Origin of the sequence: Carboxylicivirga fragile, assembly GCF_050589805.1 — a bacterium.
Classification (GTDB): Bacteria; Bacteroidota; Bacteroidia; order Bacteroidales; family Marinilabiliaceae; genus Carboxylicivirga; species Carboxylicivirga fragile.
This window is the reverse complement of the sequence record NZ_JBNGOY010000013.1, coordinates 1-115,343: the sequence shown is the minus strand read 5'-3', so window position 1 is coordinate 115,343 and position 115,343 is coordinate 1. Positions and strand designations below refer to the sequence as shown.

Genomic DNA, 115,343 nt, shown 5'->3' with positions numbered 1-115,343 from the left:
ATGAAATATACCTACGAATACCCTCGACCAGCTCTTACTACCGATGTGATTTTAATATGTAAAGGTGAAGAAACAAAGGTTTTGTTGATAAAGCGGGCCAATGAGCCTTATAAGCATTGTTGGGCTTTCCCTGGAGGTTTTGTGGATATGCATGAAGATTTATCTACGGGAGCCTTGCGTGAATTAAAGGAAGAAACTGGTATTGAGGGAATCACTATTCATCAGTTTCGCACCTTTGGCGCTGTAGATCGCGATCCACGTCACCGAACAGTATCCGTGGTTTATTATGCATTTGTTGATAGCGAGCTAAGTGCCATAGCTATGGATGATGCAGCTGATGTTGCGTGGTTTAATGTAGATGAATTACCAAAGTTGGCTTTTGACCATGATGAGATACTGAAGGCTTTTCTAAAGAATTGATAAAAGTAAAATAAACGCAGAGTCGCAGAAACGCGGAGTTGTAATGTGTAATTGCTGTTTACTTAGTTCATATTTAACCACTTCGCGGTAGTGTGTATATAAATCCTGAAAGGATTAAACGTGAATAGCTCCGTATGGAATGCGGAGTTTAGAAATAAATAGTTTGCAGAACCCCAAAGCGGGTTCAACTATTACATACTTGCATCCTACCCACTGGTATTCATATAGCTCCTAAAAAAAGATTTCTGCGCCTTAGCGCCTCTGTGTTAAAATATATTCTCATGTAATTCTTGTCATTTTAAGCATGTTTCTTTTTTTTGTATATATGTTTTGATAAATATAAATTCTTATTATTTTTGGTTAGCGATAACAGAAATACTTGAATTGAGAAATATATGCCATAAGGTATATAAAGTGTGTTGTTTAATTTAATAGTCAATAGTTGGGCTAATTATGAGGCTTTTACGAATAATAATGAAGTGCTTTTTTAGGGTGGTATCATGTGCATGTTTAGCGTTTATTTTTTCACAATGTTCTTTCGAAGTAAATAGTGATTACTTGCCTTACTACACTGTGTTAGACCCCTTGTATCAAAACTATATTTAAAATAATAAATGTTGATAAATAGAGTTAATGTATTAATTATTGGATTGATATTCTCCACCTTTGTTCTAAGTGCTCAAAAGAGAGGAGTGATTATTGATGAGTTAACACAAATGCCAATTCCTTATGTGAATATTCAAGTGTTAGGTACAAAAGATGGATTTAATTCAGATGAGAAAGGCATATTTAAAGTTGTTGCAAAAGAAAATAGTGTAATGGTGTTTTCTGCCGTGGGGTTTGAAGGAAAGGAATTGTTATTTGATGCGATTAAAGATACTATAAAGCTTAAACCAATCATTTATGAATTAGATGAGGTAAACATTGTTTCGAAAGATGATATTGAATTAAGTATCGGTAAATTAAAACGACATATTTCAGGTTATTATATTGGCAGTTTCGCCCCTTCGCTAACTATGATAGCCTATTATTATCCTTACGATAGTAAATATAATAAAACACCATATTTAAAACTCATTAAGTTTATAACTTTTTCGCGGGTTAAGAATGCAACGTTTATGATACGATTATTCGAAAAGGGAAAGGATGGAGCACCAGGTCAAATATTAAATAGAAAGCCAATCGTTGGTGTTGCACGTAAGGGAGTGCATAAAACAGAAATTGATATAGATGACTTGAACATACCATTCCCGAAGAAAGGGCTTTTTATTGCTGTGCAATGGCTCCATATTGAGGAGAATATGTATATAAAAAGCAATGATAATGGTATTTCAAGTTATTCGATTGAACCTTCCTTTGCTGCTTATAAAAGAGACTATCCAATAGAGCAGTGGACTTACTATGGTACTTGGTCAAAGTGTAGGCACCATAATAATATTCAAATTAAAATTATTCTAAATAATTAGAAGTTTTATACCTAACTACCACACTTAAGCATAATATTTATGAACATTGTTTTAACTATTTTATTTGCCCTTGTATTAACAGTTGCGAATGCGCAATCACATGAATTTTAATATGCTCAGGTGCAGAAGCAGGCCAAAGAAGAAAATTGTGATTCTGTTGTTTTAGCTTTTAATCGGTGGATTGAGAAGGAACAAAGTTTGGATTCCTTGCAACGTGTTTTTATTGATAAAGATTTGGCCCATATTAGAGAAAAGGAGTGTTGGAGTACTATTGAAGATAGTTTGAAATATATCTTTTTTAGGAAAAATAAGCATGTTGAGTTTAAAGAGCTTGGTTATGAGCTTTGGCTTATGGGAGCTGAAGATCAAAAGTTTCGAACATTAAGCAAATATGTTTATTTCCCTAAACTTGATGACCCCGAACATAGTATGTTTATAGAAAAGCAATTGGAGCAGACAAAAGAAGCAACTCAAAAGGTTTATGCTTTAATAAAAAAATATGGTTGGTTAAATAATGAGTTAGTTGGAAAGGAGGCTGCAAGAGCATGTTTTTATGTAATTCAATATGATGCACCCGATATTCAAGAAGAGTGTCTGCCATATTTAAAAACGGCTGTTGAAAAAGGGAAGGCGAATCCTTATCATTATGCAATGATGTATGATAAAATGCTTTTTGTGAGAAAGGGTAAGCAGTTGTACGGCACTCAAATACGTAGAGAGTTAGGTGCTAAAAAGTACAATGTCATCCCAATTAAAAATGAGAAAAATGTAAACAAGAGACGAGCTGATTTAGGCTTGAGACCTATTGAAGAGGATTTGTATAATAAATGGGGGATTGTTTATAAGCCATCATCCAAATAAGGGTTTTGCTTAGGTGATTTTTCGCATAAAGTATGATAACAAGTTAATCAATCTTATGAAATTGTAGTACTTGACGTTGAAAACATATGATTTATAAAAACTCTAGAAGTCCTATCTTTTATGCTGTTGTGTTATTCATGAATCTAATTATTCATGATTCACAAGCACAGATTAAACTTGAACAGCATATTAATTTGCTGACTTCCCCCGAGTTTAAAGGTCGTTGTCATTTATATGGCGGAGCTGATAGTACTGCAAATTACCTAAGTAATATCTACCAAATAATTGGTTTATCGGCTTTAGAACCTGATTTTCGGCAAAGCTTTTCAATTACGGCTTTTGGCAGAATCAGCAATAAGTCATCCATAACAATGGATGATAAACGGTATGTTATTTGGGATGACTTTGCTGTTAATCCTTATCTAATAAATTGGAATCAAGGCCAATTTCTTGGAGAATATCAACTTTATCCTTTTTATAAAAATGATTCGGTGTTTTTATATAGAAATTCAGATAGTAAAGATTGTTTGGTACGAACACGTTTAACAAAAGAGTTGCAGGAGTTTAAAATACTGGTTGAAGGTGATACATTGGCCGATAGATTTTTTGGTCGGAAACATATAACAGCCTGCTTAAGTAATTACATGTATAAGCCTGATATTATATTGAATCCGTCGCCATCCATGAGCAGGAAGCTAAAACGAATGGCAAAAAATAATGCCAAAGCCACCATTAAAGAAACTGTTACTATTAACATACTAAGAGATGCCTCAAATTATGTGTGTCATAACATTGTTGGGCAACTCGCTACTAAAGCGAATTTAGATTCTACCATTATAATTACGGCACATTACGATCATTTGGGACAAGGGCTTACAACTTATTACCCGGGAGCTAATGATAATGCATCGGGTGTATCTGTAATGCTTGAGGTGGCCAGTAGATTGTCTAAAGCAGTCAGCCAAGGGTGGGATCCTGGCTACAATATTGTTTTTGTTGCCTTTGGAGCAGAAGAATATGGTTTATTAGGTTCGGAATATTTCGTTGAAAGTGGCTTGGTTGATACATCAATGATTAAGTGTGTGCTTAACCTCGATATGGTTGGTGGACTTGGAACTGATTTAAAAGATCGTGCCAAAGCCTTGTATTTATTACAAAGCGATAATGTATCCCAACATTGTTTACAAGCTTTATTAAAAGCTGATGAAAAGAACACAGGTGTTGATTTTGTTTTAGATGGCAATCCTAAATATTTGAAATACTCGGATCAGTCCAGTTTTATAAGGCGTCAGATTCCTTCTCTATTTCTTTTCTCAGGTGAAGATGGAGTGATACATACTGTAAACGATACCAGTGATCTTTTGGATTTTGAAAAAATGGAGAGCTTGGTTGAGGTGTTGACAGATTGGATAAGGTCTTATTAAAAGAGCTTTATTGAACAAGTTGATAGTCTCCTATTAAAATGCTTGCAGATAGATTAAGCTTTATGGCTAGTTTTCGAATCATATCAACAGTCAGTCTGCGCTTTCTATTTAATATTTCTGATACTCGACTTTTCCCGCCAATTTCAGGAATTAGATCCACCTGCTTAAGATGCATTTCTTCCATTCTTATTTTAATAGCATCTATTGGATCCGGTGCTTCTATTGGATAGTGTTTGTTTTCATAATCATCAATCAATAATCCAAGAATTTCTAATTCATCGCTTTCTTGCGTTCCCAATTTAGCATCAAATACTTCTTCCAACCTGATTAGCGCTGCTTTATAATCGCTTTCTGTTTTAATTGGTTTTATGTTCATGATTAATTGGTTTTAAATGTTATTTGCATCAATTTTATCATATTCGCTATGTGTCCCTATAAATCGAATAAGTGCTAATTCATGCTCAAAATTAAATTTTACAATCAGGCGATAAGAATTTCCCTTGATGTTAAAAACAATTCGACTGTCTTTCAGTATGCTTGCATTTACATAACTTTTCTTTACATCATTGGGTGTTTTCCAACTCGAATTCATAGCAGTATCATACCAAGTCTTTAGATACTGTTCTGAATCAGGATATTTTGACCAAAACTCTCTTAAGGTACTTTTTGCTAATATACGCCTCATAGTTCTCTTTATGGGAACAAAAATAAGGTATAATTCTCAAATTGGGAACTTATAGTGTAATTTTCTTGTATGTATTGATTAAAAATGCAGGAGTTATTTTGTTGTGCGTTAATTATTAATACGATTCTCGGTTGATTAAGACAGATGCCAGCACATCATCTTAAAAACTTACGTTTTAATCTACTATTGATTCGGCAAGCACAATACCCGATTCCGGCCCTTTGTTAAAGAGCAAATCAATAATACTAAGGTTGGGTTCAAAGGCATGTTTTTCGGCGAAAACCTGTCGATAGCTTATGTTTTTGTAATTAGGATCTTTTGAAAGATCATTACGTGGATGGATGATTGTTCGGAGGTCTTCAAATTGATTTTCAAAGTCGGTAAATTCGCTGCTTAACTTGTATGTAACATCAAGCTCAAGTAGTTCTATAATTACCTTAAAAAGTTCATGATTGAAATCAACTAAAGATTCAAAGCGCTTCTGATAGAATAATTCGAAATCATCGGCATAATACTCAAAGTAGGGCGAACTATTATAGGCCGATACGATGGATCGCCAATGCTGTTTTTGCCAGTTTGTATCGTAGGCTATTAAAGTATCTTTTGTAAGAATCTTTTGATTCTTCTTATTTACTACCGGTATAGACAATGATAAAGGTCCGTTGGCGTCCAGTATGTTGCATCTGCTTCGATAGGTTTTACGCTGATAGTTGCAATGTTGCTCAATCACAATTTCGTCACCATCTTTTAGATGTGCAAATAGTTGAATTGGGCCAAGGTAGCTTAGCGGAAGTAGTTTAGTTCTCTGGTTCATTCTCGGTAATGGTTTCCGCCTCTTGCGGTTTTGTTATTCGTTTCTTCTCCTGTCTTTTTTTGAAAAAGAAATAAGACGCTCCTGTAATGGCTCCAAAAATAAAGACCGTTATAAGTAATACAGCCAGCGATATTTGTACTTCTTTAAAAAAGAGATTGACTGGTACTTCAGATGCATTTTGCACTGAGAAAATCACAAGTATAACGGCAAATACTGTTGATATCCAAAATGATTTTTTCATAGTATTAAAGTTAGTATCAAGACAAAAGGTATCAAGACGAAAGACTAATTTTATTATAACAATATAGGAAAATAGTTTAATTTTTATTTATAGAGGTAACTTGTTAATGATTCCAATGATGTGGTTTTCGGGAACAAAACCCCAATAGCGGCTATCAAATGAATGTGGTCTGTTGTCTCCGGCCATCCAATAGTAATTTAATTTAAAGGTATAAGTGCTTGCAATTTTACCGTTGATAAAAATGTCTTCACCTTTTACGTCTAGTTTGTTTTCTTCGTAGGTTTCAATAATGCGTTTGTATAAGGGAAGGTTGGCACTGTTTATTTTAATGCGCATGCCTTTGAAAGGAATAACAGCCGGTCCCCAATAAGAGGCATTCCATAGGTAGGAATTAGAAAACGGGAATATATAGGGATTGGGCATATTCAATAACTCTTCTTTTTGTACGAGGTAGTCGTGCCAATCATTTTCCTGAATGAGCGTTTCACTAATTTCTATTATTTGCTGTTTCTCTTCCTGGTAGTTGTTAGTCGAAGCTTTTAATATTTTATCAACTATGCGTCGCGACACACCTTTGTTCAAGGCATATTTATTAATGAAGCGATTATTCTGCGAGCTTGCATTGGCGTTGATGTAATATTTACCTTCCGTTATCTGCAAAGTATCGCCCGGTAACCCAATAATACGCTTAATGAATCGTGGACGTTTATGAACAGCTTTGTATTTGATTTTATTTTGTAACAAGGGATTGTAATTACCTGTTACCTTATACTGTCGTTTTAAGTAATGGTAGTTCTGACTAACGCTTTCCTGAAATACGGTGTCTGCTTCCGGGAAATGGAAAGCAATGACATCGCCTCTTTTAATGGAACTAAAACCTTTTAAGCGACGATAATCCTTTACCTTATCAATGTTCTTTCCAGGACCAATTTTCACCTTATTCATAATGAATACATCGCCCGATGAATAAGTTGGCTCCATCGAGGAAGAGCGAAGTGAATAAAGGCTAAATAAATACTGATTAACAAATGAAAGCAGCAATAATGCGATACATGTAGCAATAATCCAGCCCAGCCACTTGTCGTATTTGACGGGTATATGCTTGACATAGTCTTTGCATGCCTTCCTGATTTTCTCGTGCCATATAAGCACACAAGTGCCAAAAAGAATAATAACCAAAGACCAGCTTTGACTCCAAATGGTTAGGATCAAGACGGCTAAAATGCAAATGAAACCGCTGATTGCTTTTTTATTCATAATTTAAAGAGGAGGACGTCCAGAAACTAAGCTCGCTCATCGAGCGTAGTCGAGATGAAATTTGACTTATGCTGATTATCAACTAATAATCACTTCGACTACGCTCAGTGAACGGATGCTATCAGAGTTTTTGGTCACCTTGTATTTGATTAGTTCTTATGTACTATTTTAAAGAATCGATCCCAACGAATGCTAGAAAAGAAGCTTTTATCTTTATCTAAGGATAGCCATACCAGAATTGGTTTACCTACGATATGATCCTCAGGCACAAACCCCCAGTAACGTGAATCGGCACTTTTATGTCGGTTGTCGCCTAGCATAAAGTAATAGTCCATCTTAAAGGTATAACTCGTAGCTAGTTCATCGTTAATGTAAATTTGGTCGCCTTTAACACTTAGCTTGTTTCTTTCGTAAGCAGTGATAATACGTTCGTAGATGACTAAATTTTTGATGTTCAAATCAATTGTCTCACCAGCTTTAGGCATTGTTAATGGACCAAAGTTATCGCGACTCCAATTGTAATCGCTACTGTGCGGGAATACCTGGAAACCGCTGTTGTTAGGGATTTCTTCCTCAATAATAATGGATTTTATAAAAGACATGTCTTTTATCTTATCAGCGTTTTCCTTGGTAAGAGGTAGGTAATAGTTAGGTGCCATTCCACTCTGATCGGCCCTTGAAATGCCCATGCGTTCATAAAAACGATCATTCAAGGATGTACCATCTGTTGTAATCTTGTAGTTGTGCTGAATGTCCTTTGGATTCTCTTCTTTTACACCATTAATGTAGATCTGATTACTTCTAATCTCGAAAACATCGCCTGGTATAGCAACACATCTTTTCACATAGTTATCACGTCGATCAACTGGTCGAGCTAATACCTCACCAAACATCTGAGGGTTATCATAAATGCGTTTACGACCAAGATCTTTAAAGTAATTATTGCGCTCCCAATCAGATGCAAAAGGTACGCTTGGGCGAAGTTTTTCATTTTGAGATGCCTCACTCAGTCCCAGGTTTAATGCTTGATTGTAAAAATCGGGATTGTTTGATTTGAATGGTACTGTATCTCCGGCAGGGAAGTTAAATACCACAATGTCGTTACGTTTAATCGGGCTTATGCCTTTCAAACGCTTGTAATCCCAATGAGGCCAATCGGTATACGATTTGGTATTAATGATTGGAAAAGTGTTTTGAACCAAAGGAAATGAGATTGGCGTATTTGGCATGCGTGGTCCATAACTAGCCTTACTCACAAAAAGATGATCGCCAACGAGCAATGATTTTTCCAATGAGCTGGTTGGTATCTTGTAATTCTGAAATAAGAAGATATTGATAATATACACCGCTACCAGTGCAAAAATTAAAGCATCAGCCCATTCTACAACCGCACTTGGTTTCTTACCATCCTTGGTTTTCTTCCAAAATCCCCAAGGAATTTTTTTAGTGATGTAATTATCAAAGACAATAGGGTAGGCTAATAAGAACCAATAATTATCGAGCCAAATTACCCATAGTATAAAAACAATGCTCGCTATGGCACATTTAATCCATTTATAAAGTGATGTGTTTTGCATGTTATTAATGTTATTATAAGTTAAGTAGGTCGTTCATGCTAAGTAGTCCGTTTCTTCCCTTTGTGAATTCAGCTGCAAGTACTGCACCCAATGCAAATCCTTTACGCGATTTGGCGCTGTGGTGAATGTGAATTTCATCAACAGGTGAATCGTATTTGATGGTATGTATGCCTGGAACTTGTCCTTCGCGAATGGCTTTTATGTGTATTTCGTTGTCTTTAGAATCAGAGTCCAGTGTCCAGGTTTCTTTGCGCTCAAGGTTGTTTGAAATACCCTCGGCTAAAGTGATGGCTGTACCACTAGGCTCATCCAACTTTTGTGTATGGTGCACTTCTTCCATCGATACATCATATTCTTTTACCTTGTTCATGATGCGAGCCAATTGCTTGTTGAGCTCAAAGAATATATTCACACCCAAGCTGAAATTAGAGGCATAAAAGAAAGTTTGTCCATTCTCTTTGCATTCTTTTTCTATCTCAGGCATTCTATCCAACCAGCCGGTAGTTCCTGATACAACTGGAATATTTCGTTCAAAGCAGTTAAGATAATTGTTGTAAGCAGCTTCAGGGCGAGTAAATTCGATGGCTACTTCGGCCGATTTGAAAGCTGTGTCGTCAAAAGAATCGTTGGTGCTAATATCGATGCGGCTCACAACCTCGTGTCCGCGCTCAAGGGCAATGGCTTCAATTTCCTTGCCCATTTTTCCGTATCCTATTAATGCTATCTTCATTTTTGTTTTTCTAATGCTATAGCAACAAAGATATAAAAAGACCTTAAGTAATTGAATTTACTCAGGTTTATAATGTTGATGCAATAGCAATTTTGTGTAGGAAATGGGACTTACTTTTTTTAGAACGTAAGGGTGAGGTAATAAAGTATGTAGTTTTGAATTTTTTACATAAAAAAAGGAGGTCGTTGGACCTCCTTTTAAAATATTTTGACAAAGCTCTTAAGCAGCTGCCATTGCTTTTTTAACAATCGCTTTAAAAGCTTCTGGATGATTCATTGCTAAATCGGCTAGAACCTTACGGTTAATTTCGATGTTTTGCTTGTGCAACATTCCCATTAACTTGCTATAAGATACACCTTCCAAACGAGCTGCAGCATTGATACGCTGAATCCATAATGCTCTGAATGAACTTTTCTTCTTCTTTCTGTCGCGGTATGCGTAAGATAAACCTTTTTCATAGGCATTTTTAGCTACCGTCCATACATTTTTTCTACGACCAAAGTAACCTCTGGTTTTCTTTAATAACTTTCTACGTCTCTCTCTAGACGCTACGTGATTGACTGATCTTGGCATTTTAAAATCATTTTTGAATGGTTAGCGTTCCGTTTCGTTCGGAATCTTTCGGCTAATTCACTCAGTTAAAAAATCGTTTTCGTACTTAAATTTGAAACTGTGCTTACTTCATGTTCAATAAAAGCTTGATGTTTGATTCATCAGCTTTGTGAACAGCGCCAGCATAGGTCAAATTTCTCTTCTGCTTCTTAGTCTTCTTTGTTAAGATGTGACTTTTGAAAGCATGCTTCCTCTTGATTTTTCCACTTCCAGTGATTGTGAATCTTTTCTTCGCACTGGAATTCGTCTTCATTTTTGGCATTATTCCTATATATTAAAATTATAAAAATCCGCTATTTCTTTTTAGCTGGAGCCTTAGGAGAAATAAACATGGTCATACGTTTACCTTCTAATTTTGGTAGCTGTTCAACCTTTCCAATTTCTTCCAGATCTTGAGCGAAACGTAACAATAAGATTTCACCTTTATCTTTAAAAAGGATCGAACGTCCTTTAAAGAATACAAAGGCTTTCACTTTTGCTCCTTCGCCAAGAAATTTTTCGGCATGCTTTAATTTAAACTGATAATCGTGATCGTCGGTATTTGGTCCAAAACGAATCTCCTTCACCACAACCTTAACAGTTTTAGCTTTAAGCTCTTTTTGCTTGCGCTTTTGCTGGTAAAGAAATTTTTGATAATCCGTAATTTTACACACCGGCGGATCAGCGTTTGGCGAAATTTCAACCAAATCTAAATCCAAATCATCAGCTATTTTAAGAGCCTCTACCGTTGGAAAAACACCTGGAGTTTCGATATTATCTCCAACTAGTCTAACCTGCGGAACCCGAATAAGTCTATTTATTCTATGTGCTGGCTCTTCTTTTACAGGTCTTACCTGTCTTCTATGTGGTCTAGCTATTGTTAAACCCTCCCTAATTTAGTTAATATTATTGTTCTATATCAGCAAGTATTTGCTCTACTTCCTGATTGATAAAATTGGCAAATTCGTCAACACTCATTGTTCCTTTATCACCATCTCCTTGCTTGCGAACGGCAACTTTTTGTTCTTCTGCCTCTTTTTCGCCTACAATTAGCATGTAAGGTATTCGCTTTAACTCGTTGTCTCTTATTTTCTTACCGATTTTCTCATTACGGTCATCTAGAACGGCACGAATATCGGAATTATTTAGCGATTTCAAAACTTTTTCTGCGTATTCATTATGTTTTTCACTAATAGGCAAAATTACTACCTGTTCAGGGGTTAGCCATAATGGAAATTTACCCGCAGTATGTTCGATTAAAACAGCAACAAAACGCTCCATGCTTCCGAATGGTGCACGGTGAATCATTACTGGGCGGTGTTTCTGGTTATCGCTGCCAATATATTCCAACTCAAAACGCTCCGGTAAATTGTAATCAACCTGAATGGTTCCAAGTTGCCATTTACGACCAAGTGCATCTTTTACCATGAAATCCAATTTAGGACCATAGAATGCAGCCTCATCATATTCAATTACTGTATTCATGCCTCTTTCTTCACAAGCTTCGATGATGGCTTGTTCGGCTTTGTTCCAGTTATCTTCGCTACCTATGTATTTCGAATGGTCCTCTTGGTGGCGAAGTGAAATTTGTGTGACATAATCCTTAAAGTCTAACGCTTTAAAGATGTATAATATAATGTCGATTACTTTTTTAAACTCGTCTTTAATTTGATCAGGACGGCAGAATAAATGCGCATCATCCTGAGTAAAACCACGCACCCTTGTCAATCCGTGTAGTTCTCCACTTTGCTCGTAACGGTAAACGGTACCAAATTCTGCAAAACGAATAGGGAGATCTTTATATGAGCGTGGTTTGAATTTATATATTTCGCAATGGTGAGGACAATTCATAGGTTTTAACAAGAATTCTTCTCCCTCTGCTGGTGTATTTATTGGTTGAAACGAATCTTTACCATACTTAGCGTAATGGCCAGACGTTACATACAGCTCTTTGTTTCCGATGTGAGGTGTAATTACTGGTTCGTATCCATGTTTTACTTGTAGCTTCTTTAGGAAATTCTCAAGGCGCTCGCGCAAACGGGCTCCGTTTGGCAACCAAAGCGGCAGACCTTGGCCAACTTTACTTGAGAAAGTGAATAATTCAAGTTCTTTACCTAGCTTACGGTGATCTCTCTTTTGAGCCTCCTCCAATAGATGTAAATGCTCTTCAAGCATTTTTGCCTTAGGGAAGGAGATACCGTATATGCGTGTTAACTGCTTGCGTTTCTCATCGCCTCGCCAATAAGCACCTGCTATGCTTAATAGCTTAATGGCCTTAATTGGAGCTGTTGAAGGTAAATGGGGGCCGCGGCAAAGGTCAGTAAAGTTGCCTTGCTTATAAAATGAGATGGTGCCGTCTTCTAACTCATTAATTAGTTCCAGCTTATACTCATCATCTTTCTCTGTGAAATAATCTAAAGCTTCTTTTTTAGAAACTTCACTTCGCGTATATTCTAGTTTTTGACTCGCTAAATCTTTGAATTTCTTCTCAATCTTAGCTAAGTCCGAATCTTTAATAACAACATTGTCGGCAGGCTGAACGTCATAGTAAAAGCCGTTCTCAATAGTAGGGCCAATGCCAAATTTTGTACCTGGAAATAATGATTCAATAGCTTCGGCCATTAAGTGAGCTGATGAATGCCAAAAGGCGTGCTTACCTTCTTCGTCTTCCCATTTGTGAAGTTTGATGCTAGCATCGGTGGTGATAGGGCGCGTTAAATCAGTCACTGTATCGTTTACTGTGATAGATAAAACTTCTTTAGCCAAGCGTGGACTAATACTCTTGGCAATTTCAAAGCCTGTTACACCTGCTTCAAACTCTCTGACACTCTGGTCTGGAAAGGTAATTTTAATCATTATTAATTCAATTTTGATGAAAAATCATGCAAAGATATGTAAAAGCGTTGAAATGCGCGTTATTAATGTTCAATTGTTTGCCTAGTTCTATGGACTTAAATTGCAAATTAAGTTGTGCAGCTATTGATAAGGCTTAATAATTACTAGTTGCCTGTTAGTTTTACCGATGATATATTTTCCGACGAACAGCAATTTGCATTCTTTTTATTGAAGCGCTTACCTCGATTGAATGTGAGTAAGGATTCAAGCTCTTGTTTTTTGTCATCAGGTGCTAGAATGTAGGTTTTACAATCTTCGCTGCAGCATGCCTCGTTTGCTTGCCTGCAATTATCACACTGAATAAACAGCAGATTGCAACGCACATTGGCACAATTTACATGTGTGTCGCATACGCTTCCGCATTGGTGGCAGTGGCTGATAACATCATCACTGATGCGTTCACCTAATCTATCGTCGAATACAAAGTTTTTACCGATAAATTTGTTTTCAATGTTGGTGTTTTTTATCTGACGCGAATAATCGATTATGCCACCCAACAGTTGGTTTACATCGTTAAAGCCATGATGCTTTAAATAGGCACTCGTTTTTTCGCAGCGAACTCCACCAGTACAATACAATAGAACTTTCTCGTTTTCTTTACCTTTTAGTTGCTCCAGAACTTCGGGCAGTTCTTCCTTAAAAGTATCTGCATCGGGTAAAATTGCCCCTTTAAAGTGTCCGATTTCACTTTCGTAGTGGTTACGCATGTCAACAATAGTAGCGCCGCTGTCCATGGCTTGGTTCCATTCTTGTGCATTCAAATGCTTGCCAACATTGCTTACATCATATTCGTTTTTTGGTAAGCCGTCGGCTACTATTTGTTTACGTATCTTAATTTGCAGTTTAAGAAACGACTTGCCATCATCCTCAACGGCAATTTTGAATGGGACGTCTTCAAATTCCTTATATGAACGAATTAGTTTTTCAAATTCATCCCAATTGTGATTAGGAACGCTCATTTGTGCATTAATGCCTTCGTTGGCAATGTAGATTCGTCCGTAACAGCCAAGCTTATCCCAGTCGGCAAATAGTTTATTGCGCATTTCTGAGGGGTCAGGAATATTAATGTATTTGTAAAACGAAACCGTTGTTCGGTTAAAAGTTTCTTGTTCCAGGCGCTCTTTCAATTGCTCGGGGCTGAGCTTATTAAATAAGCCTTTGTTGGGGCTATTCGGATCCATGATTTATTTTTTGATGCAAAAATATATAAAGTTGAAATATAAAAGCAAAAAGGATATGAAAATCTTAATATATTTCATTTTATTTGTTGGTATCAAATTGAAAGGAAATTGGTGATTCTGTCTGTTTTATAAAAGTGTATAGGTTGGATAAGGAATTGGATGAAAGGATTGTAAGATTTGAAAAGTTGTTTGTGAATTGCTGTGAAATTGAAAGTAGGTAAAACATTGGGCTCTAAAATTTGTTAGATATTGGTGGTTTAATCGATAAAAAAAGTCCTTGTGTTTGTAAATACCTACAGTTTAAAAGTAGTGTGAGTTTAAGGATGTGAAATAAGTAATGGATTAGAAGTTAAAATTAATGCATTGTATTGGTTTCAAAGTTATGATGATTAGGTGTGTTGTGTTGATGAACCAATAGAGGATGGATTTTTTTGAGTGTAATCATTAAAAAAATATAAAGTAATAATGATGTCTAAACAAGTGAATAGTGCTGATGATCTTATTCATTTTATCAGAAATGGAATGACCATTATGGCTGGTGGATTTGGCTTATGTGGAATTCCGGAAAACATGATTAATGCAGTAGCTGCATCTAATGTTATTGATTTGACTGTCATTTCAAATAATATCGGTATCGATAATTTCGGCCTTGGTAAGTGGTTGTCGAAAAGACAAATTAAGAAAATATTGGCCTCGTATGTAGGAGAGAATAAGGAGTTTGAGAATATGTTGCTGAAAGGTGAAGTGGAAATGGAATTTGTTCCGCAAGGTACACTTGCTGAAAGGATTCGCGCTGGCGGTGCTGGTATTCCGGCCTTTTATGTTGCTACAGGTGTAGGAACTGAGGTGGCCGAAGGGAAGGAAGAGCGTGTATTTGATGGGCAAAGGTATATTCTTGAAAAGGCCTTGCGAGCTGATGTTGCTTTGGTAAAAGCTTGGAAAGGGGATGAGGCTGGAAATTTAGTTTTTAAGGATACTGCCCAAAATTTTAATGCTGCGATGGCGATGGCTGGAAAATTAACCATTGCCGAGGTGGAAGAGATGGTACCCATTGGCAGCTTAGATCCAAATCATATTCATGTGCCAGGGATTTTTGTGCAGTATATTTTTGAAGGATCAAATTACGAGAAACGAATTGAACGCTTAACCTTAGCTAACCAAGTTTAATATGGCTTTAACGAAAGAACAAATAGCTCAACGCATTGCGCTTGAAATAAAAGATGGCTACTACATTAATCTGGGTATTGGTATTCCTACGCTTGTGGCTAATTATGTTCCTGATAACATACATGTTACCTTGCATTCTGAAAATGGTTTATTAGGAATGGGGCCTTTCCCTACGGCTGAAAATGTTGATGCCGATCTGATAAATGCGGGCAAACAAACGGTCACAATTTTACCAGATGGTGCTTTTTTTGATTCTGCGATGAGTTTTGCAATGATTCGAGGTGGTCATATCGATTTAACTGTACTGGGTGCATTCGAAGTGTCGGAGAGCGGTGATATAGCAAGTTGGAAGATTCCGGGAAAAATGATTAAAGGCATGGGTGGTGCTATGGATCTGGTAGCTGCTGCTGATAATATAATTGTGGCCATGCAACATACCAATAGGGCTGGAGAATCTAAACTTCTAAAGAAATGTACGCTTCCATTGACGGGCGCTAATTGCATTAAAAAAATAGTTACTGACTTGGCGCTTCTTGAAGTCGGTGAAAAGGGTTTTATTCTTAAAGAACGAGCTCCTGGAGTTAGTGTTGAAGAAATTCAGAATGCAACAGAAGGAACCTTGATTGTACAAGGTGAAATACCGGAAATGAAATTGTAAATCTATAATACTAAATCAATGCCCCATTATTTTAAACTCGGACAAGTGCCACCCAAAAGGCATACTGTTTTTCGTAAACCCAATGGCGATTTATATGCTGAACAATTGATATCTACTGAAGGGTTTTCTGATGTTTCAACATTGGCATATCATTGTTATCCGCCAACCATGGTTAAGCATATTGAAGAGCCTTATTCGGTGGCGCCAATAGTTGCCAACGATAAAAATATGCAACACCGAAGTTTTAAAGGGTTTAATGTACAAGCCGAGGATGATTACCTCGACAGTAGAGTGCCAGTGCTTGTTAATAACGATGTGTATTTGTCTTTGGCAGCGCCTCGAAAAAGTATGACGGATTATTTCTTTAAAAATTCACAAGCCGATGAAGTCATCTTTATACACAAAGGAAGTGGTGTTGTGAAAACGATTTATGGTCAACTTCCTTTTAAGTATGGTGATCACGTGGTTATCCCGCGTGGTACAATTTATCAAGTGGAATTAGATCAGGAAGATAATCGTTTTTTTATTATCGAATCATTTTCACCTATTCGCTATCCTAAACGATATGTAAATGACATGGGGCAGTTATTGGAGCACTCGCCGTATTGTGAACGCGACATAGTTCCTCCTTCAAATTTAGAAACGTTTGATGAAAAGGGTGATTTTAAAGTATTGATAAAGCGGGATGATATGGTTTATCCTTATCATATGGCCACGCATCCATTCGATTTAGTTGGCTGGGATGGCTATCATTACCCTTTCATTTTCTCCATTCATAATTTTGAACCTATCACTGGTAGAGTGCATCAGCCACCTCCGGTACATCAAAGTTTTGAGGCTCATAATTTTGTAATATGCGCTTTTGTACCGCGACTGTATGACTATCATCCGGAGTCTATTCCTGCTCCGTACAACCACAGTAATGTTGATTCGGACGAAGTGCTTTATTATGTAGATGGTGATTTTATGAGTCGTAAATCGGTTGAGAAAGGTCAGATTACTTTGCATCCAACCGGTATACCTCATGGGCCTCATCCGGGTACGGTCGAAAAAAGTATTGGAGCCAAAGAAACGCAGGAGTTAGCAGTTATGGTCGATACTTTTAAACCTTTGAAGATAACTGAACAAGCTCTGAAATTGGAAGACAGAGACTATTACAAATCATGGCTAAAATAAATCTATAATATGACTAATCAATCAACTGATTTCCTCCCAATTGATGGAACTGATTTTGTGGAGTTTTATGTGGGGAATGCGAAGCAAGCTGCCCATTATTATCAAACAGCATTTGGGTTTCAACCATTGGCTTACCGAGGTTTAGAAACTGGCGATAAGGAAAAAACATCTTATGTACTACGTCAGGGAAAAATTACTTTAGTATTAACTACTCCCTTGCAACCCGATTCAGAAATTGCCGAGCATATCAAACAACGTGGTGATGGAGTTAAGTTTGTGGCACTTTGGGTGCCTGATGCGGTTAAATCGTATGAAGAAACAACTAAGCGAGGCGCTAAATCGTGGAGCGCACCGGAAGTTTATTCCGATGATAATGGAGAGGTTTGTATTTCAGGCATCTATACCTATGGCGAAACAGTGCATCTTTTTGTAGATAGAAGCAAGTATAATGGTGTTTTTCTGCCAGGTTTTGTAGAATGGAACCCGCAATATCAACCTGGCACAACAGGACTTAAATATGTTGATCATATGGTTGGAAATGTGGGATGGAATGAAATGAATGTATGGGCCAAATTCTATTCGGAAGTGATGGGTTTTAAACAAATCATGTCATTCGATGATAAGGATATTTCAACCGAATATTCGGCCTTAATGAGTAAGGTAATGTCAAACGGCAATGGACGCATCAAGTTTCCGATTAATGAACCGGCGGAAGGGAAACGAAAGTCTCAAGTAGAAGAATACCTTGATTTTTATGGATGTGCTGGCGTGCAACATGTGGCTATGGCAACCGATGATATTGTTAAAACGGTTAGAGAGTTGCGAAGTAGAGGTGTTGAGTTCTTAACTATTCCTGATGTTTACTATGAAAATTTACTTAAACGAGTTGGTACTATTGACGAAGAGCTTAAGACCTTAATGGACTTACATATTTTGGTTGATCGTGATGACGAAGGCTATTTGTTGCAGATTTTCACCAAGCCGGTTGAAGATCGTCCAACGGTTTTTTACGAGATTATTCAGCGAAAGGGAGCAACATCTTTTGGGAAGGGTAATTTCAAAGCATTATTTGAATCAATTGAGTTGGAGCAGGAAAGAAGGGGAACATTGTAGGGCCTTGGGATGTTTGGAAGTTAGATGTTAGGATGTTTTGATGTTCGATGTAATGATGTCTCAAGCTTTCCAAATGTGATTTTTTGCTTAATATGTTTTAAAGAAATAATTATAATAAAAGATGAATATAAATCAGAAGTCGTGGCTTAAGGTTGAGGTTAATAGTGATTTTCCGATACAGAATTTACCCTATGGAATAATAAAGTTGGCATCGGGTAAAATAGTGGCTGCAACGCGAATTGGTGATGTAGTCATTGATTTAGCAGCTTTGTATGAGCTGGGCTATTTTAACGGCGTAAAGGAACTAAAGAATAATGTGTTTGAATCAGATACATTAAATGCCTTTATGGCTTTGGGTAAGAGAGCGTGGGCCAATGTTCGCGCCGTTTTGACTGATCTTTTTGATGAGGTAAATGATCTTTTGCGCGAGAATGATGCGCATAAAAAGCAGGTATTATTTGATCAGAATGAAGTAGTTAATTTATTACCTATGGCAGTGGGTGATTATACCGATTTTTATTCAAGTATAGAACATGCCACCAATGTGGGTATCATGTTCAGAGGTAAGGACAATGCCTTGATGCCAAATTGGAAACATTTACCTGTGGGTTATCACGGTCGAAGTTCATCCATAGTAGTTAGTGGAACGAATATTCATCGACCAAAGGGCCAAATGAAACCAGCTGATCAGGACTTGCCGAGTTTTGGAGCTTCTAAATTGATGGATTTTGAACTGGAAATGGCATTTGTCACAGGTGGGCAAACGCAACTGGGCGATTCGATCTCGGTGGATGAAGCCGAAGATTATATTTTTGGAATGATCATTTTCAATGATTTATCAGCACGCGATATTCAAGCCTGGGAGTATGTGCCACTTGGGCCTTTTTTAGGAAAGAGTTTTGGGTCGATCACATCGCCATGGATTGTTACTTTGGATGCACTTGATTATTTTAGAACGCAGTCGCCTAAGCAGGAACCTGAGGTTTTGCCCTATTTAAAGTCGACTGGTAAAAGAAGTTTTGATATTAATCTGGAGGTATTTCTACAGCCAAAGGGGGGAGAGGAGAACCTGATTTGCGAATCGAATCATAAGTACTTGTACTGGAATATTAGCCAGCAATTAGCTCATCAATCAGTGAATGGCTGTAATATTAATGTTGGTGATGTGTATGCTTCGGGCACCATTAGTGGTCCGACGGATAAATCTTTTGGGTCGATGCTCGAATTAACCTGGAGAGGCTCAAAGCCTATTACCCTATCCGACGGAAGTGAGCGAAAGTTTATTAATGACAATGACACAATTGTGATGCGAGCACATTGTCAAAAAGATGGTTTGCGAATTGGCTTTGGAGAATCCCTTTGTCAGATTTTACCTGCAAAAGAATAAATATATGTTAGAATTAATTCCTTCCGAGCTTCCTGTTGCAAAGCTGTTTTCATATTTGACATCTTGCGTGGCGCCGCGACCAATTGCCTTTGCAAGTACAGTAGATAAAGATGGGCAACCTAATTTATCTCCATTTAGTTTTTTCAATGTGTTTGGTGCAAATCCGCCGATAGTTGTGTTTTCGCCATCTCGTAAGGGACGTGATAATACTACCAAGCATACTTTTGATAATGTAAAAGAAGTGCCAGAAGTGGTGATAAATATGGTTAACTATTCAATGGTTAATCAGGTTAGTCTCGCAAGCAATGAATTTGCCAAAGGCGTAAATGAATTTGAGAAGGCAGGATTTACATCTGTTGGAAGTGATTTGGTAAAACCATTGAGGGTGAAGGAGTCGCCAGCACAGTTTGAATGTAAGGTTTTAAATGTGATTGAAACGGGGAGTGAAGGAGGGGCTGGTAATCTTGTGGTTTGCGAGGTGCTTAAAATTCATATTGATGAATCAATATTAGATAGTGATGGAAATGTCGATCCTCAAAAAGCCGATTGGGTGGCTCGAATGGGAAAAGATTTTTATTGTCGCGCTTCTGGAGACGCCGTTTTTGAAGTTGAGAAGCCAGGAGCTATTGTGGCCATGGGATGGGATAAATTGCCTGATTATTTTAGAACGAGTGAGGTGTTAACAGGTAATGACCTAGGTTTATTGGCCAACCTGCCGGGAATGCCAAATTTAGATGAGATAATAAAATATAGAGAAGAAATAGATTATGAGGGTTTAAAATCGACGATGTCCAAAGTCGAGTTAAGAAAAAGCATTCACCAGCTAGCCAAAGAGCTAATTGCTAAGGGTGAATTTAAAAAGGCCTTAGGAATATGTGTTGAATTATAGGTAATTATTATTCTCCCACGAATAATCACAAATAAAATACACTATTTGTTTTTTTAGGATTTGTGTTAATTGGCGTGAATTCTTGGATGGTATAATTGCATGAATTGGTTACAGAGATAAGTATAAGCCTGTTTTCCTGTAAACAGCTCACTTATACATCAAGAATGGCATTGTAATTTTTGCCCACGAATTAGCACAAATAAACTCGAATTTTATTCGTGCACATTAGTGTTAATTAGTGGGGAGAAATGAGAATCATGCAATTCACTAACAGCTTTTATTTCAGGGATTTTTTGTTTCGCCCACGAATGGACACGAATTATCACAAATGAAATAAAGCTCACGCTTCATATTTTGATTATGGTTGAGCGATAATAATAAGAAAGAGCTTTGTGAGAAGCTATTCGTGAATATTGGTGTGAATTGGTGTGAAGGAATTAGTTGATGATGTAAAATATTAAACAATTACCCTTCTGTATCCAAGTGAATCACTTCCGAAGTTTATAAGTAATCCAAGTTTTGACTTGGTGATGTTTAAATAACTTATAGTATGGGAATAGTGTGTGTTATATAATTCTCTAAGGGTATAATTTAAAGAATAATTTATTTCGCCCACGAATGGACACGAATTATCACAAATGAAATAAAGCTCACGCTTCATTTTTTGATTATGGTTGAGCAATAATAATAAGTAAGAAAGAGCTTTGTGAGAAGCTATTCGTGAATATTGGTGTTAATTGGTGTGAAGGAATTAGTTGATGATGTAAAATATTAAACAATTACCCTTCTGTATTCCAAAGTGTCACTTCCGAAATTGATAAGTAAGCCGAGTTTTGAGTTTGTTATATTTAAATAATTTAGGATTTGTGAGAAATGAGAATCATCCAATTCACTAACAGCTTTTATTTCAAGGATTATTTTGTTGTAACAAATAAAATCAGCAAAGTACTTCTTCATCAACTCTTGGTTTTTGTAATGACAGGTTAACGGAGCTTCCTTCTTAAATGGAATATTTCGTAATGAAAGTTCAACTGCTAAAGCTTCTTGATAGATGGCTTCAAGCAATCCAAATCCAAGTTCATTGTGTACTTCCATACAACAGCCAATAATTTTATAGCATTCAGCTTTGTAGATCATGTGGCCTAAATTAATAAGGGAAGATCATATGAGACCTTCCCTTGTTCATAATGAGTCTTACAAGCCACTAAAATCAATGTCGTTAAATAACATTGTTGGGCTTAGTATGCTAGAATACAGATAAGGATCATTTCCTAATTCGGCTAGTTTTTGCCAGAATTGATTAGCGTTTCCTGAAATATTCATTTCATTAACAGGTTTAACCAATATGCCATTTTCAACTAAAAAGCCTGAGACTCCAAATGAGAAATCACCTGTGGTTGAATTGGAGTTGCCACCATTAAATGAAGTTACCAATATACCTTTTTTGATGTCTTTAACAATGGCATCGTAGCCACGTTGGCCAAGGTCAAAACGAATATTGGATGTTCTGCCACCGTTAGGTTCCCACCCTAACTTTTTGCCATAGTAATTATCAATGTAGTACTGTTTCAGTACTCCTTTTTCTATCATGGTGCGCTCTCTTGAAGCAATCCCTTCACCATCATACAAGCGTGAAGCAAATCCGCCTTGAATAAATGGATCGTCAATAATGGTTAATGCACTTGATGCAATTTGTTTGCCTTGCATGCCTTCGAGGTAAGAGCTTTTTTGTTGTAATGCCCGAGCTGACATTGGCCCGATGAACATATACAATAGACGCCCAACAGTTCTGTTTTCGATGAGCATATCGTATTTGCCCGAAGCTATCTTGGTTTGCCCCATTTTACGAATTGCATGGTGAGCTGCTTGTTTTCCCAGTTCTTCGGTTGTTGGCATTTGTTTGAAGAAGCGACTGCCGCCCCAATGATAACCTTCAGGACGAGCATCGCCATCTTTGACGGTTACTTCGCCGCCTGCCCAAAATGAGGTCGATATGCGTTCGCCAACAAAACCATTACTGTGCACTCTGATGCTTTCGGAAAAATCATCGCTATAGCCTCCAGTAGCCGAAATAATATTGTCCGCCTGCGCTCGTGCTACATTTTCAATGTCCTTTGCAATTTGAACTTTCTTCTCAGGATTCACAGCCACATAACTCTTATCCTCTATCTTCAAATCCTTTTCCAGATTTTCGGGATAAAGAGACGGATCAGGTAAGCTACGATATTCATCGGCTGATAAATATTTGGTTGCTTCAACTGCTTCAGAAATGAATTTCTCCAATGCTTTTTTGCTCAGGTTATTGGTTGAATGACCTGAGTATTTATGATCGCGATAGATGTTTAATGATAATCCATTGGTTGTTGATTCTTTTATCTTTTCGATCTTCTGCTCGCGAACTTCTATTTCAACCGATCGTGAATTATTGATGGATGCAGCTACTTCAGATGCACCTTTCTTTTTGGCATATTCAACGGCCCATACGGCCAAATCTTTACGTTCTTTAGTAGTCATTTTTGTTTGTTTTTGGGTTAGACAGGTTTAAGCATTTACACCACCTACGGTGATTTTAGAAACTTTAACAGTTGGTAGTCCTTGCGAAACAGGAACACCTTGACCATTTTTACCACATGTCCAACCTCCTTCTGCCATTTTAAGATCGTCGGCCACCATCTCAATATCGGCAAGCACCTTAGGTCCATTACCTATGATATTAACATCTTTAATAGGTTGAGTCAATTTTCCATCTTCAATTAAGTAGCCCGATTTTACATAGAAAGTAAAGTCGCCGGCACCAATCATAACCTGACCATTTGAGAACGATTCGGCATATACGCCATATTTAACCGTTTCAATAATTTCATCTTTTTTATGCGGACCATTTTCCATATACGTGTTACGCATACGTGGCATTGGCATATGACGGAATGATTCGCGACGACCACTACCAGTCGGTTTCACACCATAGTGCTTGGCACTGATTCTATCGTGTAGGTACGAGTTCATGGTGCCATTGGCAACCAGATATGTTTTTTCTGATTCGTTACCTTCATCATCCACATTGATTGAACCCCTGATGTTTTGGTTGGTTCCATCATCCACAATGGTCACAAAATCTTTAGCTACTTTCTTACCCATTTTGTCACTGAATATGGATACTTCTTTGCGGTTGAAGTCAGCTTCCATGCCGTGACCAATGGCTTCGTGTAATAGTATGCCGGAACTACCAGCAGCTAATACAACAGGTAATTCACCTGCCTTAGGTTTAACAGCCTCAAATAGTGATACGGTACGTTTAACAGCTTCGCTAGCTAGCGTGTTGATGGTTTCGGGTGTGAAGAACTCAATTCCCCTTCGTCCTGAAAAATCAAAATAGTTTTGTTCTTTTTTACCATTCTGTTCCGCTGTACAACTCACCGAAATCTGACCCATTGGTTGATAGTCGAAGGTGATTCTTCCTTCGGAGTTAGCAAATAGCACGTAGGACGTTTCGTCGGTAAACCAAACATTTGATTTTATAATACGATTATCTAAGGCAAATACTTTCTCATTAATTTGCTGTAGATACGGTATTTTTTCATTGATTGAAATTTCTTCCCAAGGAGTTTTTATCGCATAATAACTTGGCAGTTTTGGCGATTCAAAGGCGATAGGCTCAACTGTAGCCGGACTGTTTGCAATGTTAGCTGCTGTACGTGCTGCAGATTTCATTGCATCCATACTTATTTCTTCACTAAAAGAGTAGCCTGTTTGATCGCCTTTTAGTACGCGAATACCAACACCGAAACTAACGTCGGAATAGGCTCTGTTAACAGATTTATCTTCAAGGCCTATGTAGTTCCCAATCATGTGCTGGAAAAAGACGTCGCAATAATCGCCACCTTTTGAAAGGCCTTCGCTTATGATTTGTTTGATTATTTGTTCGGTTACCCCGAAGTGTTCAAGATAGTTGTGTAATGTCATGTTTCCTCCTGTTGCTGCCGGGCCGCTTGTACAGCTCGACAAAAAATGGGGCAGGAGTGCTGTGCCAACCGCGGTTACAGCACCTGCTTTTAAAAAATCTCTTCGATTAATTGTAGCTTTCATTAGTAAGAGTTTAGATGTTCAACATTAGACAGAGAAGGGTGAAAGACCACCTTTTGTGTCGTTTTTAATGTTCCGGGAATGCAAATAGCTACTTTAAAGATATTCTTTGTAAATTATTAAAACAAATGTAGATGCAGAATAAATGTTTATGGATAGCATCTTTGTAATGAGAATTATTTAAGAAGCGAATGGTAGCATCGAGTTTTTCTAAAGCATTCTGGATTCTAAATATTACTAAATGATAAATAAAAAAAGGCGATTACCTCTGTGATAATCGCCTCTATTCTTTCATGCCGAATACTACCAAAGTTTCTCTGGATAAATATCGTTCTGAATTAAATGATCGATTTTATCCTGAACTAATGGTTTGTCTTCTTTGTATGTTACGCCAAACCATTTTGAATCGGTTCTGATAACCTTTGTCGATACTTCTCCTTTTTTAATGAGTTGATCAACAACCGCATTAAAATAGAATTCCGATTTCATTTCCTGTCCTTTTTCCTCAAGGAATAGCTTAAAGGCGTCTTCAAGTCTTTCGAAGTAATTGGCTTTAAATGCCCAAAAATTCATCGAAACAGCTTCTTTCCCTGTTAGTTCAGTTTTGCTGTCTTCTTCGTAGAAAAAGATCTTCTCTTCTTCGTAGCCTATTTTTGTGCGCTCCACAATATTCACCAACTGATCGTTCGCATTTGTTTCGCAAACACCTCGTGATACTGTACCATGTTCAGATAAAGTATTGTTTAATGAATAGCCTACCATTGCATATTCGTTGTCATCAGTGCTTTCTGCAACGAAATCAAAAACTTGTTTGTAAGCCTCACGACCATAGAAGTCATCGGCATTTATAATGGCGAATGGTTCGTTAATTACCTTTTTTGCCATTAGTATGGCATGCCCTGTTCCCCAAGGTTTTTCACGTCCTTCGGGTACACTAAATCCGACTGGTAGATCATCCAATTCTTGATAAACGTACTCTGTTTTTATTTTGCCAGCAAAGCGAGGTTCAAAGCGCTCTTTGAATAAGTCTGCAAACGATTCACGAATAACGAATACGACTTTGTCGAATCCTGATTGAATGGCATCGTATACAGAATAGTCGATAATGGTTTCGCCATGCGGACCTAGTTCGTCCATTTGTTTGAGGCCTCCATAACGGCTTCCCATTCCTGCTGCTAGTATTAAGAGTGTTGGTTTCATACTTATGTATTGTTTTATGTGCTAAGTTACTTATTAAATTTGTTAAAGTCTTTTTTCAAACCATCGTATAGCCAATTAGCCAAAGCCTGACGATTGTCTGCTTTTATAAAGCGTTGTTGATCGCGATAGTTTTGAATATTACCCAATTCAGCAAAGGCTGATACAGGTGTTGTATTGCGAAGTATGTATAGGTTTCGCGAACTCACTGTTCCCTCAAATCCACGCGATGGTTGATGTTTATTGTATTTTTCATCGAAAGTATCGCGTAGCGTATTGGCTAATATTTTTCCATTTTTACTTTTTCTGTAATGGTAGAAAAAAACATCTATCTGTTTACGTTTACTTCTACTGTCTAAATGTAATACTAAACAACGCCTATAGGGTTCTGTATCTTTTTTGTAAAATTCGTTTACCTTATTGGTTCGTTGTTTTAGTCGTTTAAGTTGATCGAGCGGAATGCTTGCGCCGTCGCACGTTTCGTGATTATCGTATTTCAAATAATGTCCATCGCGGATGCCATCATCTTTATCTTTAATGATGAGGTGTACTTTGGCACCATTTTCCATGAGTTTCTTAGCCAGGCGCAAGGTAATGTCATAGGCATACTCATCTTCGTGCAATTCATGATTGCCGTAAACGCCAATTGCTCCGGGATCCGGTCCTCCATGTCCACACACCAGGTAAAAGGCCGATCCTTTTAATTCTTTCGATTCCAAAGGGAATTTCTCACGTTCTTTACCAAAAAGAGGTTCGTAAAGTTCAATTGTTTTCGACGGAATATTATAGCTGTGATGTGCAAGCAGACTATTGTTTTTACCAAACTTTCCTTTGTTGGCATCAATAAATACTTGTAAATCTTCCTTGGGTGATAATTTATGGCGTATCATAAAGGCATGTAATCCTTCACCACTCTTGGGTTTAGCTTTTTCTACTTTGTCTTCTGAAGCCTGGCTTTTTAGAATGCCAGGAAAAAGCAATATGCTAGTAAATATATATATGAGAATAATCTTCAACTTCATGGTTGACAAAAATAGAGTTTTTAATAAATTCACTCTAATATTGTAAAGGGTGATTGTTAAATAATTTCTCAATTGCCGAATTAATCGTGTGAAAAGCCTTATTTTTTAGGTAAACAAAAATGACGAGATGCAAAAGGAAAGCGATGTTAGTATAAAGAAAGAAGTGGCGCAGTGGATGCGACGATTGTATAAAAAGGGTTTAACCACTTCTTTGGGAGGTAATATAAGTAAGCGTATTGATAAAAACAGAATTGCCATAACTGCATCGGAAACGGATAAGGGCAAGATAAAAGCAGCACAGATTGCAATAGTTAATATGGATGGCACTTGTGTGGATGAAGGTGTGAAAATAAGCATGGAAACGGATATGCATTTGAGTATTTATAAAAGTAGGCCAGATGTGAATGCTATAGTACACGCGCATCCCGTAATGAGTAGTGCCTTTGCTGTTATGAACCGTGAGGTAAATGCTAAGCTATTGGCCGAAGCCTACACTATTATTGGTGAACCCATAAAAGCAGCATATGAACTTCCTGGTTCACCTGAATTGGCAAATTCAGTTTCTACAGCGGCGTTAAAGGGCGATGTAATACTAATGGCAAATCATGGTGTATTGGCTATTGGTGAAAGTTTATTAAAAGCTTTTGATCGGGTAGAGGTACTGGAAAATGCAGCTAAAATGACATGGATGACAAATTTGCTTAATGATGCCAACGAATTAAGTCAGCAACAATTGCAACTATTGCATCTTAACTTTAAGTAGTTTTTTATTGAGTTAAAGCTTCTCAAAGCTGGCTTGTATAGAGCGCTTAGTGAAATGCAAACTAGTAATTTAGTTTGCTAACTAAAAAATTAGTTTAAAAACGAAAAATTTAGTTGATAAAACGAAATGAATAGTTATATTTGTTTCGTCAACAGAATTCATGGTACGATAAATTATAGCAAGATGGCAGCAATACGATTAACTAAACGAGAGGAAGATGTAATGAAAATTCTTTGGGAAGCCGAAAAGGGTTTTGTGAAAGATCTTTTGGTGAAGCATCCCGATCCCAAGCCGCATTATAATACATTTAGTACTATAATAAGAGGGTTGGAAGAAAAAGGATTTGTTGCGCATAATTCTTACGGTAATTCACACGAATATTACCCTGCTATATGCAAGGAAGAATATCGTAAGCTTTCTATTAAGAATGTAGTTTCTGATTATTTCGGTTCTTCTTATAAAAATGTGGTTTCTTTTTTCGTAAAGGAAGAGAAGCTTAATGTGGAAGATTTAAAAGAAATGATTGAATTAATAGAACAAGAAAATAAGAAGTGATGACTTATTTTATCGAATGGCAAATTAAGACTGGAATAATAATTGGACTAATGGTTTTGGTCTATGTTATTTTCCTATCACGCGATAGTTTATTTAAACGCAATAGAATATGGTTGTTAAGTGCATTGCTTGTACCATGGATAATGCCCTTATTTGCTATGCCTGTTTGGTTGAAGAATCTGTTGCATCCACCTAAAGAGGCTGTAGAAATTACGGCTGTGATTCTGGAGGGTGTTGAACAAACAACTGCCGTTGTGCCAGTCTCTGAACCTATTGATTGGGCTATGTTAGCATTGGGTTTCTATCTTTTGTTGACTTTGTTTTTTCTGGTACGTATGTTATGGGGCTATTCGATAATTTATAGTTTAAGACGTAAATCATCACAAACATCTTATGAAGGATTAAAAGTAAACTGGTTATGGGATAAAGACATTAACCCATTCTCTTTTTATCGATCAATTTTTGTGCCTAAGGCTTTGGAAAATAAGCCTGAATGTAATCACATTCTTGAACATGAAAAAGCCCACTGCAAACAGTGGCATTCTGTTGACATTTCGCTGGCAGAAATAGTATTGATATTACAATGGTGGAATCCATTTGCATGGTGGTTGAGGCAATTGATTGCTCAAAACCATGAATTCTGTGTTGACAAAGCGGTCATGCAAGTAACTTCCGAACCAAAGCATTATCAATATTCATTAATGAACTTTTTGCCCGGCAGCAAAGGATTAAAGTTGGTCAACAACTTTAGCCAAAGTCTAATCAAAAAACGAATAATCATGATGAATAATTCAAAAAATAATAGTTTTCTTATTCACCTAAAAAGCGTTGGTATAGCTGCTGTTATGCTAGTAGCTTTATTAGCCTTTACTAATCCAGAAAAGACTGAAGCAATAAAGCTTGTGAAGGAAGATGTTAAGGAAATTAAAACGACCGAAGATCTGCGAAAGTTTTTTGCCCGTAATATTAAGTACCCTATCGAAGCTCGTCAGAATAGCGTTGAAGGAAATGTAGTTGCTAATGTTGCAGTAAATAAAAAGGGTAAGGTTGGTCAGCCACAAATTGGAGCTGCCAAAGAAGGCGATGTTGTTAGAATTGATGAGGTATTAGTGGTGGCTTATGAGTCATCGGGAGGAAGCTCGGAGCTTTCAATGGAATCGAATCAACTCCTAGATGCTGAAGTAGAGAAAGTATTAGCCAAGTTACCTAAGGTTACCAATGTTGATTTACTTGGTAAAACGCTGGAATTTAATGTGAAGTTTGAGTTGCAAAAAAAGAAAACTCCTTCTATGGTTGGTCGTGATGTAACTGTAACCAATTCCAATGGTCAGGAATTTACTTTATTACTTACAGAATCAGGTTTTACATTAGATGGCGCCGATAGAGATAGACCAGCGTTTACACTTAATAATAAGGAAGTGTCCTGGAGTGTAATAGAGAAACTTAGTGCTGATGAAGTAAAAGCTATTGGTTTTGGACCAATTGGTAATGATTTAAAAGGTCGAATAGCAGATTCAAGTAATGGGAGCTTTAGTGTAATAACTAACGAGTTTTATGAAACAGTTATTAAGAACTCTAGTGCTAAATTTACGGGAAAACCTCTATATGTTGTAAACGAAAAAATATATGATGGGGTAATGGATGACCTGAAGCCGGATAATATACATAGTATGAATGTAATTAAAGGGCAATCTGCTATTGATAAGTATGGTGAAGCGGCCAAAGATGGTGCTATTGAGATTATTACCAAAGAATATGCTATAGAAAAAGGATTAACTGATGTAATGCCCCTTAAGGGTGATGTGCTGAAAACAAGAAGCGTTTCGGTGGAAGGAGTTGGGTCAGGAACCGTAGTTATTAATAATGTAGATGGGGAAAAAGAACCTTTATTTTTTGTTGATGGCAAACTTCAGAAAGAGGTTGATATAAATCCTGATGATATTGAATCGGTAAATGTAGTTAAGGGGCAAGAAGCCATTGATAAGTATGGTGAGGATGCTGAAAATGGTGTGGTTGAGATATCTACTAAAGAAAATATTGGTAATCAAAAATCACCATCAACAAATCAGGTTGAAATTAATTCACTAACTATATCTACTGATAATGAAAGAGATCCATTGTATATTGTTGATGGTACAAAGCATAGTGGTTCTCAATTAAATGCCGAGGATATTGAATCGGTTAATGTTATCAAAGGTAGTGAAGCGATTGATAAATATGGTGATGATGCCAAAAATGGTGTGGTTGAGATTACAACGAAGGCGAATGCTGAAGAAGCATCATCCTTCGATGACTTTACGATTCGTGCCACTGAGAACTTTCAAATGAATTCATTAAAATTCACAGCCGATGATGAAAGTGCTCCTGTATTTATAGTTGATGGGGAGCTTAAGGAAGGTAATGAAGTTGAAGCAGAGGATATTGAATCGATCCATGTTGTTAAGGGGCAAGCAGCCCTTGATAAATATGGTGTTGATAATGAAAATGGGGTGATTGAGATTAATACTAAAGAAGGTTCAGTTACAAATGAAGATATGAAACTTTCAGGAGAATCTGTGACGTTACATTCCCCTGCTGTAGGTGTTCGTATCAAAGGCAATACAAATGGTAAACAGCCGCTTTATATTATAGATGGAGAAGAGATTGATGGAGAAAGGTTTAAGGATATAGATAGCGATGATATCAAATCGCTTACAGTGCTTAAGGATAAAACGGCTACCGATTTGTATGGTGAAAAAGCCAAGGATGGTGTGATTATAATTGAAATGAAAAAATAGTCTAATTAATATTTAGGAGGAAAGCCTCAGGTCTGAATTGATCTGAGGCTTTTTTTGTTTGAGGTCAACTTAGTTGCCTTCTGTTTGTTGAATATTCAAGTTGATACAAATCCGTAGTTTTATGATTACAAAAATTAGATATTCCACAAAAGATATGGTACGCTGGACAAGACGGGAAACTGCCTTGTTTCTATTGTATGCCTTAATTATTACTTTTTTATACGATATTCTGGGGTTTGTCTTTCTGGATGTGCCATGGACACCAATTGCACTTATTGGTACAGCGGTTGCCTTTATTATTGGTTTTCAGAATAGTGCTGCCTATGGTCGGATATGGGAAGCACGAAAGATATGGGGAGGAATGGTTAATACATCGCGAAGTTGGGGAATGATGGTGACGGCGACAATAAGTAATGAATACACGAATGATCCAATGAGTGAGGAGGAAATGAGTGCTCATATTAAAAGGATTATTTATCGGCACATCGCTTGGTTAACAGCATTGCGTCATGCTATGCGTCAGCGAAAAACTGGGAGGTTTTTGAGAAGCACAGAACTAACCGCGAATGGTCAAAATTAGCGCATATTCCTGAACGAGTAACCTCTTTGGAGGATGACTTGTTATTATACTTAGATGAAAATGAAAGAGAATATGTACTGAGTAAGGATAATAAGGCTGTGGCTTTATTAAATATGCAATCCAAGCATTTGAAAGAATTAAAGGAGAGGGAAGTACTTTGGGAATTTTCATTTTTAGAATTGGAAGGATTGCTGAAGGAGATGTTTGATTTGCAAGGGAAATCGGAACGAATCAAGAATTTTCCTTATCCTCGTCAGTATGCCACCTTGTCGCATTCTTTCGTTTGGACATTTCTAGCTTTGTTGCCACTAGGCTTAGTTTCAGAGTTTTCTAATATTTCAGGTACTATCTACACCAATTTTCCACTAATAGCAGAATATTTTGTTTGGTTGGCTGTACCATTTTGTGGTGTTGTTTCTTGGGTTTTTCATACCATGATGCGTATTGGGACGGTGGGAGAGAATCCTTTTGAAGGAACGGCTAATGATGTTCCTATTTCAACAATTGCTCGTGGAATTGAAAGAGATTTAAGGCAAATGCTTGATGAAGATTTGGGACAAATACCATCGCAATTTCCAGAGAAGTTTAATGTGCAGATGTAGGTGCAAATTGGGTTGATCTATTTATTTGGTGAATTTTTATATTAAAAACAACTAGACCAATTGGTCGGTTTGATGTTTTTTTGTTTATTTGTAATTCATTAAACCTACTACTATGAATGAAATCGTTTGGCTTAATCTGCCTTTAATAGAATGGATTGGCTATTTAGCATCTACTATTGTACTAATTTCATTGAGCTTATCATCTTTGGTTAAGCTCCGTATTTTTAACTTGTTTGGGTCGGCAGCTTTCTCATTTTATGGTTTTTATATTGGTGCTTTGCCAGTTGGTATCATGAATATGATGATTGTGTTTTTCAATATTTACTACTTGCGATTCTTACTCTTTAAAAATGAACTGTTCGATGTGGTGAAAGCTAATTCCACTGATGAGTTTTTAAGAAAATTTTTAGAATATCATAAAAGTGATATCAAGCGGTTCTTTCCTGAATTTCAAACTGTATTTAGTGAGGATACCCAAATATTATTGGCTTTACGCGATGCACGGATTGCTGGTGTTTTTATTGTTAATAATGGGGTAGATGGTTCAGCCGAAGTATTATTGGATTATGTTACACCGCAATACCGCGATTACAAAACAGGACGCTTTTTATTAACGGCATATAAGGAGCAATATGTGCGCAAAGATATTAACCATTTGGTGTGTGAAACCAGCAATACATCGCATATAGCTTATTTGCGGAAAATGGGATTTGAAAATGGCGGCGTTAATTCTTTTAAACTTTTGTTGAGTTAGAGGCCTGATTGATGTTTGAAAGTAATACCGATAGCACAATGAAGCTGGCCTTATCTGCATTTCATTTGCTAAGGCCATTCATTGTATCATCGGCATTATACCAAGGCCAGATTCATAGTTCAAAAGGTATAAAAAACTTCCACTACAATACTATTGATATAAAAGTTACAAGTTGAACATTGTAATTTCTGATCGTGCCCCAAAACGAATTGGTAATATACTTGTGCCAACTCCTTTTGAAACATAAAGCTTAAATGTTGTTTTGTCGTACAATCCGCTAATATATTCGCCACTACCTTGGGGTATGAACGGAATAAAACCAAATAAATTTATTTGACCGCCATGAGTATGGCCAGACAGGATTAGATCAATGCTTATATTGTGTTCAGTGTTTTTAATAATGTCTGCGTATGCTGGGCAATGAGATAATACTATTGTTTTATCTCCAACTTTTATGTTTTTGTAAGCTTTAATGAAATTTGCTGAGCCTCCAATATAGTCATCAATGCCTATAATTGATATATCTCTATCATTTACATTGATTTGCCTGTTTTCATTTATTAATAGTTCACAATTATTAGCTGCATATACATTTCTCAGTTGCTCAATGCTAACATTACCCCAGTATTCCCAATTGCCTGTGATAGCAAATTTTCTAATTTGTGGATCGATTAATTTTAAAAACAAATCAAAGTTTCTCAGGTATTTATCAGAGTCTATTGAGTCACCTGTGAATACAACGAGATCTGGATTTAAGCTGTTTATTTTCTCAGCAATCTTTTTAAGTTTTCTGTTAATGCCTTTAAAATGTAAATCGCTTAATTGTATAAGTTTAATTGGTGTTTGGGATTGATTGCGTAAATCTATTTCTTTCCATTTGACAAAGCTTTTTTCGAACCAAAGAGAATCTAAAAGGAACAATCCCAAAAGGCCGAGTATTCCTTTTTTTATAAACTTTCTTCTTGTAATCATTGAGTTGGAAATCAACTTTTGTAATCAGTGATTGACTATATTTATGACTAGATTAATCCTACGGTGTTTATTTTATTCTTTTAATTAACAATGAATAATCACAGGTAGAATCAGGTTCACTTACAACCATTGGGAAAGAACCTTTAGGATTAAAGCATGGCATTTTATTGCGTGAGTTTAATATTGTATTTGCACCTGACGTATCCTGTTGCGTAAATGTATTTTTCTTCGATAACAGAAGACTTAAATCATACTTGCTATCAGCAAAGTTGTTTGATGATGCGGAATACCCAATTTTTTGTGTCAAACTAGTTGGTTTTTCATATTGGAAGATGGGTTTTATAATTGATGTAGAATTTTTATTAATAATGACTTTATTCTGAGAATTGATTTTGGTAAGACATACAAACATTAGTATGATGAGGGGTAGGTATTTTTTCATGATAGATTATTTATTATCGTTGATTCTACTCAATTTCTTGTTGAAGATAATAATTTATCATTAAGCTTATTTATAATTCCGCCCAAATTCTTGCCAATGAAAAGCCTGGTGCATCAATTTTCAAATCCAAAAAATAGCCAAAGGGTGTTTGCGCAACTTCTATAGCCGCATTCTCTAATCGTTTTTGAGTAGCATCAAATACCTCTTTTGTGAAATCAACAGTGGCTTTTGATTCACCAAGATGGGCGAAGGAATGCAGTACAATGGATTGTGCTTTATTTTTACGCAATGCCCACTTTAAGTGATTCACCAGTTTTTTTTCTCTACTTCGTACATCCTTTTCTTCATCGCTGGCTTCTATTTGTATGCAAGCTAATAGGCAATCTTCAAAAGTTTTAGCCTCACCAGGATCAGGAGCATCTTCAAGATTTTGTATTGCTGGAGTATAAGCAAATGATTTTGTGTAAAAGATGAGTACGCGCATGTGTTTTTGTTTTAAAGGTAATTAAAAGTCCGAAGTTCGGATAAGTTCGCAGTCCATGGTCGTCTGAACCCTGAGCCTGTCGAAGGGTGGGAGAAATATAGAAAGTATGTAGAAAGAAGTCTGAAGTCCGGAGTAAGAAGTCCGAACTGATCCGAAGATTGAATAGAGTAGTTTCTTGTTCGAAGGTCTGGCAAGAAAGAGTAGAAAAGCTATAAGCTATCGGCTATTAGCTTAAACCCAAAAGAGCCCAAACTATGAAAGTTCAGGCTCAAGGATTGTATGTGTACATAGATAGGTATTATCCTATTTTCTCATTCACAATCTTCAAAATTTCAGCTTCTTCTTTAATCGCTTTATCTTCTAATGCTTTACCATCAGCTAAAACTTTTGCAACAAAGGCCTTGTCTTCCAAGTCGGCTGCATTAATCTTAACATTCAAGTAGGCGCCCATTACAGCACTGCGCGCACAAAGTGCACCTACACCCGCATCAGATACTGAATTAGGATTACCAACCTCTGCCATCGCTCTGATTACCTCAAAGGCAGCAAATGATTGTTCCATCACTCGATATGGAATGTTGATGGCATATACAGTCGCATCTTCAATGGCTTGCTTGCGAGCTGCTTTTTCGGCGTCGTTACTCTTAGGTAAACCAAATGCATCCATTATTTTATTAAAGGCATTGGTATCTTCATCAACTAAACGAAGCAGTTCTTTTTCGATGGCCAAACCTTTTTCAGCCCAGTCGCTAAATTCTTCCCAACGATCGTCCCAGCCGCGTTTGTGAGCTGATAGGTTAGCAACCATTGTTGCCAATGACGCACCCAAAGAACCGACATAAGCTGAGATAGAACCACCGCCTGGAGCTGGTGACTCAGAAGCTGTTTCATCAGCAAACTCAGTCAGGTTCATGTCAATTAGTTGCTTCTTGTCGTCCTTTAAAATGTATTCGATAATTTTCTTGTCAGGATCAAAAGGGTAAAGCTCGTCTAGGCCCATTGACTTAATGGCAATCTTAATGATTTCACGCTCTGGAATACCTGTAGAACGTTCTTGCTTGCGTAAGAAATATTTACCCGCGTCTAACATAGCTTGTAAAGGCACAACGCCAACCATTTCCGATCCCGTTACACGAATGCCACGTGCATTGGCACGTTCGTAAACCGCTTCGTATGCTTTGTGAAGTGAAGTAACTGTAATGTCAGTTAAATTCATAGAGATTTGAGCTACGCCATATTCTTCAATAAACCAACCAATACCTTTTACTGATTTCAACATTCCAGGAACATTCACTGGTTTGCCATTTTCATCCTTCACAATTTTACCTGTTACAGGATTACCTTCACGTTTTACACGACCACGCTCACGCACATCAAATGCAATAGCATTGGCACGACGTGTTGAAGTTGTATTTAGGTTAACATTGTAGGCAATAAGGAAATTACGAGCGCCAACCGCAGTTACACCAGATTTAGCAACATTTTCGTTCCATTCAGCTGGACCAAAATCAGGTTTCCACTCAGCTGTTCCAATACGTTTCGAAATGGCTTCGTACTCACCTTCGCGGCAAGTCGCCAGGTTTTTACGTTTGTCTTCCTGAGCTGCAAACTCGTAGCAATAAATAGGAATATCAAGTTCTTCACCAATACGTTTGGCTAACTTGTGTGCATATTCCACAGTCTCTTCCATGGTAATGTTAGCCACAGGAACCAAAGGACAAACATCAGTTGCGCCAAAGCGCGGGTGAGCACCTTTGTGGTTGCGCATGTCAATTAATTCTTGCGCCTTTTTTACAGCCTGAAATGCTGCTTCGCAAACTTCGACAGGTGTACCAACAATAGTTACTACTGTACGATTTGTTGCTTGTCCCGGATCAATGTCGATTAATTTAACGCCGTCAATTTTTTTGATTTCATCGGTGATTTTCTCGATGATTGCCATATCGCATCCCTCGCTGAAATTAGGAACGCATTCTATTAGTTGTTGCATGATTATATATGTTTTATGTCTGTTTTTTAATTTTTTAGTCCGAAGCTTGAAGTCCGAAGTCCGTGTGTTTGAGTCCGGAGATCAAAAAGCTATAGGCTAACAGCTATTAGCTAATAACCCCATTCAATATTGTTGTTTCTATTTTATTTTCGCCGTAGGCATAGGGTAAATATTCGATGCCTGGTATTTCTTTTGTGATAAGAATATTGGCTTTTTTACCAACACATATGGAGCCTAATTCTTTATCAACTCCCATTGCATAAGCTGTATTTTTTGTGACTGCATGAATCACTTCTTCGGGCAGCATGCGATAAAGTACACTTCCCATGGCCATAATTAACTGCATATTGCCCGATGGTGAAGAGCCTGGGTTAAAGTCAGAGGCTAAAGCAACTGGAAGGCCGGCATCCATCATTTCGCGAGCTGGCGCATAGACCATGTTCAAAAAGAAGGCAGCACCAGGAAGAATGGTTGGCATGGTTCCCGAATTTTTCAAAGCAGATATTTCTTCTTTTCCAGTAAATTCAAGATGATCGACAGATAGTGCTTTGTATTTTACACCAACTTGAATACCGCCTGAATAATCTAATTCGTTGGCATGAATTTTAGGTGTCATTCCATATTTAGCAGCCGCTTCAAGTATGCGGTCAGTATCTTCAACAGTGAAGAAACCTACATCACAGAATACATCAACATAATCGGCCAATTTTTCTTTAGCCACAGCCGGTATCATTTCATTGATTACCATGTCAACATACTCGCTTTGCTTACCTCTGTATTCCATCGGAATTGAGTGTGCACCCAAGAATGTTGATTTGATAGTCAGAGGGCTAGCTTCTTTTAAACGTTTAATAACTCGAAGCATTTTTAATTCGCTTTCGAGCGTTAAGCCATATCCACTTTTAATTTCCACTGCACCAGTTCCCCATTTAATAATTTCATTAAGGCGTTGCATGGCATCTTCAAACAGTTGATCTTCACTGGCTGTTTGCATCAGCTTAGCTGAATTCAAAATACCTCCGCCACGCGCAGCAATCTCTTCGTAGCTCAGGCCTTTGATTTTATCAACGTATTCAACGTCTCTGCTTTTGGGATAGACCAAGTGTGTATGAGAATCGCACCATGCCGGAAGAACTAGTTTGCCCGATGCATCAATGGTCTGGCAATTATTTGGAGTACTTGCTTCGTTGAAATCAGACATTAAACCAAAATGCTTTATCAATCCATCCTCAACGATTAAATAAGCATTGTCAATAGTGTTCAACTTCGACATGTCTTTACCCGCAACAAACGATGAAGAGCTTTCTTCGGTTTGAATCAGGCTTTTTATATTTTTGATTACTAGTGCGTTCATGAAATGGTGTTTTTATTTTTACGACGAAATAAAAGTAATGCTTTTAAAATCCAGTTGCTCATGATTTTGGTCAATTGAATTTGAAAGTGTTGAAAGTCAGTTTTTATATATTCCTGTTGTTTAAGATGTCAGTTCTTTCTCAATAATTCAATTTTAAAACTATTTTTGCAAGGCTTAATTAATAAGTCTTGATGTAATAATTAAGGCGCAGATACCTTAGAAAGATGTTTAAAAAAGTTCCTCATACATACGTTATCGTTTTTTCTCTTATTGTTCTTGCTGCTGTTGCAACCTGGTTTGTGCCAGGAGGCGAGTATGTGCAAGAAACCAAAGTGGTTGATGGTGTAGAACAAAGTGTAATGGTTTTTCAGGAAGTTCCGAGTCAGCCCCAAACATGGGAAGTTTTTGCTGCCATGGTTAATGGTTTTGAAAAGGGTGCAGGAATCATAGTGTTTATTTTAATGATTGGTGGTGCCTTTTGGATCATGAACGATTCCAAGGCCATTGATGTTGGTATATTATCTTTTCTCGATTTTGTTAAAAAATTGGATCGCTATAAGGCCATAAGAGCCATTGGTGCCAATAATCTGATTTTAATACTCATCATGCTTATGTTTTCGATATTTGGTGCCGTGTTTGGCATGAGTGAGGAAACCATCGCATTTATGGTCGTACTAATTCCATTAGCCATTTCGATGGGCTACGATAGTATTACGGGTGTGGCCATTGTGTTTGTTGCTGCGGGATTAGGATTTGCAGGAGCAGTGCTCAATCCGTTTACCATTGGAATTGCGCAAGGCTTAGCTGGTTTACCACTTTTTTCTGGATTTGAATATCGACTGGTCTGCTGGTTTGTGATTAATATTATCGGCTTTGCATATATATTATGGTATGCCCGAAAAGTGAAGAAAAATCCAAAATCATCAGCCGTATATGAAGAAGATGAATATTGGCGTAAGAGAGCTGCAGGTAAAATAGAAGGGATTGATAGTCCAACACCACGTTCTGCCTGGTGGGTTTATGCTGCAACAATTGTTGTATTGGTTTTATTTGCACTTAAACATCCAATGACAACTTTGAAGATGGGTGGAGGCGAAGGTGTAACCTGGCCAGTTATGCCTATAATGGCTGGCTTTTTTGCTATAGCTGGCTTTTTATCACTTCGCAAAAAAGTACATTTCTTCATTTTGAACTTATTGGGCTTCACCATCCTGTTTTTGATTATAGGCGTAATGGGCTATGAGTGGTACATCACCGAAATAGCGGCTTTGTTTTTAGCCATGGGTATTTTATCGGGTGCTGCCATGGGACGCGATGCTGATAAAATAACCAAGTTATTTTTGGAAGGCGCTAAGGATATAATGTCAGCGGCTTTGGTTGTAGGACTAGCTGGAGGTATCATTGTTATTTTAGAGGATGGTAAGATTGTGCATACCATTTTACACAGCATGGCGCAATCAATGAGTGATTTGGGGAATATTGCTTCTGTTGCTATTATGTATGGTATTCAAACATTGATTAATATATTTATTCCGAGTGGATCGGCCAAGGCCGCTTTAACCATGCCAATAATGGCTCCGTTTAGCGATTTGATAGGATTATCACGTCAGGCAACGGTAATGGCTTTTCAGTTTGGGGATGGCTTCACTAATATGATTACACCTACTTCACCAGTATTGATTGGTGTGCTTGGTGTTGCAAAAGTACCCTATACTAAATGGGTTAAATGGATAACGCCATTAATCATCACTATGATAATAATTGGATTCTTGTTATTGATCCCTACTGTAACAATGGATTTAAACGGATTTTAATATGACAGCATCGCACCCAAAAAACGTTTTAAATTTTTGCCCTAAATGTGGCGATAAAGCTTTTAATTACGATGGATCTCGATCTTTTAAGTGTGCTAAGTGTGGGTTTCATTTTTTTATTAATTCGGCCGCCGCGGTTGCTGCTGTAATCGTCAACGAAAGGGGTGAAGTGTTATTGACAACCCGAGCCTTTGATCCTTGCAAAGGTATGCTTGATTTACCAGGCGGTTTTGTTGATCCGATGGAAACTGCCGAAGAGGCTGTTTGTCGAGAAATTAAAGAAGAGCTTAATTTGGATGTGGTGAAAACATCTTATTTGGTTTCTTTTCCCAATGAATATGTTTTTTCTGGCTATTCGGTATACACATGCGATTTGGCATTCGTTTGTGAGGCGAAGAGTTTTGATAATATGCATGTGCAGGATGATATCTCTGATTTTGCTTTTTATCCGAAAGAATCAATTAACTATGAGGATGTTAGTTCTGAATCGATTCAGGATATAATTCGTTTTTATTTCAGAGAGAGGTCGTAAATAGTAGAGTTATTCTCATTTAGATTAGAAATAAATAAGGACAGCATAGCCGCAATTTTCTTTCTGAATTACAATAATTCTGTATTTTTAAAGAAAAAAGTATGTCTCAGGAGTTGCAAATACTACTTATAACTGCTGCATCAATAGGTTTTTTTCACACCCTATTTGGCCCCGATCATTACCTGCCGTTCATCATGATTGGTAAGGCGAGAAAGTGGTCTTTACCAAAAGTAATTTGGTTAACATTACTTTGTGGAGTTGGTCATATTCTTAGCTCTGTTGTTCTCGGTATCTTCGGTATAATGCTGGAAGTTCAGGTGGCTAAATTGGAGTTCATAGAATCCTTTAGAGGCAACCTGGCGGCATGGGCGTTCATCGCTTTTGGTTTAATATACGCACTTTGGGGCTTGCGCCACTGGTGGCATTCAAGGAATGGTAAACACTCGCATACTAAAATTGAAAAATCTGGTAATATCACGCCTTGGGTGTTATTCATTATTTTTGCTTTAGGGCCGTGCGAACCGCTAATTCCGGTTTTAATGTATCCCGCAGTTATTGAAAGTGCCTCAGCATTAATAATGGTTACTTCTGTTTTTGGAATTGTTACTTTAACAACCATGACATCGGCTGTTGTAGCATCATACTATGGACTTAGTTTTGTGAATTTAAAAAAGATCGAGCCCTTCAGTCATCCCATAGCAGGAATGGTTATTTTCTTCTCAGGAATTGCGATGCAGTTTTTGGGTCTTTAGTAGCGTTTACATCTTTTTTTGTCTTATTTACCTACATTAATCTATTCTTGATCAATTGCTGTAACCATTTACGTTTAAAGGCCGTTAACTAATAATTGAGGATTTGTTATATTCAAACCTATATGTTCTTCTTAATTTGATAGCGAGTGGTAAAATTATACGCAATTTGTCTTAGTATTTTATTATTAATTGGATGGAAGTCCAGTGCTCAAAGTAAACGTTTCGAATTTGAAACCTTTGGCGAAGAGTATGGAGTTTTGGATCCAGATGTAACCCAGATTGTTCAAGACTCAACAGGTTTTATTTGGATGGGTACAACTGAAGGTTTGTATCGTTACGATGGGCAGTATTTTGACTTTTTCAATGCGTCAGAAGCTGACACGCTTTCCTTACCCGATGATCGAATCCATGGTTTATCTTACGATAGTATTGATGACATATTGTGGGTTGGAACGTATTATGGTGAAGTGAGCTATTTGGACCTTACCACCTATAAATTCTATAATCTACCTATCCTTCCATTCTCTAGTAATGTTGATGGTGCGCGATCAATTACAAGCATTCAACGTGTAAATGATGAGTGGTTAATGCTTGGAACTAAGGATGAAGGTCTGTTTTTTTATAATTTCAAAACAAGTAAATATACCAAATCAGAAGAATTTGGGTGTGATATCCATCGGCCTTATCATATTCGAAAACATAATAAGATCATTTGGATTGCATCAGAAGATGGTTTGTTTCAGTGTGAGCAGATTCTCATAAATAAAAAGAGTTTATTTAAAATACAACCTTCACCATTAACAAACGGAATTAAACCCGTTTTTTCGCTCGATTTCCATTGTGATGAATTAACATTCTGTTCTGATAAGTCGATTTATTCATTCTCTTTTAAAGACCAACAATTAAAACATGTTTTTAAATCACCTAATTATTCACATTTAAGTAAACATGTAATTGGAAGTAATGGAGAAATATGGTTAGGCACATCGGGTGGTGGTTTGTACCATCTATCTAACACTGGAAAATTACTTAACTTTTTTGAAGCTGATCATGAGCGACATACGCATTTGCCAAGTAATTGGGTGAATGAACTGTTTTATAGTAAAACGCAACCAATATTGTGGCTTGGACTTAAGGGTGCTTTGTCAATGATTGACGCTAATAAATTGAAATTTGATTTTCATAAAGTGGAAAGTCATAATAGTTGGAATGCAGATGAATTATATTTTTTATTTAAAGATTCGGATAATACATATTGGCACTATTCATTAAATTCGTTATTCAGGAAAAAAGCTGGAGATAAGGAATATTCGATTGTAAAGAGTCGAGAATGTCCTGAATTTGGTAGAACAAGGGTAAGAGAAGGTTATGAAGATAGTAAGAAGAATATATGGTTTGCATCGTATACTGGACTTTTTAAAACAAATATTCTTAAGGATAGAACCTCACATATAAGATTTAAAAATAAAGGTTCCAATGATGAGACGCTTAATAAAATTAGTAGTCTTGATGTTATTGGTGATTCTATACTTTGGTTAAGTTCATATGAAGGGATGATTCGCTTTAATATGATAAGTTCAGAATATAAGGTTTTTCCTTTTCCTGATAGTTTTAGGCATGAAGGTCAAGTGCGTACAAAACGCATGAATATTTCTTGTGATAGCCTTTTGTGGCTTGGTACTGATCAAAGTTTTGTGATAAAGTACAACTTTCTGACGAATGAATACTCGCAGCTTTCAACAATAAAGAAAGCTGGCAGGTATACTAAAGAAAATTCGATTTTAGATGTTCATACGGATAGGCAAGGACAGGTATGGTTTGCGACATATGGCGATGGATTATTAAAGTTGGATTCCTTGAAAAGAAGTATTATTCCTGCTTCAAAAAATATGTTCTTGACGGGTAATGTTTATGGAATTTTAGAGGATAAAGAAGGGTATTTGTGGATGAGTACCAATTCCAAAATAATAAGATATAATAGCAAAGAGAATAAGTTGGTTGCTTTTGGCAAATATGAAGGGGTAAATTGTAGAGAGTTTAATGAAGGTGCTTTTCAAATGACTCCAGAAGGTGATATGTTATTTGGAGGTTTAGATGGTTTTATAGAGTTTCACCCTTCAGATATTCCATATAATACTGCTCCACCTAAGTCAATTATTAGTTCGTATAAATTGGAATCAAAAGTTTATAAAGAGTCAAGTCCTACAGAGATTAATGTAGATTATTACGTGCCAGATACAGTTGTTATTTCTACAGATGAAAGAAAAGCATCGTTTTATGCCAGTGTATTCAATTATAGTTCAAGTTTTAATAACCAAGTCGCTTGGAAGTTAGAAGGGTACGATGCCGAATGGGATACGACTTGGGCATATTTAGATAGGACCTATAGTCAGTTACCTGAAGGATTGTACGAACTGAAGTTGAAGGGGCGTAATAATGATGAAGTGTGGAATAATGATATTACTTCGATTTATGTAAAGGTAAAACCTACTTTTACAGAAAGTTTTGCCTTCAAAGTACTTATTGTTTTATTGCTTTTAATCATCTTTTATGCCATTTATACCATAAGAGGTCGTGTTTTGCACCGTCAAAAAAAGCGCTTAGAATCATTAATCAAGCAAAGTACACAACAGTTAAAACGAACAAACGATGATTTAGAACAGAGCCGTGAAGAGGTACTAGTGCAAAAAGAAGAATTAGAAAGGCATCGATTGTATCTGGAAGAATTAGTATTAGAGCGCACATCTGAGCTTCAGTTAGCTACCGAAAAAGCAGAAGAATCGGATAAACTTAAAACTGCATTTTTGGCTAATCTTTCGCACGAAATTCGGACGCCGATGAATTCAATTATTGGATTTTCAACCTTACTGACCTCCGATGTTCAGAGTGTTGAAGAACGAAAAAAGTTTTCTACGTTGGTGTTACAAAGTAGTGAAAGCCTATTAGTACTCATAGATGATATCATTGATATCTCACGTATTGAATCAGGACAAATTCAATTGGTTAAGAAGCATTTTGATTTGAAAACAGTTTGTGATTTTGTATATAGTTCCCTACTTCTTCAAAAGAAAAATGAAAAAGTACAGTTTGAAATTGATCTGGAAGGAATAAAATCAAAATCTATTATTTATTCCGATGCAGAGCGTTTGAAGCAGATATTAATCAACTTGCTTAATAACGGTTTAAAATTTACGAAGGAAGGACATGTAAGGCTTCAGGTTAAGCACATGCAGCGTGAGGATGTTATTGATGTTAACTCAGAATTAGCGTCACGAAAATTACCGGCTAGCTTTTATTTATTTAAAGTGGAAGATACAGGAGTTGGTATCGACGAAAAAGATTTTGAAAGCATTTTTAATCCCTTTACAAAGGTTGAATGCAAGCAAAATACTTATGGCGGAATGGGGTTAGGCTTGAGTATAGTAAAGCAGTTGATCTATTTATTAGATGGAGAAATATGGTTGAAGTCAAAACCGAATGAAGGAACAAGCTTCCATTTTTATTTACCCGATTTTAATATCAATTAAAAAAGGTTGCCAAAATCAATTGACAACCTTTGTGAATATTTCCGCCTAAAACTTTTTTTTAGAATAGTGGAGTGCCTTTGTATACCGTTGAATGGCTCACCGGAACTAATTGTCCACTGTATCTTACCCTTGATGAAGAATTACCTTGAACTGTTGCTGAAGCAATTTGGCCATCAGCATTGGTGTCAATTCGAATGTCGAAGCTGCCAATAGCAGAAGTTGCATAAACAGTAATAAAATAAGTTCCTTTCTTCTCATTTTTCTTTACTTCATATTTGCTTATGTTAGCTCTTACCGAAACGCCACCAACTCCATTGGGTCCAAGGCCTGAATTTGATCCTAACTGAACAAATGCTTCCTTGCCTTCAATTGCGATGAAATTTAAATTGCTATTAACCGGTATTGAACTTCCACGTTTGTCAGCTAAAGTATGGGCTTCAATCACCCATTGAGCTGAATCGATTGCTACCGCTAGTATTTTACTCATTGCTTCACTTAGGGCTGCTTCTTCAGCTTTCTTTAGTTCGCGTTTTTCTTTTCTTGTCAATTTTTTTTCTGGCTCTTGAGCAATCGATGGTAATGAGATGAATGCTGCAAGAATAAATATTAATAAATTCTTCATAGTGTTATTTTTAAGTGCGTTTTGAAATAAGCAAAGCTTGTGCCAACCTTAGTTCCATTTAATTCGGTAACCCAGATTCCATTCGATCACTTCAGCAACAGAAAAGTTATGAGCACGAACTAGTAATCCTGCATACATATCGTTTTTGAAGTGGTATTTAATTCCAAATTTCTGATAAAGCTTATTGCTTTCATTGGTTACCTCTTTTCTATAAACCAGATAACCTAAATATGATGCAACAGATAATCGATCGATGGTATATTCATAGGTTCCGAAGATTCCAAGCATAAACTTTTCAGAGAACTTATCGGATATATTTACTATTGGCTCTTCATTCCCGTTTGCAGGATTTGTTACTTGAACATTTGCAGTTTCATCGTAGGTAAAATCAATACCTCCACCAAACTTGTGCTTCCAGGTTGTAGCTTTTAAGAATGCACCTGAGATGTTTACATACGAGTGCATAACATCAGCTGTTCCCTGGTTTGGATCTTCCCCATTGGGATTGTCGTAAAGTATGTTACGAGCACCAGCTCCTATTTGTAAGGCCACTTCGTAATGTTGTTCGTAGGCAGGTTTAATTTCTCTAATCAATAGCGGTCGATCCTTAAAGTTATAGCTTAATTCAATGGAAGGAGATAGTAAATTGATTCCGCTATTAGGTTTTTTTGTACCACCATTAGAGAAATGTGTGAAGCCAAATGAACCTCTTAAATCCCATCGATTACCTAAGTGATATTTATAGAATAAATTGGCATCGATAAAAACGGTTCTATTTGATCCAATTGCGGTATTAAATGGATTACTATATTTATCGTATGGTTGCCAGTTGTAGGTGAGTCCAAAGCCTAATTCGTAACCCCAAGTACTTTTTTCTGTGTGGCGAAATGGAAAACTCATAAAGCCATATATAGCTGTAGGATTACCAAGTTCATCAGTATTGAAAAAATCAGCATTGTACCATGATACCCCGTAACTCGGGAAGTTAAAGATGTGGTGCCAATCTTTGCTTCCGTCCGTTTGAACACCATAGCTTAAGTTTAAAGCATGGTAAAAATCAATTGGTTTACCTGCATTATTTTCACCTTTTAAAAAGTCATTGGTTTGTAGTACTGTTCCCCAATGATATCTTACGGCAACACTATTGTTTTTTTTGGGTTTTGTTTTAGTACTATCTTTTTTACTTGATTGAGCCTGACTACCAAAGCCTATTATAAGCAAGATGGCTACTAGAAGATTTTTCATGTTTTATGATTATTAGGTTTTATCAAATCAAAATTAGTTGTAATCTATAACAATTACAACGCATGTATGATCTTTCATGCCATTTATGACAAACAAATTGTAATAAAGTTTAGCTTTTGTTAAGAATTAATGGAACTGATTTTGCTTTAAGCTTAGCATGTCTATAAAGAAAAATGTAAAATATCTATTATTACTTACATGCCTTATGGTTTTTTCAAAGGCATACTCGCAACAAGTTATCAACAATAAAGTGTATAAGCTTGGATGGGATAATGATGTATTCATGATGACGGATTATTATTATTCACAAGGTTTAAGTTTTCATTTTTATAATCCATTGTTAAAACATAATCCAGTTAATCTAATACTATTAAAACCCAAACAGTATGATAAGGTTATTTATGGCTTTATGATAGATCAACGTACCTATACGCCACAGGATATTAGTAGCGATGTTGTGCAATATTCCGATAGACCATATGCTGGAGTACTCCTGTTAACATCTAAATCCATAGCAGCTAATACCGATAAAGGTTGGATGTTTGCAAGTGAATTGGATATTGGTGTGATGGGACCAGCCTCTGGAGCTGGGCATGTGCAATATAGATATCACGATTTGTCTAATAATCAGTTACCCAATGGATGGGTTTACCAGCAATATAATTGGCCAGTGATAAATTACAATTTTGAGGCATCCAAAGAGTTATACTCCTCAAATAGTTTTGAATTGTATGGGAAAGGAAAGGCTCGCGTTGGGACTTTACATGATGATGCAAGCGTATCGATGATGCTGCGAGTTGGAAAAATGGAAAGCTATATGGAAAGTTTGGGACTACCCTTGCAGAGTAATAGTAAAAACTGGCAGTTGTATTTTTCAGCAGAGCCTTCATTGAGTTATGTAGCATATAATGGAACGTTACAAGGAGGTTGGCATCGAAATCCCAAAATACACTATCTTGAATACAGTGAAATGTCACCAATTGTTGCTCGTGTTCGAACAGGTGTAGGCTTGGTTTATAAATCATTTGGATTGAGCTTCGATTTGTTTTATAATACAAAAGAGTTTAAAACAGGAACTGATCATTGGTACCATAGCACGCGTTTGTTTATTACTTTCTAGTATCTTTGATGTATGAAAATACAAGATACGGACGTTTTATTCCAGGATGACTATATAATTGCAGTTAATAAACCAGTTGACTTGCCAATACACAAAAATGATTTTATGCCTGCAGATGCGCCATATCTGACTAAATTAGTTGGTGAATTAACCGGTAAATCTGTTTTCCCGGTGCATCGTTTGGATTCTAAAACATCTGGTGTCATTATTCTTGCATTTTCACGAGAAATGGCTTCCGAATTGTCAAAACAGTTTGAACAGCGCAAAGTAAAAAAGGCGTATGCCATTGTATGTAAGGATAAACCGGGAGAAGGTACTTGGGATAATCCTGTACTTATTAAAAAGAAGAAAAAGCGTGTTAAGGCCTTAACAAAGTATAAGACGATTAAATCGATTGATACAAATATCTCATATAAAAAAGTTGAGAATGTGGGGCTTAGTTTGGTCATGGCCTATCCTGAAACGGGGCGTTGGCATCAACTAAGGCAGCATTTTGCTTTTGGTCGTTTTGATATATTAGGAGATACCCAGCATGGCGATTGGACTTTGAATCGTATAATGACTGAGCATACCGATGTGAAAAGGCTTCTTTTACATGCCTCGTCACTTACATTTACTCACCCTGTAAGTAACGATGAAATGACTATAAAGTCAACTCTGCCGGAAGAATTTGAGCGTGTACTATCTCAACTAAATGGGCTCGAATTGCAATATGTTGAACCCACTAAGTAAGTGGGTTTTGTTTTTTCTTCTTTGATGCGCTAATAGGTGGTTTGTATTGGTCAAAACCTTCTCCATATACGGCCATAACGTTAGCAACTGTAACAAATGCTTCCGGATCGGTGTCTTTGATAATTTGAAATATCAAGTGAGATTCCGATTTGCGAACAACCATCACTATAAATTCGCGCTGATCCTTATTGTGATAACCACGACCATTCAAAAACGATAGTCCACGATTGATTTGTGAGGAAATCTTTTCTGCTACTTCATTTGGCTTTTTGGAGATGATGAATATTTGCACCGATTGTTGAGCACCGGTTAGAACCATGTCGGCCACGTATGACATAAGGCCAATCACCACAAAACCATAAACCATGGTTTCAAGTGATTTAAATACAATAAACGACGATGTGATTATTAGTATATCGCACACCAACATAACCTTACCTGGACTCACATTGCGTTTGCGATTAATAAGCATGGCAACTATTTCAGTACCACCTGTGCTTCCGCCTTGAACAAATAGGATACCAATACTAATACCAACTAAACCACCGCCAATAATGGCTGCCATGAATTTCTCCTTTACAATTGGTTCTGTTATGATGTATTGGAATACAGTAAGAAATAGGGACAGTACAATGAGTGAGAAAATGGTTTTAAAACCAAAGCCTTTACCAAGTACTTTCATTGAAATAGCAATAAGAATTGCGTTTATTACAAGGTTGGTAGGGCCTACAGGTAAATCTGTAATAAAATATATTAATGAAGATAATCCCATTACACCACCACCAACTATGTCGGATGGAATGATAAAGCCAGTCCAGCCAATTGAGCTAATAAGTAATCCAAGAGTTATTATGATATAACTCTTTAGCTCCTTCATTATGTTTGTTTTATTCACCATGGTTAATTTCAATAAAAAAGGCGTCTGAAAATTTCCAGACGCCTTTAGAAAGTTATAATCTGATAATTTTTTAGTTTAATGTTTTCTTAAAACATCGTTTTCGTTTATGCTGTATATGGTCAAACGATTTCCACATTTGTATCGCCACATTATTATTTTCGAGCATCCCAGTTGTTTCTACTTGTTTGATACCGTCATCATTGGCCGTTTTCCAAAGGTCATTCATTAATAGTGCTGCAACTCCCATGCGCTGAAGTTCAGGTTTTACACCTGTAAGCATCAAATCCATCTCAGTCGGTTTCTTTAAAGCGCGCATTATATGCCACCAACCAAATGGGAATAACTTACCATTTGCTTTTTGCATGGCTTTTGAGAGAGAAGGTAAGGCAATGAGGAATCCTGCCATTTCATCGTCTTTATCTAAGATGATTTTCACATAACGAGGGTTAAGCATAGGGAAAAACTTGCTAATGTAAAATTCAATAAGTTTTTCGGGTAAAGGAAAAGTTCCAAATAGCTCAGCAAACGCTTTGTTTAATAATGCGAAAACTTTTTCCTTATAAGGTTCAATTTCTTTTGATGATGTAAAGTTTTGAGGCTTCAATCCATATCGTTTAATAAGCATCTCAGCTACTTTATACGATTTTTCGGGTAATGCCTCTGGAAAAGTTATACGAAACTCAAGCCAGTCAATTTCTTTTTCGTAGCCTAATTTCTCGAAATGACTTAAGTAATAATCCATGTGGTAATCCGAAGCAACTGATGGCAACCAATCGTGCCCTTCGATAAGACAGCCCTGATGATCTAGGTTTGAGAAGCCAAGAGGTCCTTGTACTTCAACCATGCCTTCTTCTTTTAACCATTTTTCGGCGGTTGATAGTAATAGTGACGATACTTCGATATCATCAATAAACTCAGTTCGTGTGAAGCGGCCAATTTTTTTACCTTCTTTTTCGATCCAAAGTGAATTGATGATGCCGCCAATACGACCAACACATTTGTTATTTTTGTAGGCAACCCAAAGCTTAACTTTACAGAAATCAAAAGCAGGATTTTTATCAGGTATTAAAGCATTACGCTCATCATTAATCATTGGTGGCACCCAATATTTATTGGATTTATAAAGCACATAAGGAAGCTTAACGAAGTCGTTAAGTGTTTGTTTATCTATTACTTCTTTAATGATAATACCCATTGTATTTCCGCTTTTGTTGATTTTGCGAAGATACTATTTTATTGGATTAATTCCTGAATTTTTTCTATAATTAAAGGGCACGTTTAAACAAGTAGTTTGGGATTAAATTCGGCAAGCAAATACGCAAATATCATCCACCTGTTCATTGGATCCAGTCCACTCTTTTAGGAAATTATTGAGAAACACATTTTGCTCTTCCATCGTTAGCTTGTGATTCTGCAAAAATAAATCGCGTAACTTGCGCGCTTTGAGTTTTTTATCATGCTCACCTCCAAATTGATCGGCAAAACCATCTGTAGTAAGGTAAATACGATCATCTTTTTGTAGTTCCAAATGATGTGTCGTATATGGTCGACGTTCTGTTACTTTTCCAATGGCTTGGCGGTCAGCTTTTATGGTTGATAGTTCATTGTTTCTAATGTAGTGGAGTGGTGTGTTGGCTCCAGCAAATAATAGTTCTTTCGTTTTAAAGTTTAATTTACAGAAAGCAATGTCCATTCCATCATTGATGTTTGCATCACCATTAGATAATATTGAATCAAGTAATTCAGCTGTTTTATTTAATATTTCAGCTGGATCACTTTCGCCAAATTCACCGACTACTTTTGTTAAAGCATCGCTGCACATTACACTGATAATAGCCCCTGGAACACCGTGTCCAGTGCAATCTGCGACAGCGAAATAAAGAATGTCGTTATTTTTGTGTAGCCAATAAAAATCACCTGAAACAATATCCTTAGGTTTAAATAAGATAAAGCAATCGCTAAAGTATTTTTTGAATAATTCTTTCTGTGGTAGGAAAGCCTTTTGTATACGCTTTGCATAATTAAGGCTGTCGATAATATCTTTGTTCTTTTGTTTTAATTCAAGGTGTGCCGCTTTTCTTATTTTATTCGATTGTATTAGTTTAGCAGCTAGGGCGCTAATTGTTAGGATGAGGATAGTGATTAAACCAATGGCTATTTGTTGATTGGTAATTAAACGATCGCGTTTTTTGATTTCAGTCTCTTGTTTTGTGATGGTTTTACTTTGTTTGTCAACCATTTTAACAGCTTCTGTCAATAAGGAGATCCATTGTTCTTCAGAGGTTATTCTTCTGTCGGAATTTAAAAGAGATTTTGTTATTGAAATACCTCTTCGTTCCAACGGTTCTGGTTGTAGTTCATAAAAAACTTCGTTGTTGCTATTCAACGCAAGGTTGATCATTGAGGTACCAAAGGGAAAATTTTCAGTAAGGATGAGGTAGGGGTGTCCTTCTAATTTTTCGTTTATATCGCTGATTCTAATTTTGCTGTCGCCTTCAACATAAAGTAAATCGACTTGCTCAATATTTCTGGTTCGCTTAAAATGAAAAACCTTAATGTTTTTATTATCAAGCTGAATTGTCGCACTTCTTGTATCAAGCTCATCGAACAAAATCCCTACATCCCGCCCTCTTCCGTACAGACCTATTTTAAATTCCTCACTATTTTCGGTGGAAGGTAGGTTTATGTTTGTAGCTATGTTTATAATAAAATCAGCTTTGTTTTTTGCAATAAGCTCTCTGTCATCAGCATAAGCGCCAAGTATTGTGTAAAAAATCAAGAATAAACTAACAAAAAATCTCATTCAATATCACGTATTAAAAAGTTCGTTAACCGACACCATTTGTACTACGAAATATTGGTGTGAATGTTGTATTTATTTTGAGTAACAACTAGTTGTTACTGATGAGTTGTTTCGTTAAAATATTTCTTTTTAATTCTTACACTTCGTTCAAGTACATCCGCGTTCTGAAGAATCTTTAATTTAAGATGCTCGGGATAAGTACTATTTTCATTTAAAAAAGTGTTAACATCCTTAAGCGCTTTTTCTGAAGACTGTTTACCAATGCTGTTACCCAACCATCCTATTGGAAAAAAAATGTCGCCAGTCAATTGTATTTCCTCGAGTAATTGGAGGGTTTTAGGAATATATAAGTCAGATTGTTGGCTTCTTAAAGGATGATGAAGGTTAGCCAATGCTTTTTCAACCCACTTTTCTTTTGCTCTGTTTTCAACTAATGAAAGAGAGAACCAAAATTCATCCCTATCGGCTGCATTATTGCTTAGCGAAGGAAGAATAAACTCGAGCATGGCCTTACGATTACTGTTTTTGATCTGCTTATGCACCTTGTTATAATCCTGCTTACAATTCGGGTGTTGTTTTATAAATAGCTGTGAAAGAATATCAACTTTATCTTTTTCATTTAATGTCATGCCTTTGATAAAAGAGTCTTCGTTACAAAGTTCCGATAACTGATTTAAAGCTTCATCACTCATTGCTATATTTATCCAAGATCTGAATATAGTTTTTTTGAGAGCTGGATTAGTAACGGTATCCAGTTTTTCTTGAAGCATACTTTCTATAGCAAGGCTATTTTTTTGCCACATGTGGGAAGGCATAAATTTCCAGAAGCAGGTGCTTAATTGATTGCAATATAAGTTTACCAATAATGGCTCCGATTCTTTCTGAATGTTTGATTTTAGATAGTTCATGAATTCATTTGGATGTATTGATCCATCTAAAAAGTTTTCGTACAGATTGATGGCAATGCGACCGCGTAACATTGTGTTTTTAATGCCAGAGATATTATTCATCCAATAGGCCAACTGTTTTTCGGTCATACGAATTAATCCATATCCTTTATCATCTGCCATAAAAATCGCATCAAGATTATCAAGCGATTCATTCACGTCAATGGTGGCATCAAAGAAGTCGTATTTGTAATTTGTAGTGCCAAACAGCGTATTTAATTCTTGTGGCCAATAGCAATCTGGGCTTGCTAGATTTGCATGTTCGGCTCTTTGTGTTAAGGTCCAATATCCATTCTTCTCTATCGAAGGAGCAAATGAAATAACAGGACGGCCCGGTTCGTTTACCCAGGCCTTACTCCAAACTTTTAAATCACCCTCGGTGTGTTTATCGATACAATTGATTAAGTCGTTCCACGAAGCATTTGAGAAGGCATATGAATCAATGTATTCGCGAATGCCCATACGCACAACATCATTTCCTGCCATGTTTTCGAGCTGATTCATCACAATTGGTGATTTGTGATAGATGATTGAGCCGTATAGTGTTCCAGCATTTTGAAGATTGTTCAGCTTTTGTCCAATTGGGTTAGCTCCTTTGGTTCGGTCTACGGAATAAGCTCGAGGAAAGTGAGCTAATAGAAACCGTAGCTGATGATCAATCTCAGGAAACCATGGTTGTGTAATTTTATCAGCCATGAAGTTAGCAAACACCTCTTTTAGCCATACTTCATCGAACCAGGGCATGGTAACCAAATCACCAAACCACATGTGAGCTGTTTCATGAGCGATTAAATTTGCTCTGCTCAACTCTTCGTTTTGTGTAGGTTTTTCGTCGAGGAAAATTAGTTCAGAGCGATAATAAGTAGCTCCTGGGTGTTCCATGCCGCCGAATTGAAACGATGGAATGGCTACCAAATTATAGGTTTCGTAAGGATAGTCATAGTCGGTATATTCCTCAAGCCAATCCAGTGATTTTGTGGTTTGAGAAAATATGGTTTCTACGTTATGCGTAAGTTTTATACTGTCATCAACCATATGATAAAGTCCAATATTCATATCCTTCCATTTGCTAGAGGTATATTTAAATTCACCAGCTGCAAAGGCCCATAAGTAGGTGCTTATTGGTTGCGAGTAATCAAACTCTACAATTGTTTTATCTACTAGCTTTTGAGTAATAGTTTGTTGTCCATTGGCAACGCCTATCCAATTTTCGGGCAAATGCATTTTTACAGCAAATCGTCCTTTAATGTTGGGTTGATCAAAACAAGGTATAGCTGTTCGGGCTCTGTCTGGCACAAAAAGAGCATAGAAATAATTATCGTTTCGATTCAACGCTCCATTGCCTGCGATGAAATTAATAACTACATTATTTTCTTGCTGAAGTGATTTTTTTGGGAGCTTTATGTGCTCGTTTATAATTGTACCAGACAAAGTGTCTCCATTGACAATGAGTAGTTTTACTTGTTCATTTCTTGCTTTAAAATCCAAAAACAAGTCTTCGTTAGTATTGGAAAGCCCAAATTTAATTATCGATTTTGCTTTAATATCGGCTTCCTTCGATGATGGAATTTCCAAATGTAAATCATAAGTCAGTTTTGATATTCTTTCAGCCCTTGATTTTGCCAAATGTATACTAACGCCAGCTTCGGGTAATTTCTCAGGAATAATATTACAAGCACTAAATGTAATTACAAGAATAATTAAAAGAATGGACCACAACTTCATTGTTAACTTTTTTATCATGAATAATTATTCTATCGTACACGCTTTTAGCTTTGATAGATAGAAAGTAAGAATATTCAAATATAGTTTTTCTATTAAACTATTGAAGTTGAATTATCATGATCTTGATCAAAAGTGGTCTTTTCGATTACTCAGAGGTAAGTTCTTCGCAAAGCTGTTTAATAATGATGCCTGCCAATGTAAATCCAAAGATCGCTGTTATGTGCGCCAATGAACCATTAATGACGGCTTTCATACTACACCATTCATGATTAACCAAGTCAGGATCGCCAGGTCCATTTTCAGCTTTGGGGCAAAGACATGTTTCAGTACCACAACTTTCATTTTCACCAGCATTCTCATGAATCTCATCACTGTATACACATAAAAAATCACGCGTTGGAACACCCAGTTTACGAATGACTTTACGAATTCTTCGACCCAATGGGCATCCTTCTACTTTCCAAAATGAGGCAACCTTAATTCGTGTAGGGTCTACCTTGAGTGCTGCACCCATTGAAGATACAAAGAGCGCATCGGTTTTAGTGGCGCTTTGAATGAGATGGATTTTACTTCCGATACTGTCAATGGCATCGATTATTACATCGTAATTGCTTAGCTCGAATTCTTCAGAAGTTTCTTTGGAGTATATTTTTTGTAAGGCGGTAATGTTGGCTTTGGGATTAATTTCCAATAGACGCTCCTTTAATGCTTCCGTTTTAACTTGGCCAACAGTTTTTGTTGTTGCCATCATCTGGCGGTTTACATTGGTAATGCAAACCCTATCACTGTCCACAATCGTTAGTTCGGTAATACCAGTTCGTATTAGACTCTCGGCACACCAACTTCCAACTCCACCAATGCCAAATAATATCACTTTCTTTTGTGATAGGTATTGCATTTTAGCTTGTCCCAATAATAACTCAGCACGGTGATAAATACCCTTAGCCATTCTTCTACACTTTTATAATTTGGCGCAAAAATAGTAAATCTTCAGAATAAGCAATAAGATGGTTTGTTAAAAGCTGTGAAGTCGTGTTGTTGAGTTAATTATACCGTTTACTAATCAAAATGCGTCTTTAGTGCGTTTCACTTCTAAAGCCCTTTTGATTATGTATCGGCATAATACCAGCACAGTTTGGTATTATATGTTTATTTCTCTGTCTCTGAAACCAAGTAGATATAATATGGCATCCAAGCCAATGGTTGATATGTGATTTTTAGCAGATGCTTTCACCTTTGGTTTGGCATGAAAGGCAATGCCCAGTCCAGCTAACTGAAGCATAGGTAAATCGTTTGATCCATCACCCACAGCGATTACTTGTTCCAAGTGAATATCTTCTTTGAAAGCCAGTAATTTTAATAGTTCAGCTTTTTTATTGCCATCAACAATCTCACCGCTGTGTTTACCTGTTAGTACGCCATTTTCAATATCCAATTCGTTGGCAAACACATAGTCAATATCCAATTTTTGTTTTAGATAGTGCCCAAAATAATTGAATCCACCGGATAGGATAGCTGTTTTGTAGCCATATTTTTTAAGGGTCTTGAACAGGCGTTCAGCTCCTTCTGTGATAGGCAGGTTTTCCGCTATGTCTTTCATTACTGATTTATCAAGGCCTTTTAAGAGAGCAACACGTTGGATGAAACTTTCATTAAAATCGATATCGCCACGCATGGCTGCCTCGGTAATTTCTTTTACCTGATCGCCCACGCCAGCTTTAATCGCTAGCTCATCAATTACTTCAGTTTGAATCAGCGTGGAGTCCATATCGAAACATACCAAACGGCGATTACGGCGGAAAATATTATCGGCCTGAAAAGCGATATCAATCTCGGTATCTTTCGAAATAGTCATGAATTCTTTTTTCATGGCGATGGCATCCTCGGGTGTTCCACGAACTGAGAACTCGACTACTGACTTGTCATTTTTATAATGATCATTAAGCAATACACGTCCGCTAAGGCGAGTAATGTAATCAATGTTTAAGCCTTGATTTGATATTACTTTCGTTACCTGCGATAATTGATTAGCACCAAGTCTCCGTGAAAGGAGGGTTATAATAAATCGTTCTTTACCTTGATGACCAACCCATTCGTTGTATTTATCTTCGGTAATGGGGGTGAATTTGATGTTTAAACCCAACTCATACGATTTGAATAATAGATCTTTCAGGATGGGTGATGATTCATTACTGGTTGGTACCTCAAATAAGATACCCAGACCTAAATCATCATGAATAACTGCCTGGCCGATGTCAAGAATATTAACATCATAGTGAGACAATATATCCGTAAGTGTTGCTGTTAATCCCGGTTTATCAACTCCTGAAACGTTCAAAAGAATGATTTCTCTACTATTACTCATGTTTGGTTTTTTATTTGACAACAAAAGTAATAAATTGAAACTAAAAGTGTGGTTTTGATTAGTGAAAATACATTACTGGTGTTTATTAATTTTAAATTGATGTTTGAGAAGCGATTTTAGTTGCTCTCTATCGCTTTTACTTCTTCTTCGAAGAGTTGAATGGGGCCGTCGAGCAGAACTGCTATAACTGTAAGTTCTTGATCTAATACATAATCAGGAACATCAATGTAAACGATGCCCGGAACCTGACTCCAATACTGTTTGCCACTTACTTTATGCTTTAGTTTAGTTCCTTCACCAACTACCCAAATGCGATTAATTTTATTCTTAAGGCCTTTTATCATAAGCGACTCCTGTGGCTTACCTTCCACCAGGAGGTATAATATGTTTTTATCCTTTGATAATTTGTTAAGGCCGGCATAGTAGCGATATGGAATGCTTATATGGGCATCGTTGATAAACTTAGAATGTTTTTGCTTCCATCTTTCATTATTTGTAATTCCATTTGTGTTAAGATCATATAATGATTGTTGTGGCGATGTTAGTTCTAGTTTAGTTTTAAAATCGATGGCCACTACAGTGATGCTGGAGTCGCATAATTTAGTTGGAATATGACAATTAAAAAGGGATGATTGATGATTGAATTTTAATTTAGTATCATGATCAACAATTCTTACGGAGCTAATCGTAGATTGCAATCCATCAATAAAGAGTTGGTTGTTTAGTTCTTTATCCAAGTAGACAAATAATGTAGTGCTATCCTTCGAAAGTGCTGTGGGATAGAAACAGTGCTTTTTATTAATGCCAGCTCGGGTGCCGTAAATTGCTTCTGAATGTTTGCTTGTCCATCTAGCAAATTCATTTAATATTTCAATTTGTTCCGCTGGTATACTGCCATCTTCTTTGGGGCCAATGTCCAATAAGAGGTTTCCACCCATGCTAATGCAATCGGTAAAAATTTGAATTAATTGGAAAGGTGTTTTGTAATTGTGATCATTTTTTTGAAAACCCCATGAGTCGTTCATGGTCATGCAGAGCTCCCAATAGTTATTACTAGGTTTAGTTATTGGCACGCCTTGTTCGGGTGTTGCATAATCGCCATAACCTTGTAAGCGGCTATTTAATATGAGGTTTTTATTGTAGGATAGAAGTTGTTTTCGCAATTTTTCGGATTTCCACTCTTCGGCGCTGTGTTCCCAATCGCCATCAAACCAGTAGAGGTCTGGATTGAATCTACTTGAAAGTTCATTTAATTGTTCGAAGTAAAAGTTAGTAAAGCTCTGCCACCTTTTTTCATCTTTTGAATAGCGAACGCTATCTCTGAGAAAGGCCGGGTAGTTGGGGTGGGACCAATCAATGAGTGAATAGTACAAACCAACACGAAGCTCTTCTTGGCCCATTGCTTCTGCAAATTCCTTTACAATGTCTTTTTTAGCAGGCGTATGTTCAATAGTATTATAATGATGTGTTTCGGTTTTCCAAAGAGCAACTCCATCGTGGTGTTTACTTGTTAGTACAGCGTAGCGAGCACCGCTTTTCTTGAATAGTTGAGCCCATTCATCGGCGCTAAATTTACTTGCCGTGAAACCGTCTAGCTGATTCATATAATCGTTGTGGTTGATATAGCCATTAAAGAACGACCATGACTCATCAATCCCATTCACTGAGTAGATGCCATAGTGGATAAAAATGCCAAGTTTTGCATCTTTAAACCATTGCATGCGCGAATTTTCTACACTTTGACCGTATGTGATACTTTGGAATAGTAAGCCTAAAATAAGGAATGATGAAAAGCGTTTCATGATTAAATGTTTTCAACAATGGACAATATCTGTTCTATCAATATAGTGCTTTAAGGTAGGTATTACAACTTGGTATATGTACAATAATTGGTAAAGCGAAAAAATATCAAGTAGGGTTTGTCTTGAAGGGAAATTTTTCTACTTTTGCACGGCTGTTGAAAGAAATAGCAACTGCGAAAATAGCTCAGTGGTAGAGCACGACCTTGCCAAGGTCGGGGTCGCGGGTTCAAATCCCGTTTTTCGCTCAAATGAGTCCCGCCGCGATAGCTATCGCGGTTCGCTCAATTTTGTTGCCGATGTAGCTCAGGGGTAGAGCGTTTCCTTGGTAAGGAAGAGGTCACGAGTTCAAATCTCGTCATTGGCTCGATTAGAGGGTAGGATTAGTTTCTTACCCTTTTTTTATTTCTGCTGATTCCTTAAAGCCTCTTTCATTTTATCTTTTTGCGCACTAGTTAAAGAAATGCTGGTACTTTGTTTTTCAATTCGTGAGCGTAGGCGTACTATTCCTTTGGTAATGAAATCTATTTGATTGGCAAAGCGACGGCAATAGGAGCAAATCATCAAATGAAATTGGAGTTGCATTTTTTCCAAGAAACTTAGCTTGTCTTGTTGTTTTTTTGAAACAAGATAGGTCGCCTCTTTACAGGTAATCATTAATTTATTTTTTGTTTCCATGAATACTCTCCTTTATTATGACCAACCTTTTTCAATGCAATCTCTCAACTGAAGCCGTGCTCTGTGTAATATCACCCATAGGTTCGACGATGTAAGATCCAATTCCTTACAAACTTCATCACTTTTCATTTCTTCCATTACTCTGAGAACGAAACATGAGGCCCATTTCTCTGGTAAATGCGCAATGCATGCTTGCAAAAATTGCATAAACTCCTTGCTTTCCAATTGTTTGTCAGCTTCAATGTTCCAGGCGGATGGAGCGCTATCCTTAACCCAATGGTCTTTCATTCCACCATTTGAGTCAAATCGTTCATCGGGCTCGTCAAGTGAATATTCTTTACGTGTTGTTTTCTTGCGGTAATGGTCAATTATTTTGCGCTTTAGAATGGCTGTTAACCATGTCAGTTCGGTGCTTTTGCCTTGAAATGAATTGAGATTCTTTAATCCTGCCAAGAAAGTTTCCTGTACCAAATCTTCGGCTAGCTGTTCATCGTTCACCCTGATGATGGCATAGCGAAATAAGAGATCGGAGTAGGCATCTACCCATGTGTTCGGATCAGTGTTTTTTGCCATATGCTTATTGTGTGTTGCATAACAATGTAAGCAATGTTTTAAAAATTAACAATGCTTTCGGTTTGCATTATTACTTGCTAAGGGTTATGTAATGGTTTGTTAGTATCCACATTTTTATACTGTCAGAGAATCATACGACGCTGTTGTTCTAACATATGATGCTGTCAGTCTTACATATTGATGCTGTCGGTGTTACATTCAATATTGTCGGAGAATCATACGTTGCTGTAGTTCTAACATGCGACTATGTCAGTGTTACATGTCGATCTGTCGGTGATACATTTTATATTGTCAGTGAATCATACGTTGCTGACGCTCTAACGACCGACTCTGTCAGTTTTACTTATCGATCTGTCAATGTTGAATTAGATGGAGTCAATGAATCATAAGTTGTTGACCAAAAATTATATTTGTTATTATCTTTTCATTTTAATGCCAAATCTAAGATTTGGCGCTGTTTAAAAAGCCCAACTTAACATCCAAAAATCACTGAATCAGTATGATTTATTCCAGATTGTTGAACGTTTTTTACGTAAAGTGTAATCCGCAGTCTGGACAAATATTATCTTGTTTATTTAATTCAAAATTGCATGCTGGACAATTTTCAAATTTTGTTATAACATACTTTCCTTTTTTTCCTTTTCTAATTTTATCTTCTTTAAATATAAATTTTGGTTTCTGAAACAAAGTTTTGTCAATTTCTACCCAAATTGTTCTTTCTTCATTTTTTCTATTAACTGCATGAATTAATCGATACTCTTTTTCATTCAATGATTTTTCAAATCCTAATATTTTAATTGATAAAAGACTAACTGAAAAGGCTTTTGGTTTATTAAAGGGGCTACCCTTCCAATCCTGTTTATTAGGTGAACGTATTTCTGTTAGAGTAAGACTTTTGCTTTTTAAAAAATCAAATATTTCTTTCATATATTAAAAGTATCAATCATTTAAATGTCAGGATCTCATATTTACAAAAAAATTCTTCAATGCTATTTCTTACCACAATATGTAATGAAATAAATCGATCCAAAGATTCCATTTAATCTACTGAATCACTAGTTTTCAATTCATAATTATTAGTCGTTTGATATGGAATTTTGAAATTAGAATTAGTACTATAAATCACGTGCTAAATGTGCCCAAATTACCATATAAACAACAAACCCACACTCCAACAAGATTACTCCTGTTGAAGTATGGGTTTAAAGTGTACTATTTCATTGATTTTAAATACTTGTATAGTTCGTTGTCCGTTGATAGAATGATGTGTGTTTGTCCATCAAAGGTTTTTTCGTAAGTCTCCATCGATTTCAAGAAACTATATAGCTGACGTGAACTCGCTGTTTTGTCGTAGGCTTGCGAATAAATAGCAGCCGCTTTACCATCGGCATCACCTTTAATCTCTTCAGCGGTTTTATAGGCTTCGGAAACAATGGTTAATAACTCACGTTCTTTTTCACCATTAATATTCGACGCTTCACCTTGACCTTCTGATTTAAACTTATCAGCTATTCGGTAACGCTCACTCTTCATTCGCTCATACACTTGAGTTTGTACTTCCTCAACGTAATTAATACGCTTGAAACGGAAATCAAGAATTTCAATTCCAAGATCGAGCGCTTGCTCGTTGGCCGCCACTTGAATCATTTCCTGAATCTTATCCCTACCCACATAAATGGTAGTCAAACTATCGCCAACCAACTCTCCAATAATGCCCGATGAAGCAGGTGTTCGGTTACTTGATCGAACGGCTTCTTCGATGTTGTGCTTGGCTATGTAGTTACGAGTTTCTCCATCCAGAATATCATCAATACGTGAAATGGCTCCACGCTCATTGGTCATACGCTTGAAAAACTGCAAAGGATCAGTGATTTGCCAACGGGCATAGGTATCTACAAAAATAAACTTCTTATCCTTGGTTGGAACCTGGTTCGGATCGCCATCCCACTCCAAATAACGTTTGTCGAAGAAGTGTGTCGTTTGAATAAAAGGAATTTTGAATTTGATGCCTGGTGTAACTACGGGTTCGCCTACAGGCTTACCAAATTGCGTAACTACTACCTGTTCCGACTCATTCACGATGTACGTGCTGGTTGAGAAAATAAATAATAAGACGGCTCCGGCTATTATTGCAAGTATGAATTTCTTATTGTCCATTTTGAGCTTTGTTTTGTTGTGTCAATTGCATTTGAAGTAAAGGAAGAACGCTGTTGCCATTCTGATCAGTAATAATTTTCTGACCCAATTTAGGAATCACCGATTCCATGGTTTCAAGGTAAATTCTTCGCTTGGTTACTTCCGGAGCTTTCACATATTCTTTGTATAGCGCATTAAAACGAGCCACATCACCTTTGGCGTTATTAACACGTTCGGTGGCATAACCTTCCGCCATCTGTATGGTTTCTTTGGCCTGACCTGCCGCCTTTGGAATCACTTTGTTGTATTCTGCCTTGGCTTGGTTTATCAAAGTTTCCTTTTCCTGCTGAGCCTCGTTTACCGCATTAAATGCCGCTTTTACCTGCTCAGGCGGGTTAACATCTTGCAGTACTACCTGCTCAATTTTAACACCTAAGGAATATTCGCGACACACCTGTTGCATTAGTTCTTGAAGCTTTGAACTGATTTCGGTACGTCCAACAGTTAGTACTTCGTTAACGGTTCGGTCGCCAACAATTTGTCTCATGGCCGCTTCCGAAATGTCACGTAAAGTGGTTTCCGGATTTCGCACCTTAAACAAATAATTGAAAGGATTGTCGATACGGTATTGAACCACCCATTCCACATCGGCAAGGTTTAAGTCGCCCGTAAGCATAAGAGATTCGTCCATCGTACCACGACGTGTGTATTCGGTTCTAACACCAGGTTTGGTTGTTCTAAAACCAAATTCAAGTTTCTGCTGACGTTCAACTGGCACTTTGTATACCGATTCTAAGAAAGGAACTTTGTAGTTCAATCCTGGATTAACGGTTCGTGTGTATTTACCAAATCGAACGATTACACCTACTTCTTCGGGGCCAATCTGAAAAAAGGCCGACATTGCGATTAAAGCCAGTATGGCTATGCCAACCACCGACTTTACATTTTTGAATAGCTTTTCCAAAAGTGGATTGGAGGCATTCTGATTAGAGAATTGATTTGAACTCATTGATTGTATAATTGAGATTTACACAAATGTACCTTTAGTAGTTGATAAAACAAAGCGAAGATTTTTTTATAATTTTTTGTAAGGATTTGTTTTCTGTTGCGTCAAAATGGCAAATGTTAAAACAAAAACTAAAATCAAGAGCAATGAAAACAAAAGGAATTTTTAGGATACTTAAGTCATTAATGGGAGTAGGGTTGTTAGTTGTTATGTTGGTATCGTGTAGCGAAAGTGATACTGTAATGGATGAAATGATGGATAATGATGTGCCGCAGATGGGAGGAGACGCGGTTTCTGCTCCAAGTTTCTCATTAAAAGATTTAGGTGGAAATGAAGTAATGTTAGCTGATTTTGATAAGAAAGTCTTGGTGATGTTTTTCTTTGGGAATGGTTGCCCTGCTTGTAAGGCTGCTGGTCCAAGTATTCAATCTAAATTGGCCGATGCCTTTGTGTCAAATGCTAATTTCTCAATTGTTGGTTTGGATCAATGGGATGGAAATGAAGCGGCAGTTCAATCTTTTAAAAATACAAGTGGTGTTAAGTTTCCATTACTGCTAAAGGCTTCGGCAACTGCTCGTTCTTATGGAACTACCTTCGATCGAATTGTAGTTATTGATAAGGAAGGTAACATCCGTTTTAACGGTACGCGTTCGGCTGCTAGTGATGTTGATGCCGCGGTAGCAGTTGTAAAAGAATACCTGGATAAATAATAGCTATGTTAAGATATATCTTGATTACTACCCTTTTGCTTTTTAGCTTCTTTGCAAAAGCACAAGCAGTACGCGAGTTTATTTTGGATGATGTTGAAGGCGAAACTTTAAGTTATGATGAGTTGAAAGGCGAGCAGCTTACAATTATCGACTTTTGGGCTTCGTGGTGTAAACCTTGCATGAAGGCACTTCCAAAATTGGATAAGTTATACAAAGCATATGAGGCAAAGGGTGTTGCGTTTATAAGTATTAATACAGATGGGCCGCGCAGTATATCAAAGGTAATGCCCTTGGTACGAACATTAGGTGTTTCGTATCCAATACTATCCGATATTAATAACGATGTGATGCAAGATTTGGAGATTGGTGTTTTGCCAACACTGCTATTGGTTGATGCTGATAATAATATTGTGTATCGGCACGAAGGCTTTTCGGATGGAGACGAGTTAGATATTGAACATGAGCTCAAAAAACATTTAAACCTGAATTAGCATGCGTCACGTTGTTCTATTTATTGTATTGATTATTTCGGTTTCAAAAATACAGGCTCAATTTTCTGGAACCAATTTGATGGAATATCAATATGGAAAATTACCAGATAGTGAGGATGAGAATTTTCATGCGCTTTATAATAAGCTAAGGCTTAATTATCGCTTCAAAGGCTTAAAGGTAAATGCAGGTGTGCAGTTTTATCAAACGCCTTACTCTGAACGTAATTATGTGGATGCCTCATGGCTTGGATTAAATTACAGGAAAAAGGGATGGGAGTTTAAGGCTGGTAATTTCAATGAAACTTTGGGGCGTGGTATCCTGCTTCGTTCATATGAAATACAGGGTGCTATTCTCGAAGATAAAGGTTACCGGAGTAAGCAGTATTTCTACCGTGATATATTGGGAGCTTCTGTAGGATTCAAAAATAAAAAGTTCAGTGTGAAAGCCTTGTGGGGTTATGCGCTCAATAATGTGTATCCTCCAACCGAGGAATGGGATAAACGTCGTTCTGATGAATTGGCAGCTTTCTATGGCGATTATACACTCTATAAGCAAACAATTGGCGCATCAGTTATCCGCATTAAAAATAGTTTGGAAGATAGTTATTACGGCATGGGTTCTATGTCAGGTCGCATATGGCCTTTTCTAAATTATTATTCGGCTTATGCAGTTTCGTTAAATGGCAAAGATGGTGGTTTTGATGCGCAAACCCATGCGATTTATGGTAGTTTAAATTTGGCCTTATCAAAGTTTGGTGTGAGTTTGGAGGTAAAGGATTATAACAATTTTTTGTTGGGGTCGGGCATAAATGAGCCACCTGCACTGATTCGCGAACATTCGTATCGGGTTTTGAATAGAAGTACCCATGTACTGCAGCCACAAAATGAGACTGGTTTTCAGGTTGAGGCTTTTTATCAACCATCTATTAATACTGTGCTTACATTAAATCATACCAGAGCTAATAACGATTTTGGAATCACATTTGATTATAAGGAGTGGTTTTTTGAACTGTCTACAATGGTTGGCGAACTAACCGAATTTAAAGGTTTTATGGATTATGCTGACGATCCATTTAAAGGTGAGATGAAACGTTATTCAGGCGGTGTAAATGTTGATAGAACAATAAAGAATGATTACGGTTTGAAATTAGAAGTGGAGTTGCAAACTTTTGATCGCGAAGGTAAAAGTACACAGAACTATGTGGGTGGTTTAACTTTTCGTTATAAGTCGAAACTATTTGTGAATGCATTATCGGAGTGGAGTAATGACGCTTTTGTGACGGACAGTAAGAAAATATGGTTGGGCAGCAATGTTCGCTATAAGTTGAATGGTAGAAATAACCTACAACTCTTTGCAGGTGAACGACGGGGTGGCCCGGCTTGTAGCGCAGGTATTTGTTATGAAGTGCTCGACTTTAAGGGCGTTGAGTTGAGGTGGACTTCCAGGTTTTGATGAAAATTTAGAATCAATTAGGGATTCATTATACTTATTGCCCTATTAGAATTGAAAGCAAAAGAGTAGATTTTTTTCATAGATTTGGGTTTAGGTTAGAGAGGCCAGTTCTGCAAACGTGTAGAGCTGGCTTTTTTGTTATTTACTAGAGTATCCCTTAGAAATATTTCAGTGTAACCAACTTTGTTGGAGTTTGTTCGTTTATTAAGTAATGCTATGCTTAATAAAATAAAAATGCATTAAGCACGTTTAAATACAAAACACCAAAACAACTATTTCATGGCTGCAAGCGACAAACTAGTGGGTACACTAGGTAGGGCTAATGCTTTACATCTATTAAGGCGGGCAACATTCGGATTTACCGATGCCGATGTCAAACGTTTTGCTGACTTCACGGTCGATCAGGCAATGACTGAATTATTCTCTCAACCATCAGAAATTGAACTCCCAATTGATTTGGCTACTGGCGAAACCTGGTTAAATTCATCGGCAACAGGTAGTAATAGCGAACAGAAAGACTTGACTGATTACTTTATTATTTGGCACCTTGAACAGATGCGAAAGTCGGGAACCAATGTCAGCGAGCGCTTGACTTATTTTTACCACACACATTTGCCTGTCAGTAAGGATATTGTTCAGTCATCTGAAATGCTGTATTACCAAAATGCCCTCTATCGCCAATTTGCCTTTGGTAGTTTTAAGGACTTGTTCAAGCACATTTGTATGGACAATGCCATGCTTATTTACTTGGATAACGCAACCAATGATGTGAGCAGTCCCAACGAAAATTTTGCGCGCGAAATGTTTGAGTTGTACTCCATAGGTCGTGGCCCACAAGTAACAGAAGGCGATTATACCAATTACACCGAAGATGATATTAAAGCAGCTACGCGTATTTTAACTGGTTACGCTGTTGATGATTCTTTTCAGACGATTAATGCGGATACAGGATTACCAACTGGTAAACTTAGAACAACACAGAGTGAAGGGCAAACGGTGGCTAATCGTCATGATGCCGGTGAGAAAGTATTTAGTGCACGTTTCGATAACGTAACTATTGCGCCTGATGAGTTAGTGGGTAATTATGCAACAGAAGCATCTACTCACAAGGAGTTTGATGATTTGATGGAGATGATTTTTGCCAAAGATGAAACGGCACGTTTCATTACTCGAAAGTTATACCGACACTTTGTATATTATAAAATTGATGCTACGGTTGAGAGTAATGTGATTGAACCTATTGCCACACAATTTAAAGCTGCCGATTACGACATGTCGGTTGTGGTGAAAGCTTTATTGAGTAGTGTGCATTTTTATGATGTGGATGATGCGGTGGTTGACAATAATGTACGTGGCTCGATCATTAAATCGCCCATTGAACTCATTATGGGAACACTTAATCTGTTTAATGTCACTTTTCCAAGTGACTTGACTGAGTTGTATGAAACGGTTTATAAAGACGGTATTTTTGATTTCATAGAGCGTCAGGGTTTGAATTTTTATAAGCCATTTGAAGTAGCAGGCTATCCGGCCTACCATCAGTATCCTATTTATAGTCGTAACTGGATTACACCGCATTCACTGGCTTACCGATATCAATTTGCCGAGTTGGTTTTAAATGGTGTTAATCGTCAAGGTGAGAATTTGGGTATTCGTATCGACGTGCTTGACTGGGTGGAAAATTCTGGGACGATAGGCGATCCGGCTAATGCCGAAACACTTGTAGATACCTTGCTGGAATTGTTATTGCCCTTCGAACTAGCGAATGAAAGGCGGAATTTCTTTTTAACCGATATTTTTCTGGATGGTTTATATACCAGTGCTTGGACTATGGAATGGAATAATTACTTGACTGAGCCAGCCCAGTATAAAACAACGGTGGAAGCTCGACTAAAGGTCTTGCTAAATGCCATCATGCAATCGCCAGAATATCAGTTGTACTAATTTAAGTAAATAGGAACGATGAAGAGAAGAAAATTTCTACAAAATATAGGGGCAGCAGGAGCAGGTAGTTTTGCATTGGCGGGTATACCGCTTCAGGTCATGGCGGCTAATTCGCCTTTGGCTAAAGCTGCTTTAAATGCAGATAATGATAAGGTTTTGATTTTTGTGCAACTGCATGGAGGTAACGATGGTTTAAATACCCTGGTGCCCATTGGTCAATACAACGAATATTATAATGCCCGTGCTAACATTGCCATTCCCGATCATGGGTCACGTGGTTTTATCAATGTAGATGAGTCTATACCTGAAAGCCGACAGGTAGGTTTGCATCCTGATATGATTCATTTCAAACAATTGTACGATCAGGATAAGGCAGTGGTAATTCAGAATGTGGGTTATCCACAAATGAATGGTTCACACTTCCGTGGGCGCGATTTGGTATTTATGGGCTTGGATGGCACAGAAGATGATGTTGATATTGCTTCGGGTTGGATGGGGCGATTTCTGGATATGGAGTATCCTAATTATCCAGATGCCTATCCTAATGATAACATGAAAGATCCGGTTGCCATTGAAATGGGGAGTGCAATGTCCATTGCTTTTCATCGTGAAGAAGGAATACCTATAGGCTTGAATGTGCAAAGTCCATCAGCATTCTATGATCTTATTAATGGCGTAGGAGTGGACGATGCGCAGTTGTATAAGCCAGATGGATATGCAGGTAGCGAATTGGAGTATTTATGGCAGTTCGAGGGCATGTCAAATGTGTATGCCGATCGATTAAAACAGGTGTATGACAATGGATCTAACTCAAGCATTGATTATCCCGAAGAATATCCTGCACCAACACCATCCAGATATAAGAAGAATCCCTTGTCAGGGCAATTACGCCTCATTGCTCGTCTGCTTAAAGGGGGCATTAAAACCCGAATTTTCATGTGTCGAATGGGTGGTTTTGATACGCATGGCGATCAGGTGGAATCCTACGACTCTACTTTAGGAACACATGCTGCTCTAATGTATCATTTGTCATCGGCCATTAAGGCGTTTCAAGATGATTTGGCAAGCCTCGAATTGGAAGATAAGGTATTAACCATGACTTTCACCGAATTTGGTCGTCGTGTGCACTCTAACAATAGTTATGGAACTGACCATGGTTCATCAACGCCTGTTTTTGTTTTCGGTAAAGCGGTGCAAGGAAAGGTGGTTGGCGATAATCCTGATTTAAACGATCTGGTACGTGGCAATATGAAACATCAGGTTGACTATCGCCAGATTTACACTTCGGTTATGATGGACTGGTTTGGTGCCAGCGATGAAGCGCTGGAAGTAGCACGATTTGATGGTTTTAAGCAGAATAAGATTGATATATTCGGATCTGACATTAGTGTGCCAGAACTGCAAGCTGGTAAGATTCAAGCCACGGCTTACCCTAATCCGGTTAGCGATGTCTTAAATATTGAGTTTAATTTACTAATGCCGGGTAGTGCTTCTATTTCCTTGTTTGACGCTTATGGTCGCGTGGTTTATCGAAAAAACATCAATGGATTACACTATGGTATTAATCGTCATCAGATTAATGTACAATCATTACCAAAGGGCCATTATTTATATTCTGTTAAAACAGATCAGTACGTAGAGAGTGGAAAATTAGTGGTGAGGTAAAATATACAATCAAGTTATATTGGCTTAGAAACCTATTTTCACTTTTGAATTCATCATTGGCATTGGTTTCGACTTTTTAAACTGGGTGTCAAACATTGTTTTAGATCCAAGGTCGGCCTCTATGTTTCTGTATTTAGCTCTTAAGCCATACCCTGCTTCACTCTGAATGAAGAGTGGATTCATGTGAGTTATTGGGTCTATTTTGTTGGGATTTTGTGAAAAGTTGGGCGACAAATATTGCCCATAAGCATATATACTTAGCCACGAAGTTAGAGGTTTTTCGATTCCGGCGTTTATGCTAAAATGTAGATCAGGACTATGTCCATTGTAAAGCGAACTTTGTTTAACAAGGCCGAAACCTAATTGTATTTTGTACGCATTAGTGGATATAAATTGAAAGTCATTTTTGTAATGCTCGTAACTTCCTAATCCAAGCATAACATTATGGATTCTACTTCTGGTATATTGAAATTGTTCATGAAACTGATCATTAGTTTCTAGAATGTTTAGTTGATACACTCCGCTTTTAGTAAAGGAGAATAAATCGTCCTTGATTAATTCTGGTTTTTGAAGAGCTAGTTTAGTTTTGGAGAAAGACTTTGTCTCATATTTGCTAAAGGTGGGCTTTGTAAGTTTGATTTTAATACCTTCCTGTGCATATAGATGGTAGGGAATTAATGCAATAATAAGTAAGAATAAATACTTGATCATACAAGAGTAGCTTATGGATGTATTCTGAAATGTATGAATAAATTAAGTAAGTCAAATGGTTAAATCTGTTTTTAACAACTATTCACTTTTTTCAAATCAATAAGGATGGCTTTAAATCTATTCCTTCCATTTGATCGTGTTGTAGCAAATGACGGACTAATGGATCTGGATCAGATGTTAGGTTCATTTACAGGAACACTAACGGTACAGGATTGCAGAAATGGTCAGGGAAGGGTATTTACTAATTACGAAGTTATATGTGAGCGTGTTCAGGATGATGCTACGGATGTTAATTATCAATTTGAACTAGATGGTCAACAATTTAATATTTGTAGCGAGATGCTTATTAAATTTGAAGACAAGGTATTTGTTAAAGGTATTGGCCGCCAAGCTGCCTATGGTGATCCAAAGTTTGACAGTGATTATCACTTGTATCATGCATGTCACAGTTTTGAGAATGGTATAATTGAGTTAACCTTTCGGCATAAGGATGATGGTTGCTTTTATTTTTATAAAGGTCAATTAATACCATAATGACTTTTAATTAAATGCTTGTTGTATTTTTGTAGGATCCACCATGCAAGAAACCATTAAGAAATACCAATTCCGTGAAGGACTGAAACTAGAGTTCGAGATTCTGGATTTAAATCAAACCTTCGAAGCTAAAAAGGAGATGATGGTTGTGCCTCATCGTGCACAATTTTACCATATACTTTGGATTGAAAAAGGAGAGGGGACACATTACATTGACTTTAATCCCGTCGGCATAGAAGATAATACACTTTTGTTTGTACCTCTTAATGCAGTTAATAAGTACGATGCCAATTGTACATATTTAGGGAAAGCGATTTTGTTTACCGATAGTTTCTTTTGTAAAAATAAGGAGGATCTTCAATTCTTGCATGCTAGTATTTTGTATAGCGATTTATATGGTGTTGCTAAAATCAAACTAGATCGTAAGTCATCTGATTTAAGGCTATTATTTGATGCCATGCAGAAGGAATATGGTAGAAAGTCGGATAGCGCACAATATGCAATCTTACACAATATGCTGCATATATTTCTTTTGCAAGCTGAGCGCGAGATGCGCCTTCAAGGATTTACGGAATTAAAGCCAAGTACAAACTTAGATTGCCTGGTTCTATTTAAAGACCTCTTGGAAGGAAGGTTTCGTGAAGAAAAATCGGTTAATAAATATGCGTCAGAACTGAGTATTTCGGAGAAACAATTAAACAAGGCTTGCACTTCCTTATTAGATAAGACCCCCAAGCAAATAATTGATGAGCGTATTGTTCTCGAAGCAAAACGCCTTTTGGTTCATGGTCATCAGTCCATCAAAGAGATAGCCTACGAATTGGGCTATGACGAACCCACCAATTTCATTAAATATTTTCGTAAGCATACTAATACTACACCTTGTGAATTCAGAGAGAATTATTAAATAACGAAGTAATAATTCAACTCTAGTGTTCTTTTTGTAATATTCATTTTTAGTGAATTATACTTGTGCTTATTCTTATCCCGAAGGGATTTAACAGCAATAGCTATGGGTGAAACCCATAGATAACATGCAATTTATAAATAGAACCCTATTGGGGTTCAACTTTTAACCCCAATATCACCTAATATTTACCATTGGCGTAAATGTATCATACAAGGGCGTAAATCTACCTTTATGCGCCTCTCCATATGCCACATCTTTGCATTGAATTTAAACACAAAGCAATGAGAAAATTATTCATTATTACAGTACTTACTATGGCTTCAATGGTATCATGCGAAGCTGAAAATAATCAGGCAACGATGGAAAAATCAAACAAACAAAAAGTAACAGAACTACTAAAAAGTATCGAAACAGGCGCTCAAGAGCCAGCCGCTTACATTAACCCGAATAAATACATTCAGCACAATCAAGGTGTAGCTGATGGTTTGGCTGGTTTTGGAGCTTTATTGCAACAATTACCTGCAGGAAGCGCTAAAGTAAATACGGTTCGTGTATTTGAGGATGGTGATTATGTAATAGCCCATACCGACTATAATTTCTTTGGTCCAAAAATTGGGATTGATATTTTCCGTTTCGAGGACGGTTTAATTGTTGAACATTGGGATAATCTGCAAGATAAAGTAACAGAAACAGCTTCGGGAAGAACGCAAATTGATGGTCCAAGGGAGGTAAAAGACATAGAGCTTACAAATGAAAATAAAACCTTAGTTCAGAATTTGTTGAACGATGTGTTTTTTGGAGCTAACCCGAATAAAATCACTGATTATATTTCGACTGAACAATACCATCAGCACAACCCTGGGGTGAAAGATGGTTTAGCTGGTTTGGGTGAAGCACTGGCTTCATTAGCTGAGGCAGGTATGCCAATGGTTTATGAAAAGAACCATGTCATTTTTGGAGAAGGTAATTTCGTAGTCGCCGTATCAGAAGGTATTTTTATGAAAGAGAAAGTCGCTTTCTATGATCTCTTCAGAATGGAAGATGGTAAAGTTGTTGAGCATTGGGATACTATTCAAAAGATTCTTCCGGAGTCGGAAGCTCAAAACGCAAATGGGAAATTTAATTTCTAAAGAATAAGCTAAAGCAAACCTTTAGTATAGACGATCTCTATCATTTAGTTGATAGAGATCGGTTTGTTCTATACTCTTCTAATGTATCCTTATAAAAACAGCTCTGCCAAATCAAAGACTTGGCGGAGCTGCTAAAACACTTATACCAATTGTATATTTAATTGCGCTTTAAGCCATTTGAATAATACTCGGCATTATTCTCTCCAATGTTCTTCTTTGTTCAATTTGTCACAACAAATAACATTGCCTTTGTCCATTATAAATCCTTTGGGGTTTAATGATTGAACCATCCAGGCATTTGAATATTCAGAAGGAATTGGGAAAGGTGCAGAAAATCCAAGTTTTTTGGCATCAGGAATAAATCCAAACTTTGGGTAATAGTCCATGTGACCTAATACAAAAACCATTTCTGTTCCACGTTCCGCTAATATTCGCAAGCCTTCTTTAATCAATAGCCCTCCAATTCCTTGCTTCTGATATTCAGGAATAACAGCCAAAGGAGCCAATATGTGCATTAGTGGTTGCTTAATATCCATTTCATCTATATATACTCTGGTAAATAAAATGTGTCCGATAGCTTGCTTTCCATTAAGAGCAAGCAGAGAGAGAATGGGTTTAGCAGTATTGTCTTTCAATAAATCTGCTGTCAATTGCGCTTCCTTAACATAGCCAAAAGCACGTTCTTCAACTATCATAATGTCATTAAAGTCGTCACTCTTAGTCTCTCTGATTTGAATATTTGTTTTTTTCATGATCTTACTATTTAATAGTATACCGTAGTAAAACAGCATACCTAGCTAACTTTCGCTTAAGTAATAAACAAAAGTGTTTTTAATAAAAAATTACATTGAAAATAGATACCATTCTGAATTACCTTATGGTAATCAGAGTAATACCCTAATAGGAGAGTTCGACAGGTGTCACATTTTAATTCCTCTCTGAACAAAGGGAATTAATTGCACTTAAACAACCTGTCTGTTATACCGAATACTTATATGTATTTCTATTCATAAGCCACAAATATAAATTTTTTTTATTAATGATGTAAAAATGTGGGAGTTTTTCTATGGAGTGGATACTGAAGGCACAGGAGCGGAGTAAAGCATTCTCGATTATGAGCTAAGAGGAGGTGCTCGCTTAAGCGGAAACATTTGCCAAAGATGTAGATTCCTCCCATACACATCATATTTAAACTCAGATTGCGCGCTCCAAAGCAAAATCAATGCCTGTAGCTTTGTCAAGCAGATATAATCACTAAAAATAGCCTTGTTGTGGAAACTTAGAATGATTCTAATCTATTATAGTTTATTGGAAATATATTTTGATTAGTATAGGTTTGTTAGAGGCAATGCGAATTGCTTAAAATGTAAGCGGAAGCTCATGTGAAAATAATAAGATGATGTAGGAGGGGGGGGAGTACTCCGTCTATCGACTAGTTGTAGCCCATTTCAAACCACATTGCAAAAAACAAATAAAATGAGAAATATATTTATACTATTAATGTTATCGCTTCTGAATTTTACCAGTGTAATCGGACAGAGCGAAAAGCAATATTACTTTGAATTGAATGGAACAATAAACGCAGATACCGGAACAATCAAGCTTTTCTTCTTTTCGGAATATGTATCCAATGATTTAATGGAATTGGAAGCTCCAATAGAGAATAATAAATTCTCGTTCTCTGGATATATAACCGAACCACAGGGTGTATCTATATTTCTCGACAATCGATTTAGTTCTTCAAATTTCATCCTTGATAAAGGCACACAATCGATTACGCTGGTTACTGATTCATCAAGAAAAGTACCCAATGTTGATAATCGAATAATGACTACTGACTATCCCAAATACAAAGAATACTTTGAAGAATTAAGAACGAAGTGGGACAAATTTAAAGGGAAGAGCGATAGCTTGCACGTTCATTATAACTATAACATACCAAATACAATCAACCTGAATCTAAAAAAAGAGTATGACTCTCTATGTATTGAAGATAACGAAATGTTACTGAAGTATTGTGAAAAACATCCTAATTCCTTTTTTGCATTTTGGCGACTTGTACATCTCTTAAGCTGGGGGTATGAACCAATTTATGACTCAATTTATAATGCTTTATCTGAGGAAATAAAAGGAGGATATGCAGGAACTATTGTTTGCAAGAAGCTAAACGATGGTAAACAACTTACAGTTGGAGAGGAATTTCCGTTGTTGAAATGTAAAGGTTTAAATAATGAACCATTTAATTTAGATGTTTTTAATAAGAACTCGCTGACATTAGTTGATTTTTGGTTTAGTCGCTGTCAGCCCTGCCGAGCACAGTTTAACAAATTAAGGAATTTGTATCAGCAATATAGGACACGCGGGTTTGAGATAGTTGGTATATCAATAGACAAAGATTCTAATAGAAAGGACTTGATAGATGTAATTAAAAAAGATAAACTTGTTTGGAAACAATATTGGGATATTAATGGAAGAGAAACCAAACAACTTTCTATAACTGCTTTTCCAACAAACTTTTTAATTGATAGTAAAGGGGTAATAATTGCAAAAAATATTTCGATGGATGAATTAGAGGTAACTTTAAACAAAAGCTTGCAACAGGAGAGATAAAAAACGGGCTACAACACGCTTCAATAGCGCATTTCGGGATTCGCAGTGCTTTGTAAGCACTTAGCTCTGGCGAACAGCGCCAAATCTTTGATTTATGAACAGCGAGTCATTATTATTATTATTATTATTATGGTGTTCATGATTTCTAATTGGCTTAAGAAATGAAAAGTTAAAAACAAATACAAAGCTTTGACTCCGCTTAATTTGGAAAGTTAGTAAGGTTAAATCGCCTTACAACACCAGGCGATAGGTCGTTGGCAAAAATACACTTGCTTTTGGTTCGAATTTGGTGTAATTTTACATCACTTCATAAAACAAAATTATTATGCCAAGACAAAGTATTTCTTTTTCGAAACCAAACGATGAATGGTTAAAGAATCAAGTAGATAGCGAAGAGTATTCTAGTAAAAGCGAACTTGTTAATGACTTAATTAGACAAGCTAGAAAACAGCAGATACAAGTTGATTGGCTTAGAGCGAAACTAGATAAAGCTGAAACAAGCGGCTTCACAAAAGACACTAAAGAAGAGATTTTAAGACAATCAAAGTCGTTGCTTAATGGCTAATTATAAATTAAGCAAATCAGCTAAAGAAGACTTGATTCGAATTCATCATTTTGGTGTTGAAAAATTCGGAATGATTCAAGCCGACAAATACTTCGAGACCTTTTTTGATTACTTTGATATTATTGCAAAAAGACCATTTTCATTTGAATCAGTTGATTACATAAAAAAAGGTTACAGACGCTGTGTTTGTGGTTCTGACAGTATATACTACAAAATTAATAGTGGAATTGTCGAGATAATGGCAATCGTCGGAATGCAAGACTTGAGTAATATAACAATCTCCAACAAATAAGAAAACTATATTCTGCAATAAAGTACTATTCCAACAATTAGCCTTCAATAAAACAAACTGCAATAAAGCGTAAAGGATACAGTGCATTTTGGGACGATTCGTCACTTGGGCAACCAGCGTATTTATTGCGTAGCAAGTATGCAATTGCCCGCAGCAGCTATGCTTTAGTAAGTAGCTATACTTCATTTGTTGGTAGCGACTCCTCAGAAGGTTGTCGCATAGGTGTTTTGTCGTGTAGCAAGCATGCTACCGCTTGTAGCAGCTTTGTAAATGCTTGTAGTAGCAATGTTTAGGAATATAGACATGCGAATTAGTGGCGTCAATGTCATAATTTGGTATGTGTGCGAATAATCATATTGCCCTCCCCAAAAATATTCGCTACATTACAACTTACTAAATGAACAGAACACAATTATTTAAACCTCAAATTATATGACACATTTTACTTCTAAGTCGCCACGATGGATGACTTTATGGCTTTCTGTGAGCCTGTTATTATTGCCTTTAATGGCGTATGCTGATGGTACTCGATTACTGCGTCAGCCTAATATTAGCGATACACATGTGGTATTTACTTATGGTAGCGATTTATGGATAAGTGCTAAAGCCGGTGGTGATGCCATACGCTTAACCAGCACACCAGCCGTTGAGAAAGATCCTTATTTCTCGCCCGATGGACAAAGGATTGCTTTTACATCAAACCGCTCAGGCGTTGATGCTGTTTATACCATGTCGGTAAAGGGTGGTGATGTCAATCGCCTTACTTGGTATCCTGCCAGTTCGCAGGTGCGCGGTTGGACTCCTGATGGTCAACGTATTTTGTATGCCTCCACTCGTGAGACAGCGCCTACTTCATTCGATCGCCTTTGGACGGTGAGTAAAGATGGTGGGACATCAAAACTATTAACCCAACAATGGGGAACCAAGGCATCTTATTCGGCCGATGGTAAAAAAATTGCAGTTGACAAGGTACGTCGCTGGGACTGGGAGTGGAGAGCTTATCGAGGTGGACAGAATACACCTCTGATTATTCTTGACTTGGAGAATATGCAGGAAGAATTGGTGCCAAATGAACGTACTACCGATGTACAGCCTGTGTGGTTGGGCGATAAAATCTATTTTATTTCCGATCGCGACTGGGTTAGTAATATATGGGCTTACTCATCAGAAACTAAAGCTTTGGAGCAGTTGACAGCTTTTCCTAAGACGGATATTAAATATTTGTCGGGTTATAAAAACGAGTTAGTTTTTGAACAGGACGGTTACCTGCATATTTATGACATAAACGCGAAAACAACAGCCAAGCTAACTATTAATGTTGTTGGTGATTTCCCATGGGCCGAAGTACAGTGGGAAGATGTCAGTAAAAATGTGAATTATGCAGCACTTTCTCCAAGTGGAAAAAGAGCCATTATGGCTGCTCGCGGTGAAATATTTACGGTGCCTGCCGAGCATGGGAATGTGCGCAACATTACCTCAAATTCGAAGGCTGCAAATCGTAAGCCTTTATGGTCGCCTAAGGGTGATAAGGTGGCTTGGTTTTCGGATGTAAATGGAACCTACGAGTTAATGCTGACCGACCAGGATGGTTTAGCTAAGCATGAAAAGATATCGATTGGTGAATCAAAAATGATATGGGAGCCAACCTGGTCGCCCGATGCCAAGTACATTGCTTTTTGCGATGACGATGTGCGAATTCGTGTTGTTGATGTTGCGGCCAAAACCATCAAAACCATTGATGTTGGTGGAAATAATTTAGAACGGGGAAGCTTGGGAATCACCTGGTCGACCGATTCGAAATATTTAGCATACGCCAAAGCGGGCGCTAACCATTTTCGAAGAGTGTACATTTGGTCAAGTAAGGATGCATCGGTAAAACCGGTAACCAATTCAATGGCCGATGCTTTTTCACCAGCATGGGATAGAGATGGTAAACATTTGTATTTTCTGGCAAGTACTGATTTGGCTTTGGCATCGAGTTATGTCAATACCAGTGTAATGTCACCTGAGTCGGCCACTTACAGCGCCTATGTTATTAATCTGAATAAGAAAGATAAGTCGCCTTTTGAGTTGCGTAGCGATGAAGAAGAAGTAAAGAAGGAAGAGGAGAAATCAGCCGATAAGGACGAAAAGGGAAAGAAAAAATCAAAGGATAAAAAAGACGATAAAGCAGATAAGAAAGAAGACGAGAAGAAAGAAAAAACCATCATTATCGATTTTGATAACATTGAGCGTCGCATCATAGCCATGCCAATGCCTAAAAAATCGTATCGTTACATGTTGGCTGGTCCTGAGGGAACGGTATTTGTGGCTGAATCAGCCGAAAAAGGAACCAAGCTTCATAAATTTACTTTGAAGGAAAGAGAAGCAAAGGAATTTGTAAGCGGTGTGCGTTCAGTAACTATCTCGGCCGATGGAAAACAGATGTTGGCACAAATGGGGCCTTCATGGAAGATTATGGCTACATCTAAACCGAATGGAAAAGATGGCAAGGCCTTAAAAGTACAGCTTAAAACACAGCTTGATCGTTACCAGGAGTGGGAGCAGATGTTTAATGAGGCTTGGCGTTATCAGCGCGATTTATTTTACGATCCAAACATGCATGGGCGCGATTGGAATGAGGTATACGAGCGTTATTCGCCATTGGTGCCATTTATCAAGCATCGCAGCGATTTAAATTATGTGATGGACATGGTTAACGGCGAATTATCTGTTGGGCATAGCTTTGTGTTTGGTGGTGATATGCCAAAGGTTGAAAGCGCTTCAGTTGGTTTATTAGGGGCTAATTTAGTAGCCGAATCATCGTATTGGAAGATCGATCGCATATTTACAACCGAGAGTTGGAATCCGAATTTATCGAGTCCTTTGGAGCGTCCAGGTTTAAAAGTTGAAGAGGGCAATTATCTGGTTGGTGTTAATGGAAAAGAACTAAAGGCTAGTCAAGACCCTTATAGTGCATTGGATGGCACGCGAGCTGTTCAGACGGTTCTGCACATCAACAATAAACCTACATTTGAAGGAAGTTGGAAAATTACCGTGAAACCAATTTCGAGAGAGAATGCTTTGCGTCAGCGTGCTTGGGTTGAAGATAATCGCAGATTGGTAGATGAATTGTCAGGTGGTAAGTTGGCCTATGTTTGGGTGCCAAATACATCGGGGCAAGGTTTTGTATCCTTTAATCGTTATTATTTTGCGCAACAAGATAAAGAAGGTGCAGTGATTGATGAGCGCTTTAACGGAGGTGGTTTATTAGACGACTACATGGTTGATTTGATGAAACGTGATTTACGAGCGGCATTAACCAACGAAGTGCCAAATGGTGCTCCAATATTATTGCCAGCTGGTATTAAAGGACCAAAGGTTTTAATCATAAATGAGATGGCTGGATCGGGAGGTGACTTCTTCCCATGGGCATTTAAGCAGCAGAAGATTGGTCCTGTTGTTGGTGCGCGCACCTGGGGTGGTTTGGTTAAATCATCTGTTCACTATCGTTTGGTTGATGGAGGTGCATTAACAGCGCCTGATAACGCGGTATTTGATCCTATTAATAATGAGTGGGTAGGAGAGAACGTTGGTATCACGCCAACCATTGATGTGAGGCAAGATGCAGCATCTTTGGAAAAAGGTAGTGATCCTCAATTGGAAAGGGCAGTGAAAGAAGCCTTATCGCTTCTGAAAGAAAAGAAAGCAATTACACCGCCGCCATTTTCAACGCCGGCGCTTAAGAAGTAAAAAATCGATGTTGTAGTCAGTGCCGATTAAGGCGATGCTGACGATAATCATTTAAAAATAGAACGGTTCCTTGGCTAATGTATGCCTAAGGAACCGTTCCTTTCTTTAGTTAAGTATTAGGTATATTTTTAGCTTAGTCCAACTCTAATTGTTCGTAGGCCAATTTGTGAATAATAATACGTTGATAGCGCCCGGCCACCCATGCTTTTCCAACTACAGCCAGTCCCTTATCCTTAGTTTTAAAGAAGGCTGAAATCTCCATTGGATTGGTATGCCCTAGATAATGTGTTTTTATCAGTGAATTGCTTTCGGCGTTAAAAAAATAGAGTGCCACTTGGTTGGTTTTAGTGGTAGCTGCGTAGATAATCATTTCCTGATTGGAAAAATTGGTTTTAAGTACTTTCACAGGCGCTTCTGCTTTTAATTCAGCTAAGCCAACAGTAGTGAGCTGAGCGATATTTTGCGTGCTATTTACATCGATGTTAACATCAGCTCCAATGGCCACATTACCCACATTAAATTTTGAGCTGGCAATGGCAAACTGATCATTTACTTTATGTATTGCTGCACTTATGCCGCCTAGTTCTTGAAAGCCATTAACCCGACCAGTTATTTGCCCAGAGCTTTGATTTACCATCATCAAAGACAGTGTGTAGTTTGAAAAACCATTAACCGCATAATAAACACCTGAATGATCAAATGAATTAATGAAGAAGGGGAACGGTGTTCTTTGTTTCTTGAGGTGCCGAAAAATATCGTAGGAGAAATCCTTATTGGTCGCAGTGCTTGCTCTAAATAATTGAGTAAAGCTTGCATTCAGTCCTGTGATAATGGAAGAGGTACCAATGGCGTCGTAGGATAAGATTACGGTCGTTTGATTATCGCTGTTATAGTGAGCTGCTAAAGGATAACTTTCATCTAATGATCCTAATTCGGTGATGTCTCCATTATTCAGGTTGATACCAATAATCTTTGTATCGAACGAAGTGTCATCCATGCAAACAAAGCGCACCTGATCATTTGCCAGCATTAAATTCGGAACAGGACTAACGTATGAAGGGGCAATGGGAGTCTCCCAAATAACCTTACCACTGGCACTGGTTTTCATTATATGAATGGTAGGAAAGTTGGTGTTCTGAATATCATTGAGCGCTGACAATACCACTATACTGCCATCCTTTGTTTCCAGCGCATCTACCGGGTAATAGTTAATTTCAATATCAGCATTGTCATACACCTTCATAAAATTATAATCGGGTGCTACATCTGTTTCAGACGAATTACATGCTACCAATAGGATAAGTGATAGGCTTAAAATAAACTGTTTTTTTATCGTCTTCATCGTTTCTTCTCCTTAAAATAATAACATTCAACAGCACCTTTTTTAGTAATCTTACTGATTGGAAAAATCACAGATAAGTTAATCTTCAAAGCATCTAAGCTAAGCTTGTCTTGCACGTCGTAAGTACTTGAGGTAAAAAGGTCATTGTTATACCGATTTTTGGCATTGCTGATAGGGTTGAGATTATATTGGTAAGTGGCTCCCAATGTCACAATCAACTGATCAAAATCGTAACTCACACCGGCTCCGGCTCCAATATCCCATTTACTAGTTATGTAATTACTTTTATAATCGCCGTTGACTTTCGTTTGTTGTGTAAGTGTATTTGTACTACCATCATTTCGGGTGTAATCCGAATCCACCGACTTATCGGCTGTAAGTAAGAAGCCATAGCTAAATAAACCTTCTACATAGGGTTTTAATTTATTAGTTCCAATATAATACCTCACGACCAAAGGAATCTCCAAATACCTTAATTTCTGTTGGTGATTATGGATAACGGCCAAAGATGCCCCATTATTATCGAGCCACTCTTGTTCGTTGTGATAGCCATATGAATAACTTGAATAGTTAGGAAGCAAACCTACATGTAGATTCCCCATAGCGGGATAGAACATTACAAAGCCAAACTGATGTCCCAAATTGCTGAACATAGCATCGTATGATTTATTTGTAAAATTTGGGGTGGAACCTAAATATTCCAGTACCTGATGCCCTTCGCTACTTCGTGCTTGTGAGAAACTCATTCCTCCATAAAAACCCACGAGTAATGAGGGTTTATTCTTGTCTTTTGCCGAAATAGGAGATATAAAGGCAGCAAGCAGAAATGCAAGTACAATTACGTGACTTAATTTTTTCATTATAAAGGGTGTTATTAATGTAATAACGTGTGTTTAGTCGATTTATTTTCTGAACTATATGTTTGTAATTAACGCATGCCTTGATGAATTGTTAAAGGCTAGATGTTATAAGGTGTTGGAGTGCTTTATTTTTGTATTGAATTATCTTAAGGAAACTAATTTAAGAATGTTGCGTAAGTATGGGTATTGAATAATTAAAAACACACAAATAACATGATGAAGAAGTTAAGTTGGAGTTTAGTATTAGTAGCGATAGTTACTTTTAGTAGTTGTGAGTTGAAAGAGGAACTTGAAAAAACAGCTTCGGCACTTGAAGCAGCAGAAGCTTTACAGGAATATACCGTAGTTAATAAACAGTTTCAGGATGCATCAAATGCAAGTGATGATGGTGTTATAAATGCTGAAGATGTAATTGCCGGAACATATGCTTTAAAAGCAGGGCAGGAAGGTCCTTCAATTACTGTTGAACCTATGGATAACACTTGGCCAAAAACTATTACTTTGGATTTTGGAGATGGAATAACCGGTAAAGATGGCATTGTAAGAAGTGGTAAGATTAAAACTGTTTCAACTGCATGGTACCGTGAATCAGGAAGTGTACATACCACGACTTATGAGAATTTTTATCAGAATGATCATAAAGTAGAAGGAACAAATGTGGCTACTAATATGGGGATGGTTGAAGGTTTAGGATTAAAGTACAATGTAGAGATTAAAGATGGTAAAATTACAACTCCACCCGGTGGCGTTATCTCGTATACTCAAAACTCATCTCGTACGTGGATTGCTGGAGATGATACACCAATAAATATTTGGGATGATGAGTATAAATTGGATGGTACGCAAAATGGTGTTAGTTCAAAGGGTATTGTTTATTCACTAACCATTACAGAACCATTACACTTTGTTATGTATCCTCGCGATATTTTAGCTGGAAAGATTACGTTTGCCATTGATGGGTTGAGTGACATTGAATTAGATTATGAGACTTCAAAAGGTAAAATAGGCGATTACGAATTTACATTTAATAAATAGGGAGACATCCTTTGGGGAAAGGAGAAAAAGAGCTGTTCGTTAGAGCAGCTCTTTTTTTGTTTCAAGGAGCGGCTCTTTCTGATAGTGATATAAGGAGCGGCTCTTTATTTGCATCTGAGAATAAGAGAGCCGCTCCTTAATGGGTATAAAAAAAGCGCTCCCAAATGGTGGAAGCGCTTTTGATATATAGTTTCGTTTTAATTATTAACGAAGGTTTGCTTGAGCAGCAGCTAAACGTGCGATAGGCACACGGAAAGGAGAACAAGAAACATAATCCATACCTACAGAGTTACAGAACTCAACTGATGAAGACTCGCCCATCTTGTACATGTCGCTCACCACAGATATGTATGATATAAGGATCGCATCTTTATTACGATTCTTGAATGAAAGATGCGATCCTTATTAAAAAAAAGCGCTCCCAAATGGAAGCGCTTTTGATATATAGTTTCGTTTTAATTCTTAACGAAGGTTTGCTTGTGCAGCAGCTAAACGTGCGATAGGCACACGGAAAGGAGAACAAGAAACGTAATCCATACCAACAGAGTTACAGAACTCAACAGATGAAGGTTCTCCACCATGCTCACCACAGATACCTAATTTGATATCAGGACGAGTTGATTTACCTTTTTCACAACCCATACGAACTAATTGTCCGATACCTTCTTGGTCAAGAACCTGGAAAGGATCGTGCTTCAAGATACCTTTTTCGATGTAGATAGGTAAGAATTTACCTGCATCATCACGAGAGTATCCAAAGCCCATTTGAGTTAAGTCATTCGTTCCGAATGAGAAGAATTCAGCATGTTTAGCAATCTCATCAGCAGTTAATGCAGCACGAGGGATCTCAATCATTGTTCCTACTAGGAAGTCAACTTCAACACCTTTTTCAGCAAATACAGCAGCAGCAGTGCTGCGGATGATATCTTCCTGCATTGTGAATTCTTTCATCGTACCAATTAATGGAACCATAATCTCTGGCTTAGGATCTAATCCTTTAGCTTTTAGATCACAAGCAGCTTCGATGATAGCACGAGCTTGCATCTCAGTAATCTCAGGATAAGTATTACCTAAACGACAACCTCTATGTCCTAGCATTGGGTTGAATTCGTGTAAAGATTCAACTTTAGCTTTAACGATAGCTACATCAATACCTAATTTTTCAGCCATTTCAATTTGAGACGCTTCATCGTTAGGTGTAAATTCGTGCAATGGTGGATCCAGTAGACGAATAGTAACGCCAAATCCGTCCATAGCTTCAAGGATACCAGAGAAATCTTCGCGCTGAACAGGCAATAATTTAGCTAAAGCAGCCTTACGTCCTTCAACATCTTCAGCAAGAATCATCTCACGCATCTTCCAGATCTTGTCTCCTTCGAAGAACATGTGCTCGGTACGACAAAGACCAATACCTTTAGCACCAAACTCACGTGCAGCTTTTGCGTCAGCAGGTGTATCAGCATTTGTGCGAACATACATGCGTGTGTTTCTCTCAGCCATGTCCATCAACTTACCGAAGTCACCATCTAAAGAAGGAGTGATTGTAGCTACTTTGCCTTCGTAAACGATACCAGTTGAACCGTTCAATGATATAAAGTCACCTTCTTTGTATTCAACGCCATTAATGGTCATTGAAGATGCACTTACTAATAAGTTAGCAGCAGAAGAAATACAACATTTACCCATTCCACGTGCAACTACAGCAGCGTGAGAAGTCATACCACCGCGCTCAGTTAAGATACCTTCAGCAGCGTACATGCCTTTCAAATCTTCTGGAGACGTTTCGCGACGTACTAAGATTACTTTTTTACCCTCAGCAGCCCACTCTTCAGCAGCAGTTGCTGAGAAAACGATTTGACCAGTAGCAGCACCCGGAGAAGCCGGAAGACCTTTTGAAAGTTCTTTTGCAGCAGCGATAGCAGCACCGTCAAATACAGGGTGTAATAATTCGTCTAATTTGTTTGGCTCTTGACGAAGAATAGCTGTTTTTTCATCAATCATACCTTCAGCCAACATATCTACAGCCATCTTAACCATGGCAGCTCCAGTACGTTTACCTGAACGAGTTTGCAACATCCAAAGTTTATTGTCTTGAACAGTAAACTCCATATCTTGCATATCGCTATAATGATCCTCTAACTTCTGTTGAGTCTCATTTAATTCAGCATATAACTCAGGCATTGCTTCTTCCATTGAAAGGAAGTTAGCTTTACGATCTTCTTCAGAAGTACCATTACGCTCAGCCCAACGCTGTGAACCGATTTTTGTAATCTCAAGTGGCGTGCGAACACCTGCAACAACGTCTTCACCCTGTGCATTGATAAGGTACTCACCATTGAATTGGTCTTCGCCAGTAGCAGCATCACGTGAAAAACATACACCTGTAGCAGATGTCTCACCCATGTTACCATATACCATAGCTTGAACGTTTACAGCAGTTCCCCACTCGCCCGGTATGTTTTCCATACGACGGTAAAGAATAGCACGCTCAGTATTCCATGAATCGAATACGGCACATACAGCACCCCATAACTGATCCCAAGGGTTTGTTGGAAAGTCAACACCAGCATGTTTTCTAACAACTGCTTTGTAACCTTCAACAAGCACCTTAAGGTCTTCAACAGTTAATTCTGTATCTACTTTATATCCTTTAGCTTCTTTTAATTCATCTAAAACTACTTCGAATGGATTGTGCTGACCTTCTTCGGCCTCAACACCCATTACAACATCACCATACATGTGAATGAAACGACGGTATGAATCGTAGGCAAATTTTTCGTTACCTGATTTTTCAGCAATAATTTTTACAGCATCATCGTTCATACCCAAGTTAAGTACAGTATTCATCATACCTGGCATAGACGCACGAGCACCTGAACGAACTGACAATAATAATGGGAAAGCATCACCTGTTGAACCAAATTTAGCATTCATTACCTTTTCAGTAGCTGCAACACCTGCTTCTACTTCAGCTTTCATTAGTTCAACTACTACGTCACGACCTTTTGCATTATACTCAGTACATACTTCAGTTGTGATTGTGAAACCAGCAGGAACTGGTACTCCAATAAGGTTCATTTCAGCTAGGTTGGCACCTTTACCACCTAGTAGATTTTTCATATCAGCTTTACCTTCGGCTTGTCCGTTACCAAAGGTATAAACGCGTTTATTGCTCATACTTAGATTATTATGAATTTATATAAAAATGTAGTTTATTTGATTTCAATGGCTTTCAATGCATTTTTTCAAAAGCACTACAAATAAACAAAAAATTTGGGAAAATCACCAGTTAATTGAATGTGCTAAAAGAGTTAATAAATAATAAAATACACGTTTTGAGTTCCAGACTATAAGCAAATATGTGAAGGCATAAAAAAAGTGTCAGTAAAATTACTGACACTTTTAAATGTATATCTAATTGCTATTTGGAATTTAATTCACAGGATATTTCTTCAAATATTCTTTGGACTTCATTAAATAATCAACGTATTGAGCTCGTTTGTAGGCATGAGGATCTGAGACATTCTTTTTAGCTAACTTTCCTCTGAAATCATCAATTTTATCGTAGCCTTTTTTCTTCATCCATGTAGATAATTCTTCTAGCATACGTGTTACTTGAATAACACCATTTTTGTACACAGTACTGACAACTTGTACGGTATCAGCTCCAGCTAATAACATGGTGATTAAATCGTCACCATCCATGATGCCTGTATTGCTACAAATGCTTGCATCAATATTGCCTGACAATAAACCTGCAAAACGTAAGGCCAATCGATTATCACCTTTATGACTCAAGTTATAAGGTACTTTTAGCTCTTCTTCTTCCGTATCAATCTCAGGTTGGAATAAACGATTAAACAATACAAATGAATCCGCGCCATTTTTATCCATTCGATATACAACATTCATCATGTTGGTATAGAATGGGCTTAATTTTACACTTACCGGAATCTTAACTGCAGCTTTCACTTTCTTAAGGATTTCGATACGAGCATCTTCTACTTGTTGCGAAGATTTGTCAACATCTGAGATGGTTGAATAGAAATTTAATTCTAAGGCATCAACACCTGTTTGCTCAATGTTCTTAGCATAATCAACCCAGCTAACGTCATACAAGCAATTAAGGCTTGCAATAACCGGAATTGAAACACTGTCCTTTAGTTTCTTTAAAGCAATCAGATGCGCACGAGGTCCAGAATGTTTAACTTCTGGAAATAAGGATGTCATTTCGGCATTTCGCTCATCGTATTCGTGCAACTCTTCTTCTAATTCTGCAGCTTCTAAATGAAGTTGCTCTTCAAATAGCGATTTATAGACAATCGCAGCTGCACCAGCATCTTCTAATTTTTTGGCCATTTCAATGTCCAATACTAAATTACTGGCTCCAATAATGATGGGATTTTTTAATTCAATCCCCATGTACGTGGTTTTTAAATCCATAACAAAAGGTAATATTAAAGGGGTTTATTGTTTTCTTACACTAATAAACAAACTGCTTTAGCAAATGGTTTTGATACTTTGCAAAATGCTATACCTCAAGTTCGGAAAATACTGTCGCTATTTCAAGCTATAGTACGAAAAAAGCCGCTCCAAAAATGGAACGGCTATATTAAAATCAATGTGAAATATTTAGTAGTGGTAACGGCATTGTAAGATATACAATGTATCTTCCTCAACCCGGTATATAATTCTGTCCTTATGGTTAATTCGTCGTGACCACCATCCGGATAAATTTCCTTTAAGGGATTCAGGCTTCCCTATACCTTCATAAGGCGTTCGCTGACATTGCCGAATCAGTTTATTTATTTGTTGAAGCGTTTTTTTGTCAGTGTTTTGCCAGTGTAAATAATCCTCCCATGCCTGGGACATAAAGTTAATTTCCATTAATCAATTAATTGCTTTGCTTCGCCTTTTTTGTCATTATATTCACTCAGAGCCTTTTCTATTCTTTCAGCATTTCGAGGACTCGAAAGTAAATAAATAGTTTCTTGCATCCCTTCATAATCAGCTTTTGACATAACCACAACATCTTCTCCTCTGGCACGCTTTACAAATAATGGCGCGTGGGTTTGCAGGATTGAATCCAGATAGCTTTTTAAGTTTTGTCTAAAATTTGAGTAAGTCGCTATTTCCATGATCTACCTAATTAAATGTTGGTACAAAAATAGTAATTATATTTTAATTGTACAATAAGTGGTACAAGCATGAATTGCTTTAGGTATTTGATCCAAGTTACTATGGTAACTTCACAATATGTTCGGGGTTATTGGCTTGTTTGTGAACGAAAAAAGCCGCTCCAAAAATGGAACGGCTTTTTACTATTTTCGATGTGAATGTGATTAGTCAATCACTTCATATTCTAGTTCAGACAAACGCTTGTATGAGCTATAACGCCATTTTGCATTTTTCTCTGATTCAGCAAATAATACTTTTGCATCCTCTGGGAATGATTTAGCAAGAGCCGTGTAACGAACCTCATTCATCAAGAAGCTTTGGAATTTATCCCATTGCGGCGGTTTAGAGTCCAAAGTAAATGGATTCTTACCTTCTTCTTCATTCATTGGATTGTAACGATACAAGTGCCAGTAACCTGACTCAACAGCTGCTTTTCCTTCCGCTTGAGTAGTACCCATACCAGTTTTCAAACCGTGAGCAATACAAGGAGAATAAGCAATGATTAATGATGGTCCAGGATATGCTTCTGCTTCTTTAAGAGCTTTGAAGTACTGAGCTTGATTAGCACCCATTGAAACTTGAGCAACATAAACATAACCATAAGTGGTAGCCATTAAGCCAAGGTCTTTCTTACGGATTCGCTTACCCGAAGCAGCAAACTTAGCAACAGCACCAACCGGAGTTGACTTAGATGACTGACCACCTGTGTTTGAGTAAACTTCAGTATCCATTACTAAGATGTTTACGTCTTGTCCAGATGCAATTACGTGATCAAGACCACCATAACCGATGTCATAAGCCCATCCGTCACCACCAAAGATCCAGAATGATTTCTTAGAGATATAATCTTTAAGCGCTAATAGATCTTTAGCAACAGCATGCTTTTCGTTAGCAAGAGCAGCAATTACTGCTTTGGATGCTGGCGTATTTGCGTTACCATTATCTTTAGTTTCAATCCATTTTTCGAAAGCAGCTTTTGTTTCAGCATTTACTTCGTTGATTGAACCTGTGATAAAGTTCTCAACACGCTCGCGAAGTTTATTAGCACCAGTAGCCATACCTAAACCAAACTCGGCATTGTCTTCGAATAAAGAGTTAGCCCAAGCTGGACCTTTACCTTCTTTATTAGCGCAATATGGTGTTGCAGGAGCAGAGCCACCATAAATTGATGAACAACCAGTAGCATTTGCTACCATCATGCGATCACCAAATAACTGAGTGATTAACTTAATGTAAGGTGTTTCACCACAACCAGCACAAGCACCCGAGAATTCGAATAATGGTTGAGCAAACTGAGATGCTTTCACATTCATGTCCTTAGCCATGATGCTGTCTTTGATAGAAACTTTTTCTACCATGTAATCCCAACGCTCTTTTTCAGCCATTTGAGACTCAAGAGGCTTCATTAATAAAGCTTTGTTCTTCGATGGACAAACATCAGCACAGTTACCACAACCAGTACAATCTAATGCACTTACCTGGATACGATACTGTAAGCCATCAAATCCTTTACCATTAGCTTTCTTACCTTCTGTTCCTTCAGGAGCACCAGCTAATTCTTTTTCATCTAATAAGTATGGACGGATAGCAGCATGCGGACAAACATAAGCACACTGGTTACACTGAATACAGTTGTCGATTTGCCATTCTGGAATATCTACTGCAATACCACGTTTTTCATATGCTGTTGTACCAGCAGGTAGCGTACCATCCTGGCGACCGTTGAAAATACTCACTGGTAAATCATCACCTTTTTGAGCATTCACAGGGAATACGAAATCTTTAATGAACTGAGGAGCTTTCTCATTTGATGGGAAAACAACTTCAGCTGCTTCGTTAGCCCATGACGCAGGTATAGCGATTGCATTTACATCACCACCTTTATCAACAGCCTCGAAGTTCATATTAACAATGCCTTCGCCTTTCATTCCGAAAGTCTTAACAATTGCTTTCTTCATGTGATCTACAGCTTCAGAATAAGGTATTACCTCAGCGATCTTAAAGAATGCACTCTGCATAATTGTATTGGTACGGTTACCCAAACCAATTTCTTTAGCTAAGTGAGTTGCATCAATTGTGTAGAATTTAATTTTGTGATCAGCAATGTAGCGCTTCACATAAGCTGGAAGGTGCTGCTCTAATTCAGCTTCTGACCAAGAACAGTTCAATAGGAATGTACCACCATCTTTAAGACCTTTCAACATGTCATACATCTGCAAGTAGGCAGGAACGTGACAAGCAACAAAGTCTGGTGTATTTACCAAATATGGCGAACGGATTGGCGTATCACCAAAACGAAGGTGAGAAATAGTAATACCACCCGATTTCTTAGAATCGTATGCAAAGTAAGCCTGAGCATATTTGTCGGTATTGTCACCAATAATTTTAATAGAGTTCTTGTTAGCACCTACAGTACCATCAGAACCTAAACCATAGAATTTACCTTCGAAAGTACTTTCATCACCTAAAGAGAATTCAGGTAACAATGGAAGAGATGAGAATGTAACATCATCAACAATACCTACTGTAAACTGATTCTTTGGCTCATTCATTTTAAGGTTTTCGAATACACTCAACATCATAGCTGGAGTAGTATCCTTAGAAGATAAACCATAACGACCACCAACTACGACAGGCGCATTTTCTTTTCCGTAGAATAAATCACGTACATCTAAATACAAAGGATCTCCGTTAGCTCCCGGCTCTTTAGTACGGTCAAGAACTGCAATTTTCTTAACAGACTTAGGGAATGCTTCGAAGAAATATTTAGCTGAGAATGGACGATACAAGTGTACAGCAATTAAGCCTACTTTTTCGCCTTTGGCAGTCAAGTCATCAATTACCTCTTTGATTGTATCGGTAATAGAACCCATTGCAATAACAATGTTTTCAGCATCTTCAGCTCCGTAGTAATCGAATGGACGGTATTTGCGACCAGTGATTTTACTTACTTCATCCATATACTCAGCTACCATATCAGGTACCGCAGCGTAAAATGGATTAGCAGCCTCACGAGCCTGGAAATAAACATCAGGGTTTTGAGCAGTACCACGTGTTACCGGGTGTTCTGGATTCAATGAGTTGTCGCGGAACGCTTGAAGCGCATCCTGATCAACCAAACCAGCAAGATCTTCCTGATCCATAACTTCTATTTTCTGAATCTCGTGAGAAGTACGGAATCCATCGAAGAAATGTAAGAACGGAATACGGGTTTTGATAGATGTCAAGTGAGCCACACCTGCTAAATCCATCACTTCCTGAACGCTTCCTGTAGCCAACATAGCAAAACCTGACTGACGTGTAGACATAACATCAGAGTGGTCGCCGAAAATTGACAATGCTTGTGCTGCCAAACTACGTGCACTCACGTGGAATACACAAGGTAACAACTCACCAGCAATTTTGTACATGTTAGGAATCATTAATAATAATCCCTGAGAAGCAGTAAATGTTGAAGTTAAGGCACCAGCTTGCAATGAGCCGTGCACAGCACCAGCAGCACCAGCTTCTGATTGCATTTCTTCAACTTTAACAGTTTCGCCAAAAATATTCTTCCTACCGGCAGCAGCCCATTCGTCCACATTTTCCGCCATGTTAGAAGATGGCGTAATCGGGTAAATAGCAGCTACCTCACTAAACATATATGCAATATGAGCAGCGGCATGATTACCATCACAGGTAATAAACTTTTTTTCTTTAGCCATTTTTATACTCCTAATAATTAATTGGTTATTATTTTAGATGGTTAGATAATAGACTATTAGACTGTAAGGCTTTAATTAGCTTACTTTTAATAATTATTTACCTAACTTCTCATACATTTAACTTTATATTATTCTTCGTTACTTCTATTAGTCTAATTGCTAATCGTCTATTGATCAAAATTTGATTAATATAGAAATCCGAATAGCCACAACGGAATTTCTTTATTGCTGCCCACTTCAAGCATGTCATGTGCAAAATAGGCATCTGATTGTTTATCGTTATCCTTGGCACCTTCTCCAATTAAAAAGTCCAAATTATGGTTGACAAGAAAATCTGCTTTTTCACTTAAATCAACTTTGCACTTATTGGCTACCTGATTATAAAAGAATGTTCGATACATGTTTGATTGTCCAACTTCGCCGTGCATCACCGAATTTAATAGGTTCGGGTTTTGCATATAGACCAATGATGGTTTTTTAGCCGATTCACTGTCTTCGAACAAAAGGTTAATCAAACGACCGTTTTTCAGATAATTCAAGTAATTCATTACCGTTGCCCTGGAGGTTTCAATCTCTTGGCTAAGGCGGCTTACGTTTGGTTGAAACGGAGCTTGTTTTGCAATTGAATAGAGCAATTTACGTAATTTGGGTAAATACTTCAATTCAATTTGCTCAAGATAACTAATATCTATTTCTAATATGAGGTTAATGTTCTTAAGAACATTCTCTGAATAGTTTCTTTTTTCGAGGAAGAATGGGTAATAACCGTGCTCGAGATAGTTGTTGAAATAGGCTAGGGGACGTACCTTTTGCGTTATTTCCTTACAAATTTCTACATGGTTATTTAGTACCTCATCCAATGAGTAGGATTGGAAAGAATTTTTTGACTCAAGATTGAGGTATTCGCGAAATGAAAAACCTTCGAGGTTATATACTTGTACGCATCCTTTTAGGTTGGATTTTTCATCTTGCAGACGCATCACAGCTGAGCCACTGAAAACAATTTTTAAATCCTGAAAATGATCGTAACAATACCTTAGCTCGGTTGACCAATGTGGATATTTGTATACTTGATCAAGAATCAATGTTTTACCACCTTTTTTGCGAAATTCATCCGCAAAGGAAACGATGGTTCGTTCAGTGAAAATCAGATTGTTCAGATTGACATACAGGCAACTCTTATCAAATCCAAAAGCAGATTTGGCATAGTCTAGCAGGAATGTTGTTTTTCCAACTCCACGTGCTCCTTTGATACCTATTAGCCGATGATTCCAGTCGATCTGATTTAATAATTCTCGACGAACTGGAGCTTCAAGGTGCTTTAGAAGGTATTTATGTGTCTGAAAAAATGATTGCATCATGAGTATTTGAATCACAAATCTAAAATCATTTATGAAATAATTGCAATCTTGACATTACAATTTTAAATTTATACTGCTATTTAAAATTAATAAAAATAAAAAAGGCCATCTACGTTAATAGATGGCCTTTAAATGTGAAATTATGTCTTATTTAGTTATCGTTCATCGATATAAGAAACTCTTCGTTTGATTTTGTCTTACGCATACGATCGCGCATAAAATCCATCGCTTCCACAGCATTCATATCCGATAGGTAGTTTCTTAAAATCCATGTGCGGTTCAAGAAATCCGGATCAATCAGAAGATCTTCACGACGCGTACTTGATAAGGTAACATCTACAGAAGGGTAAATGCGCTTGTTTGATAAACGACGATCCAACTGAAGTTCCATGTTACCAGTACCTTTAAATTCTTCAAAGATAACTTCATCCATTTTCGAGCCAGTCTCGGTAAGAGCTGTAGCAATAATAGACAGAGAACCACCACCTTCGATGTTACGAGCAGCACCAAAGAAGCGTTTTGGACGATGTAATGCATTGGCATCAACACCACCCGATAAAACTTTACCCGATGCTGGTGAAACAGTATTGTAAGCTCTGGCCAAACGTGTAATAGAATCTAAAAGAACCACTACATCGTGTCCACATTCTACCATACGTTTTGCTTTCTCCAAAACAATGTTAGCTACTTTCACATGGCGATCGGCAGGCTCATCAAAAGTAGATGAAACAACTTCAGCATTTACGCTACGTGCCATATCAGTCACCTCCTCAGGACGTTCATCAATTAACAAGATGATCATGTAAACCTCAGGATGATTTGAAGCGATAGCGTTGGCGATATCCTTCAATAATACCGTTTTACCCGTTTTAGGTTGAGCTACAATTAAACCACGTTGTCCCTTACCAATCGGCGAGAACAAATCTACAACACGTGTTGATAGATTGGCCTTAGAACCATCTGTTAAGTTAAACTTCTCGTTAGGGAAAATTGGTGTTAAATGATCGAATGGTACACGGTCACGAACAATAGCTGGTGAGCGGCCATTGATTTCTTCAACCTTAATAAGTGGGAAATATTTTTCACCTTCTTTTGGTGGACGAATAGATCCTAATACAGTATCACCTGTTTTTAATCCAAATAATTTGATTTGCGATTGCGATACATAAATATCATCAGGGGAGTTAAGGTAGTTGTAATCCGATGAACGAAGGAAACCATAACCATCAGGCATTATCTCTAATACACCTGAGGCTGAAATGATCCCTTCAAACTCATATTGTTTGTTTTCTTCTTTACGCTCAAAGGTACGACGATTGTTGTCCTTGTTTCTATCTTGATGTGGTCTGTTATCACGCTGTTGGCGATCGCCTCTGTTATCGCGACGATCATCACGGCGTTTGAATTCTTTCTGTTGAGCTGGTCTTTCAGTCTCTTTATTCTTTATCGCAATCGGTTCAGTTTTATTTTCTTCAGAAGCTTCAGCTGTTTCTTCCTCTTTAGCGATCGGTTCTTTTTTAGCAAGCGGCTCTCGCTTAGGTTTAATAACTTTTACTGCTTCTTTAGGTTTGTCTTCTTCAGCTTCTATAGGCTCAGCCTTTTTTGGTTCAACCTTTTTAGCTTCGGCTTTTTGGGGTTCTTGTTTTTTAGGTTCAGCCTTCTTTTCTGGCTTTATGGCATTTGCTGCCTCTGCTACTTTTGAAGAAACCGAAGATGCCACTAGTCCTTCTTCTGTTTTTGGCGCACGTGGTCGCTTATTGCGAGGTTTCTTATCAGCAGATTTGTCTTTTTTAGGTGCCTTTTTATCGGCACTCACTTGTATGGCTTGTTCATCAAGGATCTTATAAATAAGGTCTTGTTTCTTGAATGATTCCACACGTTTTACATTAAGATCTTTTGCGATTTGTCGCAGGTCGGTGAGTAGCTTTTTATTAAGCTCTAAAATGTCATACATAATTTAATAGATCACTATTTATCTCGGAAATCCAATAAAAATCTGATTACTGAAATATTGAAAGTTATTATAAGAATTGAATACCTGACAGGCATCAACTTTGCGTTTGAGGCAAATTTATGTAATCTTTAGTTTGAATCAAAGCATATGTGCTGATTTTAATATAAATAAATTGAACTTTACTGAAGTTGGATTTTGAGTTACGTAATATTTTGTGCATCTTTAAAATGGACTTAAACAAAAACACACCCAGAGTGTTAGATAAGTTACCAGAGCAAACACCATACACTACCACCGTTATTGAGAGCTATGAGACAATTAAAAATTACAAAACAGGTAACCAATCGAGAGACGCCTTCTTTGGATAAGTATTTACATGAAATAGGTAAAGTAAAACTTATTTCTGCAGAAGAGGAAGTCAGTTTGGCTAAAAAAATAAGGTCGGGCGATAATAGGGCATTGGAATTACTAATTAATGCCAATCTGCGTTTTGTAGTTTCTGTTTCAAAGCAATATCAAAACCAAGGTCTTAGTTTGCCTGATTTGATTAATGAGGGGAATTTAGGATTGATTAAAGCGGCTCAGCGTTTTGATGAAACACGTGGTTTTAAGTTTATTAGTTATGCGGTGTGGTGGATACGTCAATCGATATTACAGGCTTTGGCCGAACAGGCTCGCATTGTTCGTTTACCCCTGAATAAAATAGGTTCGATTAATAAGGTGAATAATACTTTTGCCCGCTTGGAGCAGGATTTCCAGCGCGAACCAACCGCTGATGAAATTGCTAAGGTATTGGAGATTGCACCTAAGGAAGTGAAAGAAGCACTTAAGGTTTCATCACGTCATATTTCGATGGACGCACCATTAAAGAAAGACGAAGACAATACTTTGTACGATGTGTTGTTACCTACCGACTATATTAGCCCAGATACAAATTTGTTAGACGATTCACTGCGTAAAGAGATTGATCGCTCATTGGCTACTTTAGCAACACGCGAAGCTGATATTCTTAAACTGTATTATGGATTGAATGGTGAACCGCCATATTCGCTTGAAGAAATTGGGAAGTTGTTTAACCTAACGCGCGAGCGTGTACGTCAAATTAAGGAAAAAGCCATCAAGCGTTTAAAAACAACGTATCATAGTAAAATATTGCGTTCGTTCTTAGGCTAAATTCTGAGTTAATTTCCAATTGTTTTTATACAAAATCATAAAAGTCATTTTTTGATTGGATAGGGTATTGTACTTTTGTGCCTTAACTAAAGAAAATAGGTATAATGAAACATTTAATTGCTCCATCTCTTTTAGCTGCAGATTTTAGTAATCTGAAGAAAGATGTCGAAATGATAAACCAAAGTGAAGCGGATTGGTTTCACCTCGATATTATGGATGGCGTATTTGTGCCTAATATTTCTTTTGGTATTCCTATTCTTGAATCGATAAAACCATTGGCAAAGAAACCTTTTGATGTGCATTTGATGATTACTGATCCAGATCGCTACATCGAAGCTTTTCAAAAGGCTGGTGCAGATATATATAATGTGCATTACGAAGCTTGTAATCACTTGCATCGTACGGTTCAATCCATTCATGCGTCGGGTATGAAAGCCGGTGTAACGCTAAATCCGCATACGCCTGTTGCTTTGCTCGAAGATATTGTTGCTGATTTGGATTTAGTATTATTAATGTCGGTTAATCCTGGTTTTGGTGGACAAAAGTACATTCAGAACACCTATTCAAAAGTGGCTCAATTAAAAGAGTTGATACTTAAAAAGAATAGTAGGGCATTGATTGAAGTGGACGGAGGTGTTGATAATAGCAATGCCAAACAATTGATCGATCAAGGTGCAGATGTGTTGGTGGCTGGTAGTTATATCTTTAAGTCGGCAAACCCAATGGAAACAATTGCTGGATTAAAATCTTTATAAACTAGAATAGTAGGATTCCTTTCTTCTGAATTGATATTGTATACTGCATTTTGTAGGTTTTTATTATCTTTGCCGCACACAATGGGGCTGACGTGGATTTGACAGCTTGGCAAAGTGGTGTGTAAGCATGTCGAGTGTCGTGATGCTGACTCGTAAAACCCGGATCTCAACCTTTTTAATTGGCGAAAATAATTACGCTCTTGCAGCTTAATCGAATTATAGTAGATTAGCTTAATTTCTTCACTAGGTGTTGAAACAAGACATCTCACGAATGCTACTGTTTTGAGGCGGTTCGTACTAGAGATGCTAGCAAAATCGAGACTAGGAAAAGGTAAACCTTGGGCTTTTTCCGAAATAAAGAGGATAAGGTAATAGTCGGTGGCTTTGATCCAGCTATTATTCGAAAATTAAGTCAAAGCTAAGCATGTAGAAAGCATATAGCTTCCTTGTCTGGACCGGGGTTCGATCCCCCGCAGCTCCACCAGAAAGTGAAATAAATTGAAACTAAAAACTTCAAATTATTTCACTTTCAGTTATTTAGACTAATTCCATTAAGCTTCTTGATAGTCTATATCTCAACTTATTTCCAGATTTGTTTGACAATTGTTTGTACACAAAATGGAAATATAATGAAAGCAAGAACAGAATTAAGGTTGAGAAAATCCTATTCAAGGCAAGATGGCTCACACCCAATTCATCTCAGACTAACAATTAACCGTCAATCAAGATATTTTTCTTTGAAAGTTTATTGCAAAGAAGAAAACTGGTTAAAAGAGAAGCAAGAAGTTAGATCTACAGTTGAAAACAGCGCTATCATTAATTTGATAATATCAGATGCCAAAACAAGGGCAAAAGCAATTCTCAATGACTTCACCCGTTTTAACAAGCCTCCAACATTTTTAGAATTTACAAATAAGTTTCGTGGCAATTTCTCTAAAGATAATTTTTACGCATTTGCGCTTTCATACATTAAAAATCATGAGGAGTTGTCTGCAAACACCAGACGAACATACAAAAGTCAACTTACGAAACTTAATAACCATACTAGAATAAAGAACCTATCATTAGCAGAGGTTAATAATCTTGATTTTATACAAGGTTATAAAAACTACATGCATACCATACTTGAAAATAAAACGAATACTATAACCAAGTCCCTCGGTTTTATAAAAGCTGTATTGAATGAAGCCATTAGAAATGATTTATTAGATACCAATGTTTCAATAAGATTAAGCTAAGTAAGGTGCCTGGTAAAAGAGAGTATTTAACCTCTTACGAAATAGAGTTGCTTGAAAAGTATTACAGCTCATCAAAAATACCTAAAGGGGAAAAGAATGTTCTTCAATATTTCTTATTTAGCTGCTATACCGGTTTGCGATTTATGGATGTTAAGCAATTAACCCCCAAACACATTATATCCAATTTAATTCTTTCAAATGAAGATGGAGGTATTGATGATTGGAGAACAGTAGAAAAACAAATGCATAAAACTAAAGTTGATGTAGTAATACCTCTAACTAAGAAAGCAATATCATATTTACCACAATATGAATATAAAACTAACCAGCCAATATTTAGGGTTATCTCCAATCAAAAAACCAATAAAACTCTTAGAAAATCAATAGCAAAATGTAAAATTGATAAAGCCAATAACATTAGTTTTCATTGTGCCAGGCACTCTTTTGCAACAAACACCTTACACAAAGGGGTGGCGCTAAAATATGTAAGTAAAATGCTTGGACATACAGATATTAAAACGACTGAGCTATATACAAAACCAAATAAGGATTATTTAATTGATGCAATGAGAATCATGAACCAGTAGTCCTTTTTTGATGGTGCTTTTTTGTACTTTAGTACTAGAGTCATGTAACTTGTTAATTTATTGTTCATTCACAAAGTACAAAAGAAGCACTTTTCATCCCTGTTAGTACAAACTTTCTTTGGCAAAGTATCAGATTGATTATTGCTCAATAAAAAATATTGAAACATTAATTATCACGTTTGTCTCTTCTAATAAGGGTTTCATGAGACTTTTTACATATACTAAATATGATATACTCCTTAAATGACGGATTTGCAGTTTAAATGGGAAAAATTCATTTGAAGTTGAGTACTATCAACTAAAGTAGATAGGTAAACTGCAAGTTTGTCATTTTAGAATCTCCTTTCATACTTTGGGTATCCGTTTATTTTATAGATGGTGAGAATCTACATGGTTATTACTGATGTAGCGAACAAGATAAATAAGCTCGTCTTCTTTCTCATATATACTAAAGAAGACATACCAGTGGGTGTTTTTATTTTTTTTGAAAGTAGCATATTGCATACCCTTGCCATATTTATTAAAATATTCAGGTGCTTTTTTAGTTAGCTTTGTGTGCAAAGACTCTTTAATATCATCTAATAATGAATCCACATAAGCAAGAGCGGACTCTTCAAATCCGAAGTATTCCTTTTGATAAAGGATTGTAGATAAATCATTAAAGTACTGAAGAGTTTCGGGAAGAAATAATATTCTCATTTATTCTGGTTGAATAACTTCTTTACATGTTCTTTTGCTTCCTCTCTGAACTCTTCCAAACCAATGGCTCTATTAAAATCTTCATCTGGCTTCAGGTACTCTCTTTTCTGAAGCACGAAGGTTTCTTTCTTCCCTCGTTGTATAATTATTTGTTCGCTTGCTGCTAAATCAAGATATTTCTTCATATTGCCGCGAAGCTCTGCCGAACTAATTACTCTCATAACGCAAATATTTTGATGTACATTATAATGTACAAATATACAAAATAATCCTCTTCAATTAGCTATGTTTGTGCACTATTCTATTTGCGTATCGTGAGACTATACTTAATAATTTCGATTAAGTATAGAAATAACCAATTGCTTTACAACATCAGCTTCTTCGGTTTTACTTGTGGCAACAAATAATGTTAGTGCTGCTAGAGTACTATTATCTATTAGTGGCTTACCGTTGGGTTTTATAAGAGAGTTGTTTTGTTCTAAAAAGAAAACAAAACATGCTGCTGCAATACGCTTGTTACCATCTACAAATGAATGGTTTTTCACTACGTAATAGAGAAGGTTAGCAGCTTTTTCTTCAATGGTAGGATATAAATCTTCACCACCAAAACCTTGCATAATTTGGCCTATCGAACTTCTAAAGCTATCATCTTTAGGTTGTGCAAATACATCCGATTCAAAATCTGAGTACATATTATTTATAAGCTCCATATACATGCCAAAACTTGGATAGGTAGTACTTTTTAAGGTAGTACCTCTTTTATCAAGCTCTTCATGGTCGTAATCATCAAGCAAAGCTAAGCCTTTCGAAAAAAGCCTAAATACCTCTTTACTATCGTCATTTGTTGCTTCTTCAATGGCACGATTAATAATTCTAATCCCTGTTTTTAAATATTCAACTTCCTGTTGTTTTTGTGCCAACCGATTTTCATTTATAGCATATCCTTTTACGAGATAATCTTTCAGTCGTTGTGTAGCCCATTGACGGAATTGAGTGCCTTGTTGTGATTTTACACGATAACCGACAGAAATAATTACGTCGAGATTATAAAACTCGACTTCCTTAGTTTGCGTTTTTCCGCTGATAGCACCGTGCCGAGTGGTAGTCGCAAATTTTGCGACAACCACTTCACGAGTTAATTCTCCTTCATTAAATACATTATTTATATGCTTACCAATAGTTTTAACATCACGGCCAAATAGTTCGGCCATATGATGTCTATTTAACCAAACTGTTTCGTTTTCAAACTGAACCTGTATTTCGGTTTGGTTATCGTTGGTTTTAAATATTTCTATGCTACTATCCATGTTTTTTCTTTCTAACCTCTTTTCAGTCTTGATTCAAGTGCGTATTAGAGACAAGGTATAATTCATCAATATGATCTAATGACAAGGTTGAAATATCTTTTCCCCGATCTAATGATATAGAGTCCTCTTCTTCATCATAGCTAACTATTTCCCCTTGATAAATTACATTATCAACGTGGATAATAACTTGCGAATTGGATTGATTAAAGAATATCTGTCTTAGGATTAATCGTTGTTGATTTTTTTCTATTTTGTGCATCATTATTGCGTTTAAAGAGACTTTTTGCATATACTATATATGTAATATTTAAGCTTGTGATTTTTCATGTGTCATTTCTAACAAGCCAAAGAAAATTATCTACTTTTAAACTGTCCGGTTTTCGGGGAAGCTTACAGTGGGTGTGAACCTCCACTATATCTAGTTACAGAAGGTACGACCAAGCACCCGAGCAAACTAAATAAGCGAAAGGAACACACCCATGTAGAGTGCGTTCACTTCCTAACTTCTCCTGCTCAGTTAAATTGGTCGTTTTTCTGTAGAGAAGCGTCAGTGACGCAATAATTTATTCTAATATGTTAGCTCAAAAATAGTAAATCTATTTCAACATGCATGGTTTAATTGTTTCTTTAGTAATTTAATTATGTAAGAATAATTCTCTTCCCTTATGCCTTCCGCAAAAATGATGCTTAGTTTGCTGTATAAAGAAAGTTTTCTCAAATTTGTTTATTATCCTAAACTAATGCTAAAGTAAAATGGCAATCACTCAGAAACTAACTGTGATACAGGAAGAAGTTCGGTTAAAGGAATTCATAAAATCCAGTGAAATATCAAAACAGCAAATTATGAATGCTTTTAACATTGCAGAAAACCTTGTTTTAATGCGACTGTTGAGTCAATTGTTAAACAGAATACCTTCAGATGATGATTATGAGATGTTATCTTTTGAAGAATACGATGAAGAATACGAAACAGGTCGAATTGTTTTCTTCTGTGAAGTTAAAATTGGAAAACTGATTATGGGTGGGACTAAAGATTATCTCGAATGTTTATTATCTGGAGAAGATATATTTATGGCCTTTTACCCAATTGAAATTGAGGAACTCTAAACCAATTCCTTAATGCCTTGGAAGACTTTCAGCAGAATGTGGCTTGGAATTATAATGGAGGTAATACAACTCTTCAAAGTTTTGGAGTTAATGAACCAACTGAAATTAGTACTAAGTACATTGACTTTATTAGCTCACTGAAGTATTATCATATTGAAGATGATATAATACTTGTTCATGCAGGATTGAATGATAATGTTATCAATCCATTTAATGACATGCATCAGATGCTTTGGAGTCGCAATAATAAATACAGCAATCCTGTTTTGATAGGAAAATCAATCATTCATGGACATACCCCGATATCTGTTGAGAATTGTGAGAAGATAGTTCTGTCAAACTCAAATATAATTAACCTTGACACTGGTTGTGTTTATAAGGAAAAAAAGGGCTTCGGAAAACTTACAGCTCTGTGATATTCTTGATCATATAAAATCTGCAAGCTCAGACGTTAAGCAATATCTTAAAGAACAATGCCAGGACTTACTTCAAGATGATGGCCTAACGGAAGGAATTGAATGTGCTTTGCCATATTCAGCAGGTGACGAAAGAGTTGATTATATAATTGAGCAGATTGAAGCAATAGCAAAGATGTAAAAAAGCAGGCACCTAAACTAGATGCCTTAAATTCTACTTCCATTGTCTTTTACGGTAGCGTTTCCAGTTACGGTTACGCATCTTTAATACAGTTGCATTGGTGCATTCAATGCCATGAGGGAAACAGTATGGGCAACCACCCATTTTTTGAAAATTGTGAATTCTGGATATTTGACAATTCCCAATTTTACGTGGAATTTCAACTATTCCATACTCATCAGTACCAAAAGCTTTTCTGATACGGTGTTCATATTTCGTCTTAATGTGAATATGGAGTGCCCAATCTGAATCTTTCATTTGTTCCTAGTTATTGTAAATACTTAACTAGGAGCTCCTCTATATTTTGTGCGAAACAATAACATAACTTGTTGTTTTAAATATCAATGTAGTTAAAACTATTCAATTGCAAATGGTTTTATGATTATGAAGACGTTTTCTGACTTTCGTTTTCTTCCTCATTTGTTTTTTTAACATACTTTCTTTTCATTTTCACTCTTTTGATTTCACTATTTAAATAATTCATAAACTCCTCATTGTATGCTTCCAATCTTGCTTCTTTGTATAATAAAAGTGCTTTTTCATAGTCATGTTGATATTCTTGAATCAAGGCTTGAAAAGCGTAAGTTCTTGCCAAATCAACCCCTTTAATTTTATTGGTGTAAATGATGAGTTTTTTGGCTTTATCATATTCCTTAAGTATAATAAGCAACAAAATGTAATCCATACAGACATTTAGATCATCAGGATTGCTGGCTAATGCTGTTAAGTAATATTGCTCTGCTTTTGGCAAATTATTTAATTGTTCCCTATGCAGTTTACCCATTAAGTAATTAGCCCCTATATGTTCATTGTTATGACTTAAGGCATAATTCAAATTCTCAATAGCTTCTTCCAGGTTGAATGGATATTGATCGAGTGCTTTTATATAGTATTGATCTGCTAATGTGCTCATAATTAATATTTATTCTTTCGAAAGAATATCCCTTACTTCATTTTTAAGGGATAGTCTTCTGGATTTGTAATTCCTATTATTTTTTTGAACTTTAAAATCACTTCCAACAAAAGTTTTGATAGGGTTACCTCTTACAATTTCATTGTGATTTTGCCAGTTCTCTTTAACCAATGCTTTTTTCTGATTGACTTGTTCCAGTTTTAAAAGTTGGAATAATCGTTCTTTGGCCAGTTTCTTATTTTGTAATTGCGATCTACTTTCGGATGAAACCACTTGCAAGCCTGTTGGAATATGAGTAGCTCTAATCGCAGTACTAACTTTATTCACATGTTGACCACCGGGCCCTCCGGAACGAATGGCTTGATAGGCAATATCCCTATCAGTTATTTGAATAATTTCCTTCACGAACTGCAACTCGTTTATAGCTACATACCAATTCTTTCTCTTATTGTATTTACGGTATTCGCTTTGACCAATCCATTGAATGGTTCCAGCCCATTGTTTAATAAAGTTATTAACATTGGTGCCGTCTAACTGAATGGTTACTGAATACAAGGTTCTACTCTCTATACCTTCTTCCCGATGAAGAATTGTGTAATTTAAATTGTTGGTACTCGCTTCTTTTATGATGATTTTAAGAATTTGTGCCACCACCCAGCAGCATTCTGCCGGGCCTCTTCCTGATGTTATTTGTATAATCTTTTCCATTTCTTTATTATTTATCCATTCTTACAATTTGTGGGTAAAACTTTCCCTCAATATTGACGAGATCTTTCTGACTTCGCATGACCTCTTCTATGTTTTTATAGGTCATTGGTGCTTCGTCCACGGTACCGCCAATAGTTGTAACGCCAGTTTGTTTTAATTTCTTTTTTAGCTCACTACCGGTAATAGATTCTTTGGCCTTTTTCCGACTCATTTTTCTTCCTGCCCCATGCGAAGCGGAGAAAAGTGAATCCGCAGCTCCATTGCCTGTGACTATATAACCGGGATCAATCATATTTGCCGGAATAATTCCTAATTGGCCTTTGTTTGCCGGAGTCGCACCTTTTCGGTGTACAATTAATTCCTTACCATCATGAATCTCTTTCCATGCAAAATTGTGATGATTTTCAATTTTGGCTATTGCTTTTACACCCATTGACTTTGCCAATTTGTAATGAATAACATCATGACAAGCTTTAGCGTAATCACCGGCAAGATTCATCGAAAGCCAATATTCTTGTCCGGCTTCGCTACCTAAATCGAGCCAGGCTAAATGTTTGGCTTTTTTAGGGAGGTGGCATTTTTTCATTGCAATTTGTGTATAATGACTTGCTATTGCAGCGCCTAAGCCTCTTGAACCGGAATGTGCTAATATGCCAAGGTAATTCCCTTCTGGTATTTTTAAGCGATTGTTTGGGCCGAGCTCAACAATTCCGACCTCCACAAAGTGATTTCCCGACCCTGAACTTCCTAATTGCATTTTAGCTTTTCCATGTAATTGTTTTAATAAAGCTGTTTCATGAAATTCAGATCTATCCAGCACTTCATGATCTTCAGTCTGCTTAAATACTTTGCCTATTCCAAAATGCGTATTCTCCTTAAGTGATGTCTTTATTTGATAGCCATTTCGTTTAATAAATTCTGCAGGAACATCGTAAATACTCAACGACATACGACACCCGATATCCAAACCAATACCATATGGCATTACTGAGTTTTCTGTAGCCAATACGCCCCCAATTGGTAAGCCATAACCCACATGTGCATCAGGCATAAGGGCACCACTAACACTAATTGGAAGTTGCATAGCAACCTTCATTTGTTCAATGGTTTCAGGTGTGATCAGTTGACCTCCATACATTTTGAAAGACTTTTCTACAACATCTAAGTTGTAAACAGTACCGCCTTCTATTCTTGTTCTTCCAATAAATTCTTCGGCTAACTTTGAAAATGCATTATGACTTATGAATTCTTTCGGATTTAAAAGTACATCCTCAAGTAGTTTTAGTTTTTCTGGTTTTGACAGATGTTTAAAGTTCTGTTGCATAATATCTATTGCTAAACTTTTTGCTCTGTCCGACTTATAATTTATTTGCTTAAGGTCTTTGCCTTTTAACTTGTAATTGCCCATTATGGTGCGATATATGGTCTCATAATATGGATGGTATTTATTCATTCCGTTTAAATTCTGAATAAGAATTCATTAAACTCATCATGCCAAACATGATTGACGAAAAAAAACAAGTCCATTTAATTACAGACAGTTTGTAGATCAGCTATTCAAACGGCAGTTAAAAATGACCAAGCTGAATTATCGATCTACTCAAAAAAATTGAATATGATTATGAACCGAAAGGGTATAAAAAATCCCGATCGATTGGATCAGGACGGAGTATCTTAAAACTAGGAATTATCTAGCCTTTCCTGATCGCTTGTTTTGTATGTGTAGTAAATTCCAACATAATGCTTTCCCTTTCTTTAGTATATATTACCTAGGTGAAATGCGTTGCAAAGATAATGGCAATTATTTCACTTTTACAAATGTTTATTGAAAATAATATTCTATGCCATATTTAAAGCAAGCAATTTACACATGGCACCAATGCAACCAAAACAACTCTAAATAAGAATATTGCAACAAAATAAAAATGAATTATTTTAGCAAGAAATAATATTAGAATAAATTTTAATCAATGTAATGTTCACTAGATATTTTAGCCAAATTACCAATTCTTTTTCTTAATGAAGGAGGAGATAATACCTCTAATCCCGGACCAAAACCCAATAACAAACGCTCCAATTCATAGTTAAGAGTTAACTTAATAGAAATAGTAATTCCTTTCGGAGTTTGCTCTAGTACATGTTGCGAATTATGTATTGGTTTGGTTAATACATAAGGTGCGTTCTCAGCATTTATAAACAATTTGATAGTCCGTGGCATTAGACCATGATTAACAGTCACACCAATGACGTTTTCGTAATAAGATGTTGGATCAAAGAATGGATCATCCTTAAACGGTATTTTTTCTTGTACTTCAAAGGTGTGTATCCTGTCCAACGCCAAATTCATAATCATATCTCCTTTTTTTTGTTTTCCAATCAGAAACCAACGGTTATTGAATTCTTTAAGTAAATAGGGATTGAAGTAGATACGATTGGCACGTTTAGCTTTAAAGGATTGATATTCAACTTTGATTACTTGTTTTTTGAGGACCGCTTGATAAAGGCCATTGAGGTATTCCAAACCTTTTAAGTTTTCATTTCGATCAATATGAATAATTGGTCGCGATTGGCTGTGTTCTGTATGAATTTTGTTTTCCAACTTTTGAATAAGCCCGGTCATTTCTTTAAAATGACTAAATCCCTGAAACTGCTTTAAAATTTCTACAGCATCTCCCAGCTTATTTAAGTCCTGTTCTGATAAAGGTAATTGTGTTATGGAATACTCAGCATCTTCATACTCGTAGTATTTTTTATCAACGACAATTATAGGTGCATTGTATCCTAGTTTTTCACTTCGCATGGTTTGAATATCCATTTGAACAGTACGTCTGCTTACTCCTTTATCTATGCCTTCATATTCATATAGTGCATCAGAACAAGCATCAATCAGATCTTCCAGAGTCCATTTCCGATATTTATTTCGCAGACATTTATCAATTGTAGTATAGCGAATTAAGGCATTTCTATTAGCAGGCATATCATAAATTTTTAGAAAAATAGAAAATTAATATCTACTACGCAAAAAGACTGCGCAGTAGTGTTTAATCTTTGTATCGTCAATGTGATAAAACGATCTTTGAATACATATCACTTTTATGTGAATAAAATATTACTCCTAGATATAGGAGTTTAAGAAATGATGAAGAGAGTTTGCAAGACGAGATGAAAGTTTCTGTATAGCTTCATAGTATTGACTTGGTTAAGATCAATATCCTGCTTGTATTCCGACTGATTCATGCACCACGATGTGGGTTGGAGGTTCGAATCCTCCTTCTGGCGTATAACCAGTATAGCTCAATCGGTAGAGCAATTTCTCCATGGCTGAGTCTTATGACGACAGGTTCGAATCCTGAATTGAGGTTAACCACCTCTGATTAACGGTTACATGAAAGTAGAATGACTATGGACCAGTTATCATTTTCGAATGATGACAATCTTTGCATAACCTGAGAATCCGGTGTTAGAATTGCTAAGGTTAATTACTTCCTCTATTGATGAGAATATTCGTCTTGAATATCAATCAACAGAAAAACTAATTTATCTAAAGTAGATCTACCTTTATTCCCGTTAGCAAAGATGGTTTTGTCGTTCTGCTTTCATTTTAAATGAATTAAAAACAAACTAAATATACCTTAAGGTGAAACGAACATGAATTTTAGTATGCTAAACTTCCCACTAAGCATAAATAAAATTCATCGTGAGTTCCATCTGACAAATGAGAATAAATATTGAACAGATGAAACGAGTAAGGATAAACGAGGGTAAAGTAGCCTTAGTATTTAGAAAAGGCAATTTTTTTAAAGTATTAAAAGCTGGCGTATACTGGGTAAGGTATACCGACAAAGTAGGCATTTGCAATATGTCACAACCTTTCACATTTTCAATGGAATTAAATATTTTGTTGCGGAATGAAGAGTTGGCCAATATGTTAGAGGTAATAGAAGTATTGGATGATGAAATAACCTTAAAATACGAGAATGGCATTTTTATGGAGGTGCTTACACCTGGACGATATGCTTTTTGGAAAGGGGCTACTAATTTTGCTTTCGAGAAAATTGATAGGTCTCAGACTGATGTTATTGATAATGTAAAGCAAGCAGTATTAACCCGACCTGAATTAAATAGCTACGTGAGAAGCTTTCGGGTTGAATCATACGAAAAAGGATTGCTTTTTATAAATGGTACATTAATAAAAGAATTAGATAATGGTGTATACTATTTCTGGAATAATGCAACGCCGATAGTCGTTATGAAAGCTGATTTGCGCCAAGCACAAATGGAAGTATCAGGTCAAGAATTATTGACTAAGGATAAAGCCGCTTTACGCATGAGTTTCTTTGCCAGCTACAAGGTGGTAGATGTCATTAAAGCATTAACAGAGAACTTGGATTACACGAAACAATTATATGTTGCAATTCAGTTAGCTTTACGTGCCTACGTGGGCACATTAACTTTAGATGAAATTCTTGAGCGCAAGGAAGAAGTGACCAGTTTTGTGATGTCTGCCGTCAAAGAAAAAGCATTAAGTTTTGGTGTAGACTTGATAGATGGTGGAGTAAGAGATATCATATTACCAGGCGATGTTCGTGAAATCATGAACCAAGTTTTAATTGCGCAAAAAAAGGCACAGGCCAATATCATCACAAGGCGTGAAGAAACTGCTTCTACACGCAGCTTATTAAACACCGCTAAATTGATGGAAGACAATAAAATGTTGTTCAAGTTGAAGGAAATGGAATATGTTGAAAAGATTGCCGATAAGATAAACACCATATCTTTATCTGGCGGTGGTCAAATTGTTGACCAATTGAAAGATATCTTTTCACCTACAAACTAATAAAGAATCATTGTAGGATGCATATTCATAGTGCATCCTACAATACAATAAAGAAGAAAATGAAACAAGTTATATCATCCGAAAAACGACCAATTAAAATGTGGTTGGATGAAATTGAAGAAAATGCCTTAACACAAGCCAAGAATATGGCTAATTTACCATTTGTCCATAAACACGTGGCTTTAATGCCTGATGCCCATATGGGATATGGAATGCCTATAGGTGGTGTATTAGCAACTAAAGGAGTGATTATACCAAATGCTGTGGGAGTAGATATTGGATGTGGTATGTGTGCCATGCGTACTAATATTGAAGATGCTGATTCGGAAACGCTAAAGCAAATAATGAGTCAATTACGAAAGTTGATTCCTGTGGGATTTACTTGGCATAAGAAAGCCCAAGATGAGAAATACATGCCTCAATCTGATGAATTGCCAATGTTAGTGGAACGCCATATAACCAAGGCACAGCAACAAATAGGATCGCTTGGAGGCGGTAACCATTTTATAGAAATTCAACATGGGTCCGATGGGTTTATATGGGTAATGATTCATTCTGGCAGTAGAAATCTTGGTAATCAGGTGGCACAACATTATAACAAAATAGCTAAAAACTTAAATGAACGTTGGCACTCAACAGTACCTGCATCGTACGACTTAGCTTTTTTACCCATCGAAACAGAAGAAGCTCATGCCTATATGAAGGAGATGAACTACTGTGTTGATTTTGCATTTGCCAACAGACGATTAATGATGGAGCGTGTTCAGAATGCATTTATGGAAGTTTTCAAAGGTGAAGTAGAATTTAATGACTTGATAAATATTGCGCATAACTACGCAGCCTGGGAAAATCATTTCAATGAAAATGTATTAGTACACCGAAAAGGAGCAACACGTGCCCGCTTGGGTGAAACAGGAATCATCCCGGGTTCTCAAGGAACCAAGTCCTACATTGTTGAAGGATTGGGAAATCCTGAAAGTTTTGAATCCTGCTCACATGGCGCAGGCCGAGTAATGGGCCGAAAACAAGCTCAACGAGAATTAGATTTAGAAACCGAAATTAAACGTTTAGATGACAAAGGCATCGTTCATAGCATTAGAAATCGAAAGGATTTGGACGAAGCTGCCGGAGCCTATAAGGATATTGATACAGTGATGGCCAATCAGACTGATTTGGTAAAAGTTAAAGTGGAGCTGGAACCTTTGGCAGTGGTGAAGGGGTAAATAAAAAGTGCCTATTTGGGCACTTTTTTACTTCCTTATCTCTACCGCTATATTAACATAGGAAGATGTTATGTCACCAGGATCTTTTTTGGATCAAACTACCAAATTATTTACTTCTTATTATAAAAATCAGCTTTAGCTCCTAAGTTAGTCCATGAACTATATGATTCTGGATAGCCCAAACTATCTGCTATGGCAAAATCTCTTTTAAAGCCAATACTATCACCTATCATATGTTTGGCAGCACCACGATTATTAAAGCAAATACCACAATTATACCCCTCATAAAGTTCTGAAAGCAAAATAGCTTGATTGTAATCCTCTATTGCTTCACGATAGAGATGAAGATTATATTTTGCATCACCTCTATTCAAAAAGCAATTTGGGTTTGTTGAATCAATTGAAATAGCTCTATTGTAATTCTTAATAGCCTCTATATCGTTCCCTAGAATAGACAAAGAATAGCCTTTGTTATTGTAATAATGTTCATTATTAGGGGCGTACTCTAATGCTTTATTCAAATGCACTATTGCACTATCGTATTTATTAGTTGCCTGGTAAGCTAAGGCAATTGTACCATGAGGAGCATCCTTACCAAAATCAAGATTACCAATTACTTTATAACATAGGTCAATACTTACATCATAATTTCCCAAATCAAACTCCAAACTAGCCAAAGAAGACATAATTCCATAGTGTTCGGGATTATATTTTAGTGTTTCGTAGTAATACTTTCTTGCCTTCTCAAAATCACATTTTTCTTCATAAATACTACCAACATTTCCTAATGCAGCAGTATTTTTAGGTTCAAGCTCTAATGATCTCAGATAATCTTCAATAGCATTATCAAAATCATCAATTTTATACCTAGAATAGCCCCTTGAACGTAAAGCGATGGCATAATTTGAATTCAATGCTATAGCATCCCTATAATACTTTATGGCCTTTTCATAGTTCTCCAACTCCTCATAACACCTACCAAGCGAGTATATGGCCGTAATATTCTGATCATCGTATTCTATTGATATCTCGTAGTAGTAAATGGCACCATCATAGTCCTTATCTTTAAAAAAGTCACCGGCTGTTCTTTCAAATCCAGCAGATAATTCCTTGTGCTTAGTTGCCGCATTGATTTCTTTAACAGTAAAAATGAGCATAATAGTCGCAATACTTAGTGACAAGGAAACCCAAACGGTTTTCCACCTTCTTTTTTTTGATTTTAATTGCACTAATTGTTGCTGTATATCTTCCATCTCATCAGTAATAGGAGATTTACTGACGCAATTGCCTACGAAACTGGGTTGTTCATTCGATAAGCCACAAATTAAACCGATTTGATTATCAAAAGACTTATTTGAACAGTTATTGCAGTATTCAATGTATTGTTGACGGGTTAAAGGCTGTGACATTAATGTAATCTTTATGTTGTTGGATACTTTATCTTAATTTATGAAGTGTAATCAAATAACCATACCACTTTAAATGTGTCATGTATGAATGATTCTACCACCATTCTTCCAATTCCCTTTTTAATGCTTCCTGGTCATTTAAATTGTATGCTTCATCAATGTCATCCCAGCCTTTATTGTCAAATTTACTACAAGGACTAAAGACAGCCGCTCCACAATCAAATCCGCTTACATTTGGCACTCTATAATCACCCCAAAAACAGATTTTGGATTTTTTAGTACTGTTACTTATCCATTCACCAACAAACAGATTGTTACTCATATCATCAGCACTCGCTCTCAAATCATTATAGAATAATTTCCCCTTATGAATATAAAACTCGGAAGCAGAAACGCCTTTAAATACTCCTGTATGCAGTTGCCTTTTATTCTCAACTAAATTGTAATCACAGAAAAGAACACCAATCTTTTCAGGATTCACTTTACTACTGGAAGGCATATCATATTCTTCCTTAGGAAATAAGCGTATAGTTCGTATCTTCAAAACACCAGTAAACTCACAAACATTACCTTTAACATTTGTTTTGCCATAAGCATAATAAGTATCAGGATTAAACGGATCTTTATTTATTGAAATCCATTTAATTTTGATGCGTTGCATATCATCTCCTATTACGCCATAAATACTTGATGAATGCGTTTTTAATAGTACAGAAGAAAAATCGAATGAATTCAGCTCACTTTTATGCTCATCTATTCCTAAGCCCAAATCATTTAAATAGAATTTATACCAATTATCCATTGGTTGATACTTTTGGCTCTGTAGCGGCAGTTGGGTAAAAAGACAAAATAAAAAGATTATATATTTCATTTTAAAGCATTTATTAATTGGTTCTTAAATCATCACTATCCAATATTCCTCTAATCATTTTAATTTCTTCTGGTTCATTTTCATTCATATGCTGAAAGTCATGTCGGTAACGCAACTGCAACTCTGAACCAAATGCATATTTCTCTTTTAATTTTAGTATGTATATATACGAGTACTTTATTCTGAAGGTAGTACCTCCAAGAGCGTGAGTTATTGATTTAATTGACTTTAGCGGCACTTCAATTTCTGTACGATTATGCATTACCCTTATAATATTACTCTCAATTACAGCAGCTTTAATATTATGCTTATACATATAAGGAGTGGCCAATATGTAAACAATACCAAGTGATATAATAAAATAGATCCAATCGTTAGTAATCAATAAGACAAAGACACCAACAAAGATCATTGCCATACCAACTGCCGATAATGAGCTTAATCTGTGATCAACTGGTAATTTCATATCAGATGCAATTGAATATTACTCCCAACAATATATAACTTAAAAATCTAATCATGCTATTCAATATTAATCAAACACTAAATCATCATATCGATTAGCAACCATATTCCAAACCATCACTCTTGTTCTTGATTCTTCGATATCAGCAATAGTAAGGGCATCAGTTGTAATGCGGTATGTAGTATCAATAGCTTCCAGCACTTTTTCCTTTTCGGTTTCAATAATATGTGACACAAACCATTTCTTACTCTGTGAGTCATATACCAATGGAGCTTGCCTCAATTTATAGCTTCTATAATCAGCACCCAACTTATGTATTGATAAGACTAGTTGTTCGGTCGAATCCTTTAGCAACAGCAAGGCGTGATCAAGAATCGAATCATTATTAAAATGACCAGAGCAATAATAAGGCAGGTTATTATCATTTGAATAGCCATCGAAGTAATATTCTGGATAATCATTGACTTCGGGCAATCTGTATTCAGAAAATTTTGAACTTACAAATTCGAGTAAGTCATTTGGCAAAGGTCTTGTATCAAAAGGTGGTCTGACTGGTAATGGACCGTTTGCATTAAGTACAAGTGTATCTTCAGTATTTTGTCGTGATGTTAGCTTAAAATGATTATCCTCTAAATCAGACATCTCTTTAACCTGACTTGTATCTTCTGTTTGCTTTATTTCTCCATATAAATAGAGAATTAGGGATGATATAATTGTCAATGTTATATATCCATAAGCCTTATAGGAACGTTTCCTATTCCTTTTATTAAAAAACCTCTTCATAAACAACCATAATTACTTTGACTAGATACCAAGGTATTACTTACAACTACTAAAGAACTAAAAATTCTTAAGAACATATATTGCAGTCAGGACAAATGGAATCGCATACAACACTAAAATAATGAGATTCTTAATCATGGACGGTTCATCATCTGGCTTAAACCATGGGTTATCAATCTTCATTCTACTCTTTATAAATGCTGTCATCTTATCATCACCAAATAGTTGTTGCTCTTTTTTATCTAAAAAATACGCGACTTTCTTACTCTCACCAGATCTAGTATCCTTGTACTTGATGGTGATGAACCATGGACTTGTAAAATCAAATTTAGTAACCCACTCTATTTGCTTATATTCTATTAGAGTTTCACGTTTAAAGTCTTTCACCAAAAGTCCATCTTCAGACGCTTCAACATACCTTAGTTTAATAGGAGTTTGTATAATAAAGTATGCCAATCCAAGAGCCATTATTAAGGTCATATGTGTCATCTCAATTGGAGGCTCTTGCTCAAGATCATTAAGAATTGTTAGGTTTAATCCTATCGCAAGAGGAAAGACAAAGGGTATAACACACCTTACAATAGTAGTAAATTTGTAGCTTTTATAAACCATGTGAAACTGCAATTAGATTTAATAGGATTAAAAAAATATTAAAATAACTGAAATAGAAACAAAAGAACTATCGGACTCATAAAAACCAACAGAAAGGTGACATAATCCTTACGGTTCTGACCTTTGTGAATCATTGATAGAACACCAAACACAACAATAGTTAGCAAGGATATAAAAAGTGTAATAACCAACATACCGGCATTAGCTGCACCGCATGAATGGGGATAACTGGCCTTACCAGAAGTAAACCAATGGATAAAGTATCCCCATAAGCCACAATAGGCTATTAATGCTAATGTGGAAAAGACATGTCGTTTAACTAGTCCAAGTATTTTAACTAAAATCTCTTTTAGCATAGCGCTTTGGAATTACAAATAAAAACCGGACGTTTTTTTAAGACCTTAAGCCGCAATTAAAACTTGGTAATAATTTAATTCATATTCAATGGGAGTTACAT

The 115,343-nt window shown here is 36.8% G+C and carries 107 protein-coding genes, 2 tRNA genes and 1 other RNA gene; 46 read left to right on the top strand and 64 right to left on the bottom strand.

Going from position 1 to position 115,343, the window contains the following annotated elements; all coding sequences use genetic code 11:
• From ACRD7B_RS07800 to ACRD7B_RS07785, 4 genes are all read left to right on the top strand, one after another.
• The gene (locus tag ACRD7B_RS07800) at nucleotides 1-420 is read left to right on the top strand and encodes an NUDIX domain-containing protein (protein ID WP_430823939.1); all 420 of its coding nucleotides are present in this window, start codon (nucleotides 1-3) and stop codon (nucleotides 418-420) included.
• A gap of 614 nt (nucleotides 421-1,034) precedes the next feature.
• Nucleotides 1,035-1,886, top strand: a complete 852-nt coding sequence (locus tag ACRD7B_RS07795) for a carboxypeptidase-like regulatory domain-containing protein (RefSeq protein WP_430823938.1) — start codon at nucleotides 1,035-1,037, stop codon at nucleotides 1,884-1,886.
• 120 nt (nucleotides 1,887-2,006) lie between these two features.
• Nucleotides 2,007-2,747 (top strand): DUF6624 domain-containing protein, encoded by a 741-nt coding sequence (locus tag ACRD7B_RS07790; protein ID WP_430823937.1) that lies wholly within the window; start codon nucleotides 2,007-2,009, stop codon nucleotides 2,745-2,747.
• Nucleotides 2,748-2,833: 86 nt separating this feature from the next.
• A complete protein-coding gene (locus tag ACRD7B_RS07785; protein ID WP_430823936.1) occupies nucleotides 2,834-4,171 on the top strand; it encodes a M28 family metallopeptidase in 1,338 nt (445 codons plus the stop codon).
• A 7-nt stretch (nucleotides 4,172-4,178) separates the two neighbouring features.
• Here the strand turns inward: ACRD7B_RS07785 and ACRD7B_RS07780 are convergent, their stop codons facing one another.
• The 12 genes from ACRD7B_RS07780 to trhO all read right to left on the bottom strand — a co-directional run bounded on the left by ACRD7B_RS07780 (nucleotide 4,179) and on the right by trhO (nucleotide 14,142).
• Complete coding sequence (locus ACRD7B_RS07780; protein WP_430823935.1) at nucleotides 4,179-4,547, bottom strand: helix-turn-helix domain-containing protein; 369 nt, start codon at nucleotides 4,545-4,547, stop codon at nucleotides 4,179-4,181.
• A gap of 12 nt (nucleotides 4,548-4,559) precedes the next feature.
• Nucleotides 4,560-4,856 (bottom strand): type II toxin-antitoxin system HigB family toxin, encoded by a 297-nt coding sequence (locus ACRD7B_RS07775; protein ID WP_430823934.1) that lies wholly within the window; start codon nucleotides 4,854-4,856, stop codon nucleotides 4,560-4,562.
• Nucleotides 4,857-5,031: 175 nt separating this feature from the next.
• Nucleotides 5,032-5,670 (bottom strand): WbqC family protein, encoded by a 639-nt coding sequence (locus ACRD7B_RS07770; RefSeq protein WP_430823933.1) that lies wholly within the window; start codon nucleotides 5,668-5,670, stop codon nucleotides 5,032-5,034.
• The gene (locus ACRD7B_RS07765) at nucleotides 5,654-5,911 is read right to left on the bottom strand and encodes a LapA family protein (RefSeq protein WP_430823932.1); all 258 of its coding nucleotides are present in this window, start codon (nucleotides 5,909-5,911) and stop codon (nucleotides 5,654-5,656) included. Before ACRD7B_RS07765 ends, ACRD7B_RS07770 begins: the two co-directional genes overlap by 17 nt.
• Before the next feature lie 87 nt (nucleotides 5,912-5,998).
• A complete protein-coding gene (lepB, locus tag ACRD7B_RS07760) occupies nucleotides 5,999-7,168 on the bottom strand; it encodes a signal peptidase I (protein ID WP_430823931.1) in 1,170 nt (389 codons plus the stop codon).
• Between the two features lie 149 nt (nucleotides 7,169-7,317).
• Nucleotides 7,318-8,745, bottom strand: a complete 1,428-nt coding sequence (locus tag ACRD7B_RS07755) for a S26 family signal peptidase (RefSeq protein WP_430823930.1) — start codon at nucleotides 8,743-8,745, stop codon at nucleotides 7,318-7,320.
• A 13-nt stretch (nucleotides 8,746-8,758) separates the two neighbouring features.
• A complete protein-coding gene (gene dapB / locus ACRD7B_RS07750) occupies nucleotides 8,759-9,475 on the bottom strand; it encodes a 4-hydroxy-tetrahydrodipicolinate reductase (RefSeq protein WP_430823929.1) in 717 nt (238 codons plus the stop codon).
• 219 nt (nucleotides 9,476-9,694) lie between these two features.
• Nucleotides 9,695-10,048: a 50S ribosomal protein L20 gene (gene rplT, locus ACRD7B_RS07745; RefSeq protein ID WP_430823928.1), complete on the bottom strand. Its 354-nt coding sequence runs from the start codon at nucleotides 10,046-10,048 to the stop codon at nucleotides 9,695-9,697.
• Nucleotides 10,049-10,151: 103 nt separating this feature from the next.
• A complete protein-coding gene (gene rpmI, locus ACRD7B_RS07740; protein ID WP_430823927.1) occupies nucleotides 10,152-10,340 on the bottom strand; it encodes a 50S ribosomal protein L35 in 189 nt (62 codons plus the stop codon).
• 40 nt (nucleotides 10,341-10,380) lie between these two features.
• Nucleotides 10,381-10,887, bottom strand: coding sequence for a translation initiation factor IF-3 (gene infC / locus ACRD7B_RS07735; protein WP_430823942.1), 507 nt, complete (start codon nucleotides 10,885-10,887; stop codon nucleotides 10,381-10,383).
• An 85-nt stretch (nucleotides 10,888-10,972) separates the two neighbouring features.
• Nucleotides 10,973-12,922 carry a threonine--tRNA ligase gene (thrS, locus tag ACRD7B_RS07730; protein ID WP_430823926.1) on the bottom strand — a complete coding sequence of 650 codons (1,950 nt, stop codon included), beginning with the start codon at nucleotides 12,920-12,922 and terminating at the stop codon, nucleotides 10,973-10,975.
• A gap of 143 nt (nucleotides 12,923-13,065) precedes the next feature.
• The gene (gene trhO, locus ACRD7B_RS07725) at nucleotides 13,066-14,142 is read right to left on the bottom strand and encodes an oxygen-dependent tRNA uridine(34) hydroxylase TrhO (RefSeq protein ID WP_430823925.1); all 1,077 of its coding nucleotides are present in this window, start codon (nucleotides 14,140-14,142) and stop codon (nucleotides 13,066-13,068) included.
• Between the two features lie 465 nt (nucleotides 14,143-14,607).
• Here trhO and ACRD7B_RS07720 point away from each other — a divergent pair, with 465 nt between their 5' ends.
• The 6 genes from ACRD7B_RS07720 to ACRD7B_RS07695 all read left to right on the top strand — a co-directional run bounded on the left by ACRD7B_RS07720 (nucleotide 14,608) and on the right by ACRD7B_RS07695 (nucleotide 20,532).
• Complete coding sequence (locus tag ACRD7B_RS07720) at nucleotides 14,608-15,309, top strand: CoA transferase subunit A (protein ID WP_430823924.1); 702 nt, start codon at nucleotides 14,608-14,610, stop codon at nucleotides 15,307-15,309.
• Between the two features lies 1 nt (nucleotide 15,310).
• A complete protein-coding gene (locus tag ACRD7B_RS07715; protein WP_430823923.1) occupies nucleotides 15,311-15,967 on the top strand; it encodes a CoA transferase subunit B in 657 nt (218 codons plus the stop codon).
• Between the two features lie 18 nt (nucleotides 15,968-15,985).
• Nucleotides 15,986-17,143: a homogentisate 1,2-dioxygenase gene (locus ACRD7B_RS07710; RefSeq protein WP_430823922.1), complete on the top strand. Its 1,158-nt coding sequence runs from the start codon at nucleotides 15,986-15,988 to the stop codon at nucleotides 17,141-17,143.
• Between the two features lie 9 nt (nucleotides 17,144-17,152).
• Nucleotides 17,153-18,256, top strand: a complete 1,104-nt coding sequence (gene hppD / locus ACRD7B_RS07705; RefSeq protein WP_430823921.1) for a 4-hydroxyphenylpyruvate dioxygenase — start codon at nucleotides 17,153-17,155, stop codon at nucleotides 18,254-18,256.
• A 121-nt stretch (nucleotides 18,257-18,377) separates the two neighbouring features.
• Nucleotides 18,378-19,643, top strand: coding sequence for a fumarylacetoacetase (gene fahA, locus ACRD7B_RS07700; protein WP_430823920.1), 1,266 nt, complete (start codon nucleotides 18,378-18,380; stop codon nucleotides 19,641-19,643).
• A gap of 4 nt (nucleotides 19,644-19,647) precedes the next feature.
• Nucleotides 19,648-20,532 (top strand): flavin reductase family protein, encoded by an 885-nt coding sequence (locus ACRD7B_RS07695; RefSeq protein ID WP_430823919.1) that lies wholly within the window; start codon nucleotides 19,648-19,650, stop codon nucleotides 20,530-20,532.
• Nucleotides 20,533-20,989: 457 nt separating this feature from the next.
• On the opposite strand, the gene ACRD7B_RS07690 is transcribed toward ACRD7B_RS07695, so the two are convergent.
• From ACRD7B_RS07690 to ACRD7B_RS07665, 6 genes are all read right to left on the bottom strand, one after another.
• Nucleotides 20,990-21,193: a GxxExxY protein gene (locus ACRD7B_RS07690; protein WP_430823917.1), complete on the bottom strand. Its 204-nt coding sequence runs from the start codon at nucleotides 21,191-21,193 to the stop codon at nucleotides 20,990-20,992.
• Between the two features lie 110 nt (nucleotides 21,194-21,303).
• Nucleotides 21,304-21,669 (bottom strand): GxxExxY protein, encoded by a 366-nt coding sequence (locus ACRD7B_RS07685; RefSeq protein ID WP_430823915.1) that lies wholly within the window; start codon nucleotides 21,667-21,669, stop codon nucleotides 21,304-21,306.
• A gap of 57 nt (nucleotides 21,670-21,726) precedes the next feature.
• Nucleotides 21,727-23,046, bottom strand: coding sequence for a TldD/PmbA family protein (locus tag ACRD7B_RS07680; RefSeq protein WP_430823914.1), 1,320 nt, complete (start codon nucleotides 23,044-23,046; stop codon nucleotides 21,727-21,729).
• 27 nt (nucleotides 23,047-23,073) lie between these two features.
• On the bottom strand, nucleotides 23,074-24,618 hold the full coding sequence (locus ACRD7B_RS07675; protein WP_430823912.1) for a metallopeptidase TldD-related protein: 1,545 nt from the start codon (nucleotides 24,616-24,618) through the stop codon (nucleotides 23,074-23,076).
• A 300-nt stretch (nucleotides 24,619-24,918) separates the two neighbouring features.
• Complete coding sequence (locus ACRD7B_RS07670; RefSeq protein WP_430823911.1) at nucleotides 24,919-25,815, bottom strand: nucleotidyltransferase family protein; 897 nt, start codon at nucleotides 25,813-25,815, stop codon at nucleotides 24,919-24,921.
• A gap of 26 nt (nucleotides 25,816-25,841) precedes the next feature.
• A complete protein-coding gene (locus ACRD7B_RS07665; protein ID WP_430823909.1) occupies nucleotides 25,842-26,834 on the bottom strand; it encodes an N-acetylmuramoyl-L-alanine amidase family protein in 993 nt (330 codons plus the stop codon).
• Between the two features lie 127 nt (nucleotides 26,835-26,961).
• Between ACRD7B_RS07665 and ACRD7B_RS07660 the strand changes: the two genes are divergently transcribed.
• The 6 genes from ACRD7B_RS07660 to ACRD7B_RS07635 all read left to right on the top strand — a co-directional run bounded on the left by ACRD7B_RS07660 (nucleotide 26,962) and on the right by ACRD7B_RS07635 (nucleotide 32,865).
• Nucleotides 26,962-27,597, top strand: coding sequence for a class II aldolase/adducin family protein (locus tag ACRD7B_RS07660; RefSeq protein ID WP_430823908.1), 636 nt, complete (start codon nucleotides 26,962-26,964; stop codon nucleotides 27,595-27,597).
• Between the two features lie 183 nt (nucleotides 27,598-27,780).
• On the top strand, nucleotides 27,781-28,152 hold the full coding sequence (locus ACRD7B_RS07655; protein ID WP_430823907.1) for a BlaI/MecI/CopY family transcriptional regulator: 372 nt from the start codon (nucleotides 27,781-27,783) through the stop codon (nucleotides 28,150-28,152).
• The gene (locus ACRD7B_RS07650; protein WP_430823906.1) at nucleotides 28,152-30,929 is read left to right on the top strand and encodes a M56 family metallopeptidase; all 2,778 of its coding nucleotides are present in this window, start codon (nucleotides 28,152-28,154) and stop codon (nucleotides 30,927-30,929) included. The genes ACRD7B_RS07655 and ACRD7B_RS07650 overlap by 1 nt, the downstream gene beginning before the upstream one ends.
• A 121-nt stretch (nucleotides 30,930-31,050) precedes the next feature.
• Nucleotides 31,051-31,509: a bestrophin family protein gene (locus ACRD7B_RS07645; protein ID WP_430823905.1), complete on the top strand. Its 459-nt coding sequence runs from the start codon at nucleotides 31,051-31,053 to the stop codon at nucleotides 31,507-31,509.
• A complete protein-coding gene (locus tag ACRD7B_RS07640; RefSeq protein WP_430823904.1) occupies nucleotides 31,419-32,111 on the top strand; it encodes a bestrophin family protein in 693 nt (230 codons plus the stop codon). The genes ACRD7B_RS07645 and ACRD7B_RS07640 overlap by 91 nt, the downstream gene beginning before the upstream one ends.
• Nucleotides 32,112-32,223: 112 nt before the next feature.
• The gene (locus ACRD7B_RS07635) at nucleotides 32,224-32,865 is read left to right on the top strand and encodes a GNAT family N-acetyltransferase (protein ID WP_430823903.1); all 642 of its coding nucleotides are present in this window, start codon (nucleotides 32,224-32,226) and stop codon (nucleotides 32,863-32,865) included.
• A 165-nt stretch (nucleotides 32,866-33,030) separates the two neighbouring features.
• On the opposite strand, the gene ACRD7B_RS07630 is transcribed toward ACRD7B_RS07635, so the two are convergent.
• The 5 genes from ACRD7B_RS07630 to hutI all read right to left on the bottom strand — a co-directional run bounded on the left by ACRD7B_RS07630 (nucleotide 33,031) and on the right by hutI (nucleotide 38,107).
• Entirely contained in the window at nucleotides 33,031-33,837 is an 807-nt protein-coding gene (locus ACRD7B_RS07630) for a metallophosphoesterase (protein WP_430823902.1), read from the bottom strand.
• A 67-nt stretch (nucleotides 33,838-33,904) separates the two neighbouring features.
• Nucleotides 33,905-34,279: a hypothetical protein gene (locus ACRD7B_RS07625; RefSeq protein WP_430823901.1), complete on the bottom strand. Its 375-nt coding sequence runs from the start codon at nucleotides 34,277-34,279 to the stop codon at nucleotides 33,905-33,907.
• 70 nt (nucleotides 34,280-34,349) lie between these two features.
• Complete coding sequence (locus ACRD7B_RS07620) at nucleotides 34,350-34,763, bottom strand: threonyl-tRNA synthetase editing domain-containing protein (RefSeq protein WP_430823900.1); 414 nt, start codon at nucleotides 34,761-34,763, stop codon at nucleotides 34,350-34,352.
• A 298-nt stretch (nucleotides 34,764-35,061) separates the two neighbouring features.
• Entirely contained in the window at nucleotides 35,062-36,753 is a 1,692-nt protein-coding gene (gene ftcD, locus ACRD7B_RS07615; protein ID WP_430823899.1) for a glutamate formimidoyltransferase, read from the bottom strand.
• Between the two features lie 106 nt (nucleotides 36,754-36,859).
• Nucleotides 36,860-38,107, bottom strand: a complete 1,248-nt coding sequence (gene hutI, locus ACRD7B_RS07610) for an imidazolonepropionase (protein WP_430823898.1) — start codon at nucleotides 38,105-38,107, stop codon at nucleotides 36,860-36,862.
• A gap of 224 nt (nucleotides 38,108-38,331) precedes the next feature.
• Here hutI and ACRD7B_RS07605 point away from each other — a divergent pair, with 224 nt between their 5' ends.
• From ACRD7B_RS07605 to ACRD7B_RS07590, 4 genes are all read left to right on the top strand, one after another.
• Complete coding sequence (locus ACRD7B_RS07605) at nucleotides 38,332-39,921, top strand: YfcC family protein (protein WP_430823897.1); 1,590 nt, start codon at nucleotides 38,332-38,334, stop codon at nucleotides 39,919-39,921.
• Nucleotide 39,922: 1 nt separating this feature from the next.
• Complete coding sequence (locus ACRD7B_RS07600; RefSeq protein WP_430823896.1) at nucleotides 39,923-40,453, top strand: NUDIX hydrolase; 531 nt, start codon at nucleotides 39,923-39,925, stop codon at nucleotides 40,451-40,453.
• A gap of 101 nt (nucleotides 40,454-40,554) precedes the next feature.
• On the top strand, nucleotides 40,555-41,205 hold the full coding sequence (locus tag ACRD7B_RS07595) for an urease accessory protein UreH domain-containing protein (RefSeq protein WP_430823895.1): 651 nt from the start codon (nucleotides 40,555-40,557) through the stop codon (nucleotides 41,203-41,205).
• Between the two features lie 146 nt (nucleotides 41,206-41,351).
• On the top strand, nucleotides 41,352-44,732 hold the full coding sequence (locus ACRD7B_RS07590; RefSeq protein WP_430823894.1) for a sensor histidine kinase: 3,381 nt from the start codon (nucleotides 41,352-41,354) through the stop codon (nucleotides 44,730-44,732).
• Nucleotides 44,733-44,790: 58 nt separating this feature from the next.
• Here the strand turns inward: ACRD7B_RS07590 and ACRD7B_RS07585 are convergent, their stop codons facing one another.
• Nucleotides 44,791-45,354, bottom strand: coding sequence for a DUF4251 domain-containing protein (locus tag ACRD7B_RS07585; protein WP_430823893.1), 564 nt, complete (start codon nucleotides 45,352-45,354; stop codon nucleotides 44,791-44,793).
• Nucleotides 45,355-45,402: 48 nt separating this feature from the next.
• Nucleotides 45,403-46,599: an acyloxyacyl hydrolase gene (locus tag ACRD7B_RS07580; protein ID WP_430823892.1), complete on the bottom strand. Its 1,197-nt coding sequence runs from the start codon at nucleotides 46,597-46,599 to the stop codon at nucleotides 45,403-45,405.
• Between the two features lie 157 nt (nucleotides 46,600-46,756).
• On the opposite strand from ACRD7B_RS07580, the gene ACRD7B_RS07575 reads away from it, so the two are divergent.
• Together ACRD7B_RS07575 and ACRD7B_RS07570 are read left to right on the top strand one after the other, a co-directional pair.
• Entirely contained in the window at nucleotides 46,757-47,719 is a 963-nt protein-coding gene (locus tag ACRD7B_RS07575) for a lipid A deacylase LpxR family protein (protein ID WP_430823891.1), read from the top strand.
• A gap of 12 nt (nucleotides 47,720-47,731) precedes the next feature.
• Nucleotides 47,732-48,451, top strand: a complete 720-nt coding sequence (locus ACRD7B_RS07570) for a pseudouridine synthase (protein WP_430823890.1) — start codon at nucleotides 47,732-47,734, stop codon at nucleotides 48,449-48,451.
• Here the strand turns inward: ACRD7B_RS07570 and ACRD7B_RS07565 are convergent.
• The 7 genes from ACRD7B_RS07565 to ACRD7B_RS07535 form a co-directional block, all read right to left on the bottom strand.
• Complete coding sequence (locus ACRD7B_RS07565; protein ID WP_430823889.1) at nucleotides 48,444-49,328, bottom strand: YitT family protein; 885 nt, start codon at nucleotides 49,326-49,328, stop codon at nucleotides 48,444-48,446. The two genes, ACRD7B_RS07570 and ACRD7B_RS07565, sit on opposite strands and share 8 nt — an antisense overlap.
• 91 nt (nucleotides 49,329-49,419) lie before the next feature.
• Nucleotides 49,420-50,544: a GNAT family N-acetyltransferase gene (locus ACRD7B_RS07560; RefSeq protein ID WP_430823888.1), complete on the bottom strand. Its 1,125-nt coding sequence runs from the start codon at nucleotides 50,542-50,544 to the stop codon at nucleotides 49,420-49,422.
• 102 nt (nucleotides 50,545-50,646) lie between these two features.
• Nucleotides 50,647-52,152: a YfiR/HmsC family protein gene (locus tag ACRD7B_RS07555; protein ID WP_430823887.1), complete on the bottom strand. Its 1,506-nt coding sequence runs from the start codon at nucleotides 52,150-52,152 to the stop codon at nucleotides 50,647-50,649.
• A gap of 95 nt (nucleotides 52,153-52,247) precedes the next feature.
• A complete protein-coding gene (locus tag ACRD7B_RS07550) occupies nucleotides 52,248-54,842 on the bottom strand; it encodes a M1 family metallopeptidase (RefSeq protein ID WP_430823886.1) in 2,595 nt (864 codons plus the stop codon).
• Between the two features lie 127 nt (nucleotides 54,843-54,969).
• Entirely contained in the window at nucleotides 54,970-55,773 is an 804-nt protein-coding gene (locus ACRD7B_RS07545; protein ID WP_430823885.1) for a tRNA threonylcarbamoyladenosine dehydratase, read from the bottom strand.
• Between the two features lie 192 nt (nucleotides 55,774-55,965).
• Nucleotides 55,966-57,189, bottom strand: coding sequence for a phosphoserine phosphatase SerB (gene serB / locus ACRD7B_RS07540; RefSeq protein WP_430823884.1), 1,224 nt, complete (start codon nucleotides 57,187-57,189; stop codon nucleotides 55,966-55,968).
• A gap of 116 nt (nucleotides 57,190-57,305) precedes the next feature.
• The gene (locus ACRD7B_RS07535; RefSeq protein ID WP_430823883.1) at nucleotides 57,306-58,991 is read right to left on the bottom strand and encodes an alpha-L-fucosidase; all 1,686 of its coding nucleotides are present in this window, start codon (nucleotides 58,989-58,991) and stop codon (nucleotides 57,306-57,308) included.
• Nucleotides 58,992-59,164: 173 nt separating this feature from the next.
• Between ACRD7B_RS07535 and ACRD7B_RS07530 the strand changes: the two genes are divergently transcribed.
• Nucleotides 59,165-59,236: transfer RNA gene (locus ACRD7B_RS07530), tRNA-Gly, on the top strand.
• Nucleotides 59,237-59,283: 47 nt separating this feature from the next.
• Nucleotides 59,284-59,355: transfer RNA gene (locus ACRD7B_RS07525), tRNA-Thr, on the top strand.
• A gap of 35 nt (nucleotides 59,356-59,390) precedes the next feature.
• Here ACRD7B_RS07525 and ACRD7B_RS07520 read toward each other — a convergent pair.
• From ACRD7B_RS07520 to hflK, 5 genes are all read right to left on the bottom strand, one after another.
• A complete protein-coding gene (locus ACRD7B_RS07520) occupies nucleotides 59,391-59,666 on the bottom strand; it encodes an anti-sigma factor family protein (RefSeq protein ID WP_430823882.1) in 276 nt (91 codons plus the stop codon).
• Nucleotides 59,667-59,681: 15 nt separating this feature from the next.
• The gene (locus ACRD7B_RS07515; RefSeq protein WP_430823881.1) at nucleotides 59,682-60,239 is read right to left on the bottom strand and encodes a sigma-70 family RNA polymerase sigma factor; all 558 of its coding nucleotides are present in this window, start codon (nucleotides 60,237-60,239) and stop codon (nucleotides 59,682-59,684) included.
• Nucleotides 60,240-60,767: 528 nt separating this feature from the next.
• Nucleotides 60,768-61,166, bottom strand: a complete 399-nt coding sequence (locus ACRD7B_RS07510) for a hypothetical protein (RefSeq protein WP_430823880.1) — start codon at nucleotides 61,164-61,166, stop codon at nucleotides 60,768-60,770.
• A 285-nt stretch (nucleotides 61,167-61,451) separates the two neighbouring features.
• On the bottom strand, nucleotides 61,452-62,396 hold the full coding sequence (gene hflC / locus ACRD7B_RS07505; RefSeq protein WP_430823879.1) for a protease modulator HflC: 945 nt from the start codon (nucleotides 62,394-62,396) through the stop codon (nucleotides 61,452-61,454).
• A complete protein-coding gene (hflK, locus tag ACRD7B_RS07500) occupies nucleotides 62,386-63,384 on the bottom strand; it encodes an FtsH protease activity modulator HflK (RefSeq protein WP_430823878.1) in 999 nt (332 codons plus the stop codon). Before hflK ends, hflC begins: the two co-directional genes overlap by 11 nt.
• 143 nt (nucleotides 63,385-63,527) lie before the next feature.
• Between hflK and ACRD7B_RS07495 the strand changes: the two genes are divergently transcribed.
• From ACRD7B_RS07495 to ACRD7B_RS07475, 5 genes are all read left to right on the top strand, one after another.
• Complete coding sequence (locus tag ACRD7B_RS07495) at nucleotides 63,528-64,091, top strand: peroxiredoxin family protein (RefSeq protein ID WP_430823877.1); 564 nt, start codon at nucleotides 63,528-63,530, stop codon at nucleotides 64,089-64,091.
• 5 nt (nucleotides 64,092-64,096) lie between these two features.
• The gene (locus ACRD7B_RS07490) at nucleotides 64,097-64,582 is read left to right on the top strand and encodes a TlpA family protein disulfide reductase (protein WP_430823876.1); all 486 of its coding nucleotides are present in this window, start codon (nucleotides 64,097-64,099) and stop codon (nucleotides 64,580-64,582) included.
• 1 nt (nucleotide 64,583) lies between these two features.
• The gene (locus tag ACRD7B_RS07485) at nucleotides 64,584-66,035 is read left to right on the top strand and encodes a DUF6029 family protein (RefSeq protein ID WP_430823875.1); all 1,452 of its coding nucleotides are present in this window, start codon (nucleotides 64,584-64,586) and stop codon (nucleotides 66,033-66,035) included.
• Nucleotides 66,036-66,314: 279 nt separating this feature from the next.
• Nucleotides 66,315-67,979, top strand: coding sequence for a DUF1800 domain-containing protein (locus tag ACRD7B_RS07480; protein ID WP_430823874.1), 1,665 nt, complete (start codon nucleotides 66,315-66,317; stop codon nucleotides 67,977-67,979).
• 18 nt (nucleotides 67,980-67,997) lie between these two features.
• Nucleotides 67,998-69,644 carry a DUF1501 domain-containing protein gene (locus ACRD7B_RS07475; protein ID WP_430823873.1) on the top strand — a complete coding sequence of 549 codons (1,647 nt, stop codon included), beginning with the start codon at nucleotides 67,998-68,000 and terminating at the stop codon, nucleotides 69,642-69,644.
• Between the two features lie 24 nt (nucleotides 69,645-69,668).
• Here ACRD7B_RS07475 and ACRD7B_RS07470 read toward each other — a convergent pair whose 3' ends face one another.
• Entirely contained in the window at nucleotides 69,669-70,355 is a 687-nt protein-coding gene (locus ACRD7B_RS07470; RefSeq protein WP_430823872.1) for a hypothetical protein, read from the bottom strand.
• 105 nt (nucleotides 70,356-70,460) lie between these two features.
• Here ACRD7B_RS07470 and ACRD7B_RS07465 point away from each other — a divergent pair, with 105 nt between their 5' ends.
• The 3 genes from ACRD7B_RS07465 (at nucleotide 70,461) to ACRD7B_RS07455 (ending at nucleotide 72,929) form a co-directional block, all read left to right on the top strand.
• The gene (locus tag ACRD7B_RS07465) at nucleotides 70,461-70,889 is read left to right on the top strand and encodes a hypothetical protein (protein WP_430823871.1); all 429 of its coding nucleotides are present in this window, start codon (nucleotides 70,461-70,463) and stop codon (nucleotides 70,887-70,889) included.
• 43 nt (nucleotides 70,890-70,932) lie between these two features.
• Entirely contained in the window at nucleotides 70,933-71,796 is an 864-nt protein-coding gene (locus tag ACRD7B_RS07460; protein WP_430823870.1) for an AraC family transcriptional regulator, read from the top strand.
• A 284-nt stretch (nucleotides 71,797-72,080) separates the two neighbouring features.
• Nucleotides 72,081-72,929, top strand: a complete 849-nt coding sequence (locus ACRD7B_RS07455) for a nuclear transport factor 2 family protein (RefSeq protein WP_430823869.1) — start codon at nucleotides 72,081-72,083, stop codon at nucleotides 72,927-72,929.
• Nucleotides 72,930-73,123: 194 nt separating this feature from the next.
• Here ACRD7B_RS07455 and ACRD7B_RS07450 read toward each other — a convergent pair whose 3' ends face one another.
• Complete coding sequence (locus tag ACRD7B_RS07450; protein ID WP_430823868.1) at nucleotides 73,124-73,681, bottom strand: GNAT family N-acetyltransferase; 558 nt, start codon at nucleotides 73,679-73,681, stop codon at nucleotides 73,124-73,126.
• Between the two features lie 724 nt (nucleotides 73,682-74,405).
• On the opposite strand from ACRD7B_RS07450, the gene ACRD7B_RS07445 reads away from it, so the two are divergent.
• From ACRD7B_RS07445 to ACRD7B_RS07430, 4 genes are all read left to right on the top strand, one after another.
• On the top strand, nucleotides 74,406-75,539 hold the full coding sequence (locus tag ACRD7B_RS07445; RefSeq protein WP_430823867.1) for a redoxin domain-containing protein: 1,134 nt from the start codon (nucleotides 74,406-74,408) through the stop codon (nucleotides 75,537-75,539).
• A 325-nt stretch (nucleotides 75,540-75,864) separates the two neighbouring features.
• Nucleotides 75,865-76,104, top strand: a complete 240-nt coding sequence (locus tag ACRD7B_RS07440) for a ribbon-helix-helix domain-containing protein (protein WP_430823866.1) — start codon at nucleotides 75,865-75,867, stop codon at nucleotides 76,102-76,104.
• The gene (locus tag ACRD7B_RS07435; protein WP_430823865.1) at nucleotides 76,097-76,396 is read left to right on the top strand and encodes a type II toxin-antitoxin system RelE/ParE family toxin; all 300 of its coding nucleotides are present in this window, start codon (nucleotides 76,097-76,099) and stop codon (nucleotides 76,394-76,396) included. The genes ACRD7B_RS07440 and ACRD7B_RS07435 overlap by 8 nt, the downstream gene beginning before the upstream one ends.
• Nucleotides 76,397-76,828: 432 nt before the next feature.
• On the top strand, nucleotides 76,829-80,128 hold the full coding sequence (locus tag ACRD7B_RS07430; protein WP_430823864.1) for a S41 family peptidase: 3,300 nt from the start codon (nucleotides 76,829-76,831) through the stop codon (nucleotides 80,126-80,128).
• 133 nt (nucleotides 80,129-80,261) lie between these two features.
• Here ACRD7B_RS07430 and ACRD7B_RS07425 read toward each other — a convergent pair whose 3' ends face one another.
• The gene (locus ACRD7B_RS07425; RefSeq protein WP_430823863.1) at nucleotides 80,262-81,470 is read right to left on the bottom strand and encodes a hypothetical protein; all 1,209 of its coding nucleotides are present in this window, start codon (nucleotides 81,468-81,470) and stop codon (nucleotides 80,262-80,264) included.
• Nucleotides 81,467-82,330, bottom strand: a complete 864-nt coding sequence (locus ACRD7B_RS07420) for an outer membrane beta-barrel protein (RefSeq protein WP_430823862.1) — start codon at nucleotides 82,328-82,330, stop codon at nucleotides 81,467-81,469. Before ACRD7B_RS07420 ends, ACRD7B_RS07425 begins: the two co-directional genes overlap by 4 nt.
• Before the next feature lie 213 nt (nucleotides 82,331-82,543).
• Here ACRD7B_RS07420 and ACRD7B_RS07415 point away from each other — a divergent pair, with 213 nt between their 5' ends.
• Nucleotides 82,544-83,365 carry a hypothetical protein gene (locus ACRD7B_RS07415; RefSeq protein ID WP_430823861.1) on the top strand — a complete coding sequence of 274 codons (822 nt, stop codon included), beginning with the start codon at nucleotides 82,544-82,546 and terminating at the stop codon, nucleotides 83,363-83,365.
• A gap of 204 nt (nucleotides 83,366-83,569) precedes the next feature.
• On the opposite strand, the gene ACRD7B_RS07410 is transcribed toward ACRD7B_RS07415, so the two are convergent.
• The 8 genes from ACRD7B_RS07410 to rho form a co-directional block, all read right to left on the bottom strand.
• Nucleotides 83,570-83,704 (bottom strand): hypothetical protein, encoded by a 135-nt coding sequence (locus ACRD7B_RS07410; protein ID WP_430823860.1) that lies wholly within the window; start codon nucleotides 83,702-83,704, stop codon nucleotides 83,570-83,572.
• A gap of 123 nt (nucleotides 83,705-83,827) precedes the next feature.
• A complete protein-coding gene (gene ppdK / locus ACRD7B_RS07405; protein ID WP_430823859.1) occupies nucleotides 83,828-86,542 on the bottom strand; it encodes a pyruvate, phosphate dikinase in 2,715 nt (904 codons plus the stop codon).
• 255 nt (nucleotides 86,543-86,797) lie between these two features.
• Nucleotides 86,798-87,808, bottom strand: coding sequence for a dihydroorotate dehydrogenase-like protein (locus ACRD7B_RS07400; RefSeq protein ID WP_430823858.1), 1,011 nt, complete (start codon nucleotides 87,806-87,808; stop codon nucleotides 86,798-86,800).
• A gap of 189 nt (nucleotides 87,809-87,997) precedes the next feature.
• Entirely contained in the window at nucleotides 87,998-88,252 is a 255-nt protein-coding gene (locus ACRD7B_RS07395; protein WP_430823857.1) for a Txe/YoeB family addiction module toxin, read from the bottom strand.
• Entirely contained in the window at nucleotides 88,252-88,503 is a 252-nt protein-coding gene (locus tag ACRD7B_RS07390; RefSeq protein ID WP_430823856.1) for a type II toxin-antitoxin system Phd/YefM family antitoxin, read from the bottom strand. Before ACRD7B_RS07390 ends, ACRD7B_RS07395 begins: the two co-directional genes overlap by 1 nt.
• Before the next feature lie 204 nt (nucleotides 88,504-88,707).
• Complete coding sequence (gene nifJ, locus ACRD7B_RS07385; protein WP_430823855.1) at nucleotides 88,708-92,247, bottom strand: pyruvate:ferredoxin (flavodoxin) oxidoreductase; 3,540 nt, start codon at nucleotides 92,245-92,247, stop codon at nucleotides 88,708-88,710.
• A 185-nt stretch (nucleotides 92,248-92,432) separates the two neighbouring features.
• Entirely contained in the window at nucleotides 92,433-93,608 is a 1,176-nt protein-coding gene (locus ACRD7B_RS07380) for an ATP-binding protein (protein ID WP_430823854.1), read from the bottom strand.
• Between the two features lie 151 nt (nucleotides 93,609-93,759).
• Nucleotides 93,760-95,562 (bottom strand): transcription termination factor Rho, encoded by a 1,803-nt coding sequence (gene rho, locus ACRD7B_RS07375; protein ID WP_430823853.1) that lies wholly within the window; start codon nucleotides 95,560-95,562, stop codon nucleotides 93,760-93,762.
• Between the two features lie 309 nt (nucleotides 95,563-95,871).
• On the opposite strand from rho, the gene ACRD7B_RS07370 reads away from it, so the two are divergent.
• The 5 genes from ACRD7B_RS07370 (at nucleotide 95,872) to ACRD7B_RS07350 (ending at nucleotide 99,315) form a co-directional block, all read left to right on the top strand.
• Nucleotides 95,872-96,735, top strand: a complete 864-nt coding sequence (locus tag ACRD7B_RS07370; RefSeq protein ID WP_430823852.1) for a sigma-70 family RNA polymerase sigma factor — start codon at nucleotides 95,872-95,874, stop codon at nucleotides 96,733-96,735.
• Between the two features lie 104 nt (nucleotides 96,736-96,839).
• Nucleotides 96,840-97,490 carry a ribulose-phosphate 3-epimerase gene (gene rpe, locus ACRD7B_RS07365; protein ID WP_430823851.1) on the top strand — a complete coding sequence of 217 codons (651 nt, stop codon included), beginning with the start codon at nucleotides 96,840-96,842 and terminating at the stop codon, nucleotides 97,488-97,490.
• A gap of 83 nt (nucleotides 97,491-97,573) precedes the next feature.
• Nucleotides 97,574-97,974: a transfer-messenger RNA gene (gene ssrA / locus ACRD7B_RS07360) on the top strand.
• 145 nt (nucleotides 97,975-98,119) lie between these two features.
• The gene (locus tag ACRD7B_RS07355) at nucleotides 98,120-98,728 is read left to right on the top strand and encodes a phage integrase SAM-like domain and Arm DNA-binding domain-containing protein (protein WP_430823850.1); all 609 of its coding nucleotides are present in this window, start codon (nucleotides 98,120-98,122) and stop codon (nucleotides 98,726-98,728) included.
• A gap of 5 nt (nucleotides 98,729-98,733) precedes the next feature.
• Nucleotides 98,734-99,315, top strand: coding sequence for a site-specific integrase (locus tag ACRD7B_RS07350; RefSeq protein WP_430823849.1), 582 nt, complete (start codon nucleotides 98,734-98,736; stop codon nucleotides 99,313-99,315).
• A 369-nt stretch (nucleotides 99,316-99,684) separates the two neighbouring features.
• On the opposite strand, the gene ACRD7B_RS07345 is transcribed toward ACRD7B_RS07350, so the two are convergent.
• The 3 genes from ACRD7B_RS07345 to ACRD7B_RS07335 all read right to left on the bottom strand — a co-directional run bounded on the left by ACRD7B_RS07345 (nucleotide 99,685) and on the right by ACRD7B_RS07335 (nucleotide 101,321).
• Nucleotides 99,685-100,014 carry a hypothetical protein gene (locus ACRD7B_RS07345; RefSeq protein ID WP_430823848.1) on the bottom strand — a complete coding sequence of 110 codons (330 nt, stop codon included), beginning with the start codon at nucleotides 100,012-100,014 and terminating at the stop codon, nucleotides 99,685-99,687.
• Nucleotides 100,011-100,235, bottom strand: coding sequence for a type II toxin-antitoxin system Phd/YefM family antitoxin (locus ACRD7B_RS07340; protein WP_430823847.1), 225 nt, complete (start codon nucleotides 100,233-100,235; stop codon nucleotides 100,011-100,013). Before ACRD7B_RS07340 ends, ACRD7B_RS07345 begins: the two co-directional genes overlap by 4 nt.
• A 105-nt stretch (nucleotides 100,236-100,340) precedes the next feature.
• Nucleotides 100,341-101,321: a virulence RhuM family protein/type II toxin-antitoxin system death-on-curing family toxin gene (locus ACRD7B_RS07335; RefSeq protein ID WP_430823846.1), complete on the bottom strand. Its 981-nt coding sequence runs from the start codon at nucleotides 101,319-101,321 to the stop codon at nucleotides 100,341-100,343.
• 843 nt (nucleotides 101,322-102,164) lie between these two features.
• Here ACRD7B_RS07335 and ACRD7B_RS07330 point away from each other — a divergent pair.
• Both ACRD7B_RS07330 and ACRD7B_RS07325 read left to right on the top strand, forming a co-directional pair.
• Nucleotides 102,165-102,428: a hypothetical protein gene (locus ACRD7B_RS07330; RefSeq protein ID WP_430823845.1), complete on the top strand. Its 264-nt coding sequence runs from the start codon at nucleotides 102,165-102,167 to the stop codon at nucleotides 102,426-102,428.
• A gap of 17 nt (nucleotides 102,429-102,445) precedes the next feature.
• Nucleotides 102,446-102,844 (top strand): metallophosphoesterase family protein, encoded by a 399-nt coding sequence (locus ACRD7B_RS07325; protein WP_430823844.1) that lies wholly within the window; start codon nucleotides 102,446-102,448, stop codon nucleotides 102,842-102,844.
• A 47-nt stretch (nucleotides 102,845-102,891) separates the two neighbouring features.
• On the opposite strand, the gene ACRD7B_RS07320 is transcribed toward ACRD7B_RS07325, so the two are convergent.
• The 6 genes from ACRD7B_RS07320 to ACRD7B_RS07295 all read right to left on the bottom strand — a co-directional run bounded on the left by ACRD7B_RS07320 (nucleotide 102,892) and on the right by ACRD7B_RS07295 (nucleotide 107,662).
• Entirely contained in the window at nucleotides 102,892-103,068 is a 177-nt protein-coding gene (locus ACRD7B_RS07320; RefSeq protein ID WP_430823843.1) for a hypothetical protein, read from the bottom strand.
• On the bottom strand, nucleotides 103,059-103,322 hold the full coding sequence (locus tag ACRD7B_RS07315) for a hypothetical protein (RefSeq protein ID WP_430823842.1): 264 nt from the start codon (nucleotides 103,320-103,322) through the stop codon (nucleotides 103,059-103,061). Before ACRD7B_RS07315 ends, ACRD7B_RS07320 begins: the two co-directional genes overlap by 10 nt.
• A 124-nt stretch (nucleotides 103,323-103,446) precedes the next feature.
• A complete protein-coding gene (locus ACRD7B_RS07310; RefSeq protein WP_430823841.1) occupies nucleotides 103,447-103,977 on the bottom strand; it encodes a hypothetical protein in 531 nt (176 codons plus the stop codon).
• A gap of 9 nt (nucleotides 103,978-103,986) precedes the next feature.
• Nucleotides 103,987-104,685 (bottom strand): peptide chain release factor H, encoded by a 699-nt coding sequence (gene prfH / locus ACRD7B_RS07305; RefSeq protein ID WP_430823840.1) that lies wholly within the window; start codon nucleotides 104,683-104,685, stop codon nucleotides 103,987-103,989.
• Nucleotides 104,686-104,692: 7 nt separating this feature from the next.
• Nucleotides 104,693-106,138, bottom strand: coding sequence for an RtcB family protein (locus ACRD7B_RS07300; protein WP_430823839.1), 1,446 nt, complete (start codon nucleotides 106,136-106,138; stop codon nucleotides 104,693-104,695).
• A 510-nt stretch (nucleotides 106,139-106,648) separates the two neighbouring features.
• Entirely contained in the window at nucleotides 106,649-107,662 is a 1,014-nt protein-coding gene (locus tag ACRD7B_RS07295; RefSeq protein ID WP_430823837.1) for a helix-turn-helix transcriptional regulator, read from the bottom strand.
• A gap of 759 nt (nucleotides 107,663-108,421) precedes the next feature.
• On the opposite strand from ACRD7B_RS07295, the gene ACRD7B_RS07290 reads away from it, so the two are divergent.
• Nucleotides 108,422-109,522, top strand: coding sequence for a slipin family protein (locus ACRD7B_RS07290; protein WP_430823836.1), 1,101 nt, complete (start codon nucleotides 108,422-108,424; stop codon nucleotides 109,520-109,522).
• Between the two features lie 59 nt (nucleotides 109,523-109,581).
• Nucleotides 109,582-110,745: an RtcB family protein gene (locus ACRD7B_RS07285; protein ID WP_430823835.1), complete on the top strand. Its 1,164-nt coding sequence runs from the start codon at nucleotides 109,582-109,584 to the stop codon at nucleotides 110,743-110,745.
• Nucleotides 110,746-110,855: 110 nt separating this feature from the next.
• Here ACRD7B_RS07285 and ACRD7B_RS07280 read toward each other — a convergent pair whose 3' ends face one another.
• The 6 genes from ACRD7B_RS07280 to ACRD7B_RS07255 form a co-directional block, all read right to left on the bottom strand.
• Entirely contained in the window at nucleotides 110,856-112,154 is a 1,299-nt protein-coding gene (locus ACRD7B_RS07280) for a tetratricopeptide repeat protein (RefSeq protein ID WP_430823834.1), read from the bottom strand.
• Nucleotides 112,155-112,248: 94 nt separating this feature from the next.
• The gene (locus ACRD7B_RS07275; RefSeq protein ID WP_430823833.1) at nucleotides 112,249-112,956 is read right to left on the bottom strand and encodes a hypothetical protein; all 708 of its coding nucleotides are present in this window, start codon (nucleotides 112,954-112,956) and stop codon (nucleotides 112,249-112,251) included.
• An 82-nt stretch (nucleotides 112,957-113,038) separates the two neighbouring features.
• A complete protein-coding gene (locus ACRD7B_RS07270; protein WP_430823832.1) occupies nucleotides 113,039-113,491 on the bottom strand; it encodes a hypothetical protein in 453 nt (150 codons plus the stop codon).
• 66 nt (nucleotides 113,492-113,557) lie between these two features.
• Complete coding sequence (locus tag ACRD7B_RS07265; RefSeq protein ID WP_430823831.1) at nucleotides 113,558-114,274, bottom strand: hypothetical protein; 717 nt, start codon at nucleotides 114,272-114,274, stop codon at nucleotides 113,558-113,560.
• A 57-nt stretch (nucleotides 114,275-114,331) separates the two neighbouring features.
• A complete protein-coding gene (locus ACRD7B_RS07260) occupies nucleotides 114,332-114,886 on the bottom strand; it encodes a hypothetical protein (RefSeq protein ID WP_430823830.1) in 555 nt (184 codons plus the stop codon).
• A gap of 38 nt (nucleotides 114,887-114,924) precedes the next feature.
• Complete coding sequence (locus ACRD7B_RS07255) at nucleotides 114,925-115,242, bottom strand: hypothetical protein (RefSeq protein WP_430823829.1); 318 nt, start codon at nucleotides 115,240-115,242, stop codon at nucleotides 114,925-114,927.
• Between the last annotated feature and the right edge of the window lie 101 nt (nucleotides 115,243-115,343).

Coding starts and splice junctions, on each gene's coding strand:
- ACRD7B_RS07800 (WP_430823939.1), top strand. CDS start 1: ATGAAATATACCTACGAATACCCTCGACCAGCTCTTACTACCGATGTG.
- ACRD7B_RS07795 (WP_430823938.1), top strand. CDS start 1,035: ATGTTGATAAATAGAGTTAATGTATTAATTATTGGATTGATATTCTCC.
- ACRD7B_RS07785 (WP_430823936.1), top strand. CDS start 2,834: ATGATTTATAAAAACTCTAGAAGTCCTATCTTTTATGCTGTTGTGTTA.
- ACRD7B_RS07780 (WP_430823935.1), bottom strand. CDS start 4,547: ATGAACATAAAACCAATTAAAACAGAAAGCGATTATAAAGCAGCGCTA.
- ACRD7B_RS07775 (WP_430823934.1), bottom strand. CDS start 4,856: ATGAGGCGTATATTAGCAAAAAGTACCTTAAGAGAGTTTTGGTCAAAA.
- ACRD7B_RS07770 (WP_430823933.1), bottom strand. CDS start 5,670: ATGAACCAGAGAACTAAACTACTTCCGCTAAGCTACCTTGGCCCAATT.
- ACRD7B_RS07765 (WP_430823932.1), bottom strand. CDS start 5,911: ATGAAAAAATCATTTTGGATATCAACAGTATTTGCCGTTATACTTGTG.
- lepB (WP_430823931.1), bottom strand. CDS start 7,168: ATGAATAAAAAAGCAATCAGCGGTTTCATTTGCATTTTAGCCGTCTTG.
- ACRD7B_RS07755 (WP_430823930.1), bottom strand. CDS start 8,745: ATGCAAAACACATCACTTTATAAATGGATTAAATGTGCCATAGCGAGC.
- dapB (WP_430823929.1), bottom strand. CDS start 9,475: ATGAAGATAGCATTAATAGGATACGGAAAAATGGGCAAGGAAATTGAA.
- rplT (WP_430823928.1), bottom strand. CDS start 10,048: ATGCCAAGATCAGTCAATCACGTAGCGTCTAGAGAGAGACGTAGAAAG.
- rpmI (WP_430823927.1), bottom strand. CDS start 10,340: ATGAAGACGAATTCCAGTGCGAAGAAAAGATTCACAATCACTGGAAGT.
- thrS (WP_430823926.1), bottom strand. CDS start 12,922: ATGATTAAAATTACCTTTCCAGACCAGAGTGTCAGAGAGTTTGAAGCA.
- trhO (WP_430823925.1), bottom strand. CDS start 14,142: ATGGATCCGAATAGCCCCAACAAAGGCTTATTTAATAAGCTCAGCCCC.
- ACRD7B_RS07720 (WP_430823924.1), top strand. CDS start 14,608: ATGATGTCTAAACAAGTGAATAGTGCTGATGATCTTATTCATTTTATC.
- ACRD7B_RS07715 (WP_430823923.1), top strand. CDS start 15,311: ATGGCTTTAACGAAAGAACAAATAGCTCAACGCATTGCGCTTGAAATA.
- ACRD7B_RS07710 (WP_430823922.1), top strand. CDS start 15,986: ATGCCCCATTATTTTAAACTCGGACAAGTGCCACCCAAAAGGCATACT.
- hppD (WP_430823921.1), top strand. CDS start 17,153: ATGACTAATCAATCAACTGATTTCCTCCCAATTGATGGAACTGATTTT.
- fahA (WP_430823920.1), top strand. CDS start 18,378: ATGAATATAAATCAGAAGTCGTGGCTTAAGGTTGAGGTTAATAGTGAT.
- ACRD7B_RS07695 (WP_430823919.1), top strand. CDS start 19,648: ATGTTAGAATTAATTCCTTCCGAGCTTCCTGTTGCAAAGCTGTTTTCA.
- ACRD7B_RS07690 (WP_430823917.1), bottom strand. CDS start 21,193: ATGAAGCGTGAGCTTTATTTCATTTGTGATAATTCGTGTCCATTCGTG.
- ACRD7B_RS07685 (WP_430823915.1), bottom strand. CDS start 21,669: ATGATCTACAAAGCTGAATGCTATAAAATTATTGGCTGTTGTATGGAA.
- ACRD7B_RS07680 (WP_430823914.1), bottom strand. CDS start 23,046: ATGACTACTAAAGAACGTAAAGATTTGGCCGTATGGGCCGTTGAATAT.
- ACRD7B_RS07675 (WP_430823912.1), bottom strand. CDS start 24,618: ATGAAAGCTACAATTAATCGAAGAGATTTTTTAAAAGCAGGTGCTGTA.
- ACRD7B_RS07670 (WP_430823911.1), bottom strand. CDS start 25,815: ATGAAACCAACACTCTTAATACTAGCAGCAGGAATGGGAAGCCGTTAT.
- ACRD7B_RS07665 (WP_430823909.1), bottom strand. CDS start 26,834: ATGAAGTTGAAGATTATTCTCATATATATATTTACTAGCATATTGCTT.
- ACRD7B_RS07660 (WP_430823908.1), top strand. CDS start 26,962: ATGCAAAAGGAAAGCGATGTTAGTATAAAGAAAGAAGTGGCGCAGTGG.
- ACRD7B_RS07655 (WP_430823907.1), top strand. CDS start 27,781: ATGGCAGCAATACGATTAACTAAACGAGAGGAAGATGTAATGAAAATT.
- ACRD7B_RS07650 (WP_430823906.1), top strand. CDS start 28,152: ATGACTTATTTTATCGAATGGCAAATTAAGACTGGAATAATAATTGGA.
- ACRD7B_RS07645 (WP_430823905.1), top strand. CDS start 31,051: ATGATTACAAAAATTAGATATTCCACAAAAGATATGGTACGCTGGACA.
- ACRD7B_RS07635 (WP_430823903.1), top strand. CDS start 32,224: ATGAATGAAATCGTTTGGCTTAATCTGCCTTTAATAGAATGGATTGGC.
- ACRD7B_RS07630 (WP_430823902.1), bottom strand. CDS start 33,837: ATGATTACAAGAAGAAAGTTTATAAAAAAAGGAATACTCGGCCTTTTG.
- ACRD7B_RS07625 (WP_430823901.1), bottom strand. CDS start 34,279: ATGAAAAAATACCTACCCCTCATCATACTAATGTTTGTATGTCTTACC.
- ACRD7B_RS07620 (WP_430823900.1), bottom strand. CDS start 34,763: ATGCGCGTACTCATCTTTTACACAAAATCATTTGCTTATACTCCAGCA.
- ftcD (WP_430823899.1), bottom strand. CDS start 36,753: ATGCAACAACTAATAGAATGCGTTCCTAATTTCAGCGAGGGATGCGAT.
- hutI (WP_430823898.1), bottom strand. CDS start 38,107: ATGAACGCACTAGTAATCAAAAATATAAAAAGCCTGATTCAAACCGAA.
- ACRD7B_RS07605 (WP_430823897.1), top strand. CDS start 38,332: ATGTTTAAAAAAGTTCCTCATACATACGTTATCGTTTTTTCTCTTATT.
- ACRD7B_RS07600 (WP_430823896.1), top strand. CDS start 39,923: ATGACAGCATCGCACCCAAAAAACGTTTTAAATTTTTGCCCTAAATGT.
- ACRD7B_RS07595 (WP_430823895.1), top strand. CDS start 40,555: ATGTCTCAGGAGTTGCAAATACTACTTATAACTGCTGCATCAATAGGT.
- ACRD7B_RS07585 (WP_430823893.1), bottom strand. CDS start 45,354: ATGAAGAATTTATTAATATTTATTCTTGCAGCATTCATCTCATTACCA.
- ACRD7B_RS07580 (WP_430823892.1), bottom strand. CDS start 46,599: ATGAAAAATCTTCTAGTAGCCATCTTGCTTATAATAGGCTTTGGTAGT.
- ACRD7B_RS07575 (WP_430823891.1), top strand. CDS start 46,757: ATGTCTATAAAGAAAAATGTAAAATATCTATTATTACTTACATGCCTT.
- ACRD7B_RS07570 (WP_430823890.1), top strand. CDS start 47,732: ATGAAAATACAAGATACGGACGTTTTATTCCAGGATGACTATATAATT.
- ACRD7B_RS07565 (WP_430823889.1), bottom strand. CDS start 49,328: ATGAAGGAGCTAAAGAGTTATATCATAATAACTCTTGGATTACTTATT.
- ACRD7B_RS07560 (WP_430823888.1), bottom strand. CDS start 50,544: ATGGGTATTATCATTAAAGAAGTAATAGATAAACAAACACTTAACGAC.
- ACRD7B_RS07555 (WP_430823887.1), bottom strand. CDS start 52,152: ATGAGATTTTTTGTTAGTTTATTCTTGATTTTTTACACAATACTTGGC.
- ACRD7B_RS07550 (WP_430823886.1), bottom strand. CDS start 54,842: ATGATAAAAAAGTTAACAATGAAGTTGTGGTCCATTCTTTTAATTATT.
- ACRD7B_RS07545 (WP_430823885.1), bottom strand. CDS start 55,773: ATGGCTAAGGGTATTTATCACCGTGCTGAGTTATTATTGGGACAAGCT.
- serB (WP_430823884.1), bottom strand. CDS start 57,189: ATGAGTAATAGTAGAGAAATCATTCTTTTGAACGTTTCAGGAGTTGAT.
- ACRD7B_RS07535 (WP_430823883.1), bottom strand. CDS start 58,991: ATGAAACGCTTTTCATCATTCCTTATTTTAGGCTTACTATTCCAAAGT.
- ACRD7B_RS07520 (WP_430823882.1), bottom strand. CDS start 59,666: ATGGAAACAAAAAATAAATTAATGATTACCTGTAAAGAGGCGACCTAT.
- ACRD7B_RS07515 (WP_430823881.1), bottom strand. CDS start 60,239: ATGGCAAAAAACACTGATCCGAACACATGGGTAGATGCCTACTCCGAT.
- ACRD7B_RS07510 (WP_430823880.1), bottom strand. CDS start 61,166: ATGAAAGAAATATTTGATTTTTTAAAAAGCAAAAGTCTTACTCTAACA.
- hflC (WP_430823879.1), bottom strand. CDS start 62,396: ATGGACAATAAGAAATTCATACTTGCAATAATAGCCGGAGCCGTCTTA.
- hflK (WP_430823878.1), bottom strand. CDS start 63,384: ATGAGTTCAAATCAATTCTCTAATCAGAATGCCTCCAATCCACTTTTG.
- ACRD7B_RS07495 (WP_430823877.1), top strand. CDS start 63,528: ATGAAAACAAAAGGAATTTTTAGGATACTTAAGTCATTAATGGGAGTA.
- ACRD7B_RS07490 (WP_430823876.1), top strand. CDS start 64,097: ATGTTAAGATATATCTTGATTACTACCCTTTTGCTTTTTAGCTTCTTT.
- ACRD7B_RS07485 (WP_430823875.1), top strand. CDS start 64,584: ATGCGTCACGTTGTTCTATTTATTGTATTGATTATTTCGGTTTCAAAA.
- ACRD7B_RS07480 (WP_430823874.1), top strand. CDS start 66,315: ATGGCTGCAAGCGACAAACTAGTGGGTACACTAGGTAGGGCTAATGCT.
- ACRD7B_RS07475 (WP_430823873.1), top strand. CDS start 67,998: ATGAAGAGAAGAAAATTTCTACAAAATATAGGGGCAGCAGGAGCAGGT.
- ACRD7B_RS07470 (WP_430823872.1), bottom strand. CDS start 70,355: ATGATCAAGTATTTATTCTTACTTATTATTGCATTAATTCCCTACCAT.
- ACRD7B_RS07465 (WP_430823871.1), top strand. CDS start 70,461: ATGGCTTTAAATCTATTCCTTCCATTTGATCGTGTTGTAGCAAATGAC.
- ACRD7B_RS07460 (WP_430823870.1), top strand. CDS start 70,933: ATGCAAGAAACCATTAAGAAATACCAATTCCGTGAAGGACTGAAACTA.
- ACRD7B_RS07455 (WP_430823869.1), top strand. CDS start 72,081: ATGAGAAAATTATTCATTATTACAGTACTTACTATGGCTTCAATGGTA.
- ACRD7B_RS07450 (WP_430823868.1), bottom strand. CDS start 73,681: ATGAAAAAAACAAATATTCAAATCAGAGAGACTAAGAGTGACGACTTT.
- ACRD7B_RS07445 (WP_430823867.1), top strand. CDS start 74,406: ATGAGAAATATATTTATACTATTAATGTTATCGCTTCTGAATTTTACC.
- ACRD7B_RS07440 (WP_430823866.1), top strand. CDS start 75,865: ATGCCAAGACAAAGTATTTCTTTTTCGAAACCAAACGATGAATGGTTA.
- ACRD7B_RS07435 (WP_430823865.1), top strand. CDS start 76,097: ATGGCTAATTATAAATTAAGCAAATCAGCTAAAGAAGACTTGATTCGA.
- ACRD7B_RS07430 (WP_430823864.1), top strand. CDS start 76,829: ATGACACATTTTACTTCTAAGTCGCCACGATGGATGACTTTATGGCTT.
- ACRD7B_RS07425 (WP_430823863.1), bottom strand. CDS start 81,470: ATGAAGACGATAAAAAAACAGTTTATTTTAAGCCTATCACTTATCCTA.
- ACRD7B_RS07420 (WP_430823862.1), bottom strand. CDS start 82,330: ATGAAAAAATTAAGTCACGTAATTGTACTTGCATTTCTGCTTGCTGCC.
- ACRD7B_RS07415 (WP_430823861.1), top strand. CDS start 82,544: ATGATGAAGAAGTTAAGTTGGAGTTTAGTATTAGTAGCGATAGTTACT.
- ppdK (WP_430823859.1), bottom strand. CDS start 86,542: ATGAGCAATAAACGCGTTTATACCTTTGGTAACGGACAAGCCGAAGGT.
- ACRD7B_RS07400 (WP_430823858.1), bottom strand. CDS start 87,808: ATGGATTTAAAAACCACGTACATGGGGATTGAATTAAAAAATCCCATC.
- ACRD7B_RS07395 (WP_430823857.1), bottom strand. CDS start 88,252: ATGGAAATTAACTTTATGTCCCAGGCATGGGAGGATTATTTACACTGG.
- ACRD7B_RS07390 (WP_430823856.1), bottom strand. CDS start 88,503: ATGGAAATAGCGACTTACTCAAATTTTAGACAAAACTTAAAAAGCTAT.
- nifJ (WP_430823855.1), bottom strand. CDS start 92,247: ATGGCTAAAGAAAAAAAGTTTATTACCTGTGATGGTAATCATGCCGCT.
- ACRD7B_RS07380 (WP_430823854.1), bottom strand. CDS start 93,608: ATGATGCAATCATTTTTTCAGACACATAAATACCTTCTAAAGCACCTT.
- rho (WP_430823853.1), bottom strand. CDS start 95,562: ATGTATGACATTTTAGAGCTTAATAAAAAGCTACTCACCGACCTGCGA.
- ACRD7B_RS07370 (WP_430823852.1), top strand. CDS start 95,872: ATGAGACAATTAAAAATTACAAAACAGGTAACCAATCGAGAGACGCCT.
- rpe (WP_430823851.1), top strand. CDS start 96,840: ATGAAACATTTAATTGCTCCATCTCTTTTAGCTGCAGATTTTAGTAAT.
- ACRD7B_RS07355 (WP_430823850.1), top strand. CDS start 98,120: ATGAAAGCAAGAACAGAATTAAGGTTGAGAAAATCCTATTCAAGGCAA.
- ACRD7B_RS07345 (WP_430823848.1), bottom strand. CDS start 100,014: ATGAGAATATTATTTCTTCCCGAAACTCTTCAGTACTTTAATGATTTA.
- ACRD7B_RS07340 (WP_430823847.1), bottom strand. CDS start 100,235: ATGAGAGTAATTAGTTCGGCAGAGCTTCGCGGCAATATGAAGAAATAT.
- ACRD7B_RS07335 (WP_430823846.1), bottom strand. CDS start 101,321: ATGGATAGTAGCATAGAAATATTTAAAACCAACGATAACCAAACCGAA.
- ACRD7B_RS07330 (WP_430823845.1), top strand. CDS start 102,165: ATGAATGCTTTTAACATTGCAGAAAACCTTGTTTTAATGCGACTGTTG.
- ACRD7B_RS07320 (WP_430823843.1), bottom strand. CDS start 103,068: ATGGAAGTAGAATTTAAGGCATCTAGTTTAGGTGCCTGCTTTTTTACA.
- ACRD7B_RS07315 (WP_430823842.1), bottom strand. CDS start 103,322: ATGAAAGATTCAGATTGGGCACTCCATATTCACATTAAGACGAAATAT.
- ACRD7B_RS07310 (WP_430823841.1), bottom strand. CDS start 103,977: ATGAGCACATTAGCAGATCAATACTATATAAAAGCACTCGATCAATAT.
- prfH (WP_430823840.1), bottom strand. CDS start 104,685: ATGGAAAAGATTATACAAATAACATCAGGAAGAGGCCCGGCAGAATGC.
- ACRD7B_RS07300 (WP_430823839.1), bottom strand. CDS start 106,138: ATGAATAAATACCATCCATATTATGAGACCATATATCGCACCATAATG.
- ACRD7B_RS07295 (WP_430823837.1), bottom strand. CDS start 107,662: ATGCCTGCTAATAGAAATGCCTTAATTCGCTATACTACAATTGATAAA.
- ACRD7B_RS07290 (WP_430823836.1), top strand. CDS start 108,422: ATGAAACGAGTAAGGATAAACGAGGGTAAAGTAGCCTTAGTATTTAGA.
- ACRD7B_RS07285 (WP_430823835.1), top strand. CDS start 109,582: ATGAAACAAGTTATATCATCCGAAAAACGACCAATTAAAATGTGGTTG.
- ACRD7B_RS07280 (WP_430823834.1), bottom strand. CDS start 112,154: ATGTCACAGCCTTTAACCCGTCAACAATACATTGAATACTGCAATAAC.
- ACRD7B_RS07275 (WP_430823833.1), bottom strand. CDS start 112,956: ATGGATAATTGGTATAAATTCTATTTAAATGATTTGGGCTTAGGAATA.
- ACRD7B_RS07270 (WP_430823832.1), bottom strand. CDS start 113,491: ATGAAATTACCAGTTGATCACAGATTAAGCTCATTATCGGCAGTTGGT.
- ACRD7B_RS07265 (WP_430823831.1), bottom strand. CDS start 114,274: ATGAAGAGGTTTTTTAATAAAAGGAATAGGAAACGTTCCTATAAGGCT.
- ACRD7B_RS07260 (WP_430823830.1), bottom strand. CDS start 114,886: ATGGTTTATAAAAGCTACAAATTTACTACTATTGTAAGGTGTGTTATA.
- ACRD7B_RS07255 (WP_430823829.1), bottom strand. CDS start 115,242: ATGCTAAAAGAGATTTTAGTTAAAATACTTGGACTAGTTAAACGACAT.